This is a genomic window from Mesorhizobium sp. P160219 (assembly GCF_057786095.1).
In genome coordinates this window covers 2,606,790-2,719,886 of record NZ_JBYNWG010000001.1, presented here as the reverse complement: position 1 = coordinate 2,719,886, position 113,097 = coordinate 2,606,790, and the positions used below count along the sequence as shown (strand labels likewise).

Genomic DNA, 113,097 nt, shown 5'->3' with positions numbered 1-113,097 from the left:
AACCGTGGAAGGAGCGCACGACATCGTGCACGGCATGGTTCATGGCGTGGTAGAGGCCGAGAAACGCTTCGTCGTCACCGCCCTCCGGCCGGGAGATGTTGTAGTGCAGATTGCCGTCGCCCATATGACCGAAGCAGACCACGCGCGCCTGCGGACTGACCGAAGCCACTGCACCGGCCGCCTTTTCGATAAACGCCGGGATGGATGCCACCGGCACCGAAATATCATGCTTGATCGAAGCACCTTCGGGCTTTTGCGAATCCGGCAGCACCTCGCGGAAGTTCCAGAACGCGTCGCCCTGCGCCAGGCTGGCCGCGATCACCGCGTCGCCGACGATGCCTTGCTGGAGGCCTGCCGACAGCACTTCTTCGATCAGCCCCCTGGCGTCCTCGGCCGAACGGCCCGACGACACCTGCATCAACACATACCATGGCCAATCCTGCGCCAGCGGCCGCGTGACGCCCTGCGCATGGCGCAGCGTGAAATCATACGGACGCCGGCCGATCAGCTCGAAGGCGGTGAGTGCCGCCCCTGCCCGGTCCATCGCCAGGCTGAACAGCGAAAGCGCTGCTTCCGGCGACGACAGGCCGGCAAAGGCCACTTCGCGCCCCTTGGGCTTGGGAAACAGTTTCAGCACCGCTGCGGTGATGATGCCGAGCGTGCCTTCGGCGCCGACGAACAGGTTCTTCAGATCGTAGCCGGTGTTGTCCTTCTTCAATTTGCGCAGATCGTCGAAGACCTCGCCGGTCGGCAGCACCACTTCGACGCCGAGGCAGAGTTCGCGCGCATTGCCATAGGCAAGCACGCCGGTGCCGCCGGCATTGGACGAGAGATTGCCGCCGATCTGGCAGGACCCTTGCGCGGCGAGCGACAGCGGAAACAGCCGGTCGGTGGCATCGGCCGCTTCCTGCAGCGTCTGCAGGATAACGCCGGCCTCGACTGTTACCGTGTTGGAGAAGACGTCGATCTCGCGAATGCGGTTCAGCCGCGACAAAGAAAGCACGATCTCGCGGCCGGATGCGTCAGGCACCTGGGCGCCGACCAGCCCGGTGTTGCCGCTTTGCGGCACGACCGGCGTTCCCGTCTCGCTCGCCAGCCGCATGATACGGCTCACCTCGTCGACGCTGCCGGGACGCAGCACCAAGGCCGTCCTGCCGTGCCACAGCCCGCGCCGCTCGGTAAGATACGGCGCAATATCGGCTTGGTCGCGCAGTGCATATTTTTCGCCGACAATGGCAGTGAAGCGGTCGATGAGAGCGGGATCGAGGTCGAAGGGGGAGTCGTTCATCGGCGCAAACTATGGCGCTCAGTCGAGCTTGTCACGGGGGGCAGCGGCACGAAACAGCCGATCGTTGATCGCCTCGCCAAGCCCATCGAACGGGATCGGCTCGACAGCGATCGTCGCCGCACCGCTGCGGTCGAGTTCCTGCAAATACGCGAACAGATTGCTTGCGGCTTCGCGCAAATCGCCTGACGCGGACAGGTTGCGCAAGGCGGCCGCCGCTTGCCAGCCTTCGGCGCGGTCGCCACCAAAGGCCAGCAAGGCCTCGCCTTCAGCCACACTCTGTGCATCGAGCCGCACCGATGCGCGCGGCGCATAATGCGACGCCAGCATGCCGGGCGCCTCAATGCCGGCTGTCGCGCCGCGCTGCAGCTTAATGCCGGTGACGGCCTCGATATCGGCGGCAGCGATGCCGCCTGGCCTCAGCAGCCGCACGCTGTTGCCTTCGACCTTGACGATGGTCGATTCCAGCCCGACCGGGGTGGCGCCGCCATCGACCACCAGCCGGATTTTGGCGCCGAGATCGGCCGCCACGGCTTGCGCTGTCGTCGCGCTTATCTTGCCCGAAGAGTTCGCGCTGGGCGCGGCCAGCGGCCGGCCGAGCCTGGCGATCAGCTCTCCGCCGAAGCCCCTCGGCATGCGCAGCGCGATCGTGTCCAGCCCGGCGGTGACCAGCGGATGGATGCCGTTGCCGGGTTGGAGCGGCAGCACCAGCGTCAGCGGCCCCGGCCAGAACGCCTCGGCCAGCCGTTTCGACAGCGGATCGAAGGCCGCAATGCGCTCTGCCATCGCCAGATCGGCGACATGGGCAATCAGCGGGTTGAAGCGCGGCCGGCCCTTGGCTTCGAAGATGCGGGCGACGCCGACGCCATTGGTCGCGTCGCTGGCCAGTCCATAGACGGTCTCCGTCGGGATGGCGACCACGTCGCCGCCCTCAAGCAGCGCCAACGCCTGCTCCATCGCTTCGCCGACGGATAGTATCTCAGCCACTCGCTTCACCTCACAGGCACCGGACCTAAAGCGCGTCGCGCTGAACCGGATTCATGCGACGCGCTTTAGGTCTTTGTTTTGATGCATGTCGTTCTCTCAAAACCGGGGCCACTTTTGAGCGACATGCATTAGAGCGGTTCAGCTGTTCGCTTAAACGCTCTAAGTATTTGTTTTTGCGGAATTCCGGACGGAAAACCGCTACTCACTTTTCCTGGAATTGCTCTAATACGGCAGTGGTTTTCGGGCAAGCCGGCGTTGGCGAATTATCAATGCCTAAAATGCTATGTTTCCCTGCAAGCCGGCATCAATCCACTCGGGTTAAGGCTACTTGGGTTAGGGCTGGCGGCTTGTTGGGCAAGGGGACGGTTTCGATGTCGATGCGTGTGCTTGGAGCGCTTGGTTTCACCCTGGCGGCGATGACCGGTGGGGCGCACGCCTCGTCGATCGTCTTTCTCGGCGTCTCGACCTCGACGCCATCGGTCATCAAGGTTGGCGGATCCGAACCGGTCAGGACCGCCTCGACGCCATCGATCGTCGCGCTCGGCGATGCCCAGCCCGATGTGACTTATGAAAAGGTCGCGGCGATCCCCGAAAAGCCTAGGCAGGATCCGATGATCATTCGCGGCGGCATCGTCGGCGGCGCCTTCGCCGCGCCGGCTCCGGCCAGGGCGAGCGCCGCGGCGCCGGCAACTGAGCCGACGGCAGAGACCGCACCAGCCGGAACTGCAACGGCATCGAACGGCAAGCCCGAGTCGCAACCGGCAGCGCCGCAGCCGGCAACAACACCGCAGCAGCCGATCGAGGGCGTCGGCAAAGCCGAGTAGGCCATTCAGCCAAAACAGTCGGCCAAGACAGTCGGCCGATCCATGCCGCTTGACGCCAATCGACAGCCCGGCGCACGATCGGCTTGGCGGCGGCGGCCCCAATTTCGCCAATCGGGTTTGGCATGAGCGCGCCGGGTTCTAGAAGAGCGAGGGGTTATCATGAACATGACGAAATCTTTGACTATTGCCGGCCTGTTGCTGGCGTCACCTATAGGTGTCGGCGGCGCGCAGGCCGGTGACGAGCTAGGGTCCTACGTCGCGCGCATTTCCGATCGCGACCACCATGCCAGCGACGGCTATGAGCTGAGCAGCGCAGCACAGATGGTGCGGCAGGACCGCGCCAACTGGCACAAGTTCCACCGGCGCGATGCCGACGACCAGGGCGATGACTGGTTCCGCAGCAACGATGATCGCGCGTATCTGGAACGCATGCTGAAGCGCGGTGGCGCGATGAGCTCCTCGACACGGAACGCCATCGTCAATGGCGAGCCGCTGATCCAGGTCGACGTCTATTCAGACAGCGTGCGTGTCAGCATTTTGGAGGATTGACTTCGTCAACCTCGGGAGGACTGACGGAGACTGACACGTTGGTTCCGGACAAGAAGGGCGGCGTGCGAGCGCCGCCCTTGTCGTCGCCGTATTCGGGCTTATCTGCCCTTTAGCCAGCTATCCTGGAAAAATCCGCGACCTGATCGGTGGCCGTGCGGATGCGAGCCAGCAGCGCCAGGCGGTTGGCGCGCACGGCCTGGTCCTCATCATTCACGAGAACGCGTTCAAAGAATGAATCAACCGGTTCACGCAACACGCTAAGCGCCAGCATGGCGGCGGAAAAGTCTTCGTTTTGAATCGCTTCGCCGGCTTCTCTCTCCGCCTGATTCACCGCTGCAAACAGCGATTTCTCGGCCTCCTCGCGAAACAGCGCCGGCTCAACGGTTTCGGCGATGGCCGTTTTCTTCTTCTCCTCGGCGGCCAGAATGTTGGCCGCCCGCTTGGCGCCCGCGAGCAGGTTCTTGCCGTCCTCGGTGTCGAGGAAGGACCCCAGAGCTTCGACGCGGCGCACGATCTGCAGGAGGTCGTCCGAGTGCGATTGGCCGATCTCCCCCCTTGTGGGGGAGATGCCCGGCAGGGCAGAGGGGGGCGCGCCAGAATGAGAGGTCGGCGGGACAGCGCCCCCCTCTGTCGGCTTCGCCGCCCCCACAAGGGGGGAGATTGGCGCGCTTCCACCACCTGCCAGCACGGCGTCAATGAGATCATGCCGAGCGCCCTGGTCGCGGAGATAGACTTTCAGGCGGTCGTGGAAGAAGGCGAGGAGGTCGGGGCCAAAGGCCCGTCCAGCCTTAGACGCGAGATAACTCGCCGTTTGATAGGCACTATCGAAGAGCGATGTCAGCGGCAGTGAGATCCCATTCTCGATCAGGATCCTCACCACGCCCAGTGCGGCCCTTCTCAGCGCGTAAGGGTCCTTAGACCCCGTCGGCTTTTCATCAATGGCCCAGAAGCCGACCAGCGTATCGATTTTGTCGGCCAGCGCGACGGCAATCGACACCGGATTGGTCGGCACGCTATCCGACGGACCTTGCGGCTTGTAGTGCTCCTCAATCGCCGCGGCCACGGACGGATGCTCGCCCTGCAGCAGCGCGTATTTGCGCCCCATGGCGCCTTGCAGTTCCGGAAACTCGCCCACTGCTTCGGTCGTGAGGTCAGCTTTGGCCAGCACAGCGGCGCGAGCGGCGCGCGCGGTAATCTCCCCCCTTGAGGGGGAGATGTCGCCGAAGGCGACAGAGGGGGTCGTCTCGCGTGGAGTGCCAACTCCCTCTTTCTTCGAGAGACCGGACGGCGTCGCGGCAGCCGAAGCGACCCCCTCTGGCCTGCCGGCCATCTCCCCCTCAAGGGGGGAGATCGACTGCGCCACTGTTGGCGCCAGCTCCTGCGCCAGCCGCTTGATCCGCTCCACCCGATCGCCTTGCGTACCGAGCTTGGCGTGAAAGGTGACATTGAGATGGTCGAGGCGGGCCATGCGCTGGTCGAGCGGCTTTTTCAGATCGAGCCCGAATTTCTTCGCCGACGCCTCGAGCTGCTCCAGATCCGGCAGATCGCCCTGGTCGGTCTTCCAGAAATACAGCGCGTCCGACAGGCGGGCACGCACCACCTTGCCGTTGCCGTGCGCGACCTCCTTGCCGCCGTCCTTGGCCTCGATGTTGGCGGTGAGGATGAAGCGGTTGGAGAGGTTTTCGCCGTCGCCCTGCGGCCGGGTGACAAAGCATTTCTGATTGGCGCGGATGGTCAGCCGGACCACTTCTGGCGGTATGGCAAGAAAGGCCTGCTCGAATTCGCCCATCAGCACCACCGGCCATTCGACCAGGCCCGACACTTCTTCCAACAACCCTTCGTCCTCGACCAGATCGAGCCCGTTGGCGAAGGCGAGGTTGCGGGCGTCGGCAAGGATGATCTCCTTGCGGCGGTCGCCATCGAGCACGACCTTGGCCGCTTCCAGCTTGGTCACGTAATCGTCGAAGCGGCGCACGGTGATTTCTCCCGGCGCCATGAAACGATGGCCGTAGGTGATATTGCCCGAGCGGATGCCATCGATCTCGAAATCGACCACCACCGGCTCCTCGGTCTCCGGGCCGAAGGTGCACAGAATCGTCTGCAGCGGCCGCACCCAGCGTAGCGAACCGGGCTTGGCTGAAGCCGGCCCCCAGCGCATCGATGTCGGCCAGGGGAAGCCGCGAATGATGGCCGGCACCAGTTCGGCGATGATTTCTTCCGCCGCCCTGCCCGGCTTCGAAATATGGGCGACGTAGAAATCGCCCTTCTTCGGATCGGAATGAACATGCGCCTCGGCAACCGAGGCAAGGCCTGCCTTGCGCAGAAAACCCTGCACCGCCTGTTCCGGCGCCGTCGTCGACGGCCCCTTGATCTCCTCGTGGATATCCTTCGAGCGCGCGGTCAGGCCCCTGACATCGAGCGCCAGGCGCCGCGGCGTCCAGTATTCGCGCGCGGCGTCATAGGTCAGACCCGCCTCGACCAGACCGTCGGTCAGCATCTTCCTGAGATCGCCCGCCGCCTTGCGCTGCATACGGGCGGGGATTTCCTCGGAGCGAAGTTCTAAGAGCAGGTCTGGCATGGTTAAGCTCCCACCCTCCCCTTGATGGGGAGGGTCGGCGCGTGGCGCCGGGGTGGGGTGGCGACCTCTCAGCCGCCGATACCTTCGGCACCATCGCGCAAACGCAGGTGTGATTTTCGTTCTTCCACCGCCGCATAGATCGTATCGAGCACGGAATCCAGTTCGTTTTTGATTTCATGGTTCCAGAAGCGAATGACGCGGTAGCCTTGGCTCTCGAACCATTTCGTTCGACGCTCGTCATGGCGCAGCTGGTCATCGAAGCTGTGATGGGCACCGTCCACCTCAATGATCAGCTTCAGCCGGTGGGAGATGAAATCAGGGAAGTAAACGCCTACTCGCCTGCCTGCGAAAATGAGTGCCTTCTACTGGAATGCGCCACAGATGCCGCCACAGGATGCGTTCCTCGTCGGTCATCGCCGCGCGAAGCCTTTGCGCAGACTGCAGCTTGAATCGATCGAGTTTTGGCATGGAACGTCGCGCTGTCACCCCCACCCGCCGCTTCGCGGCGACCTCCCCCATCTAGGGGGAGGTAAGAGGGCATAGCAACTCGGCTGACCGCTGTTTCCAGGAATTTTGACCGCCCCTGTCGGGCCGCAACCAGCCCGCCCGTCCTTGGATCAAAGATTTCCATGAACCAAACGCAGCGCTGAAGCGACCAACGCTCAGGCAGGGACCTATTGGCTGAACGACCATGAAAACGGCATCGAGACTTCTCCAGATCATCGCGCTCAGCGCCTGTTTCGCCGCGCAGGTGCATGGCGCCTTCTCGATGCCGGGTGTGCGGCAGGCTATGCGGACCATGGCGGGATCGTCTGGCCAGTTCTCGGCGCCAATCAACATTTCCCCCGAAATGATGAAGTGAGCCTGAACCTCAGGCGGCGAGCCCGCCGGCCTGGGTCTGCAAAAATGCCTCGCCGCAGGCTTTCGCCAGATTGCGCACCCGCAGGATGTAGCTCTGCCGCTCGGTCACCGAAATCACGCCGCGCGCGTCGAGCAGGTTGAAGACGTGGCTGGCCTTGATGCACTGGTCATAGGCCGGGAAGACCATGCGGTGCATCTGCAGATTGTCGTTCGAAGCCGGGGCGCCGGCCGCGAGCAGCGCCTTGCATTCGGCTTCGGCGTCCTCGAAATGCCTGAGCAGCATGGCGGTGTTGGCATATTCGAAGTTGTGCCTGGAATATTCCTGCTCGGCCTGCAGGAAGACATCGCCATAGGTGACTTTTTCGGCGCCTTCTCGGCCATTGAAGTTGAGGTCGTAGACATTGTCGACGCCCTGCACATACATGGCCAGCCGCTCCAGGCCGTAGGTCAGTTCTCCCGCCACCGGCGCGCATTCGATGCCGCAGACCTGCTGGAAATACGTGAACTGCGACACTTCCATGCCGTCGCACCAGCACTCCCAGCCGAGCCCCCAGGCGCCAAGCGTCGGGCTTGCCCAGTCGTCCTCGACGAAGCGAATGTCGTGCAGCAACGGATCGACGCCGATCGCCTTGAGCGAGCCGAGATAGAGTTCCTGCAGGTTCGGCGGGTTGGGCTTCAGGATCACCTGGTACTGGTAATAATGCTGCAGCCGGTTGGGGTTTTCGCCGTAGCGGCCGTCCTTGGGCCGGCGCGAGGGCTGGACGTAGGCGGCGTTCCAGCCCTTGGGCCCGAGCGCGCGCAGCGTGGTGGCCGGATGGAAGGTGCCGGCGCCGACTTCCATGTCGTAAGGCTGCAGGATGACGCAGCCATAGGCGGCCCAGTAATTGTGCAGGGTCAGGATCAGCCCCTGGAACGAGCGGCTGGGATGCATATGGGCTGGACTGTCTGACGTCACGGCGGCCTCGGAAAGCGCGAAAAAGAAGACATTCCCTAGTTGCCGGGCCGGTAGGCGTCAAGGCAGCGCCTATGGCCGCCTTGATGAGAGGTTGAACGCTTTGCTTCGGACTGGCCCATTGCCGGACGGTGCCGGTGGCCGTTTGCTCGCCCAGCTTCAACGACAAAGGTTCAGCCATGCAAGGCCAGTTCACCGTACGCCCCGTCACCCGAGAGGATTACGAGCAATGGCTGCCGCTGTGGGACGGCTACAATGCGTTTTACGGCCGCTCGGGCGAGACCGCCCTGCCCGGTGACATCACTGCAATGACATGGTCGCGCTTCTTCGATGCCTATGAGCCGATGCATGCGCTGGTCGCCGAGAGCGAAGGCAAGCTTCTCGGCCTTGTCCACTATCTCTACCACCGCACCACGACGGCGATTTCGCCGAACTGCTATCTGCAGGATCTCTTCACCAATGAGGCGTCGCGCGGCAAGGGCGTCGGCCGGGCACTGATCGAAGACGTCTATACCAGGGCGCAAACCGCAGGCTCCAGCCGCGTCTACTGGCTGACACACGAAACCAACCACACGGCGATAAAGCTCTACGACAAGATCGGCGATCTCTCGGGGTTCGTCGTCTACCGAAAGCTGTTCTAGAATGAGCGCCAACGCTGGGTCTGCGCCGCGTCGCTTCGCTCCTTGCTCCGCCATAGAATGACGATCCCGATAGGGCGTCTCTATCTCTTTGTTTCTGTCGCAATTCCGAACGGAAAACCGCGCACACTTTCCTGGAATTGCTCTAAAACACCAAACCGAAAAAACGGGGCTCAGCGAGCCCCGTTTCATCAGAATATGGCCCGATCACCCCTTCGGCGCTGGCGGGGTGGCCGGCTTGACCTTCGGGGTTTCCTGCGCCGTGTTGGATTCGATCGGCGGCAAGCCCTTCATCAGCTTCTGCTGCAAAATGGCAAGCACATCGGGATCCGGCTTCAGGTCGCGCGCCTGATTCCACTGGAAAGTGGCTTCGAGCTTGCGGCCGACGCGCCAATAGGCATCGCCGAGATGGTCGTTGAGCACCGGATCTTCCGGCTTGAGCGACACGGCGCGCTCCATTTCGCGCACGGCGTCGTCGAACCGGCCCATGCGGAAATAGGCCCAGCCCAGCGAATCGACAATGTAGCCGTCGCTCGGCCTGAGGTCGACGGCCTTCTGGATCATCGCCAGGCCTTCCTTGAGGTTCATGTTCATGTCGACCCAGGAATAGCCGAGATAGTTCAGCACCTGCGGCTGGTCGGGGAACAGTTCCAGCGCCTTGAGGAAGTTCGGTTCGGCCTTGGGCCATTCCTTCAGCCGCTCATAGGCGATGCCGCGCTGATAGTAGATGTTCCAGTTGGCATTGGTCGGCGTCTTCAGCACCGCGACCGCCTTGTCGTAGAGAGTGGCGGCGGAGCGGAAATCCTCCTTCGACGCATAGACCCCGCCCAGCGCCAGATAGGCGCGCATGTCATCGGGGTGAGCTTCGACGAATGCCTTGAGATGGGCGATCGCCTCATCGTGACGGTTGAGATCGGCAAGGTTGAGGCCGAGCTGCAGGTCGGAAAGCTCCTTCAGCGGCGAGGAGGCTGGAATGCGGCTATAGAGCGCAATGGCGCCTTCGCCGTCCTTCAGCTGCTCCGCAACGGCGGCAAGCTGCACCAAAGCGGCGTCGCTGTCGGGCTTGAGCGCGAGCGCATATTGCAGATAGAGGCGCACGAACGGCTCGCCGCCGCCGCGATTGAGCGCGATGGCGAGGTCGAGCAGGATTTCAGCGGCGCCTTCGGAGGGACTGGCGACGAAAGGCTCGATCTTGTCGCCCTTGCTGATCCTGTCGCGAAGCGCCTGGATGTCGAGCTTGCCGGGCGCGAACGCCTCGGCCTTGTCGAGCACGTAGAGCGCCTTGTTCTTGTTGCCCTTGCGCGCCAGGAAAGACGCGTAGGCCTGGGCGTTGCGCATCCATGTCTCGGGCGCGGCACCGCCGGCCGTGACGTCGGTCAGGGTCGCGTCATAAAGCGCGTCGGCCTTATCCGACAGGCCTGCGGCATCGGCGATCAGCGCGCGGTGGAAGGACTTGAACAGGCCGAACCAGTCAGGCCCCTGCAGTTTGTCGATCGAGGCCATCGCCCCGGTGGGGTCGCCGGCGCCCGCTTGTGCCCAGCCGGACATGACGCCGGAAATCAGCCGGTCGAGATCGGATTCGAGCGACAGCTTGAGCCAGTACTGCGCCTTGGTGAAATCCTTCTTGTGGAAGGAATCGACCGCCAGAGCCAGACGCGAGAAGCGCTCGACGTCGGGAACTGCCTTGAGCTTGTCGGCATAGACCAGCAATTCCTCGAAGCGGCCTTGCGCGATCAGCGACAGCATCAGGCTTTGCTGCAGTGAGGTGTCGCCGGGATTGAAGGCGAGCGCCTGCTTGTAATAAGCGATGGCATTGTCGAGGTCGTTGTCGCCTTCGGCGATGCGGGCGGCGAGATAGGCGCCCGAGAAGGAGGTGATCTTGACCGGGTCGGTCGATTCCTTGGCGTAGGCAGGCAGCGGAGAAATCGCCATCCCTGCCACAATTGCCAGCCCCGCGAGCCAGCGCGCACGTCCTTGCCGCATCGTATCCCTTTCAGCCAAGCGCCATCCCGCGTCGGCGCGGAGAAGCCATAGACTCGATGTTTCCTGACAAAGCATGGCCTTTTTGGGGTCAGGCTTCAATCCGGGCCGAATTCACAATCGGGTCACCCGATTAACAAACCATGGCGACGCAGACACTATCGGTTCCGACAATAGCAGATCGGGGTTGGGAGCTACAGCCTGACATCGCGATATCCGCCTGCCGCGACAGTGCTGCACAGGCCGGCCCACTCGCAACCCTGGCAGGCCTCACGCGTCACGCCGGCTGCAAAGGCGGCGCGCAAGCCGGCAAGCGTTGCCGCGTCGAGGCTGAAGCGGACGCCGGCCCGGATCGGCCGGGTCAGCAGCTTGCCGACATCGCGTGCTGCCAGCTCGTCCCGGCCGGCGGCGCTTTCGCGCAAGCAGTGGGGCTGCGCCCCGCCGAGCAGCGGCTGGCAGATGTCGTCGGGGCCGGAGACGATCAGAATATCCTCGCCCCGGCCCAGACGTTTCGCGATCACGTCATAGTTGGCGACGAAGGCTGCGCTGTACCCTTCGCCGATATAGGTCAGCAGGCAAAGAAGATGGTGGGAGCGCAGCCGGACGGTCATCGGTCAGGACGCACCAGCGGAGCCTGTTCCATCCCGATGGTATCGGGATGGGGCTCCATCTCTTTGTTTGAGCATGATCTCTTCCGAAAACCGGACTCCACTTTTCGGGATCATGCTCCTGCCGGGTCCGCCTTGTTGCTCCAAAACAGCTTGAGCGTCGCGGCGCCGAGCGCCGATTTCAGCAGGCCGCCGACGAGGAAGGGCAAGAAGCCGAAGGCGATGGCCTGTTCGAGGCCGATCATGAGGGCGAGCCAGGCCGTGCCGAGAACCAGGCAGGCGAGGTTGCCGAGGACCATGCCGGCGAAGGCGAGCAGCACGCGGTTGCCGTTCCAGCCGCGCTCGGCCAGCCAGCCGACGAGCGCGCCGACAAGCGGGAAGGCGAAGAGATAACCGGCGGTCGGCCCGGCAAAATGCTGGATGCCGGCAGCTCCGCCCGACAGCACCGGCAAACCCACAGCGCCCTCGACGAGCCATGCGGCGATGGTGATCGCGCCGAGCCGCCAGCCGTAGAGCGCGCCCACCAGCGTCACCGCAAAGGTCTGCATGTTCATTGGAACCGGCAGCATCGGCACTTCCATGTAGGAGGCGAGCGCAATGGACAGCGTGCCGATGACGATGGCCGCGGCTTGCCAGGCATACGAGCGGGTTTGCAGGCGCAACGGGCTGAAGGAGGGCTTGGAGGGCGAAAAGGCGATGTCGGTCATGGCGGCTTCCCTGGCTGGTTTGAATTATAGATAATTTTGTTGTTCGATCTATTATCGAATCCATATTTGCGCGGGAATGGCAACCCTCGCCCCTAAAAAGGCTTGGGCTTGCGTGTCGAATAAAGGACATTTGGAAAGGCTGGCGGGACAGCACCCCCCTCTGGCCTGCCGGCCATCTCCCCCGCAAGTGGGGAGATCGGATGTCGCCTTTGCTTTCGCCAATGGCCGACGTTGCAGGACTAACGCAACGGCAAAGCTGTTGATCTCCCCCCTTGCGGGGGAGATGTCCGGCAGGACAGAGGGGGTGTGAAGGATCGCTACGCGCGGAATCCGACGACTTGTCCCTTCGTCCCTACCCGACGATGGCAAACGCTTCGCGCATCTTGCCCGACGCGGTCTTGACCGGTTTCTGGCCGATCCACTGAACGTGCCGGCCAAGCGTGGCCGCGGCCGATTCGGTGTTGCCTTGCCGCAGCGCGCTCAGGATCGCGCGATGATCCTGGTCGGTGCGGATTTCCCATTCCGAGCGCCAGGCGGCGAACAGGAAGCGGGCGCTTGCGGCGTGCAAATCGTCGATGGTGGCGATGAGCCGCGGCATGCCGCAGGGCGCCAGGATCAGCCGGTGGAAGGTGCGGTTGGCCTCCTCCCAAGAGCGGACATCGCGGGATTTGTCGCCGGCCTTTGTGGCTTCTTCGGCAAGGTTGAGAATGGAAGCCGTCAGATGCGGCGCGGCATGGCGCAGCGCCAGCACTTCGAGGGCTGCCCGCATTTCGGCGACTTCCCTTACCTCGCCGAGATCGAAAGCGGCGACGCGCACGCCCCGCCTGGGCTCACTGACCGCCAGCCCTTGCGCCTCCAGGCGCCGGAAGGCTTCGCGCACCGGGACATGGCTGGTCTGGAATTCCTCGGCGATGTGATCCTGCCGCAGCCGGGCGCCGGGTTCGATCGCGCCCGATATGATGCGATCCGCCAGCACCTTGCTGATGCGCACGGCGATGGTGTCGTCTGCGGTCTTTGCCATGTTTTATAGATAATTTGCACTGCTGCCGATTGTCGAGCGGTGATTGCCCGATTTTGCGTGCAAACTTGCTTTGGCGCCAGGCGCGGGTCAGTTCACCCGGCTGATGCAGAAGTCGATGACGTCGATGAGCGCCGATTTCTGCGGCGTCGCCTCCAGCGGTGCCAGCGCATCGCGGGCGATCTCGCCGAAATGGCGGGCCCGTCCGATGGTGTCGGCAATGGCGCCATGGCGGGTCATCAGGCCGATCGCCTTTTCCAGGCCGGCATCGTCGGTGACATTGTCCTCGATGGCGCGCTTCCAGAAGGTGCGCTCGGCCTTGGTGCCGCGCCGGTAGGCGAGGATGACCGGCAGTGTAACCTTGCCTTCGCGGAAATCGTCGCCGACATTCTTGCCCAGCTCCTGGCTGGAGCCGCCATAATCCAGCGCATCGTCGATGAGCTGGAAGGCAAGGCCGAGATTCATGCCGTAGGAGCGCAAGGCGGCGCGATCGTTGCGCGTCGCCGATGCGATGACCGGGCCGACCTCGGCGGCAGCCGAGAACAGCGCCGCGGTCTTGGCCTTGATGACGGCGAAATGCTCGTCCTCGGTGGTATCGAGGTTCTTGGCGGCCGCCAGCTGCATCACCTCGCCCTCGGCGATGATCGAGGCGGCGCTGGACAGGATGTCGAGCGCTTCCAGCGAACCGACATCGACCATCATGCGAAAAGCCTGGCCGAGCAGGAAATCGCCGACCAGCACGCTCGCCTGGTTGCCCCAGATCATGCGGGCAGTCTTTTTGCCGCGCCGCATGCCGCTCTCGTCGACGACGTCGTCATGGAGCAGCGTGGCGGTGTGCATGAACTCGACCGCGGTGGCGAGCTTGACGTGGCCCTCGCCGGAATAGCCGAACATCTGGGCCGCCGCGAGCGTCAGCATGGGACGCAGCCTTTTGCCGCCCGACGAGATCAGATGATTGGCGACCTCCGGGATCATCTCGACGTCGGAGCCGGCCTTGGACAGGATCAGTTTGTTGACGCGCCCCATATCGGCTGCTGTCAGGTCGATGAGATCCTTGATGGAGGCGGGTTCCCGCTTCCCGTTTTCGATGTTGAGAACGACACCCACCAACAAACACTCCCGTCTTTGATCACGCGTGCGACGGCACCCTGGTCCCGCCTGGGACTCTAGGGCGGCACATACGGGCACGGCAAGAGGCGAATTGGCGCGGCTGCGGTGACGGCGTGTCAACCTTAGCGACCGCATGCCGTTGCCCGAAAACCGCTCCACACTTTTCGGCGCCATGCTCCAGCGTTTACATCAACGCTGCAACCTGCGAACTTCGTCCGATGATAGAACTCGTGCGCACCAACGATGCCGTGATCATCTCCTTTGTCGAATCGCTGATGCGCGATGCCGGGATTGCCTGCTTCGTCGCCGACCAGAACATGAGCATTCTCGAAGGGTCGATCGGTCTTTTGCAGAAGCGCGTCATGGTCGATGCCGACCAGGCCGATCAGGCGCGGCGCATCTTGAAAGACGCCGGCATCGAGAACGAAATCCGCCAGACATAATGGCTGAAGCGAGCGCGCTTACCAGCGATACGCCGGCCCATACGGTCGATGCCTTCCATCGCGGCCGCTTCTGGCTGGTCCAGCCCAGGACAGGGCATCGCGCCGGGATGGATGCCATGATGCTGGCGGCAGCAGTTCCATCCGGCTTTGCTGGACGCCTCGCCGATTTCGGCGCCGGCGCCGGTGCGGCGGGTCTTGCCGTGCTGTCGCGCTGCCCAGAGGCGCAGGTCGTGCTCGTCGAACGGTCGACCGAGATGGCAGGCTTCGCCACAACCACGCTCGCCCATCCCGGCAATGCGCATCTCGGCAATCGCGCCTCGGTGCTGACCGCCGACGTCACGCTGTCGGGCCGGGCGCGGACGCAAGCCGGCCTTGCCGACAATTCCTTCGATTTCGTCATCATGAACCCGCCCTTCAACGCGGCGCAGGACCGCGCCACGCCAGATCCGCTGCGGCGGCAAGCGCATGTCATGGACGACGGGCTGTTCGAGAGCTGGATCCGAAGTGCGGCTGCCGTCGCCAAGCCGCGCGGGGGCCTGGCCGTCATTGCGCGGCCGGAACAGCTTGGCGACCTCCTCCATGCGCTGTCGGGCCGCTTCGGCGACGCCGAGATGCTGGCCGTGCATCCGCGCCCGGAAGCAGCCGCAATCCGCATTGTCGTTAGGGCAGCGCTCGGCGCGCGCGGCAAGCTGTCGATCCGCCCGCCTTTGATGCTGCATGGGCAAACGGGCGACGGCCCGTCGGAACGAACCGAGATGATCAACAACGGACTGGCGTCGCTGTTTGGCGATTGATTTGGGCCCGTCAGTGTCGTTGCCGCAAAACCGGCACACAGTTGGCTGAGATGGATTGCAGCATTGCCGTTGACCGGCAAATCCCTACATGCGTTGAAGCCATTTGGAGACAGCCACCTCGTGAACCGCCTTTTCAACCGCCTGCTGCCGAAATCCTGGCGATCCAGCGTCGTCACCATTCCCGTCATCAGGCTGCATGGCACCATCATGGCCGGCGGCGGCCCGTTCCGGCCGAGCCTCTCCTTGGCGTCCACCGCCGCCCTCATCGAAAAGGCGTTCCTGTTCGATGCGCCCGCCGTCGCCATTTCGATCAATTCGCCTGGCGGCTCGCCGGTGCAGTCGCGGCTGATCTTCAAGCGCATCCGTGACCTCGCGGTCGAGAAGAACAAGAAGGTGCTGGTCTTCGTCGAGGATGTGGCGGCCTCGGGCGGCTACATGATCGCGGTCGCCGGCGACGAGATCTTTGCCGATCCGTCCTCCATCGTCGGTTCGATTGGTGTCGTCTCGGCCTCGTTCGGCTTTCCCGAGTTGATGAAGAAGATCGGTGTCGAGCGCCGTGTCCACACCGCCGGCCAGAACAAGGCGGTGCTCGACCCGTTCAAGCCGGAGAAGAGGGAAGACGTCGAGCGCCTGAAGGCGCTGCAGCTGGAAGTGCACGAGACCTTCATCGACCTGGTCAGGGAACGCCGTGGCACCAAGCTGAAGGACGATCCGGACCTGTTCACCGGCCTGTTCTGGACCGGCAAGAAAGGGCTGGAGCTTGGCCTCGTCGATGCGTTGAGCGACATGCGCACGGTACTGAAAACCCGCTTCGGCGCGAAAACCCAGCTCAGGCTGGTCACCGCGCCGCGTGGCCTGTTTGGCCGCATCGGCCTGTTCGGCTCGAACTTTTCAGCGCCCGATATTGCCGCCGCCGCCGCAAGCGGCGTGATCGATGCGGCGGAAGAGCGCGCATTGTGGGCTCGCTTCGGGCTTTGAAAAAGCAGGGAAAGCGTCTAGCATGAGGGCTTGACAGTCTGCCTTGCCGCCTTGCGAGGGAGGAGCTTTGAAATGCCACAGATCATTTTCTTCGCAGTTGTCGGCGCAGCCGCTTATTTCGGCTACCGCACCTTCGTCCGCGAGGCCGAACGTGTGACCGCCAAGGTGCGGCGCACCGAAAAGCAGGCAGCCAACGGCACCAACGGCACGCTGGTCCAGGATCCCAAGACCGGCGAATACCGCCTGGCCAAGGACTGAGCATCATCCCGTCAGCAGCCGACAGTTTGGATGCCGCAGCCCGGACGTGGCTTGCGCCCGCCAAGATAAATCTGGCGCTGCACGTCAGCGGCAGGCGCGCCGACGGGTATCATCTGCTCGAGAGCCTGGTCGTTTTCACCCGCTTCGGCGACAGGGTCGAGATCGAGCCTGCCGACGCCGACCGGTTCTCCGTATCGGGCCGTTACGCGACTTCCGTGCCGATCGACGACAGCAATCTGGTGGTGAAGGCGCGCGAGGCGCTGCGCAGGCAGGCCGGCCAGCAGAGCACGCCGCCGGTTGCCATCCGGCTGGAAAAGAACCTGCCGGTCGCATCCGGGGTCGGCGGCGGCTCGAGCGACGCGGCGGCGGTATTGCAGGGTCTTGTCCGGACCTGGGGGCTCGACATCGGCGAGGCCGAACTGAGCCGGATCGGTCTCACGCTCGGCGCCGACGTGCCGATGTGTCTTGCGGCAAAACCGCTGGTTGCGCGTGGCGTCGGCGACGAGCTGTCGCTGGTGCCGGATTTTCCGGCGCTCGCTTTGGTGCTGGTCAATCCCGGCGTCGCCGTCTCGACGCCCGATGTGTTCAATGCACTTGAAAAACGCGACAATGAAGGACTGCCGCCGCTGCCGCGCGGTTTCGATTTCCACGGCGTCCGCAATTGGCTGGAGATCACCCGCAACGATCTTGAGGAACCGGCGCAAGCAATACAGCCGCCCATCGGCAGAGCGCTTTCCCTGCTGAACAGGGCCGGATCTGGATTCTCGCGCATGTCGGGCTCCGGCGCGACATGCTTCGGGCTGTTCGAGACCGGCAATGTCGCCAAGCGCGCCGCCGCCGAGATCCGCAGCCGCGAACCGGAGTGGTTTGTCGCCGCGACACGAAGCATCGCTTCAGAGGGGGCCGATGACCAAAATTGACGAAAGCCGCCTGTTCATCCCGGTGCGCATCGCGGTGCTGACGGTGTCCGATACGCGCAGCCTTGCCGACGACAAATCCGGCCAGACGCTGGCTGATCGCATCGCCGAGGCCGGCCATGTCCTGGCCGCGCGCGACATCGTCACCGACGACCGGGAGAAAATCCGCGACAAGGTGCTGGGCTGGTCGCGCGACGAAGACATCGATGTCGTCATCACCACCGGCGGCACCGGTTTTACCGGCCGCGACGTGACGCCGGAGGCGCTGGAGCCGATCTTCGAGAAGCGCATGGATGGCTTTTCCGAAGTGTTCCACCGCATTTCCTACGACAAGATCGGCACCTCGACAGTGCAGAGCCGAGCGACGGGCGGCGTCGTCAACGCCACCTTCGTCTTCGTGCTGCCGGGCTCGCCCGGCGCCTGCAAGGACGCCTGGGACGGCATCCTGAAACCGCAGCTCGACTACCGCCACATGCCCTGCAACTTCGTCGAGATCATGCCGCGCCTGGACGAGCATTTGCGGCGCGGCAAGGCCGCCTCGTAAACCAAGGCAAAGCCGGCCAAGTGCTGCCTTTGTCAGGCAGAATGGCGGCTGCGCCTTCGAGAGGTCATTTCCTCCGGGTCGTCGGGCGGATAGTCTGTCGCCAAGTCAAGACGGAAGAGATCCAATGAGCGCGCACCGCGGCGGCTGCCATTGCGGCAACATCCACCTGACCTTCGAAACCGGAATTGAGCCGTCCGAGATGGAGATCCGCGCCTGCCAGTGCGCGTTCTGTGTCCGGCATGGTTCGCGCGCCGCCGCCGATCCGCAGGGGCGATTGATCGTCGCGGTCGAGGACGAGGCCCGGCTGCACCGATACCGGTTCGGATTGCGCACCGCCGATTATCTCATCTGCCGGGACTGCGGCGTCTATGTCGCTGCTGTGACCACCGACGGCGAACCGAGAGCGATCGTCATCGTCAATGCGCTGGATGACCGGCCGCGGTTCAACCGCGAGCCGGTCCCAATGGACTATGATGCCGAGAACAAAGAGGGTCGCATTGCCCGGCGGCAAGCGCGCTGGATGCCGGTCGAGATCCGCTCCGGCCTCAGCGGATGACCGGTTCGCCGTGGAAGCGGCGGCGCGAGGGCGGCGAGACGCCGAAGCCGACCTCCATCATCAGCCGTGGCGTGGTGGACGGCACGGTGCCCATGTGGAAGCCGAACGGGTCCTCGACGAAGCCGAGGCCGGCCTCGCCGGTCAGCGTGACCGGGCTGTCGTCGCCATAGACCTTGAGCACGTCTTGCGCCGGATGGCCGACCAGCAGCGTCAACTGGTGCTTGAGGCTGCGCCTGTTGTGGCTGCCTTTGACATAGACATGCGGGCCGGTGCCGGCATCGCAGGGCTTGAGATAGAAGAAGAATTTCAGCATCCGCCAGTCGTCGAGATCGAAATGATATTTGCCGAGCGAGGCAAGGTTCTTGTCGGCGTCGGAAGCCTCGCCGGTCGGAAAGCTCCACCAGACACGCGTGGTGATCAGCTTTGCCTGCCCGCCCAGATAGTGCTGGGCGATGTCGAGCAGCAGCGGGTCGTTCTGGATGGCGAGTGCCGCCTTGCAGCCGAGGATGCGCTCGAAATAGTGTCCGCTGAGCAAAGAGCGGCCGAACCGCTTCTCGGCTTCTGCGTGTTCTCCGGGCATGAATTCGAGCCGGCGGTCGAAATTGCCGAAGCACGGCGTGCTCTGAGCAAAGCTGGCGATCTCTTCGTGGATTGCCTGCGGAAGGACCAGTCCGGAGAACAGGCCATCGGCGCGCAGCGCCGCGACGATCGACTTGAGGTCGACGCCCCTGAACATCGTCGCTCCGGCACTCTGCGCGGGGCGCGCGGCTTTGGCGCCAAGCCAGTGCAGCTTGCGCGCCGGCATGGTGCGGGCAAGCACGAACATCGGCAGCCATGCGGGATTTTCGCGCAGGTCGGACAGATAGGTCGGGATACGCACCGCGATGCGGCGGAGCAGGCTGCCGTTGCGGGCAATGGCCTCTAGACTGGGGGCGCCGGATTTGTCGGGGGACGAAAGGTTCATCGGGGTCCTCAGATATGAACGGCAGCAACGACGACGCGGCGCTTGCTTACCGCTCCGGCACTACCCAAACCCGATATCCCGCATCAACGGAATGCTAATCCCGCGTCAGCTTTTGTGCAATGCACAATAGGTTTTTGCGGCGAAAAAGCCGGACGGCGCAGCGGACAGTGTCAATTCCGGGGGGGACGCCGACGCTGCCCCTCATCCGCCCTTCGGGCACCCTTCTCCCTGGGAACGGGGAGAAGGGAGAAACATCACTTCTTCGGCGCCAGCCAGATTTCGGCGTCGAGCCGCCTGGTGGCGAGACCGCGCGCAAGGGCTTCGGCGCTGTGCGCGTTCTTCGACAGGGCAGCGGCCTGGCGCTTGCTGATGACCAGCCCTTCGGCCAGCGCCCGGTTGCCCGAAAACACCCGTGACAGGAACGGCGTGCGGCTGCCGCGCGCACGGGAAAAGCGCGCCGGCATGGTTTGCCGCGCCGTGTGAGCGACGACGTCGTCGATCCAGCCGTCGGCCAGCCTTGCGCCGGGTTCCAGAAACAGCAGCCAGTCACCCTTCGCCTGCCTGATTCCCGCGGCAATGCCGCCGGCCACGAAGTGGCAGCCGGCATGATCGGCAACCCGATGCGTCTGGTCGGTCGAGCCGGTGTCGCAGACGATGACATCGCGCACCACGCCCTCGACCGCGCCGCCGATCAACGAGGCGAGCGTGCGGGCAAGGCCTTCTTCGTCATCCCGGGTTTCGATGAGAACGCTGAGCATTTTTAGCCGAATAGCGGAAAGCCCGGCGCAGCGCCAGTTTCGCATGGCCCAACGAAAAAGTTCTTGCTTTGTTCTCATCCGGGAAATAGGATTATTTTCATGAACAGAGCAATTCGACAGCCAGCCGACAGTCCTTGGGAAAGGGCAAAAATGGAACATATCGTGCGTGCGGACATTGCTGCTTTCGGAGCAGGGCGAGCCGAGATGGCCAATGCGATGATCGATCAGAGCGGCATGCGCGTCCGGCCGGATCGCAACCGCGGCCGTTCCGCGGGCATCAACCCATCCGGCCGGTTCGAGCCGGTCAGCCGGCATGTGTTCGACGACGGCTGGAATTCGCTGGAGGAATTGCCGCCGTTCAAGACCGAAGTGCAGGTCGAGAAGCCGCGCACCATCATCACCCGCAACAAATCGCCCGACATTTCCTTCGACCGCTCGATCAACCCCTATCGCGGCTGCGAGCATGGCTGTGTCTATTGTTTCGCCCGGCCGGCGCATTCCTTCATGGGCCTGTCGCCGGGGCTGGATTTCGAAGCGAAGCTGTTTGCCAAGCCGGATGCGGCGCGGCTGCTCGACAAGGAACTGTCGAAGGATGGCTATCAGCCGCGCACCATCGCCATCGGCACCAACACTGATCCCTACCAGCCGATCGAGAAACAATACCGGATCATGCGCGAGATCCTCGAAGTGCTGGAGGCGCGCGGCCATCCGGTCGGCATCGTCACCAAATCCCATCTGGTGACGCGCGACATCGACATCTTGTCGCGCATGGCCGAACGGGGCTTGGCCAAGGTGGCGCTGTCGGTGACAACGATGGACCGCATGCTGGCGCGCACCATGGAGCCACGCGCGTCGACGCCGACCAAGCGGCTTGAGGCGATCCGGCAGCTTTCCGATGCCGGCATCCCGGCCTCTGTCATGGTGGCGCCGATCATTCCCGGCCTGACCGACCAGGAGATGGAGCGCATCCTCAATTCGGCACGCGCCGCAGGCGCCCGCGAGGCCGGCTATGTCATCCTGCGCCTGCCGCTCGAGGTGGCGCCGATCTTCAAGGACTGGCTGCTGCGCCATTATCCCGACCGCTACCGGCACGTGATGTCGCTGATCCGTTCGATGCGCGACGGCAAGGACTATGATTCGGAATGGGGCAAGCGGATGAAAGGCGCCGGCCCCTATGCCTGGCAGATCGGCCGGCGCTTCGAGATCACGGCCAAGCGGCTCGGCCTCAACGCCGAGCGGCGCACGCTCCGAACCGACCAGTTTGTCGCCGCCGCCAAGGCGACCGAGCAGCTGATGCTGCTCTGAGAGTAGCGCCTGCCCTGCCCTCGTGGCTGTCAGGCGACCCAAGAATCCCGTCCGGCCTGTCCCCCGGCCTGCAGACGGTGCCCTCCCGGTCTTGCCCCACTCGACCCTGGAGGGACTTGCGGAGAATCGGAGCCGATGCGAACCTCGCCGCAACATGGCTCGCGCACGTTCCGATTCTCCGCTTCTTTTCGAAATCGTCGAAAAGCCCGACTTCTCCTTCGAGACGAAGGCGATGGCCGAAGGCCTGTGGCCGGTGGCAGGCATGGACGAGGCCGGCCGCGGTCCGCTGGCGGGGCCGGTGGTGGCGGCGGCGGTGATCCTCGATCCCGCCAACATTCCCGACGGGCTAGACGATTCCAAACGGCTCAACCATTTGCAACGCGAGGCGCTGTTCCTGAAAATCCTGGGGTCAGCGCTCGGCGTGTCGATCGCCTCGGTCAGCGCCGAAGGCATTGACGGCAGCAACATCCTCAAGGCCAGCCTGGAAGCCATGCGCCGCGCCCTTGCCGGCCTGCCGATCCAGGCGAAGCTGGCGCTGGCCGATGGCCGCGATGTACCGCCGGGCCTCCTCTGCGAAGGCCGCGCGCTGATCAAGGGCGACCAGCGCTCGCAATCGATCGCCGCCGCCTCGATCGTCGCCAAGGTGATGCGCGACCGCATGATGTGCGGCTGCGGCAGCCATCACGAGCGCTACGGGTTCGAGGTCCATATGGGCTACGCCACCGTGCGGCACCGCACCGCGATCGAAGCGCATGGGCCGGTGGCAAGGCTGCACCGGGCATCATTCGCGCCGTTCAGGCTGGGTGGGGTTGAGGTGGTGGAAGAAGAAGGGTTTGTCGGGTTGGACAGCTAATCTCCCCCCTTGAGGGGGAGATGGCCGGCAGGCCAGAGGGGGGTCGCCGCGCGTCAAGCGCCAGCCCTTCTTCGCAGCAGAATGCGTCGCGCCCGGTCGAACGGACCCCCTCTGTCGCCTTTGGCGACATCTCCCCCTCGAGGGGGGAGATCAGGCGCACCACCGCCTTCGCCAATCTCCGTCGCCGCTCAACAAAAAAGCCGCCAGGTTGCCCGGGCGGCTTGATGTCAGCGAGTTAACCCCGCTCAGTTCAGCCTGGCCTTCACGTCCTGCAGCGCGGACTTGAAAAGATCCGCGCCGGCCTTGGCGTCGATCTTGCCGGCAAGCAGCGTGCGGGCCGCCTCGACGGCGATGTCGACGGCGCTGGCGCGCACTTCGGCGACGGCTTCGCGCTCTGCCTGGCCGATCTTCTGCTCGGCAAGCGCGGTGCGGCGGGTGACATAGTCTTCGGTCTTCTTGTGCGCCTCGGCGGCAAGCATGTCGGCTTCGCGCTTGGCGGCAGCGACGATGGCTGCGGCCTCCTGCTCGGCTTCCTTGCGCTTCTTCTGGTATTGGCCGAGCAGTTGCTGGGCCTCTTCGCGCAACCGGCGGGCTTCATCGAGCTCCTTGCGGATCCGGCTGGCACGGCCATCCAAGGAGGCGCCGAGCTTTTTCGGGACGCCGGCCCAGATCAGCACACCGAGAAACACCAGCAGTGCAATGAAAACCCACAGTGTAGCTAGACTGGTAGCATTCATTGTCGACTCACTTTGCAAGTGCGGCCTTCACGGCCTGCTCGATCTCGGATTTTGTAGCAGCACCGGTGGCGAAGTATTTCAGGATCGCATCGGTCGTATCGATGGCAATCGCGCTCACTCCGGACATCGCCTTCGTCTTCGCCGCAACGATGGCCGTTTCCGCTTCCGCCAGTTTGGCGGCAACGGAAGCCTCGGCCTCGGCGCGCTTGGCATCTGCTTCGGCCTTCGCAGCGTTGCTTGCCTTCTGGGCAATCGCCGATGCGTTGTTGCGTGCCTCAGCCAAAGCCTGTTCATAAGCGGCCGCCATCGCATCGCTCTCGTTCTTGAGGCGATTGGCTTCGTCTATGTCCGACGCCAGCCGGTCGCTGCGCGCGTCGAGAACAGACGCCACGCGGGGCAATGCGATGCGCGACATCAGCAGGTAAAGCAGCCCGAAAGCGATCGCGAGCCACAGGATCTGCGATGGAAAGGTCGAACTGTCGAACGGCGGAAATGCGCCATGGCCTTCGCCATGCGCAACTTCAGTGGTCGCAGTCGCCTCGCCAGCGGCGGGTTGAGTTGCTTCAGTCGTGCTCGCCATTGCGTTCTTTCCCCCTGATAGAGATCATCAAGGGCCAGTCGCCGCCTAACAAGGAGCGGCGAACAGGCTTGGTTGTGACGCCGTCAGACGACGAACAGCAGGAGCAGGGCGACGACGAGCGAGAAGATGCCCAGACCTTCGGCAAGTGCGGCGCCGATCAGGGCGTTTGTGAACTGGCCCTGTGCGGCGGACGGGTTGCGCAGCGCGCCGGCGAGGAAGTTTCCGAAAATCGCGCCAACGCCGATACCAGCGCCACCCATGCCAATGCAGGCAATGCCCGCGCCAATCATCTTTGCAGCTTCAGCGTCCATCTTGTTTCTCCTTGCGATGGGTAATGTTGTCCAAGTCCACTGGGGCGTCCTGCCGCCAGCTTAAGTCTCTAGTGGTGTGGGTGCAGTGCGTCCTTGAGATAGACACAGGCCAGAACCGCGAACACGAAGGCCTGCAGGGCAGCAACAAGGAATTCGAGAGCGGTGATCGCCACCGTCATGAAAAGCGGGCCGATGGCGCCGATCCAGCCACCCACTCCAAGGCTTGCCAGGCTGACGATGAAACCGGCGAAAACCTTGAGCACAATGTGACCGGCAAGCATGTTGCCGAACAGTCGAAGCGACAGGCTGACCGGACGGGCCAGGAACGAGATGATTTCGATGAGCGAAATGAACGGCAGCAGCAGCAGCGGCACGCCATGGGGCACAAAGAGGCCGAAGAATTTCAACCCATGTTTGTACAGGCCGACCGCCAGCACCATCAGGATGATGAACAGGGCCAGCGTGGCGGTGATGACCAGTTGGCTGGTGACGGTGAAGAAATAAGGGATCAGGCCGAGGAAGTTGGTGAACAGCACAAAGGCGAACAGGCAGAAGATGAACGGGAAGAAGGCTTTTCCTTCCTCGCCCAGAACCTGGCGCACGAGATTGTGCACGAACGAGTAGAATTCCTCGGCTACTGACTGCAGCCGGCCGGGAACAAGGGCGCGAGGCGCCGAACCGGCATAGATCAACAGGAAGGTCAGCGCCACGGCGATGAACATGAACAGCGCCGAATTGGTGAAGGCAAATTTCATCTCGCCGATATGGCCGATCTGAAACAGATCCACGATATGAAACTGGTGGATTGGATCAACCCGATCTGCGGTGCCAGCCACGTTTCTCTACCCCAAAATTGGCTCCGCCTGGACGGAGCGGGATTGAACCCTGCTCGAGGACGATTCAATTGTCCTCATCATCGCTATGGCCGGCAGGCAAGTCTTTGCCCATCGGCACATTGGCTTGTGCTGCCTTGGCGACACGAACCATGTTTGTCAAGGCCGCGGCGAAACCACCGAGCAGGAAGATGATCAAAAAGATCGGCAACGATCCAAATAACCAATCTAAACCCCAGCCGATCAGCCCACCCACCAGAACACCAGCGACAAACTCGCTGGCAAACCGGAAGGCCAGGGCAACATTGCCCGCACTGGCCGACTCTTCCCTCTGCTCGTCCGGCTTCTTCCTTGTCGCAAGCGATGCTTCAAGGTTGCGCCGGCGGCGCTCAAGCTCTTCGTCGCGGATGTCGGCTTCATGCTTGCTGCCGCGGCCGGTTTCTCCGGTTCCGTGTGGCCCATTCTTTTCGGCCATCGAACCCCCCTGCCTGGTCAGACCGTATCCGTCCGTCCACTTGTAAAGTCGCCGGCAACATAGTTAGAGGGTCCGCGCCCGTCAAGCCACGGGCAGGTCTTCAAATGGCTGTATTTTCTGCATTGAAATCAAAGACTTGCAAAGGTGCGACATCGTGCCCGGCACAGCAGTGAGGATGCGTGGCTCGAATCCTTCCGGCAAGCGCCGCCAGATGCCCCGGCCAGCGCAACGCAAGCCGCCGTCAGCCGAAGGGCTCAGCTCCAGCCGCCGCCATAGGTGCGGTAGAAGATATGCAGGCCGATCTTGGTCATCTTCTGCATCGTGCGCGCCCAGCCCGGATGGACGTAGTTGGCGTAGTAGTGGGTCGATGAGCCGACTTCGGGAATGAAGATCTTGCCGGCGGTGACCGCCATCGCGACGTCCTGCGCGGTCTTGTAATGGGCGGGGCTCTCGATGCGCTTCTTGCGGCCGTCGCAGGCGAAGGAGAACTGGCAGCGGTTCAGCCAGTTGTCGTTCTGGTAGACGACGCCGCAAATCGAGTTCGGATAGGCCGGATTGCGGACGCGGTTGAGAATGACCTGGGCGACGGCGGCCTGGCCGCGCATAGATTCTCCCCGCGCCTCGAAATAGATGCCGTTGGCGAGGCAGGCCTGCTCCTTCGTGGAGAAGACGCTGGCCGGCAGCGGGTTCTGGATCCACGAATGATCGCCCTTGGCCATCGGCGGAATGAAGCGCCCGCTGCTCGGCTCCTCGTCCTGCAGCAGCGCTTCGAAGGGCGAGGCCTTGGCGTAATCGGGTTCGGCCTGGGCATAGGCGGTGGCCAGCACGTCCGGTCTGTCATTGTTGACGAGGGCGGCAAGCATGGCCGGCACGCCGGGATCGGGCTTCTTGTCCACATTGGTGTGGAAGGCCTGGGCGATCTGGATTTCCTTGCCTTTGATGCCGGGCTTGGCGAAGGCGAGCTTCAGGCCGCTGTCCATGCTCGGCCGCAGCAGGGAGGACGTGCGCTGAAAGATTGAGCCGGCATTGAAGTTCTTCGGCGGCGCCACCGGCGAGACCTGGATGATGCGGCCCTTCTTGTCGGCGCGCATCACGCGGTCTTCGTCGGGCGTGACGCCGGCGACATTGCCCTTGCCGCGAAACGAGACCTTGCCGACGCCGGGCAGGCGTACGCCCGAGCCCGAGAGCGAACCGGTGGTGACGGAATCGATGAAAGGCATTTCGGCGGCATGAACCGAGCCGGCGACGGAGCGCTCGACATAAGAGTTCCAGCGGGTGCCCGAGGCTTCGAGGCCGGAAATCAAGCTGCCCATGTCCTGGTAGGCGACGACAGTTGGAAAGCCGATCCAGATGCCGAGCCCGATGACCAATGGCGATACGAAGGAACGTTTTTTCTCACCGGCGGCGGCGGCCAGCCGCTTCAGGACACGTCGATGCACGGGGAACTCTCCAGAAACGCCACTGAGCCACTGGAGAGCCAAAGTGAAGCATTAACCTTGATGCGGGGTTAACGCGGTCGATCGTGTTTTTCCGAAGCGGCCCGAAATGGGACGCCGCTTGCCGGCCGGCAACCCGTCAGTTCGGCCTCAGGAAAATTGGCCATGCAATCATGGCGCAGAGCGCGCCCACCAGCCAGACGCCAGGCCACGACCAGACAAGCAGCAAAGCCGGAATGGCGGTCGGCACCACGGAGAAGGCGATGAAGACGAAGCTGTTGGCAAGACCGAGCGCGGTTCCGGCGCGGCTGGCACCGGCAAGCGTGGCGAGTTCGGTGTAGGCGACGCCATGCCAGGCGGAGACCGAAATGCCGGCGAGGACCAGCAGCACGGCGATCGCCGGGATCAACGCGGCATGGGCGTCTGGCGTGGCTCCTGCCGCCAGGACCAGCAGGCCGACGGCCGCGAAGCCAAACGCGCTTGTCACGCTGCAGAGCCGCAGGAATGAGCGGCGGTTGCCGTGGCGGTCGGTGTAGCGGCCGCTCCAGACGCGCATCACCATCGCGCCGGTCTGCACCGCGGCAAGGCTGGCGCTGATCGTGAGCGTGGCCATGCCGGCGAAATCGTGCAGGAAAACGGAGGCGAAGGTGAGCACCGCCACTTGCGGAAAGCAGAGCAGGCCGATGGCGGTGGCGATGCGCCAGACCTCGACATTGCGCAGCGGCGCGGGACCGCCCGACTTTGCCATGGCCATGCTGCCGGCATTGTCCAGTTCCGGCGGCTGGTGCAGCCATCGCCAGGCAAACAGCGCAGAGACGGCGTTCATGGCGGCCAGCAGCCCGAAGACCGCCGCGAAACCGTGCACCGATGCCAGCGACGGCAGGACCAGCGCGCCGAGCCCGCCGCCGAGCGGCACCGCGGTCTGCCTGATGCTCATGGCAAAGCCACGTTCGCCTTCGTGGAACCAGGCCATGATGGCGCGGCCGCTGGAACCGTTGACGCTGCCGCCGAGCAGGCCGGCGACCAGAAGGCATGCGGCCAGCATTGCGACGCCAGGCACATAGGTCACTGAGGGCACGATGAACAACGCCATCAGGGCGAGCCACGCCGCGGTCGCACCAAGGCCGGTCAACAGCACGCCGCGATCTCCCCACCGGTCGGTGAGCAGGCCCCAGGGCAGTTCGCTCAAGGCAACGCCCAGTCCGAGAAGGCCGAGGACCAGGCCGAGATTGCCATTGCTCAAGTGATAGCCCGACCGCAGAAACACCGCCGCCGCCGGTATGCCGGCGAAGGTGGCGGAGAAACCGGCATTGGCGGCAACGCCGATGCCAAGCACCTTCCAGCGATGATTGGCGGGAAATCGTTCAGCCTTCGACGTGACGGCGGCGGCTCGGCCAACCCGGCCTGGCTCACGATTTGCGTCGGCAATCGACATGGCGGGACTCCTGTTGATGCCCTTTCGGGACCTTGACGCCTCGCCTTTACCGCCATAACTTCATCCCGAATATCGGGAATTTTTTGACAATTGTTCCCGAACAACAGGACCGTTTTGATGCGCCGCGTAACCTTCGACCTTGATGTCCTCCGAAGCTTCGTCACCGGGATGGAACTCGGCAGCTTCGCCAAGGCCGCCGACCGGCTTGGACGCTCGACTTCGGCGGTGAGCGCGCAATTGAAGAAGCTGGAGGACCAGGCGGCGACGCCGATCTTCCGCAAGTCGGGCCGCGGACTGGCGTTGACCGAAGCCGGCGAAACCATGCTCGGCTATGCCAGGCGGCTGCTCGAGTTGAACGACGAGGCGGCCTCGGCCATCCACGACGTGGAACTGGAAGGCTGGGTCAGGCTCGGCCTGCAGGAGGATTTCGGCGAGGCGGTGCTGCCGGAGGTGCTCGGACGCTTCGCCCGCGCGCACCCCAAGGTCAAGATCGAGGCGCGGATCGGGCGCAGCTATGAACTTGCCGAGCGGATCACATCAGGCAATCTCGACATTGCGCTGGCCTGGGACAGCGGCCAGGCGCTGCCTTACAGCCGGCATGTCGGCGACGCGCAATTGCGCTGGATCGGGCCGGCCAAGCTGATCGAGACCAGGCTGCGCGAGGGCGAGGCGCTGCCGCTGGTGGCGCTGGAAGCGCCGTGCCTGCTGCGCACGGTGACGACGGAAACACTCGACCGCGCCGGCCTGCCATGGCGGATGGCCTTCTCCAGCCCCAGCCTTGGCGGCATCTGGGCGGCGGTCGCCGCCGGCCTCGGCCTGACCATCCGCACGGATATCGGCCTGCCGGCCAATGTCAGGGCGATGGCGCCGCAAACGCTGGGCTTACCCGCGCTGCCGACCATGGCGCTGGTGCTGCACCAGAAAGACGCCGAACTGGACCCGGTGGCGGCGCGGCTGGCGGATATATTGTGGCACGCGGCGGTGGCGGCGCTGCCGCAGGACGAGCGGTTGAGAGAGGTCGCTTAGACGGAAGCGGCTGTCCAGCGTAGCGTTCCGTCACACCCCCCTCTGTCCTGCCGGACATCTCCCCCGCAAGGGGGGAGATTGGATCTCGCGAATGCTTTCGCCAATTTTCAACGTTGCAAGAGAGGCTCCAAGGACGAAACGACTGATCTCCCCCCTTGCGGGGGAGATGCCCGGCAGGCAGAGGGGGGTGCTGTCCCGCCAATCTTGCGGAGAATTTCGCAACCGTCACCGCTCACTTGCGCTTGTTCGCTCTCCCCGCGAACGGGTTGTCCGAAGTCCGCAGCGCTATCCTGATCGGCACGCCGGGCATGTCGAAGGCTTCGCGCAGGCTGTTGGAGAGGTAGCGGACATAGGATTGCGGCATCGCGTCGGGCCGCGAGCACTGGACGACGAAACCCGGCGGCCGGGTCTTGGCCTGGGTGACATATTTGACCTTGAGCCGGCGGCCGGCGACAGCGGGCGGCGGGTGATGCGCCAGAATGCTTTCCAGCCAGCGGTTGAGCTTGCCGGTGGAAACGCGGCTGTTCCACACCTTGTGCGTCTTGATGACGGCATCCATCAGCTTGTCGAGGCCGCGCCCGGTCTCGGCCGAAACGGTCACCGCCTGGATGCCGCGCACCTGCGGCAAAAGCCGTGTGGTCTTTTCGCGCAACTCGGCCAGCAGTTCCTGCGGATTGTCGATCAGGTCCCATTTGTTGAAGGCGATGACCGGCGCCCTGCCCTCCCGGATGATCAGGTCGGCGATCTGCAAATCCTGCTTCTCGAAAGGGATGGTGGCGTCGAGCACGATGATGACGATCTCGGCAAAGCGGATGGCGCGCAAGCCGTCCTGCACCGACATCACTTCCAGCTTCTCGTGGATCCTGGCCTTGCGGCGCATGCCGGCAGTGTCGAACAGTTTTAGCCGGCGGCCATGCCAGTCCCAGTCGACGGAGATGGAATCGCGGGTGATGCCGGCTTCCGGGCCGGTCAGCAGCCGCTCCTCGCCGATCAACGCGTTGATCAGCGTCGACTTGCCGGCATTGGGCCGGCCGACGACGGCGATGCGCATCGGCTTGGTGTCGTCATAGGCGGGTTCGGCGTCGGGATCGGTGATGTCCTCGCCGATCAGCACCTCGCTGGCGGCGACGTCCTCGGCCTCGTCTTCTTCCTCGCCGAAGGCGCGGTCTTTGCCCAGCGCCTCGATCACCGCGTCGCGCAGATCGGGCATGCCCTGGCCGTGCTCGGCCGAGACCGGGATCGGCTCGCCCAAGCCCAGTTCCCAGGCTTCCAGCATGCCGCCCTGGGCGCCCTTGGCCTCGGCCTTGTTGGCGACCAGCACGACCGGCTTGCCGGACTTGCGCACGATCTCGGCAAAGGTGCGGTCGTCGGGCAAAAGCCCGGACTTGGCGTCGATGGTGAAGAAGATCAGGTCGGCTTCGCGGATCGCGATCTCGGTCTGCGCGCGCATGCGGCCGGGCAGCGTCGAGGCGGCGGCGTCTTCGAAACCGGCGGTGTCGATGACATCGAAATGCAGATCGTAGAGTTTGGCCGCGTGGACGCGACGGTCGCGGGTGACGCCCGGCGTGTCGTCGACAAGCGCCAGCTTCCGTCCCACCAATCGGTTGAAAAGCGTCGATTTGCCGACATTGGGCCGGCCGATAATGGCGACTTTGAAGCTCATCCGGCTATCCATATCATCGCCCAAACCGCAGCGCGCCCTTGGGTCAGGCCCGAGGGCAGGCTTTGGGCGATGCGTATCATGACGCGCCCGAGCCGCGGATCAATTCCGACATCAGCGTCGCCCGCTGGCGCGCGTTGCGCGGGGCGCCGTCATCGGCGGCGATCTGGTCGAACAGTTTCAGCGCATCCTGGGTCTTGCCTTCCTTCCAGGCGGCAAGGCCGAGCGCTTCGCGCGCTGTGTGGCGCAGCGTGTTGTTGTCGGCGGTCAGCGCCTCGACGCGGCTGGAGACGTCGGCGAAGGAGCCGTGATCGACGAGCAGCAGGGCGGCCCGCAGGCGCGCCATGTCGCGAATGCCCTGGGGAATGGCGTTGTCGGCGGCGACGCCATCGAAATCGGCGACGGCGGCGGCAAAGTCGCCCTTGTCGGCCTTGACGGTTGCCGCGCGCATGCGGGCGAGCAGCGGATAGGCGCCGTAGCCATCCTTTTCCAGCTGTTCGAGGGCGGTCAGCGCCTCGTCGCTCTTGCCGTCATTGGCAAGCTTCAGCGCCTGCGAGAAGGCATCGCCGGAGCGGTTGGCGCGGGTCTCGTCCCAATAGCGGTAGCCGACGAAGGCGGCGGTGCCAAGCACCACCAGGATGGCGAGGCCAAGGATCGCCGGACCAAAGCGGTCCCATAGCGCCTGCGCCTGCTCGCGACGGATCTCGTCGTTGACTTCGCGGATAAAACTGTCGTCGGACATCAATCAAAACCATTGCTGCCCTAACAGGGGCGCTTCTTGAGCCCGCGTTTTAGCGAAATTTCGCGGGCATGGAAGGGGCTCGGCAGGAAAATCGGCTAATCGCCGGGCGCATAGCTGCCGACGTTGATCGCACCCACGCCACATTTTGCCGATAGCCGGCTTGGACTGCCTCCAGATCAAGCCCAGATTGCCGATGCCACGTTTGTCCCGCGTTGTTGCGTTTTCCTCAGCCGTGCTTGCCATGGCTGGTGCGGCTTTCGCCGACCCGCCGGCGCCGCCTGCCCCGGCAAAGCCGAAGCAGATCGTCATCATCTCGTTCGATAGCGCCCGGGAGATCTCGCAATGGCAGCGCAGCCGGGCGCTGGCCAAGCGCACCGGCGCGCATTTCACCTACTTTTTGTCCTGCGTCTTCCTGCTGTCGCCGCAGACGCGGGCCGACTACACAGCTCCGGCCAAGTCCGCGGGCAAATCCAACATCGGCTTTGCCGCTTCGAAGCAGGACGTCGCCGATCGGCTCGATCAGATCGGGCTCGCCGCTTCGGAAGGCCACGACATCGCCAGCCATGGCTGCGGCCATTTCGACGGCAAGGACTGGAGCAAGGCCGACTGGCTGAAGGAATTCGCCTCGTTCGAGCGCATTCTGGAAAACGCCTATGCGATCAACGGTATTGAACCCGAGCCCAAGGGATGGCGCGATATTGCCCATGCCGTTGTCGGCTTTCGCGCGCCGTACCTCTCGACCAGCAAAGGGCTCTATGAGGCCCTGCCTGAAGCCGGCTACCACTATGATGCCAGCGGCGTTTCGAAAGGCCCGGTCGAGCCGCCGACCGGCGGCGGCTTGACCCGCTTTTCGCTGCCGCAGATCCCGGAAGGCCCTGATGGTAGGCTGGTGATCGCCATGGACTACAATCTCTATGTCAGGCATTCCGGCGGCTTCGAGCGGCCGAGCCAGGCAGCCGAGTTCAGCGATCGGACCTACCAGGCCTTCCGCGCCGCCTTCGACAAGCAATATCAGGGCAAGCGCATCCCACTGGTGCTGAGCTTCCACTTCACGCCGATGAACAACGGCGCCTACTGGAACGCGCTGGAGCGCTTTGCCGACGAGACTTGCGTGAAAGCCGACGTCGAATGCATCAGTTTTCGCGATTATGTGCAGCGGCAACGTGGTAGCGAGAGGCAGGCGGCGGTGGGCGGCTGAGCCGCCAACCGTCTATGCAGATAGGATCAAGCTGGGTCGGGTTCCTTTGCCTGTTCCTGACGCTCCATGAAGTGGCGGTCAATGTCGGGCAGCGGCTCGCCGCGAATCGTCGCCTCGAAGGCGCGAAGGCGCTTGTGAACTGACAGAAGCTCGACAATCGTCGACCAAGAATTGACGAGATACTGGAATGAGTTGGTTACCTGACTGAAGGCTGAACTGACCTGGTTGATGAGACCCAGCGTCAGCGTTCCAGCGATCATGGAAGGCACCATCAGGAAGTAGGAGAAGACGTTGTTGGTCTGAAGATAAAGATAGCGGACCACGTTGAAATACACATAGTGGAAATACAGGCGAAAGTAGTTTTGCCGCACACTCGCAAACAGCTCCGCGACGGTCGGCGGCTGCGCCCGGGCCGGATCGTCCTCACCGTAGACGAGTTCCTTGCGATATGCTGCCTCGACGCGCTGGTTACGAAACTGCAAGCCAGGAAGCTTGATGCCTGCGGTCGCAATGATGACTGTACCGAAGACTGCCCAGAAGATCGCAGCCAAAACCAGCGGCTGAGGAACATGACCGATCAATGGCAACTCTGTGACATGCTTAGAATAACTGAGCAGGATCGGCATGAAAGCGATAAGCGTCATGATGGAATCGACGAAGCTAGTGCCAAGGTCTTCCATTATCTTGGAAAACCGCATCGTGTCTTCCTGCACACGCTGTGCAGCGCCCTCAATATGGCGCAGCTTCGGCCAATAGGACATGTAGTAATTGTTCATCGCAGTGCGCCAGCGAAACACCCAGTGGCTGACGAAGAAGTTTGTCAAAACGAACACGGTAACCGCGACAAGAGCGATACCGAGGAAAGTGATTATTTGAGCGTAAAGATCAGCCTCGGTTGCCTTGACCGTTTTGCTAACGATGCCCTGAATGAGGTCCCAGAATGGTCCATACCATGCGTTGATCGCCACGCTTACCTGCACCTGAAAGTAGGTCGTGAACAGGAGCAGCGAACTGCCGAGGATAGACCATTGGTCCCACGGGTGCGGAGAATACCAGTGCCAGAAGCCATAGAATATCAAAACGCCAAGCGCATAGTAGATGTAGAACCAGAGGAACGGAGGCGACCAGAACACCGAGACGCCTATGATGGGCGGCGCGTCGGCAAGAGCCGGAGGCAAGCCGAGAAACGCGCCAAGCTGGTCAGCACCGAGGAACCAGGCTGCCACGAGAACCGCAGTCCAGACGACGGCCGAGATGAAAAACAGCTTCGGCTGCGGGAAGAAGGATACGAACACTGTGGTGAAATCCTCGGTCGGTGCGCAAATCAGCGGGGTTCGGCGGGCATAAAGTCACACATTAGGTGGAAAGCAAATGCCCGTACCCGATGCCCGGCATCGAGCAAGACCACAATCATGGCGATTTTGGCGCGGCCGACCAGGTGATCCCAGCAGATACCAGCAATACGCCAGCAGCGACGATCGAGGCCAGGAAGAAGTTGCCCGAGGCTTGCGCCAGCAGTCCGGCGACGATCGGGCCGACGATCTGGCCGATGCCGAAGGAAGCGGTCATCAGCGCAAAAATCCGGCGCGGCGCCTCCGGCACGAGCTGCCTTGCCGTCTGCAGGCCGAGCGCGGTGATGGCGATGAAGGTGCCGCCGAGCAGGACGCCCGCCAGCAGCGGCCCGGCGGTGCCGCCGATGGCGACGCTGGCGGTGACGCCGACCACCTCGACCAGGCAGCCCACGGCATAGGCGGTATAAAGCCCGATCCGTGCCGCTACCTTCTGCCACAGCCAGACCGAGGGAAAGCCGGCAAGGCCGGTGACCATCCAGACGCTTGCCTCGAAGACGCGGCCGCCGCCGCCCTGGCGCACGATGGCGACCAGGAAGGTCGCCGTCACCACATAGCCGAAGCCGAACAGGCCGTAGGCAACGATGACTTTTGCCAACGACCGGTCCCTCGGCAGTGCCGGTTCGCGGTCGGCCACGCCGCGGCCAGGTGCGGTGCCGCCGGCGAGCAAGGCGACCATCGCAAGGCCGCCGGCGGAAATCGCTGCCGACCACAGCCAGCCCGAAGCCCAGCCGGCATGTTCGGTGACCAGAACCGCCATCAGCGCTGAGGATGCCGCGATGCCGAGGCCGACGCCGCCGAAATGCAGCGCCTGCAGGTCGCTTCTGTTGGCGGCTGCCAGGTGACCGAAGACGATCGAGGCCATGAACACCATGACGAAGGCGCTGGCGAGACCGGCAAGGAAGCGGAGGACGACAAAGGCGGTCATCGTCTCGCTCAGCCCCATCAGGGCGGCGAGCGCAGCACTGGCGGCAAGGCCGCCAAACATCAGCAGGCGCTCGCGCCCATGCGCCCAGCCGCCTGCCGCCGCAAGCGCGCCGACGAGGTAGCCGAGATAATTGGCCGACGCGATCCAGCCGGCATCGGCCGGCGACAGATGCAGTTCTTCCATCATTCCGGGCAGGATCGGCGTGTAGACGAAACGGCCAATGCCCATGGCGACGGCCATGGCGATCATGCCAGCGAGAGCAAGGCCCAAGGGTGATGGAGCGGCGTTCATTGCAGCGCACCATAGAATTGGCGACCGATGAAACAATCCGCTTTGTGTTGGGCCAGCGGGCGCGACTAACGCCCCCGCATCTCAGCCGCAGCCGAGCGCCCCGGTCTCGTAGGCGGTGCGGCGCGCCGTCAGCCGGAACGGGATATCTCCGAGTTCGCGTTCCGACATGGTGTCCAGCACCGGATGCGACAATGGGTCGGTAACCCAGTCGATGACATCGCCGCCGTGCATCCCATCATAGCGGTCCGGCCGGAGGCCGGCAGCGGCTAAGACCTTGAACAATGATACGATCGTCATCCTCGCCTCCTCGGTCTGACTGTCCCACTAAAATCTGCCTTGTCGGGCTGTCTTTCAATTGAGATTTCAGCCGCGCCGGTTTAGAAAAACTGAAATGGCTATGCTGAACCGCGTCCATCTCAACGGCCTGCGCGCCGTCGAAACCGTCGCCCGCCTCGGCTCGCTCGCGGCGGCGGCCGGCGAACTCAACGTCTCGGTCAGCGCCGTCAGCCAGCAGATCAACCGCACTGAAAAGCAGCTCGGACAGGCGCTGTTCGAACGCACCGCAAGCGGGCTGGTGCTGACCGAATTCGGAACGGTTTTTTCCGCCCGACTGGGCGCCGGTTTTCGCGAGCTGGCGCAAGCGGTGGCGCTGGCCGACGAGGCGAGCCAGTGCACGCTGGTGGTGTCGGTGGCGCCGGCCTTCGCTTCGAAATGGCTGCTGCCGCGGCTGTCACGTCACTTCGACCGGCATCCCAATGTGCTGTTGCGCATCGACGCCTCGGTGCGGCTCGCCGATCTCGAACGCTCCGACATAGACATCGCCATCCGGCTCGGCGACGGCAAATGGCCGGGCGGGCGGGCGGAGCTGCTTCTGGCGCAGGAAGTTTTCCCGGTCTGCGCGCCGGTGATCGCCGAGAAACTGAAATCGATCGAAGACCTCGCGCAGACCTGCGCCATCACCGACGAGCGGGCGATGATCAATTGGGAGAGCTGGTTCAAAGCCGCTGACGTCGAACCAGTCACCTTCCGCAAGGGTGCGCGTTTCACCGACCCGATGCTGTGCCTGGAATCGGCGATCGCCGGCCATGGCGTCATGCTCGGCTGGCAATTGCTGGCCGCCGATGCGCTGGCCGACGGCCGCCTCGTCGCGCCTTTCGGCGTGCGGGCGCAGAGCGGCCTCGGCTACTGGCTGGTGACCTCGGCGACCAAGACCGAAAGCCGCAAGGTGCGCGATTTCAAGATCTGGATCCGCGAGGAAATCGCGGCGACCGTGGCGCAGTTCAGCGCGCTGGAAAGCGCTGCCTAGGGCTGTCCGTCGCGACGGTGCTGGAAAGCACAGCCGCGCCGATCTATGTTGGAAGCTTCACCTCCAAGACCAAGGCAGGCAGGATCATGACCACACATTCGCGCGGCGTTTCCGCAACCATCGACCCGGTGAAGCTCGACAGGCTGGCGGAAGTCGCCATCAAGGTGGGGCTGCAATTGCAACCGGGGCAGGATTTGGTGCTGACCTCGTCGATCGCAGCCCTGCCGCTGACCAGGCGCATCGTCGAGCACGCTTACAAGGCGGGCGCCGGGCTGGTAACGCCGATCTTCAATGATGACGAGATCACGCTGGCGCGCTTCCGCTACGGCGCGGATGCCGGCTTCGACCGCGCCGCCGGCTGGATATATGAAGGCATGGCGAAGGCCTTTTCCAACAATGCGGCGCGGCTTGCCGTGCGCGGCGAGGACCCGTCGCTGTTGTCGGCGCAGGACCCGGCGAAAGTGGCGCGCGCCAACAAGGCGAACTCGATGGCCTACCAGCCGGCGCTGGAAAAGATCACCGGCTTCGACATCAACTGGAACATCGTCGCCTACCCGGATCTCGCCTGGGCCAAGCAGGTCTTCCCCGGCGATGCCGACGATGTCGCCGTGGTCAAGCTTGCCGATGCGATCTTTTCGGCATCACGGGTCGATGTGGAAGACCCGATCGCAAACTGGACGGCGCACAATGCAGCGCTGCGCGGCCGCACAAAGTGGCTGAACGAGCACAATTTCCATGATCTGCATTTCAGCGGCCCGGGCACCGACCTCACCGTCGGGCTGGCCGATGGCCATGAATGGATGGGCGGCGCCTCGACCGCCAAGAACGGCGTCACCTGCAATCCGAACATCCCGACCGAGGAGGTCTTCACCACGCCGCATGCACGGCGCGTCTCCGGCCATGTCTCCTCGACCAAGCCGCTGTCCTACCAGGGCACGCTGATCGACGATATCTCGGTGCGTTTCGAAGAGGGCAGGATCGTCGAGGCCAAGGCTTCGAAGGGCGAGGACGTGCTGAAGAAAGTGCTCGACACCGACGAGGGTTCGCGCCGGCTCGGCGAGGTGGCGCTGGTGCCGCATTCCTCGCCGATCTCGGCCAGCGGCCTGCTGTTCTTCAACACGCTGTTCGACGAGAACGCCGCCTGCCACATCGCGCTCGGGCAGTGCTATTCAAAATGCTTCGTCGACGGCGCCTCGCTCAGCCAGGACGAAATCGCCCAGCGCGGCGGCAACAAGAGTTTTATCCACATCGACTGGATGATCGGCTCGGACAAGATCGACATAGACGGCGTGCACAAGGATGGCCGCCGCGTGCCGGTGATGCGCAAGGGCGAGTGGGCGTAAAGGGGGCGGATGGCCTTCGACCTGACGGTCAAGCGAATTTACGAAGCACCCGCGCCCGATGACGGGCAGCGGGTGCTGGTCGATCGCATCTGGCCGCGCGGCGTCAGCAAGGAGGATGCCGCGCTGACGCTGTGGCTGAAGGACATCGCGCCGAGCGATGAATTGCGGAGGTGGTTCGGACATGAGCCGGCGCGGTGGGCGGAGTTTCAGGTGCGGTATTCGGTCGAACTGGATGGGAATAGCGAAGCGGTGGCGCAACTGCGTGGCTTGCTCGGCAAGGCCAAGGTGACGCTGCTTTATGGCGCGCATGACGAGGCGCATAACAATGCGGTGGCGTTGGCGGGGTATTTGCGCGGGACGGGTTGAGAGACAGCGAACCGCTGCATACGCCGCAAGCGAAAGCCTTCACAATTAGCGATCGCCCTCCACGCGTTCGTCATCCTCGGGCTGACCCGAGGATCCTGTGTGTTGTTCCCATGCTATGTTTGGGGTGGGAAGGAGACCGACAGGATCCCATGGTCTGCGCTGCGTCGCTTCGAACCTAGCTTCGCCACAGGATGACGAAGCGAGGCTACGCTACTTCACCACCCCTTCATAAGCCTCCGGCTTGAAGCCAACCAAAATCTCATCCCCGACCTCGAGCACCGGGCGCTTGATCATCGTCGGGTTGGCCAGCATCAGCTTCCTGGCCTTCTTCTCGTCGAGCCCTTGCTTGTCCTTGTCAGGCAGTTCGCGAAATGTGGTGCTGCCCTTGTTGAGCAGCTTTTCCCAGCCAACCTTGCCGACCCACCCGTCCAGTCTGCCCGCCTCTATCCCCTCGGCCCGGTAGTCGTGAAAGCGGTAGGGCACAGCATGGCCCTCCAGCCAGGTGCGCGCCTTGCGGATCGTGTCGCAGGTGGTGATGCCGTACATGGTGATCGTCAAAACGCGCTTCCCTCGACTGACAGTCGAATCCTCAGACAGCCTAAAACCGCCCTCCCCGCTTTGCCAGCGTCCCAATCGCTAGCGGCGCTTTTTTAGAGGTTGCCAATACTAAGGAAATTTCCTAAGTATCTGCTGCACCGCGTCGACAGACCTCAGGATCGCCCATGCCAAGCCTCCACGCCCCAACTACAAGTCTCCCGCCGATCGACGGCATCTTCCGCGCGCTGGCTGACCCGACGCGGCGGCGCGTGGTCGAGCGGTTGAACCGCAGTCCCGCCTCAGTCAGCGAGTTGGCGCAGCCTTTCGAGATGGCGCTGCCTTCCTTCATCGAGCATCTGAAAGTGCTGGAAGGCTGCGGTCTGGTGCGATCGGGAAAAATCGGCCGCACCAGAACCTATCAGCTGGCGCCCGAACCGCTGCAGCTCGCCGAAAACTGGCTGGCCGAACAGCGCACGCTGTGGGAGCGCCGACTCGATCAATTCGACGCCTATGTGATGAGCCTCAAGGAGCCAGAAAAGTGAGCTATCCCTTCAAGCCCGACCCCAGACTGGACCTTGTGCTGGAGCGCAAGCTCGACGCGCCGCGCGAACTCTTGTGGAGCGCGATGACGGTGCCGGAGCATGTCAAGCAATGGTTCACGCCCAAGCCCTGGCTGATCACCGATTGCGAGATCGACCTTCGTCCGGGCGGACTGTTCCGGACGCGCATGCAATCGCCCGACGGCAAGGAGGTCAACGACCGCCATTGCTGCTATCTCGAGATCGTGCCGAACGAGCGGCTGGTGTGGACCGATGCGCTGCTGCCGGGCTATCGGCCCTCCGGCGAGCCCTTCATCACCGCAGTCATTTCGCTTCAGTCGGATGACAAGGGCACGCGCTACACGGCAACGGCCATCCATCGCGACGAGGCTACCCGCAACAATCATGAAGAGATGGGGTTCTTCGACGGCTGGGGCACGGTGGCCGATCAGTTGGCGCAGTATGTGAAGACCATTTGAGCTTTTCCCACTGCGGCCAGGACTTTGTCCCGGCCGCCTGGTTTTTGGGTCGTGCAGCGAAGTGCGCCGGAACCCTACGGCACCCGGGCTCAGTAGTAGAAGCGCTCTTCGGTGATCTTGCCGTTCTTGACCGTGTACAGGCCAACCTCGTCCATGGTGACCCGTTCGCCGGTGGCCTTGGGCGTTATGTCGAACTTGAAGCGCACCGCGAACTGGTCGCCGTTGACATAGGGGCCTTCGACAGAGCCGCCATGGACTTCGTGGTTCTCTTGCCACCATTCGCCCTTTTGCCTGAGAGCCTCCTTGCCACGGGCGATGGCCATCGGCCCCTCCATGGCTTCGAGGCTGACGATATCATCGGCATTGTACTTTTCACCAGCACCCAGGTGATCCCCCTGCTGGAGCATTTCGGTGAAATCCTTGGCAACATCCGCGATGGTCATGTGTGTTCCTCCTGTTCAGACTGGTTTGAAGTAGGGAAGCGCTTGCCGGCCCGCCACCTTTACCCGCACGACAGCTGACAAGGTGTGTCAGGACGATGATATAGCGCGGCTGTGTGACGACGATTGCGGCGGCGTCGGACAGCGACTTCGGTTGCAGACAAAAGCCAATTCCGCAATGCTGGGTGCATGTGCAACCTCTACAACATCACGACGACGCAAGAGGCGGTCCGCCAATGGACCCGCACATTGCGCGATATCAGCGGCAACCTCGAACCTTCGCTTGATGTCTATCCCAATCAACCTGGGCTTGTCGTTCGCAACAGGACGGATGGGGAGCGTGAACTGGCGAAACTGCTTTGGGGTTTGCCAACGCCGCCCGAGCGCATGAAAGGTAAGGCCGACTACGGCACCACCAACGTTCGCAATCCGCAATATTCGCACTGGCAGCAATATGTGGGCGTCGAGCACAGATGTGTCGTGCCGGTGACCAGCTTTGCCGAGCCCAGCCCTGCGGCGAACGATAAAGACCCGGAAACAGGAATCCAGCGAAATTACTGGTTTGCCCGTGGCGAGAGCCGGCCGCTGTTCTTCTTCGCTGGTTTCTGGACGTCTTGGCAGGGCGTGCGAAAGGTCAAGGACGGTCCCGGCGACTTCGAGCTATACGCCTTCATGACCACCAAGCCTAATGCTCTCATTGCGCCGATACATGAGAAGGCTATGCCCGTGATCCTCACCACGCCGGAGGAAACCGAGGCTTGGCTGACGGCGCCATGGTCGGAAGCACGGCGTTTGCAGCGGACGGCGCCCAACGACGCGTTGGTGATCGTTGAGAAGCCAGCCACACAGATCAAGTTCCCACCACAGGCCCCGGCCCAAGGGTCTCTGTTTTAGCCCGAAATCGGCTCTCCTCAATCGTCGTCTCGCCAGATTACCCGGCGAACCATGCGGATTTCGACAAGACGTCTGACGCGAATTTTAAGGCGTTCAGCAGCGCTTGGCAGAATGATGCCTGCATCGAGCTCACGACCTTTGCAGCGCTCGCACCGCATGTGCCGCTCCACATCCCAAAAGGGGATATCACCAACCAGCTTTGCGAGATCGCCAGGCAGATAGTGTCGAGTGATGTTGCAGTTCCGACATCGAACACGAATTAGCTGCCCGACTTCATGCGCCAAGCAGAGGGTTTGCACATTTCGGCGCGGTCGGGTGCTTAGTTCGGGCATCCCGCAAAGTAGGAATATGTTCCTTTGCGAGTCAATTCACACTTAATTCCACCTTGGCGATCTTCACAGCAGGTTAAATCCAACCGTCGATGAAGGGATTGGGTTGGATCAGCTTGGCAGCATAGGGCAGTTGGCACCACGGCGCAGGCTGATATGCGCCACGTCGCCGACGCTGAATTGAAAGCCCTCGGCCTGGCGCGGCGCATCGATCACCACCGGCAATCCCTGCCCCAGCTCAGCATGCAGCCGCAGCGTGCGGCCGTGGAAGACGATGGAGTTGACGCGCGCCGGCGCGGTGCCGGCGGCGGCATCGGTGGTGGCCAGCAAGTCCTCGGGGCGAACGCCGATGGTGCGCTCAGTGCCTTCGCCGGGTGTGTCGCCGGTTTCAGATGTTGCTTCCAGCGAAAGCCCGCCAGCGGCGAAGCGCAGGCGGTCGCCGTCGCGGCCGATGAAGCGCGATTGCAAGAGGTTCATGGTGCCGATGAAGCTTGCGACGAATTTCGTCGCCGGCCGGTCGTAAAGCGTGGCCGGCGGCGCGATCTGCTCGATGCGGCCCTTGTTCATGACGACGATGCGGTCGGAGATCGACAGCGCTTCGGTCTGGTCGTGGGTGACCATGACGAAGGTGGTGCCGAGCCGCGACTGCAGCCGCTTCAGTTCGACCTGCATCTGTTCGCGCAGATGCGCATCGAGCGCCGACAGCGGTTCATCGAGCAACAGAACGCGCGGCTCGCAGACTATGGCTCGGGCGAGCGCGACGCGCTGGCGCTGGCCACCCGACAGTTCGGAAACGCGGGCGCCGAGCTTGTCGGCGAGGCCGACCATGTCGAGGGCTTCGCGGACGCGCTTTGCCTGCTCGGCGCCGGACAGTTTGCGCAGCGACAGGCCGAAGCCGACATTCTCGGCGACGTTCATATGCGGGAACAGCGCATAATCCTGGAACACGGTGTTGACGGGACGGTCGAACGGCCTGAGCGCGGTGATGTCGCGACCATCGAGCAGCACCTTGCCGCTCGACGGGCTCTCGAAACCGGCAATGACGCGCAGGCTGGTGGTCTTGCCGCAGCCCGAGGGCCCGAGCAGGGTGATGAACTCGCCGCTGATAATGTCGAGATCGACGGCGTCGAGCCCGACAATGCCGCCGGGGAAAACCTTCGAGACCGTGTCCAGGCGTACCAGCGCATCAGGCGCCATCGCGAACCTCGGACGGCTTGGTGGTGTTGACCCAGAGGATCTGGCAAGGCTCGGTGCCGGGATTGCGGAAGGCGTGCAGAAGCGTGCTCTTGAAGGCAAAGGAGTCGCCGCTCTTCAGCACGTATTTTGTCGAGTCCACCACCAGTTCGACCTCGCCCGACAGGACACAGCCGAACTCGTGACCGATATGCGCATAGGCTTCCGCCGTGCCGCCATCGGCTTCCACCGTCACCAAGAGGCCGGTCAGCGCCGCGCCCGGCGGCGACAGCAGCGCCTTGGCGATGCCTTCCGACTTGACCGGGAGCTGCCGCCTTTTGTCGGCGCGCACGCAATAGAGATCGTTGGCGGCTTCGTTGCCGTCGGTGATCAGCGCCGAAGGCTCGATGTCGAGCGCGGCCGCAAGCGGCCAGATCACCTTGACGCGCAGCGAAGACAGGCCGCGCTCGATCTGGCTCAGCGCACCGATGGAGACGCCGGCTTTTGCTGCCAGCTCGGCCAGCGACAAATTGCGCTCCAGCCGCAGCGCCCGCACGCGCCGGCCGACGCGAATGTCGGCGTCGGCCTTTGGTTTCGCTTCAAGCATGTCCATCAGTTGGTCCTTGTTGCAGTCTTTGGCGCGGCGGCAAGACCCGCGGGCTTCAGGAGATTAGTCACAATTACCTGCCGTCGGCGCTGCCCCTCCCCGCCGGACATTTCTCCCCGTATAGTGACGGGGAGAAAGCGGCTGGTCGCAAACTCGGCGCCATTTCTGCAACGTTTGCGGTTTGCGAAATCGCTGGTGACAGCGCCCCTCTCCCCGTCTCTATACGGGGAGAGGATGCCGGCAGGCAGGTGAGGGGCAGCGCAACCGTCGGCGATGGATCCCTCACCCGCCCGCCTTCACTTTCTCGAACATCTTCGCCACATCGTCGTTCTGCTTCATCGGGCCGGTGAAGATGGTGGTCTTCAGCATCACCTCCGGGTCGGCCGGCAATTGCAGCTTGTCCAGTTCGTCCTTCGCCACGCCGGCGAAGGCGGTGCTCAGCGAGCTGCCATAGCCGTAGGCTTGGATCAGGTACTTACCCGAGTCGGCGTCGAGCCGGCTGTTGATGAAGTCATAGGCGAGGTCGACGTTTTTGGCGTCCTTGAGCATGACGAAGCCGCAGGCCCAGGTCAGCATGCCCTCCTTCGGCTTCATGAACTCGACCGGCACGCCCTGCTTCTTCAGCGAGGTTGCCGACGCGTTCCAGGTCATGGCGGCGACCAGCTGGCCGCTGGCCAGCGCCTGTTCGACCGAGGTCATGTCGGTGGTGTAGTTGGAGAGCAGCGGACGCTGCTCGCGCAATTTTTCCGCCACCTTGTCCATCTGCTCCGGCGTCATATCGAAGGGGTTTACGCCGGCCAGAAGTGCTGCAACGATCGGCGTGTCATGCACGGCATCGATGGTCGCCATGCGGCCGGCATATTGCTTGTCCCACAGAAGGTTCCAGCTCGCTTCCGGGTTCTTCACCAGATCGGTGCGGTAGAGGATCGAGGTGTTGCCCCAGTCCCACGGCACCATCCAGACTTTGCCGTCGCCGGCCTGGATGTCGGGCAGGTTCTTGAACACCGGGAAGATCGAATCCCAGTTCTTGATGCGCTTGGTATCGATCGGCTGCAGCAGGCCTTCCTTGTTCCAGCGCGCCACCTTGTCGTAGCAGGGATGGGCGATATCGGGGCGGAAGCCGGCCTTGACCTTGGTGAAGGCATCGTCGTCGTCGCCGAAGATCGAGGCCTCGACGCCATCGGGATGGGCCGTCAGGAAGCTCTTGTTGAAGTCGGGCAGTTCATAGCCGGACCAGGTGAAATATTGCAGCTTGTCGGCGGCGAAGGCGACAGTCGACGACAGGACGATTGCAAGCGCGGCAAGCCCGGTGCGGGCTGTCTTTGCAGTGATCGATTTCGGGCCAGTGATCGATTTCAGCCCAGTAATTGATTTCGGGTCGAATGCCATTTCGGTTCTCCTCTTTTGTTATGGTTCAGGCTGGACTGGTGGGCGCCGTCCGACGGGCTGTGCTCAGCCCGCGATGGCGCAGGATTTCGGCGATGCCGGCGATGATGACGGACACAGCAAGGATAGCTGTCCCCAGCGCCATCACGGTCGGCAGCGAGCGAGGAAAACGCAGTTGGCTCCAGATGTAGAGCGGCAGCGTCGGCTCGGTGCCGGCGAGGAAGAAGACGACGATGAACTCGTCGAAGGAAATCAGAAAGGCCAGCATGAAGGCCGAGACGATGGCCGGCAGCGAGAGCGGCAACATCACCCGCCGGAAGGTCGTCCAGTCGGAAGCGCCGAGATCGAGTGCGGCCTCGCGAATGGTTTTCGGAATTGCGGCAAACCGGCTGCGCATGATCACCACGGTGGTCGGCAGCGCCACCAGTATGTGGCCGAGAACGATGGCGATGCGCGACGGGCCGAGGCCGATGAGATTGACGAGGATCAGCAACGATATGCCGACGATGACGCCGGGGATCAGGATCGGCAGCCTGGAGATGGCGCTGATGGTGGCGGCGAGCGGCGAACGACCGTAGAGGTCCATATAGGAGACGGTGATGCCGCAGAGCGTGGCGCCGGCGGCGGCCACGACGCCAATGACGAGACTGTTCAAAAGCGCGCCGGACAGCGCCGGATTGCCATAGAGCGTGGCATACCATTCGAGCGTGAAGCCCTGCAGCGGAAACGCGGCCTGGATGGAGTTGTTGAAGGAAAACAGCGGGATCAACAGCACCGGCAGATAGAGGAAGACGAGATAGGCAAGCACATAGACGCCGAGCCAGCCGCGGCCATCATCTCTCCGCGCCGCGCTCATGTGCGGCTGCCGAATTTGCGGTCGGCGCCGCGTGCGACCAGCACCACGCAGAGGATGACCAGCATCACGCAGACTGAAAGTGCCGCCCCGAACGGCCAGTCATTGGCCTTGCCGAACTGCGACTGGATCAATGTGCCGATCATGGTGCTGGCGGGACCGCCGACCATGGCCGGGGTGACATAGTCGCCGACCGTCGGCACAAAGACGACGAGGGCGGCCGCCAGAACGCCCGGCATCGAATTGGGCAAGACGACGCGGCGAAACGCCGTGAACGGTCTGGCGCCGAGATCGGAGGCGGCTTCGAGCAGTGATTTCGGGATGGTGTCCAGCGCCACATAGATCGGCAGGATGGCGAAGGGCGCATAGGCATGCGCCAGCGTGACGACCACCGCCGCCGGCGTGTTGAGGAAGGCCAGCGTCGGCTCCGACCAGATGCCGCTTTCGATCAGCGCCGAGTTCAAGACGCCGTTGTAGGCGAGCACGATCTTCCAGGCGAAGACGCGCAGGAGATAGCTGGTCCAGAACGGCAGGGTCACCAGAAACAAAAGCAGGCTGCGGCGGCGGCCGGCATGGAAGGCGAGATAGTAGGCGACGGGATAGGCGGTGACGACGGTCGCCAGCGTCACCAGGCCGGCGATCACCAGCGAGCGCAGCGTCACCGTCCAGTAGAGCGGATCGGAGACCACGGTGATGAAGTTGCCTGCCGTGAAGCCGGCGCCGAGCAGCGAACCGTCATTGCCGCGCAAGGCGAGGAACAGCACGAGGCCGAGTGCAAACAGGATCAGGAAGAAGGTGACCAGCCCGCCCGGCAGCAACATGGCGAAGCGGAAGCCCCGGGCGGAGCCTGCTGGCGGTTCAGACGCAACGACGGTCGACATCAGGCTGCTCAATGGAAATATGAAATCGACTTAGCTTTTTTCATATTCATGAAACTGTCAAGCTGAATCCACGAGGCCTAAACGGCCGGCGCGCAATCAGCGCTCGAAGGCGTCGAGCATGCGGTACCAGGCGATCGTCGCGGCGACGCCGATCTGGCGAAAGGCGTGGAACGGAATCGGCCGGATCGGCGACAGCGGGAACGGCAATTGCGCTGCCTCACCGTTTGCCAAATAGCCCGCCATGCGTTTTCCCAGCGCGGTCATCAGGCCGACGCCCCTGCCCTGGCAACCGACCACGGCGAGCAGGCCCTTTTCAGGTTCGTGGATGTGCGGCAGATGATCCGGCGTCATCGCCACGCGACCGAACCAGCGTTTCTCGATGGCGACATCGGAGAGCGCGGGATAAAGCCGCACCAGCGCGCGCTGCAGATGCGCCCAGTCGGCCTCGCTCCTGGGAAGCGCCATGCGGCCACGGCCGCCAAGCACCAGATGGCCGTCGGCTGTTTTGCGGTAGTAGACGAGAATGCGCCTGGAGTCGGACACCGCCTGCCCTTCCGGCAGGATCGTCGCCGCAAGGTTGGACGACAGCGGCGCGGTCGCGACCTGGAAGGAATGCAGCGGCACGATCGTTTCGGCGAGGCCCGGAAGCAGTCCATCGGTATAGGCGTTCGTCGCCAGGACAACCGCTTTCGCCCGCACCTCGGCGCCGCTTTCGGTTGAGACACGCCAAAGGCCGGCCTGCTTGCGGAGTTTCACCACCTTCTGCCGCTCGGCAATGCTGGCGCCGGCGGCGGCGGCGATGCGCGCCAGTTCCACTGTATAGGCGAGCGGATCGATGATGCCGGCGCGGCGGTCGAGCCAGCCGCCGAGATAGCCTTGCGCGCCGGTCATAGCGGCGATCTCGCTTTCATTCAGAAGCCGAACATCGGCGCCACGCGCCCGCCATTGACGATCCCTGTTCGCCGCCGCTTTCAATGCGGTTTCGGTATGCGCGGCCTGGATCCAGCCATTGCGCGTGAACGGCACCGCCAGCTTTTCGTCTTGGATGAGATCGAACACCGTATCCGCCGTCGAGGCGGCGAAATCGACCAGCGCTTGGCCACGCTCGGGGCCGAAATGCTCGAGCAGCCATTCGGGATCATATTTCAGGCCGGGAATGACCTGGCCGCCATTGAGGCCCGAGGCGCCCTGGCCGATCTCGCCAGCCTCCAGCACCTGTACACCGAGACCGAGCCGGGCTGCGTGCAAGGCGGTCGACAGGCCCATGAAGCCGCCGCCGACGATGGCAACGTCGACCGGCGCAGTGACGAGCAACTGGAAGGCGGATGCGGTCTGCGGCTTCTGCCAGATCGGAACGGAAAACGGTGCGGGCAAGGCTTCACCTGGAGTATGCGGAAAATGAAAAATTCTAGTGCCAGTTTCATTTTTTTGAAAGAGCGGGCCTCATGTCAGAACCGACAATTGCCTGCGCCACGGGATAGACCTTTGGCGTGAATCCGGTGAAAGTGCAGCGGCCCAGCTGCCATCTCGATCATCAAAGGACCGTAAGCCATGACGAACCCAACGCAGCTTCCCGCCGACGGGCTCTTCATCGGCCGAGCCAGGGCAAGCGATGCCTCGCATCCGCTGGTGGTCACCGTGCGCGACGGCATCGTTTTCGACGTCACCTCGACCACCGCACCCACAGTGCGCGACATCTGCGAGATGGCCGATCCGGCCGGACACGTGCGCTCTGCCAAGGGCGAACCGATCGGCTCGCTCGACGCGATCGCCGCCAACAGTTTTCAGGCCACCCGCGACCCGGCAAAACCCTATCTGGTCTCGCCTGTCGACCTGCAGGCGGTGAAGGCGTCGGGCGTGACCTTCGTGGTCAGCCTGCTCGAACGCGTCATCGAGGAGCAGGCGCGCGGTTCGGCGGAAAAGGCCGACGCCATCCGCGCCGACATTGCCGGGCTGATCGGCCACGATCTGTCGAAGCTGAAGCCCGGCTCGCCTGAGGCGATGGAGATCAAGGCCAAGCTCATCCAGCGCGGCGCCTGGTCGCAATATCTGGAAGTCGGCATCGGCCCCGACGCCGAGATCTTTACCAAATGCCAGCCGATGGCGTCCGTCGGCTTCGGCGCCGATGTCGGGCTGCATCCGGTGTCGACCTGGAACAACCCCGAGCCGGAGATCGCCATGATCGCCGCCAGCACCGGCAGGATCGTCGGCGCCACCATCGGCAACGACGTCAATCTGCGCGACGTCGAGGGACGCTCGGCGCTGCTGCTCGGCAAGGCCAAGGACAACAATGCCTCGGCCTCGCTTGGGCCCTTCATCCGGTTGTTCGACGCAACATTTTCGATCGACGACGTGAAGCGCGCCACGGTGCGGCTGCAGGTCGAGGGCGAGGACGGGTTTTCGCTGGAGGGCGCGAGCTCGATGGCCGAGATCAGCCGTTCGCCCGAAGAGCTGGTCGCGGCCGCCATGGGGCCGCACCACCAGTATCCCGATGGCTTGACGCTTTATCTCGGCACCATGTTCGTGCCGTCGAAGGATCGCGGCGAGAAGGGCAAGGGATTCACCCACAAGATCGGCGACATCGTCACCATCTCGTCGGAGAAATTCGGCGCGCTGGTGAACCGCGTGCTTCTGTCGCCCGATTGCCCGCACTGGACCTACGGCGCCAGCCATCTCATGCGGGACCTCGCCAAGGCCGACCTGATCTGATTTCGGAGCAGCGGGACGAACGGATAGCCGATAAACGTTCGTATCCGGTCCCTGTAAGCCGTTTGTTAGCGGAATCCGGGTGACTGTATCGGAAATTCGCTCCAGGATCGGGGCGCGGTCTGTGGGGGCCGAATTGCATGCTCGGTTTGCCGATGATATCGGTGCGCAATCTCGCCATGCGTTATGGCGGCGTTGTCGCGCTCAGGGATATGAACCTGTCTGTCGGACAGGGGACGATCCATGCTGTCGTCGGTGAAAGCGGCGCCGGCAAGTCGACGCTGGTGAAGGTGCTTGCCGGCGTGCTCCGGCCCAACAGCGGCACCATCCGCGTCGGCGACCAGGTCGTCACCGTCGACAGCCCGATCGCTGCACGCAAGCACAGCTTCGGCGTCGTCCACCAGGGGCTCAGCCTGTTTGCCGACCGCTCGGTGCTGGCCAATCTGTTCGTCAATCGCGAGCCGTTGCGCAATGGCTTCGTCTCCAGGCGCGAGATGGAGGCACGCAGCCGCACCTTGCTTCGGCAACTCAAGCTCGACGTCAATGTCCACGCTCCTGTGGGACAACTCGGCATGGGCGAACGGCAATATGTCGAACTCGGCCGCGCAATTCTGGAAGGCCCGAGGCTGCTGATCCTCGATGAACCGAATTCTGCGCTCGACCGGCGCCAGACCGAACACCTGTTCACCGTACTAAGTGACCTCAAGGCCAAGGGCACGAGCGTGCTCTATGTCTCGCACCGGCTGGAGGATGTGTTTGCGATCGCAGACCAGGTCACCGTGATGCGCAACGGCCGTGACGTGCTGACAAGTGAGCGCTCGGCGTTGAGCGAAGCCGATGTGATCGACGCCATGATCGGCCAGCAGCGCGACAGCCTGTTCCCGCCTGCACTGCCGGCCAATGCCAGCACGATAAGGCCGCGGATCACGGTGGAGGGTCTGAGCGGCGGCCGGATTTCCGGCGTCAGCTTCACCGCCCGCTCCGGCGAGATCCTCGGCTTGGCCGGGCTTGAGGGGTCAGGCGTTGAACACCTGTTCGAGATGCTGTTTGGCCTGCGCAAGGCGCAAAGCGGCAGGGTGCGGCTCCCCGACGGCTACGGCTTGCCTGGAAATCCGACCGAAGCGGCGCGGCGCGGCATCGGCCTGGTGCCGGCCAACCGCCTGTGCAACGGCCTGATGCCCGACCGGTCGCTGGCCTTCAACATAGGCAACATCGCTACCGGCGCCCGCAACTGGGGGTCGCGCCGCTACTCGCCCAAGGCCGCGATCGCCGCCGCCGCAAGGCAGATCGATGCGCTGGGCATCAAGGGCCTGCCGGACGCGCCGGTGAATTCGCTGCTGGCCGGCGATCAGCAGAAGATCGTAATCGCCAAATGGCTGGAGACGGCGCCGCAAGTGCTGCTCCTAGACAATCCGGCTGGCGGTATCGAGGCGGCTGCCAAGCGCAAGATCTATGCGCTGATCCGGCAGATGGCAGCCAATGGCTGTATCGTTTTGCTGCGTTCGGTCGAGCCGTCCGAACTGACCAACCTCAGCAACCGCGTCCTTGTCTTCCACCGCGGCCGGGTCGCCGGCGAGCTGTCCGGCGCCGAGATGAAGCGAAGGACAGTGCTGCAACTGACCACCACCGGCGAGATGCCGGAGGCGGAGCGGCCGAAAAAGAAACTCGTGGGAGCCATGGCATGACACGATTGGATCCCATGCTACAGCTTGCCGGTTCGGCTGCCCACCCGAAGCGCAGCCTTCGCCTGCCCGTCGAACTCAGGCCGCTCATCGGGCTCGTTGTCCTTGTGGCGATTACAGGCTTTGCCCGGCCGGATTTCCTCGACGAGGCCAATGTGCTGTCGTTGCTGGAAACCGCTGCGTATCCCGGCATGCTGGCGATCGGCATGGTGTTCGTGCTCGCACTCCGCGAGATCGACCTTTCCGTCGGCTGGATATTCCATCTCGCGGCCCTTCTCACCGCATTCCTTCTGGCCGCCGGCATCGACCCGTGGCTTGCCGCCCTTGCCGGCGTGCTGCTCGGCGCCGGGCTCGGCCTCGTCAACGGCCTGCTGGTGGTGGCGCTGCGACTGCCGGCCATCGTCGTTACGCTGGGCACCTTTGCAATGTTACGGGGCCTGGCGGCGGTGGCCGTCAAGATGCAAGCGACAGCTCCGGCCAGCCCAGGCGGCGACTTCTTTGAGATCGTTCACGGCAAGCTGTTCGGCCTTGTGCCGACGGCTGTCTTTGTCTTCGTCGCAATGGCGGTGGTGATGCACCTCGTGCTTCACCGCAGCCGCTTCGGCTACCGGATCCAGGCCGTCGGCAGCAATCCGCAGGCGGCGCTCTATGCCGGCATCCCGACAGGTGCTGTGCGGCTGCAGACGCTGGTGCTGATGGGCATCGTCTCGGGGCTGGCGGGCGCGCTGTGGCTTGGCTCTCCCGTTACCGACGTCGACCAAGGCGGCGGTTTCGTGCTGATGGCGATTGCCGCGGCGATCATCGGCGGCACCTCGCTTTCCGGCGGGCGCGGCACCGTCTTCGGTGCGGTGATCGGCATGCTGATCGTCCAGGTCATCTTGAGCGGCGTTACCCTGTTCGGCATCGACGCCGCATGGAGCCCGTTCGTGATCGGCGCGGTGATGGTGCTGGCGCTCGCGCTCGACCGGCTGGCCAAAGTGCTGCGCAACCGCCAGGCCGAGCGCTTTCAGGAAAATCCGCGCGCCTGAGTTTAAGCCCCGCCTGCTTGCCGGGAATATCTCTATCTCTTGGTTTGATGCAATTCCGGGCGGAAAACCGTTTCACACTTTTCCTGGAATTGCTCTCTAACTGATGCGATCTGATGGGATCGCTGATGGCGCGTTGCATCGCGCCACCATCCATTGAGCGGATGGAGGCTTGCCATCGGCCGCAAAAGAAGATGCTCTGCGCATCCGGGTCGGCGCTGGCAGGAGGAGAGGATCAAGCATCGCCCGGATCATCGCCGGACGTGGAGGTCGTTTTTCAACATGGGAGGAAAGCAAATGCTGACGAGGCTACGATTACTCGTGCTTGGCTTGATTGTGGCGCTGGCCATTCCGGCGGCGGCACAGGCCAAGACGTTCTACTGGATTTCGCATGGCGGCCCGGCCGACCCGGTCTGGACCTACTTCCTGGCCGGTGCCAAGCAATGGGCGAAGGACACCGGCAACACCGTCAACACCTCGTTCCACAATGGCGACGTTGCCTCGCAGCAAGAGGCCGTGCGTGCCGCGATCTCGGCAAAGGCCGACGGCATCGTCACCACCAGCCCCGATCCGGGCAGCCTGATCGAAATCGCCAAGGAAGCCAACACCGCCAAGATCCCGATCATCAACTTCAACACGCCCGATCCTAAGGCAAGCTTCGACGCCTATGTCGGCGGCGACAACGTCACCTTCGGCAAGCACTGGGCGCAATATCTGGTCGACAAGGGCCTGGTGAAGAAGGGCGACTTCGTCTGGATGCCGGTCGAAATCCCCGGCGCCACCTACGGCGTCCAGGAAGAGGAAGGCATCAAGAGCGTCTTCGAACCGCTGGGGATCACCTATGAGATCACCGAAGCGACCCTCGACCAGGCCGAGGCCATCAACCGCATGGTCGACTATCTCACCGCCAACAAGGCCAAGGTCAAGGCAATCATCGGCCTCGGCGATCTGGTCACCGGCTCGATCAAGCGGGTGTTCGACCAGGCCGGCATCAAGCCGGGCGAAATCCCGGTCGTCGGCTGGGGCAACTCGCTCGACACCACCCAGGAAGTGCTGACCGGCTACGTCAATGCCGGCCAGTGGCAGGACCCGCAGGCGACCAGCTATGTCGCTCTGTCGCTGGCCAACATGGCGGCGTCAGGCATTCCCCCGGGCTTCAACGTCATCACCGGCGCGCTCTATGAAAAGGACACCGCGCAGGTCTACGACGACATCCTGTCCGGTAAATAACCCAGACGTTCAACAGTCGCGGCCGCAGCCGCGGTCGCGACTGTCTTTTAGCCGAGCCCTTCGCGTTGCGCGCTGGGCTCAGCCTTCCCCTTCCTGTCGCAGGTTATCAGTGGAAAACCGTTCGCTCATCCAACGCCTGATCGCGAGGCCGGAATTCGGGCCCTTCGTTCTGCTCATCGTCGAAATCGCGGTGTTCTGGAGCATCAACCACGATTTCCTGTCGCCGCAGAACATCTCCAACACGCTGGCCTTCACCGTCGAGCTCGGGCTGATCGCGCTGGCGATGACGCTGTTGATGACGTCGGGTGAATTCGATCTGTCGGTCGGCTCGCTGTTCGGCTTTTCGCCGGTGCTGATGTGGACGCTGTTCAACAGCGGCCTGACCTCGCTGGAGGTCGGCTTCCTCGCCGCGCTGCTGATCGCGGCCTTCATCGGCCTGGTCAATGGCTGGTTCGTCACGCAGCTGAAAATCCCATCCTTCCTGGTGACGCTCGGCATGCTGCTGGTGGTGCGCGGCACCGCGCTGTTCGTCACCGACGGCTTTCCGCAGCGGACGTGGAGCGCCGAGCGCAGCTGGCTGGCCGAAGCGCTGGTCGGTGATTTCTTCATCGGCCCGTTCCGCATCTACATGTCGCTCTTCTGGTTCATCGCGGCGGCCATCGCGCTGGGCTACGTGCTGACGCAAAGCCGGACCGGCAACTGGATCCAGGCAGCCGGCGGCAATCCAGGCGCCGCAAGGGCGCGCGGCGTCAACGTCAGCGGCGTCAAGATCGGCCTGTTCGTGCTGTCGTCGGTGATGGCTTCGCTTGCCGGCGTCATCTCGTCGCTGCGCACGTCGGCCGCCAACCCCAACAGCGGCACCGGCTACGAGCTCGAAGTCATCGCCATGGTGGTGATCGGCGGCACGGCGCTGACCGGTGGGCGCGGCACCATCATCGGCACCGTGCTCGGCATCCTCATCCTGCGCGTCATGCGCAACGGCATCGTGCTGATCGGCGTGCCCGGGCTGGCCTACAACATCTTCATCGGCGCCATCATCCTCGGCATGATGGCGCTGCACTCATGGCTGGAACGCCGGCATCAGGCAGGGACCTAGAACCATGGCTGAACCGCTCATCCGCATGTCCAACATCAAAAAGTCCTACGGGCGCGTGCAGGCGCTCGAAGACGCCAATTTTCATGTCAACGAAAGGGAGATCGTCGGCCTGCTCGGCGACAATGGCGCCGGCAAATCGACGCTGATCAAGGTGTTGTCGGGGGCGGTGCCGCTGACCAGCGGCGACATTTTCATCCGCGGCAAGAAGGTCAATCTGCGCAGCACCAGCGACGCCATCGCGCACGGCATCGAGACGATCTACCAGGATTCGGCACTGGTGACGCAGCTGTCGATCGCGCGCAACCTGTTCCTCGGCCGCGAGCCGATCAAACCGCCGCGCTTTTTGAACCGCATGGACCAGGAGGCGATGAACAATGTCGCCCGCGACCTGTTGAAACAGGTCGGCATCTCCAAGAACATCCCGCCGACGACGCCGATCGGCTCCCTGTCCGGCGGCGAGCGGCAGGCCGTCGCCATCGCGCGCGCCATGCACTTCGACAGCGACCTGATCATCCTCGACGAGCCGACCAACAATCTCGGCGTCGCCGAGACGCAAGGCGTGCTGAGCTTCGTGCGCAACGCGCGCGATTCCGGGCATTCCTGCATCTTCATCGCCCACAACATCCACCATGTCTTCCAGGTGGTTGACCGCATCGTCGTCATGCGCCGGGGCAAGGTGGTGGCCGACGACATCGACCCGAAGAAGACCAGCGTGGCCGAGGTCGAACGCATCATCACCGGGATGTCGGACAAGGAGATCCGCGACGCCATCATCGAAGGCGGGCCATCGCACGGCTGAACCGTCTTCGCGCCGTCTGGCACGGAAACGCATCCGCTCTAACTCGTTGTAGAGCATGACCTTTTGACAAAACGGTTCCCGTTTGTCCGAGAAAACCGGTTCCCACTTTTCGGGATCATGCTCTATGACTACAGCCATGAAAGCCACCGTTGCCGACATAGCCAGGAGCTGCGGCCTGTCGACTGCGACCGTCGACCGGGTTCTGAACAACCGGGCCGGCGCGAGCGCCGCCAACCGCCAACGGGTGATGGAGGCGGCCAAGCAGCTCGGCTATTTGCCGGTGGTCGATCAGGTGACGCTGCCGTCGCGGCCGGCGCATCTTGAATTCTTCCTGCCGATCGGCGCCAACGGTTTCATGATCGACCTCGCCGGGCACATCGAGGACTATGCGGGGCGCCTGCCGCTGGTCGCCTCGTGCCGGATCCACAATCTCGGCGGCATCTCACCGGCAGCGCTGCAGGCGGCGGTTGAAAATCTGTCGCTGAAGGCCAATGGCGTCGGCGTCATTGCCGTCGATCATCCGCGAACGCGCAACATATTGCGTGACGTGGTCGAGGCCGGCATCCGCCTTGTCACGCTGGTCTCCGACGTTCCAGCCGCCCCGCGTTCGGCCTATGTCGGCATCGACAACCGGGTTGCCGGACGCACGGCGGCGCTGTTGATGGGGCGCTTCCTCAACGGCCGCCAGGGTCATCTGGCGATGGTCGTCGGCTCGCGTTCCTATCGCGGGCACGAGGAGCGCGAAATGGGTTTTCGGTCGGTACTGACAGAGGAATTCCCCAATCTCACCGTCTCGAGTGCGGTCGAGATCAATGACGAACCCGAAGGCAGCTACACAGCAACGATGCAGGCGCTGCACAACGAGCCGGAACTGCTCGGCATCTATTGCGTCGGCGCCGGGCGCTCAGGGGTGGCGAGAGCGCTGCTCGAGGCCAAGCCAAAGAAGAAGCCGGTCTTCATCTGCCACGACCTGACCAAGGAAACGCGCGGCTATCTCGTCGACGACCTCGCCGATGTCGTCATCGACCAGAATGCGCGGCTGATCGCGGAGCAATCTGTGATCCGCCTGCTTGGCTCGATCGCATCCGCCGCGCCATACCTGACGAAGAAGTTCATCGAGCCACGGCTGATCTTCAAGGAAAACGTGCCGGTGCAGTGAAGTCGCGCCGTGGCGGTTTCTCCGATTTGTACGACAAGTCGGGGTAGATGCCGCAAATCTGCACAGCAGCCATGCAACTTTCATTGTTGCCGAATCATTGGGCAACCCTTACTCATCTGGGTGTCGGCCATCTACTCCTCCCAGATGCGATGCCGACGCTGAGCGCGGTGCACCTCCTCCCGCATCTCGTTCGAAATCGAGCCCGCTGCCACCTCCTCCCGGCAGCGGGCTTTTTTCATTCTCAAATGAATCTAAATTAGAGTTGACGGGCAAGTTCGGAGAATAGCCAAAAGCCCCGCCGGATGATGGGGACTCCTCAACTCCGAAAGCTGGAATTCAGCGCGCCCTGAAAGAGCTGATCAGGCCTTCAGCCATGCGCACGAACTGCGTGCTGGGGCCTTGGCAGCCCATGGTCTGCACGCTGACGCGCGCCCCTTCGAACAGCAGCGACAGCGTATCGGCCAGAAGCTCGGCCTGACCGATGCCCGCATCCCGGCACAGCGCAACGAGGCGATCGCGCTGAGCGCTCTTGAGCTCCTTGATCACGCTCCTGGCGGGATGGTCCGGCTCGGTCAATTCGGCGGCGGCATTGGCCATGTCGCAGCCGCGACCGTCAGCCGCCAGGCAAGCAGCGGCCATGCGAATCCAGGCATGCAACTGGGCGAGCTTGTCGCCGGGATGCTCAGCCTCGAATTGGTCCCACATCGCGGCGCCTTTAGCCGCCGACGCGCGCAGGCACTGGACGATCAGTTCGTCCTTGGACTCAAAATGACGGTAGAGCGTCATCTTGTTGGTGCCGGCGGCTTCCGTGATGGCGTCGACACCGACGCCCTTGATGCCATGCTTGTGAAACATGTCCTGCGCCGTCTCCAGGATTCGATCCCGGGGGCGCACACGATCGGTAATGCCGTCTGCCATCGCAGTCTCCTTGTCTCCCTAAAAATTCGGTTCACCTCTTGACTAGGGTGTTACCGGTCTGTAACTATCCGAATGTTACTTACTGGTAACACCTATGTGGCCTTCCGTCAATAACAAGGCCGTGAACTGGTCCTGCCAGATCACAAAGGGTGAAAATTGCAGGTCATGCGGCTCCGGCCGGTGAAGAGATGAAAACCGGTTCGCGATCATCCGATGCGGGCCGCTGGAATGGAGACGCTCCAATGTCGCAGCGCAAGGATTTGACCATCGATGAAGCCATCCGGGATCCGATGATCCGGCTGGTGATGAAAGCGGACCGCGTCAACCCGCGCGCCTTCGAAGCGATGCTGAGGACCGTTGCCGATGAGCAGGGCCTCAGCGGCGCGGCGCCGTCTTCGTATTTTTTGCAGGACCCGGGTTCGGTGCGCGGCAGGCGGCTGTCCCGGTCTGCCCATTCTTTTAAAGAGGCCGGTTCTTCTAAAGAGGTTTGCGTGTCGTGGTAAATTATTTCATCCATCGTCCGATCTTCGCCTCGGCCATCGCCATCATCATGGTGCTCGCCGGGACGATTTGTTATTTCCTTTTGCCGGTTTCGCAGTTTCCCGACATCACGCCGCCGCAGGTCGTGGTCAGCGCGCATTATCCGGGCGCCAGCGCGCAAGTGGTCGCCGATACGGTGACGACGCCGCTGGAACAGCAGATCAACGGCGTCGAAGGCATGACTTACATGTCGTCGTCGAGCTCCAATGACGGCTCCTCGACCATCACCATCACCTTCGATGTCGGCTATTCCTTGAGCACCGCGGCCGTCGACGTCCAGAACCGCGTCTCGCAAGCGGCCTCGTCGCTGCCGGCGATCGTCAACCAGGGCGGCGTGACGATCAAGAAGCAGAACCCGAATTTCGTCCTCATCGTCAACCTGACCTCGCCCGACAGTTCGGTCGATCCGGTGGCGCTGAGCAACCTCGCCTATCTGCAGGTCGTCGATCCGCTGAAGCGGCTGCCTGGCGTCGGCGACGTGCAGATATTCGGCGAGCGCCGCTATTCGATGCGCGTCTGGCTCGACCCGGACAAGCTCGCCAATCTTGGCATCACCGCCGTCGACGTCCAGAATGCCATCTCGGAACAGAACGTCCAGGTGGCCGCCGGCAAGATCGGCCAGTCGCCGGCGCCCGCCGGCACCGCCTTCGAGATGCAGGTCAACGCCGTCGGCCGCCTGAGCGACCCCAAGGAGTTCGGCGACATCGTCGTGCGCGCCAACACCGGCACCGGCTCGCTGGTGCGGCTCCGCGACGTCGCCCGCATCGAACTCGGCGCGCTGCAATATTCGTCGTCGGCCTTCTTCGGCAAGGACCCGACGGTGGTGCTGGCCGTCTACCAGATGCCCGGTTCCAACGCGCTCGATCTGCAGCAGCACGTCAAGGACAAGATGCAGGAACTGTCGGCCCGTTTTCCCAAGGGCGTCAGCTACGCCATGCACTACGACACCACGCGCTTCGTGTCGGCATCGATGCATGACGTGCTGATCACGCTCGGTGAAGCGCTGGTTCTGGTCGTGGCCGTGGTGTTCATCTTCCTGCAGAGCTGGCGCACGACGATCATCCCGACCATCGCCATTCCGGTGTCGCTGGTGGCGACGATGGTCGTCATGGAAATGATGGGCTTCTCGCTCAACATGCTCTCCCTGCTCGGCATGGTGCTGGCCATCGGCCTCGTCGTCGACGACGCCATCGTGGTGGTCGAAAATGTCGAGCGACAATTGGAGGCGGGCCTCAAACCGCTGGCGGCGACCAAGGCCGCGATGGCCGAGGTCACCGGACCGATCATCGCCACCACCGCAGTGCTGATGGCCGTCTTCGTGCCCGTTGCCTTCATTCCCGGCGTCTCCGGCAAGCTCTACAATCAGTTCGCGCTGACGGTGGCGATTTCGGTCGGCATATCCGCCTTCAACTCGCTGACGCTCAGCCCGGCGCTGAGCGCCGCCTTCCTGCGCCATCGCGGCGAGACGCAGTTCGCCCCGTTCCGCTGGTTCAACACGGGCTTCGACAGACTGTCGTATGCCTATGCGCACGGCGTGCGTATCCTCATCCGGCTGCGCTGGATCATGCTCGGCTTGTTCGCGGCCGGCCTGGTGGCCACCTACTTCGTCTGGCAGAAGTTGCCCTCGACCTTCCTTCCGGTCGAGGACCAGGGCTATTTCTTCGTTGTTATCCAGCTGCCTGACGGCGCCTCGCTGGAGCGCACCGACGCGGTAGCCCAGAAGGCGCGCGACATCCTCCAAGCTACGCCCGGCGTCGAGATTGTCGGCTCGATCAGCGGTCTGAACTTCCTGACCAGTGCGGCGCAGTCGAACTCGGCTGTCGAGTTCGCCATCCTGAAGCCGTGGGAAGAGCGCGGCCCCGACCAGAGCGCGTCGAAGCTCGTCGCCGACGTGCGCGGCAAGCTGATGCAGATTCCGGAAGCCTTCGCGCTGTCCTTCGATCCGCCTTCGATCCCGGGTATCGGCACCACGGGCGGCTTCGAATTCGTCGTCGAGGATCTCACCGGGCGCGGCAGTTCAGCTCTCAACGACGCGACGCAAGCCGTGATCGCCGAGGCGCGCAAGCAGCCGGAAATCAATCCGCAGCAGCTGTTCTCGCCGTTCTCGACCTCGACGCCGCAGTTCAACTACGACCTCGACCGCAGCAAGGCCAAACTGCTCGGCCTCAACCTGCCCGACGTCTTCAACACGCTGCAGATCTATCTCGGCTCGCTCTACGTCAACGACTTCAATCTGTTCGGCCGCACCTTCCGGGTGACCATCCAGGCCGACAAGGATGCACGTGCCGACGCAGGCGACCTTTCGCGACTCTATGTGCGCAACGCCTCCGGCGGCATGGTGCCGCTGAGCACACTGGGCAAACTGGTGCCGTTCGTCGGCCCGGAAACCGTGCCGCACTACAACAACAACGCCTCGGCCACGATCAATGGCGGCGCAGCCCCCGGCTTCTCGTCGGGCCAGGCGGTTGCCGCGATGGAACGGGCCGCCGCCACCGCTTTGCCCAGGGATTTCGGTTTCGAATGGACCGGCATCACCTTCCAGGAGCTCAAGGCAGGATCGATCGCGTCGGTCGTCTTCGGCCTCGCCATCGTCTTCGTCTTCCTGATCCTGGCGATGCAGTATGAGAGCTGGGCGATGCCGTTCATGGTGCTGCTGGCGGTGCCACTGGCCCTGTTCGGCGCCTTCGCAGCCCTGTTCCTGCGCGGCATGCAGATCGACGTCTACTCGCAGATCGGCTTCGTCATGCTGATCGGCCTCGCCGCCAAGAACGCGATCCTGATCGTCGAGTTTGCAAGGCGGCGGCGCGAGGAAGGCTTGAGCATTGTCGACGCGGCGATGGAAGCCGCGCGGCTGAGGCTGCGGCCGATCCTGATGACGGCCTTCGCCTTCATCCTCGGCGTGCTGCCGCTGATGTTTGCGACGGGTGCGGGTGCGGCAAGCCGGCAGTCGATCGGCACCACCGTGTTTGGCGGCATGGTCGCGGCGACCATCCTGTCGCTGGTGTTCGTGCCGGTCTTCTACGCGGTCATCGAGCAGCTGCGCGAAGGCCGCGTGCGCAGCGAACTGAACGCCGCTCATGACCAGGACAATAATGAACCGACTGCCGAACCAGCGCCGATGCGCCTGGCCGAAGCAGCCGAATAGAATTGGAGACCAAAATGCGTAAATGGAAAATAGCTTTGGGAACGGCCGTCGCCCTGGGAGCGATCTCGGTGGCAAGCGTCCACTTCCTCGACAAGGGCAATCTCAGCCTCAATGCCGGCACGGCGGCAGCGACGGCAGCACCTGCGGCATTCGTCATGCCGGTGCCGGTGACGAGCGTGGTCAAGAAGACGATCCCGATCTACCTCGACTACGCCGCCCGCATCGAGGCGATCCGCAGCGTCACCTTGCAGGCCCGCGTGCCCGGCTATCTGCAGGAGCAGACGGCTGAGGACGGCGCGGATGTGCGCCAGGGTGATCTGCTCTACAAGATCTCGCCCGACGACTTCAAGGCGGCTCTCGACCAGGCCAAGGCCGAAGTGCAGCGCGACCAGGCGAGCCTCGACTATGCGCGCTCCAATCTCGGCCGCGGCTCCGAACTCGCCAAGAGCGGCTATCTGGCCAAGGATGGGTTCGACCAGCGTACGAGCACCTTGCGCCAGGCCGAAGCGTCGCTTGCCGTCAACCAGGCGGCGGTGCGCACGGCCGAGCTCAATTTGAGCTACGCCGAAATCCACGCTCCGTTTGCCGGCCGCGTCGGCCGCAACCAGGCTTCGGTCGGCACGCTGGTCAGCGTCGCCGGTACGGTGCTGAACACGCTGGTGCAGCTCGACCCGATCTACGTCACCTTCAATCCGAGCGAGACGGACCTGGCCGAAATCGAACGGGCCCGGGCCGCCGGCCCGATCGAGGTGGAGGTGCTGCTGCCCGGCGAGACCGAAGCCAGCCAGAAGGGCGAACTCACCTTCATCGACAACACGGTCGACCACTCGACCGGCACGATTACGGCGCGCGCCACCATCGGCAATGCGAAGTTCTCGCTGCTGCCGGGCCAGTATGTCCGCGTGCGGCTGCACATCAAGCAGCTGCCCGACGCGCTGATGGTGCCGCAGGTGGCGCTGGGTTCGAGCCAGCTCGGCAAATATGTCTATGTCGTCGGCAAGGGTAACACGGTCGACCAGCGCATCGTCTCGCTTGGCGCGACCAGCGGCGACCTTGTGGCGGTCCTCAGCGGCGTTGCCGAAGGCGACCAGGTGATAACGGGCAATCTGCAGAAAATCGGACCAGGAATGCCGATCTCGCCGTTGCCCCAGGAGAAACCGGCCAGCTGATAACCCCCATCAGCCCCGGTCCTGCGGCGCCTTCGGCTTCCACGCCGAGGGCGCCGTTTTTTTATGGAGCGCCGCACGCCGTTTTTGGGGTAACCGCAAGGCACAAGAATCCGGAACAGACATATTGTAGGATTGTCGACAATCTGCTTGTCTGTTTCCGGCTCTCGCTGGAGTGACGGAATGGCCAAGCTGGACTTCAATCCGATCGCGGATACGACACGCCGGGCCGAGATCGTTGCGCTGTTGCGGCGGGCGATCCTGACCGGCCAGCTGGAACCCGGCCAAAAGCTGAGCGAGCTGAGGATCGCCGAGCAGATGCGGGTCAGCCGCGCGCCTTTGCGCGAAGCTATGCGCGAGCTGGTGCAGGAAGGCATCCTGACCAGCATTCCCTATGCCGGCACCTTCGTCATCGATGTCACCGCCAAGGACATTGACGACGCCTACTCGCTGAACAAGGTGCTCGATGAATTCGCCATCGAGCGGACATGGAAGCTGCGCGACCAGCGCTTCTTCGATGAACTCGACCGCCGCCACGAAGCGGTGAAGCAGGCAACGCGCGCGCGCGACACCACCCGCCAGATCGAGACCGCACTGCAATTGCACGGGCTGATCTATGAATGGGCCGACAATTCGGTGCTGCTGGAAACCTGGCAGCGGCTGACCAGCCGGCTGCAGATGTACTTTGCCCTGCACCAGCGGGCCCGCAACGAGCCGGTGCCGGCCGAAGATCTCCACGAAACCTATGTGCGGCTCTTGAAGGGCGCCGACATGCGCGCTGCCCAGCGCCATGCGCGCGAGCATATCGACCTCGATTTCGAAGAGCTGCTTGCCTATGCGCGTGGCCTCGATCAGCGGAACATCGAAGGGCTGACCCTCCTCAACGCCTAGAGACAACGGACAGACAAGTGCAGATCAAAACCATCAAGGCCTATCGCGTCGTGCAGCCCTTCGTGGACGGGCCCTACCGCATGTCAAAGGGGCGGGTTGCAGACTGCTTCGACGCGGTGATCGTCGCCATCACCTCCGACAGCGGCGTGACCGGCTGGGGCGAGATGGCGCCGCTCGGCAATTTCTATTCGGCCGCGTTTCCGGCGGGAACGCGCGCGGGCGTGGTCGAGATCGCGCCGCACCTGATCGGCCAGGACCCGCGTGGCCTCGCCGGCATCGGCCGATTGATGGATACGGTGTTCAAGGGCCATCCCTACATCAAGTCGGCGCTCGACATGGCCTGCTGGGATCTGGCGGCCCGGGCCGCCGACGTGCCGCTGGTGACCATGCTTGGCGGCCGCGAGAGCGACATGGCGGAGACCTACCGCGTCGTCACCCACGGCACGCTCGACCAGATGGCGGCACTGGCCAAAAGGATTATCGCGGAAGGCTGCCGGCGGCTGCAGGTCAAGGTCGGCGGCAATGTGCATGACGACATCGAGCGGGTGAGCGCAGTCGCTTCGGCCGTGCCGAAAGGCACGGTGATTTTCTGCGACGCCAATGCCGGCTGGACGCCCTATCAGGCACGGCAGTTCGCCGACGCAACGCGCGGCATCGACTACACGTTCGAGCAGCCCTGCACGACGATCGAGGAGAACATGTCGGTGCGCCGCATGCTCGACAAGCCGATGGTGCTGGACGAGAGCGTCATCTCGCTCGAGGCGATGGTGGAAATCTATCGCCTGGGCGCCGCCGATGGGCTGACGCTGAAGATTTCGCGGCTGGGCGGCGTAACCAGGACAAGGCAAATCCGCGACGTCGCCGTCGATCTCGGTTTCATGATCACCGTCGAGGATACGGGCGGCGCCGAGATCGACACGGCGGCGATGGCGCATCTGTCGCTGTCGACGCCGGAAGAACGCCGGCTGCATGCCATCGCCTTCCATGAGTGGGTGACGGTGCGCACGGCCTCCAACGCCCCACCGGTCACCGGCAGCCACATGGGCATTCCCGACGGGCCCGGCCTCGGCATCGATGTCGTGCCCGACCTGCTCGGCAAGCCTTTCCTAGAGATCGGCTGAGATCAAGCGCAGCATGAAGCTGTCACCCCACGAATCCTCCGTGGGAGATTTGGTCCTGCAGCCATTCTCCGATTTGCGGGTTGAAATATTTTTCAAATGGAAATAGGAATGTTCAAAATGATGATTTGACGCTGCGGCGCGTCGTGACTGGAGGAAGCGATATGGCCCATCCGCAATTTGCAGCGGAACTTCTGCAGCGCGCTGAAGCCCAAGGGCCCATCACCATCGGTCTCGCCGGCGCCGGGCAGATGGGCACCGACATCGTCGTCCAGGTGGCGCTGATGCCGGGCATGCGGATCGGTGCCATTTCCGAGGTGCGCCCGCAAGCGGCGATCGATGCCGCACTGCTCGCCGGCCATGACCGCTCCGACATCGTCCAGGCTGCGAACGCCTCTGCCATCGACCGCGCCATCGAGGCCGGCAAGATCGCTGTCACCGAAGATCTGCATGCGCTGGCCGCGGCCGGCCGCATTGATGTCATCATCGACGCGACAGGCAATCCCAACATCGGCACGCTGTTTGCGCTCGAAGTGATGAAGAACGGCAAGCACATCGTCATGCTCAATGTCGAGGCGGACATTACGATCGGCCGCTTCCTCAAGGAGGAAGCGCGCAAGGCCGGCGTGGTCTACACCGGTGCGGCCGGCGACGAACCCGCCTGCACGCTGGAGATCATCGGCTTCGCCAAGAGCCTCGGCTTCAACATCATCGCCGCCGGCAAGGGCAAAAACAACCCGCTCAAGATCGACGCCATGCCCGCCGACTACGAGAAGGAAGCGGCCGAGCGCAACATGAATGCGCGCATGCTGGTCGAGTTCGTCGACGGTTCCAAGACGGCGATCGAGATGGTGGCTATCGCCAACGCCACCGGGCTGGTGCCCGACGTGCCGGGCATGCACGGCCCGACGGCGACGCTGGAGGAACTGGCCAGCGTGCTTTGCCCGCGCGAGGATGGCGGCGTGCTGCACCGCAAGGGCGTGGTCGACTATTCCATCGGCAAGGGCGTGGCGCCCGGCGTGTTCTGCATCATCGAAACGAGGCATCCGCGCGTGCTGGAGCGCATGGTCGACCTCAAGGTCGGCAAGGGCCCCTATTTCACGATCTACCGTCCCTATCACCTGACAAGCCTTGAAGTGCCACTGTCGGCGGCGCGCGCCGTTGTCTACAAACGCGCCGACATGGAGCCCCTCGACCATCCGGTCGCCGAAGCGGTGGCGGTGGCCAAGAGCGATCTCGGCGCGGGCCAATCGCTCGGCATGATCGGCGAGAACGACTATCGCGGCTTCGCCATGACCTGGGAGGACGCCCGCGCCAAGGGCGCGCTGCCGCTCGGGATTGCCGAACGCGCCAAGGTGGTCAAGCCGGTCAAGACCGGCGACTTCCTTACCTATGAAAATTGTGTACCCGACGATTCGATGGTGATAACGCAGATCCGCCGCCGTCTAGACCAGTCGGATGGACAGTTTGTGACCAACGCCGCCTGAACCTTCGGGATCTCCCTGTGATGGACGATGTCGTTATCGGGATCGATGCCTCGACGACGGCGGTGAAGGCGATCGCCTTCACCGGCGACGGCGCGGAGCTGTTCCAGGCGCGCGAGGCCTATCCGCTGGCCAATCCTAAGCCCGGCCATTTCGAGCAGGATGCCGAACATTGGTGGGCAGCCCTTATCAGTGCGCTGAAGCAGGTTGCCGACAAGGTCGGCGCCGCGCGCGTGGCGGCAATTGCCATGGCCCATCAGCGCGAGACCTTCACCCTGATCGATCAGGCCGGCACGCCGCTCATCCCGGCGATCCTGTGGCTTGACGAGCGCGCCCGGCCTCAAGTCGCCAGGCTGTCGGCCGAGCTTGGCCGCGAGACGATCCGCGACTGGAGCGGCAAGCCGCCGGATCCGACGCCGGCGCTCTATGCCATCGCCTGGCTGGCCGAACACCAGCCGCAGGTGCTGGCCAACGCCGCCGCCCTGGTCGATGTTCATGGCTTCTTCGTTCACCGGCTGACCGCACGGCTGGTTACCAGCACGGCAAGTGCCGACCCGCTCGGCTTGCTCGATGTCGCGACAGGCGAATGGCACCCTGAGCTTGTCGCGGCTGCAGGGCTGCAGCCACGGCAGTTGCCGGCGCTGATCGGCCCAGGCGAAATCTGCGGCGGCCTTGCCGAAAGCATTGCCCAGCTGACTGGCCTCAAAGCGGGCACGCCAATTGTCGCCGGCGCCGGCGATGGCCAGGCCATGGGTCTCGGCATGGGCGTCTATGGTGCCGGCAGGAGCTATCTCTCGCTCGGCTCCGGCGTCGTCAGCGGCTGCTATTCCGGCACGGTCACCACATCGGACGCGTTTCGCACGCTGGTCTCGCCGACCGGCTCCGGCTTCATGCTGGAAACCGTGCTGCGCTCGGGCATGCAACTGGTCGACTGGATCGTGCGCACCACCGGCGCGTCTTCCGCGGCAGAACTGGAGAAGGGTGCGGTCGATGTTGCGGCCGGCGGCGACGGTCTTTTGGTCATGCCCTATTGGGCCGGCGTCATGAGCCCCTATTGGGATGGCGCGGCGCGCGGCGCCGTTGTTGGCCTGTCGCTCGACCATGAGCCCAGGCATCTCTTCCGCGCCACGCTGGAAGGCATCGCTTTGGAGCAGGCCATCGCCAGCGAGGCGATGGAGGCCGAAAGCGGCGGCAAGCCGGGAGAGATGATTGCCGCCGGCGGCGGCACCAATTCGGCGCTGCTGATGAAGATCATGGCCAGCGTGCTGGAGCGGCCGCTGTTCGTGTCGCCGGTCAACGAGGCGGCGGCCCTTGGCGCGGCCATGCTGGCGGCTTCGGCGATCGGCTGGTTCGCCTCGGCGGAAGACGCCGCCAAGGCAATGGCGGCGGCGCCGGCCAGGCGTGTCGATCCGGATATGACGCTGGTGCCGGCTTACCGGGCGCGCAAGTCGATCTACCGCGACCTCTATCACGCGACACGCGACATCCACGCGCGGCTCGGTGCGATCTGAGTTCAAGCGCAGTTTGCTTGCGTGAGGCTCCCATGCCCAACCTGCCCAGCTTGCCGATTTTGCGTCCTGCCCGGCCAATGCTAGACTCATCGGGCTCATGAAAGCAGTATTTCACCTTGCCGCCCTGCCTTGGATTGTCGCGCTTGCGGCAGCTCCAATGACGGCGCGTGCGCAGGACGAGCCGCCCTTCGAGGTCACGCTCGACATGGACAATGACGGCAGGATGGATCGGGCCGCGATCGCGGCGGATTCCGACAGCGGGCTGGCGGATCTCTCGATCTATCTGGCTGCCGGCGAAGGAAAGCTCGATCCTTCGCGCAAGCCTGACTTCGTCAAGAAGGCGCTGACGCAGGACCGTATTCTCGGGCTCGAAAGCAAGGGCAAGGGATCGCTTGTCGTCACCTCGTGCTTCGGCTGCGGCGCCAACAAATCATGGGATGCGACGCTGACCATCGTCTGGCGCGGCGGTAAATTCCTTGTCGCCGGCTACAGTCGCGACTGGGACTGGAATGTGCAGAAAGCCGACGGCTCGGTCGAGACGACGCTGGGCGGCTGCGACATCAATTTTCTCACCGGCAAAGGCACCGCTTCAAAGGACCTGGACGACGGCAAACCGGTCGCGGGAAAATTCGTGCCGATCGCACTGGCCGACTGGTCGGACGAAAGTCGTCCGGAGCCCTGCGAATTCTGACCGACGCCGACAGCGCTCAACGGTTGAGCAGGCCTTTGGCCGCATCCTCATCGGTAATGAGCACCGAAATCCTGGTGTTGGCGAGCGCGGCGCGCATGACGGCGACCTTCTCCTGACCGCCTGACACCAGGATGATGCTCGGAATATCGGACAGATCCTGCAGCGGATAGGCGCAGACGCGGCGGTTGACCTCATGGTCGACAGAGTGGCCCTCGGCGTCGATGAAATGGCACAAGAGGTCGCCGACCGCGCCGGCCGCCTGCAATTCCTCGAGTTCGCTCGGTTTGATGAAGCCGTAATTGGCGATCGGGCTGTCCTTGGAAAACGAGCCGACGCTGAGCACGGCGATGTTGGCGCGGCGCGCGCGGAAGACCACATCCTGAACGCTGCGCTGGCTCATGAAGGCATCGCGCTGTTCCGGCTTGTCGGCATAGACCGGCACCGGCAGCAGGAAACATTCAGCGCCGATCTTTTCGGCGAACTCCCAGGCGCTTTCGGTCGGGTTGAGCGGCTGCGCGTGGGTGAGGCCGCCGAGCATCGAGACGACCGTCGTCCTGGCAATCGGCCGCCTCGGCAATTCGTTGATGGCGAATTTCAGGGTGCGACCCCAGCCCAGCGCAATGACGTCGCCGGCATTGACGTTGTCGGCGAGATAGGCGGCAGCCGCGTGGCCGATCATCAGCGGCGCATTGCTGCGGTCGGCGGCCGACGGCACCACGACCGCCTGGCTCAGCCCGAAGCGCTGCTTCAGGCTCTCCTCGAGCTGCACACATTCGACGACACTGTCGCGAATGCGGAACTGCACGATGCCTTCCTCGCGGGCAGCCGACAGGATCCGGTGCACCTTGATGCGGCCGACGCCAAGAATCTCGGAAATGCGCTCCTGCGTTAGGCCCTCGACATAGTAATGCCAGGCAGCGCGGGCCTTCAGCTCGGCATCGGGGAAGCGCGAGGCCTTCTCATTTTCGACGGTCGCCATGCTCGTGCTCTCCCGCGGCAGATTTCGGAAATCTTTTCCGCAAAGCGCCGCCCCCTGGCCTTCCCTAGGACAAACCGCCCGGTGGCGCAAACCTTCGCCGAATGGCGCAACGGCTCTTGACAATTTTCTAATGAACAGTTTAGCTGAACAAAATTGCATATCAAAGATAAATTGTTCACAGGGAGGTGCCTGGTGAACAAGAGCGGACGGCAGGCCATCGTCGTTTCGCTGACGGAGGAGACGAAGTGGCCGTGAGCAATGATGCAAGCGAGTCGAAGGCGGGCGAGTTGAAAGCCGCGCCCGGCACTCAAGGTGCGACGGCCGCGAAGCTTTCGGCGCTGTTTGCCGGAACCATGGGGCCGCTGATCGGGCTGCTGCTGCTTTGCCTGGCGCTGACGTTGACCACCGACACGTTCCTCACCGTGCGCAACATCCTCAACGTGCTCGACCAGATCACGGTGCTCGGCATCATGGCAATCGGCATGACGCTGGTGATCCTGATCGGCGGCATCGATCTCTCGGTCGGCTCGGTGCTGGCGCTGGCCGCCATGGTGATGGGCTTTGTCTCCCATCCCGACTATCTCAATCTCGGCCTTGCGGCCGGCGTCGTTGCAGCACTGGTCGTCGCCGGCCTTTGCGGACTGGTGTCCGGCCTGCTGGTGACCGTCACCCGGCTGCCGCCGTTCATCGCGACGCTGGCGATGATGTCGGTGGCGCGCGGCCTTGCCAACATGATCACCGACGGCTCGCAGATTGTCGGCTTTCCCGACTGGTTCACCAGCCTGTCGATCATCCGCCATTTCGGCTTCCTGTCGGTCACAGTCGGGGTGATGATGGTGCTGGCGATCGTCTTCGCCATCTTCCTCAACTACCGCGCCACCGGCCGCAGCCTTTACGCCATCGGCGGCAGCGCCGAGGTGGCGCGGCTCTCCGGCATTCCGGTGAAGTCGCTGACCAACTGGGTCTACGCCATCTGCGCCGTACTTGCGGGTCTTGCCGGCATCGTGCTCGCCGCGCGGCTGGATTCGGTGCAGCCGAGTTCCGGCCTCGGCTATGAGCTCGACACCATCGCGGCGGTGGTGATCGGCGGCGCCAGCCTGTCGGGCGGCATCGGCTCGATCGGCGGCACCGCGGTCGGCGTACTCATCATCGGCGTGCTGCGCAACGGCCTCAATCTGCTCGGCGTCTCGCCCTTCATCCAGCAGGTGGTGATCGGCGTGGTGATCGCGCTGGCCGTCGCCAGCGACACCTGGCGGCGCAGGGCGCGATAGAGAGCGGGGCACAATTGAGAATTCGCCCGGAACGTCCGGGCGATAGACGGATCGGTCGATCCGAAACTGGGATGTTCCAAGGGGCGCGATGCGCTGGCGGGACAGTTTGACTATCAACGGAGGAAAAACATGCTGACCAAACGTTCACTGCTGCTCGCCGCTGCCGCCATCATTCCTATGCTCGGGCTGACCGACATGGCCTCGGCCAAGGAGGCCAAGAAACTCGGCCTCGCCGTGGCCAATTTGCAGGCCGACTTCTTCAACCAGATCAAGCAGTCGGTCGAAGCCTACGGCAAGGAGAAGGGCATCGAGATCGTCACCGTCGACGCCAAGGGCGATTCGGCAACGCAGGTCAGCCAGGTACAGGATTTGATCACGCAGAACATCGACGCGCTGATCTACATTCCGGCCGGCGCCACAGCCGCCACCGTGCCGACCAAGACCGCCAAGGCCGCCGGCATTCCGGTGGTCAATGTCGACCGCAACGCCGACGGCGCGCCCGGCGACACCTTCATCGCCACCAACAGCGTCGCCTCGGCGCAGGCGGTGTGCGACTACATCGCCAAGCAGGCCGGCGGCAAAGGCGAACTGATCATCATCCACGGCCAGAAGGGCACCACGCCGGAAGTGGATCGCTCGAAGGGCTGCGGCGAAGCGCTCAAGGCCTATCCCGATATCAAGGTGGTCGGCGAATTGTGGAGCGAAGGCTGGCACCAAGACGAAGGCTTCAAGCTGACGCAGGACCTGCTGCAGTCGCATCCCGATGTCTCCATCGTCATCGGCCAGGCCGATGCGCTGGCGCTGGGTGCGGCACAGGCGGTCAAGGTCGCCAATCCCGGCCACAAGGTCTGGGTTGCCGGCTTCGATGGCGACGTGGCCGCACTCAAGGCGCTGAAGGACGGCGTGTTCGACGTCACCGCGACGCAGCAGACGCAAGGCATGGGCCGGCTCGCCGTCGATGCGGCGATCAAGCTGGTGGCCGGCGAAAGCGTTCCGGCCGAACAGCTGCAGGATGCGACGCTGACCACCAAGGACAATGTCGAGCAGTTCATCGCCAAGCATCCGTAACGACCGGCACCGCTTAAGAGAGCGCCACGATGTCTCCTGATCCTCGCCACAGCGAAAGCCCGCACAACGGGCTCTTCGTCAACGGCCTTTGCAAGAGCTACGGACCGGTCCAGGTCCTGGCCGATGCAAGCTTTGAGGTGCGGCCGGGCGAGGTTGTGGCGCTGCTCGGCGAAAACGGCGCCGGCAAGTCGACGGTGTCCAATATCATCGCCGGCTCGACCCGGCCCGACGCGGGCACCATCATCTGGCGGGGGAAGCCCTATTCCCCCGCCTCGCCTGCCGCGGCAATCGATGCCGGTGTGGGCATGATCCATCAGGAACTGAAGCTGCTGCCGGATCTGTCGGTGGCGGAAAACGTCTATGTCGGGCGCCTGCCGATGCGCGGCGGTCGCATCGACCGCGCAGCGATGAACGCCAAGGCCTCGGCGCAGTTGAAGCGGCTTGGCCTCGACGTCTCGCCCGAGCGCAAGGTGGGCACACTGCGCATCGCCGCCCAGCAACAGGTCGAGATCGCCAAGGCGTTGACGCTCAATGCCGAATTGCTGATCTTCGACGAACCCACCGCAGCGCTCGGCGGCGAGGAAACGGAGCTTTTGTTCCAGCAGATCCGCAAGCTCAAGGCGGAGGGCATGTCCTTCATCTACATCAGCCATCGTCTCGACGAGATCGCGCAGATTGCCGACCGCGTGGTTGTGATGCGCGACGGACGCATCGTCGCCCGCCACGAGCGCGCCGATATTCCCGTGCGCACAGTGGTCGAGCAGATGGTCGGCCGCTCGGTCGAGCGGATGTTCCCGCATCTGACGCCGCCGCGCGAGGAAACACTGCTCGAGGTCGAGAACCTGTCTTCGCCGGAGAAGAGTTTCAACAACGTCTCCTTCTCGGTCAAAGCAGGCGAGATTGTCGGCATTGCCGGGTTGATCGGCGCCGGCCGCACAGAACTGGTGCGGGCGATCGCCGGCGCCGATCCGATCTCGTCCGGCTCGGTGCGTGTTGCCGGCGAACCGGTGCATCTCAGCGGGCCGGCGGCGGCGATCAAGGCCGGCGTCGTGCTGGTGCCGGAAGACCGCAAGGCGCAAGGCGTCGTGCTCGACCAGACAATCGGCGAGAATCTGGCGTTCGGCAATTTCGACCATGTCGCGCCGAAGGGCTGGGTGTTCCCGAAAGCGGTGCAGAAATTCGCCGAGGCCGGCATCGCAAGGCTCGGCGTCAAAGGCAAGCCGAACCAGGCTGTGTCAAAACTGTCCGGCGGCAACCAGCAGAAGGTGATCATCGCCAAATGGGTGTCGCGGCCGCCGAAGGTGTTCATCCTCGACGAGCCGACGCGCGGCATCGATGTCGGGGCGCGTGCGGCAATCTACGACGTCATTGCCGACCTCGCCCGCTCCGGCATGGCGGTGGTAGTGGTCAGCTCCGACCTCGAGGAGGTGCTGGGCCTGTCGCACCGCGTGCTGGTGCTGAGCCGCGGCCGCCAGCGCGGCATTCTCGACCGCAGCGAGGCGAGCAATGTCGCGGTGATGGAACTTGCCACGAGCTGAGGACAGGAGTCGGAACAAAGCGCAGCAGGTGGTATCCTCCCAAGGACCGGACCGCGCGGGGCGCCAGCAAAGACTGGCGCCCTTCATTTCAGGAGGGGGAACAACATGAAACTATTCGATCTCAGCGGCGACGTAGCGCTGGTAACAGGCGCCGGCAGCGGCATCGGGCAAGCGATCGCCATTGGATTGGCCGAAGCCGGCGCCGATGTCGTCTGTTTCGGCCACACCTCCAAGGGCGGGCTGGACGAGACGGCGCACAAGATTTCGGCACTTGGCCGCAAGGCGCTGGTGCTGACCGGCACGGTGACGTCGGAGGCCGATCTCGCGTCAGCGATCGAGCGCACCGAGAACGAACTCGGCGCGTTGACCATCGCCGTCAACAATGCCGGCATCGCCGGGGCCGAGCCGGCCGAGACGCTGCCGCTGGAGACGTGGCAGAAAATCTACGACGTCAATGTCAGCGGCGTGTTCCTGTCCTGCCAGGCCGAAGCGCGCGCCATGCTTTCACGACGCAAGGGCTCGATCATCAACATCGCCTCCATGTCGGGTTCGATCGTCAATCGCGGCCTGACCCAGGCGCATTACAATTCGTCGAAGGCGGCCGTCATCCATATGTCGAAGAGCCTCGCCATGGAATGGGCCGATCGCGGCCTGCGCGTCAATGTGGTGAGCCCCGGCTACACGCTGACGCCGATGAACAAACGGCCTGAGGTCGCGGAACAGATCAAGATATTCGAGCGCGACACACCAATGGGCCGCATGGCGACGCCGGAAGAGATGGTCGGCCCGACCGTGTTCCTGGCCAGCCGCGCCGCGAGTTACGTCACCGGCATCGACCTGATCGTCGATGGCGGCTTTGTCTGCTGGTAGGAGAAGAAAAGTGCAGAAGCGTTTTGAAGGCAAGACTGCTGTGATCACCGGAGCCAGCGGCGGCATCGGCGCGGCGATGGCGAAGCGCTTTGCCGAAGAAGGTGCGGCGGTCGTGGTCAGCGCGATCGATGCCCGCGTCGAAGAGGTCGCCGCCGGCCTCAAAGCGGCTGGCGCCCAGGTCGCGTCGATGCGCATGGACGTGACCAACAAGGACGAGGTCACCGCGCTGTACGACCTCGCCGAGAAGGAATTCGGCCGCGTCGACATTTCGGTGCAGAATGCCGGCGTCATCACCATCGCCCGGATCGAGGCAATGACCGAAGCCGAGTGGGACAAGGTGTTGGCAGTGAACACCAAGGGCGTGTTCCTGTGCTGCCAGGAAGCGATCGCGCGCATCCGCAAGCATGGCGATGGCGGCCGGCTGATCAACACGGCATCGGGCCAGGCGCGGCAGGGTTTCATCTACACGCCGCACTATGCGGCGTCGAAGTTCGGCGTCGTCGGCATCACCCAGAGCCTGGCCAAGGAAGTAGCCCAGGAAAAGATCACCGTCAACGCGATTTGCCCCGGCATTATCGACACTGACATGTGGGCTTACAACGACGCCGCCTGGGGCAAGCTGATGGGTGACTACAAGCCCGGCGAGCTGATGGCCGAATGGGTGAAGAACATCCCGATGGGACGCGCCGGCAGCGGCGAGGACGTGTCCGGCCTGGTCAGCTTTCTCGCCAGCGACGACGCCACCTACATCACCGGCCAAACCATCAATGTCGATGGCGGCCTGATCATGTCGTGAACGTCAGCTCTGGCGGTTGGCAATCGACCAGTCTGAAATTCCGCAGTGCACAGGGCATCAGCCGTTGCGCCGCATGAACGTTGGTATATATAATTTCATCTCATGAAACGGCCTTGGCGGGGATGGGGCTCGCCGGCCGAGACCATGGGACCTTGATGGCTCGCACGTCTGAGAGCGCCGCTGGAGCGGCGATCGATCTGTTGACGATTGCTCACGCAGCAATCCATCCGATGCCATGACGCGGGCCCGCCCGGCATCACATAAACGCCAAGTCGAGCAACCATTTCGCCTGCGCAAGTTGCGGCTGCGGCACTGGCTTGGTGCGAACGAGCTTGCGTAACGACCCGCCTTTCCAACACAATCAAGAAAAGACGCAAGAAGGGAACGATCAAGAAATTTCCACATGGTTTGACAGGAGAACAAGCATGTCATTTCGCAGTGTGATTTCGAACCTATCAATGGGAGCCTTTGCGCTTGCCACCGCAAGTTCGCTTACATCGCCGGTCCAGGCAGCAGCACCCGAATCCAACGACCCGATCAAGATCGCGCTGTTCGACTGGACCAGCGTCAATCTCAACGCCAAGATCCTTGGCGGTATCCTCGAAAAGCTCGGCTATACCGTCGAATATCCGACAGCCGACTACCTCTCCAGCCTGACCACCGGTCTCACCAATGGCGACCTCGATGTCGGCCTGGAGTTCTGGGACACGACGGCCGGCGAGGCGATGAAGGCCTCCGACGCCACCGGCCAGACCGAGCGGCTGGGCAAGCTCGGGCCGAAGGCCAAGGAAGAGTGGTGGTTTCCCGAATATATGAAGGAGAAATGCCCGGGCCTGCCCAATTGGGAGGCGCTGAAGGACCCGAAATGCGCCGAGGCGTTCTCGACGGCGGAGACGGCGCCGAAGGGCCGCTATCTCGGCGGCCCGGTAACCTGGGAAGGCTTTGACGACGAGCGCGTCGAGGCGCTGAAGCTGCCCTTCACCGTCATCCATGCCGGCACCGACGCGGCGATGTTCGCCGAGTTGGACTCGGCCTATCAGCGCAAGGCGCCGATCATGCTGTGGATCTATTCGCCGCATTGGGCGCCGGCCAAGTACAAGGGCGAGTGGGTCGAATTCCCGGAGTATACGCCCGAGTGCTACACCGACCCGAAATGGGGCACCAACCCGGATGCCAAATATGATTGCGGCAAACCGCATGGCGAAATCTGGAAATACTCCTGGTCCGGCATGAAGGACAAATGGCCGGTCGCCTACAAGGTGGCCAAGGCGTACACGATCGATACCGATGAGCTCAACAAGATGAGCGGCGAGATCGACCTCGGCGGCAAGACGCCCGAAGATGTCGCCGCCGCCTGGATCGCCGCCCACGAAGCCGACTGGAAAGCCTGGGCGCAGTGATCGCCTGACTGGAAGCCAGACCCGGCCCTAGCGGCCGGGTCTTATCTCCATTTTCCAGAAGGACCATTGGATGACGGAAGCGACTGAACCGCAGGCAACTGGCACGCCCAAGGATGTGCGGCCGATAAAGCTTGCCTGCCGCAATGTCTGGAAATTGTTCGGGTCGAACGCGGCCAGCTTCATCCGCGAGCGTGACGGCAAGGCCAGCATGGCCGACATCGCCGCGGCCGGACTGGTCGGCGCGGTGCGCGCCGTCGATCTCGAAATCCGCCAGGGCGAGATTTTCATCATTATGGGGCTGTCCGGCTCCGGCAAGTCGACGCTGGTGCGCTGCATGTCGCGGCTGGTCGAGCCGACCCACGGCAAGGTCGAATTCGAAGGCAACGATCTGCTCAAGATTTCCGATTCGGCGCTGATCGAACTGCGGCGCCATCGCATGGGCATGGTGTTCCAGAATTTCGCGCTGCTGCCGCATCTGAACGTGCTGGAGAACATTGCCTTCCCGCTGAGTATCCAGGGCCAGGACCGGCCGACGCGCGAAGCGAGAGCGCGGGAGGTGATCGATCTCGTGGGCTTACGCGGCCGCGAGCATTTCTATCCGCGCGAACTCTCCGGCGGCCAGCAGCAGCGCGTCGGCATCGCCCGCAGCCTCGCGACCAAGCCGGAGATCTGGTTCCTCGACGAGCCGTTCTCGGCGCTTGACCCATTGATCCGCCGCGAGATGCAGGACGAGCTGATGCGGCTGCAGACCATGCTGCACAAGACCATCGTTTTCATCACCCATGATTTCGACGAGGCGATCAGGCTGGCCGACCGCATCGCCATCATGAAGGACGGCGAGGTCATCCAGATCGGCACACCGGAGCAACTGGTGGTCAATCCGGCGACCGACTATGTCGCCGAATTCACCCGGGATGTCGACCGCGCCAAGGTGATTTCGGCGCGCAGCCTGATGCGTGCCCTGGATGGCTCCGAGCATGGCGGCACGGTTTCGCCCGACGCCAGGATCGCCAGCTTCTCGGCCAGCATCGTCGCTTCGGGAAAACCGTTCGCGGTGGTCAACGGCAGCGGCAAGTCGATCGGCGAGGTGACGCCGCAAGCCGTGATCGGACTGCTGGCCGGCATCGACAAGCAAAGAGCCGGCGCATGACGGTGACTGCAAGCGCCAGCCAAACGAGGCCACCGGTTCAGCGCTGGCTGCTGATCTGGGCGCTGGCGCTGGCCGCCGTGCTGGTGGTATTCCTGCTGCAGGAGAGGCTGCCATGGGCGGTCGACTATCCGGCCGATGCGGTCGTTCCCGTCGCCGACTGGGTCAGTGCGCTGATGCGCTGGATCAAGTCGAACTTGTCCTGGCTGACCCGCTCGATCACTGCGGTGCTCGGCGTTCCCCTCGATTTCGCGCTCGACCTGCTGGCCAAGAATTTCAAGATCGGTCACGGTGCCGATGCCTATGTCCTGCCGCGCCTGTCCTGGATCGGCGTCTGCGCCGCCGCCTTCATCGCCGGGCACGCCGCGGGCGGTAGAAAGCTTGGCATGCTGGTCGGCGGCTGCTTCCTCTACACCGCGCTGTTCGGCCAATGGACCAGCGCCATGCTGACGCTGGCGCTGATTTCCATCGCGGTGCCGTTCTGCATCGTCACCGGCCTGTTCGCCGGCATCTGGGCGTGGCGCAAGCCATGGGCCGAGCGGCTGATCATCTCCCCTGCCCTCGATTTGATGCAGACCATCCCGACCTTCGCCTATCTCATCCCGATGCTGCTTTTGTTCGGCAACAGCCCGGTCTCGGCGATGATCGCCACCGCCATCTTCGCCACGCCGCCGATGGTGCGGGCAACGATGCTGGGTCTGTCGCGGGTGCCGTCAGAGATCGATGATTTCTCAGAGATGGCCGGCTGCACGGCGCGGCAGAAATTGTGGCGCGTGCTGCTGCCATCGGCGCGGCCGACGCTGATGGTCGGCGTCAACCAGGTGATCATGCTGGCGCTCAACATGGTCATCATCGCCTCGATGATCGGCGCCGGCGGCCTCGGCTACGACGTGCTGCTGGCGCTGCGTGCGCTGAAGGTCGGCGAAGCGATGGAAGCCGGGCTCGCCATTGTGGCACTCGCCATCGGGCTCGACCGGTTGAGCCAAGCCATCGCCCACAAACAGGCGAAGGGCCACGTTCAACGGCAGGCGAACCAGAGCTTTTGGCGGCGCTATCCCAATCTGTCGCTGGCCATCGCCATCCTGGTCGTGACGACGCTGCTCGGCCTGTTCGTACCGGCATTCGCAGCGGTGCCGAAGGCGATCACCTTGACCACCGCGCCACTGTGGAAGGCGGCGGTCAACTGGGTGACGATCAACTTCTTCGACGTGATCGAAGCGTTTCGCGTGGCGCTCATCCTCAATGTACTGAACCCGCTGCGCGCCTTCTGCGAAGGCTTTCCGTGGCTCGGCGCGGTGGCCCTGCTCGGCCTCGCCGGCTACCAGTTCGGTGGCCTGCGTCTCGCCGCCCTCGTCGCCGCGCTGACCGCCTTCTGCGCCGTCACCGGCCTTTGGGAAAAGACCATGGCGACGGTTTATCTCTGCGGCATCTCGGCCTTCATCGCCTGCCTGATCGGCATCCCGATCGGTCTGATGGCCGCGCGCAGCGACCGCTTCGAAAAGATCGTCACGCCCATCATCGACACGCTGCAGGTGCTGCCGTCCTTCTGCTTCATCATTCCCGTGGTGATGCTGTTCCGGGTCGGCGACGTCACCGCCATGATCGCCACGGTCGCCTTCGCCGTGGTGCCGGCGATCCGCTACACCAATCACGGCATCCGGCAAGTGCCGCCGGCGCTGATCGAGGCGGCGAAGGTTTCCGGCTGCACGCCGCGCCAGACCTTCTTTCGGGTACAATTGCCACTGGCGCTTCCCGAAATCATGCTGGGCGTCAACCAGACGATCCTGATGGCGCTGGCGATGATCATCATCTGCGCAATGGTCGGCACACGCGACCTCGGCCAGGAGGTCTTCATCGCGCTGTCCAAGGCCGATTCCGGACGCGGCATTGTCGCGGGTCTCGCCATCGCTTTCATCGGCATCGTCGCAGACCGGCTGTTCAATGCCTGGACGGCGAAGGCGCGGGCAAGACTAGGATAATTGTTGAATGTCCAATCCCGGCGAACCGCCTTTTGCCGTACTCGTCTTCGACATGGCCAAGACCGGCGAGCCGGACGGGGAGCACGTAGTTTCGGGGTTTGAGACGCTGGAGGCGGCGACGTCCTACGCCATTGCGCGGGTTCGCGCCTCGGTGGAGGAGTTGCGCGAGCCCGGCATCGCCACTGCAGAGCTTCGCCAGCTCTGGCACCTCTATGGCGAAGACTGTTCGGTGCTGAACGCCGGAGTGCGCGGCAGCGATCTACTCGACGATTTCATTGCGACGCCGTCGATGCCGCTCGCGCCAAGGCTGCGCCGCTTCCGCGCCTCGCTGCTGATCTCCAACGGCAACAACGAATCCGTCTGGGCGGGCGGCTTCTTTCGCTCGACCTACAGGCTGACGCGAGACGGCCTCCTCGAGCGCTTTGGCGACGACGCCATTGCCGCCTTCAAGGCCAAGGGGATCGAGCCGGCGGAGCCGACGAAGCTCATGGTCGCCAATTACTTCGAGCTTCCCGACCCGCCCTACCCGCCGCCAGGCGTGACGCTGCGATCCTGGAAGGTCGAGGTCGGTTTCGTCTGCCATGACGTGAAGTTCGGCGGCGACGCCGCCGGAATCTTCGCCTGGCCGCAAGAGCCCACCGACTGGGCGCTCAGAACCATGCAGTTCCTGCTGATGGCCGACATGATGGCCATGCGCGGCGATGGCCCCGACTTGGCCAACGACTGCGAGATACTAACCGCCAAGGTGACCGAGACGGAGGCGCCTCCCGACTATCCGCTGGATTGAAGTGATGATCATCACCTGCCCCGTGGCCGGCACACGCGATCTCGGCCAGGAAGTGTTGGTCGCACTGTCCAACGTCGCGGCATTGTCGCGGGCTGGCAACAACCTGCCATCGACATCATCGCGGTCGGTCTTCGACCCCTGAGCCGCGAAAGCTCAAGCACGGCTCGGATAGACGGTTTCGCCTCTTCTGGAGTTCGCCTCTTCTGGAAATGGCAGGCCGCGCTCCAGCTCTTGACTTTGACGCATTTTCGCGCGGAAAGCTGCTTCATCCTCGACCAGCCTGAGCTTGCTGCCGAATGCCCGATCAGCGCGAACCGCCTTTTACTGTCGTCGTCTTCGACATGGCCAAGACCGGCGAGCATGTGGTTTCGGGGTTTGAGACGTTGGATGCGGCTACGTCCTACGCGATTGCTCGGGTTCGCGCCTCGGTGGAAGAGCTGCGCAAGCCCGGCATCGCAGCAGCCGAGCTCCGGCGGCACTGGCATATCCATGGTGAGGATTGCACGGTGCTGAACGCCAATGTGCGCGGCAGCGATCTGCTTGACGATTTCATCGCGACGCCGGGGACACCGGCCGAATGCGACTGGCGGGCGCTGGCGCCACGACTGCGCCGTTTCTACGCCGCTGTGAACGTCTTCAACAACGATGGCAAATCTATCCGGGTCAGCGGCTTTTTCCGCGCGACCTACCGGTTATGGCACGCTGGCCTGCTCGCACGATTTGGCGACGACGCCATCGCCTCCTTCAAAGCCAAAGGCATCACGCCGGCAGTGCCGACGAGAGTTCTCGGTCGACCATCACTTCGAGCAGCCCGATCCGCCGCGCCCGCCGCTCAGCGATATCAGGCCGTTGCTGTCGTGGAAGGTCGAGATCGATTTCGGATGCACCGATGTGAGGTTCGGCGCCAAAACCGACGGCGTCTTCGCCTGGCCCGAGGAGCCGACCGGCCGGGCACTCAAAGACATGACACATCTGCTGATGGCTGACAGACTGTCCATGTACGGCACCGGCCCGGAGGGCGCCTATTATAGCGAATTGGTCTGGGTCAAGGTGACGGAGACCGATGCGGCTCCCGACTACCCTCTGAATTGAAACTGGGCCGGTGCCGGCGCATTGTTTTGCATCACGCCGACCTATTCCGCCGCCACGCCCTTCACCTGGAGATAGCTTTCCATCGAGTCGTCCAGCGCCTGCAGCCAGGGCGTATGGTGCGATGGCGCCATGGTGCCGGTCATCAGCGAGCGGTAGGCGTGGTCGCGGAAGCTCATAATGTCTTCCGCCTTGTGGTGCTCCCACTCCATGAAGGTCTGGTTGACCGCCTCGACGTCGAAGCCGGGATAGTCGGTCTGGTCCATCAATTCCTTGGTGTAGTCGCCCTGGAACCAGATCATCTGCTCGGCGTCTTCCAGCGTCTCTTCGCGTGCCCGCCACTTGGCGCCGTGCTCGGCCATCGCCTGTACCGACGGCAGCTTGATGCGGCCCATGATGACGTCACGGGCGAACCAGGCCTGGGCGTCGAACATGTTGAAAGTGTAGAACTGGTCCTGCATGCCGATATAGGACAGTTTCGGGTTCTTCTCCCACACGACGCCCTCATAGAGCCCGTCCGGCCACATGCGGTTGGCGGTCTTCAGCTTCAGCTCTTCCGTGAGGAACGGGAAGGAATGCAGATAGCCGGTGCACAGGATGATGGCGTCGACGTCCTTGGTGGTGCCATCCTTGAAGTGCGCCGTCTTGCCGACGACCTTCTGCAGCAGCGGCACTTCCTTCCAGTTCTCGGGCCATTTGAACCCCATCGGCTTGGAGCGGTAGCTGGAGGTGATAGATCTGGCGCCGTATTTGTAGCATTGCGAGCCGATGTCCTCGGCAGAATAGGAGCGGCCGATGATCAGTATGTCCTTGCCCTTGAACTCCATGGCGTCGCGAAAATCATGGCTGTGCAGGATGCGGCCGTTGAATGTCGAAAAGCCTTCGAAATAGGGAACGTTGGGAACGGAAAAATGCCCTGAGGCGACGACGACATTGTCGAACTCCTCGGAGTAGGTGACGTCGTTGGTGCGGTCATGCGCGGTGACGGTGAATTTCCTCGTCTCGTCGGAGAAAGTCACCATGCGCACCGGGCTGTTGAAGCGTACCCATTCGCGCAGGCCTGATTTCTCGACGCGACCCTTGATGTAATCCCACAGCACCGCGCGCGGCGGGTAGGATCCGATCGGGCGGCCGAAATGCTCCTCGAACGTGTAGTCGGCGAATTCCAGGCACTCCTTCGGTCCGTTCGACCAGAGGTAGCGGTACATCGAGCCGTGGACGGGATCGCCGTGCTCGTCGAGGCCGGTGCGCCAGGTGTAGTTCCACAGGCCGCCCCAGTCCGACTGCTTTTCGAAGCAGACGATTTCGGGGATCTCGGCGCCCTTGTCGGCAGCCGACTTGAAGGCCCTGAGCTGGGCCAGACCGGATGGCCCCGCTCCAATGACGGCAACGCGCGTTTTCATGGCAGGCCTCCCGGTGTCATTCGATTTTTGGAATTGCTCTTACGAAACAAATTTCACTCACAGGACAGTAATTGCCTCTTGGATGCTGTCAACAGGCCTTGTGGAGAAACCGCGTTTCGCCCCAGCGGATTTCCGGAAACGGATGACGGCGCAAATCCGGTGCGGACACCATTCGACTTAACGGGCTTGCTGCGCGGTTGCGTTTCTGTATCGGCACCGAATATGTTCACCTGGAGTGAAATAATCATGGGGATTCGGGGGCGAGATGGCGAAGACAAGTTCCGACTCCAAGACTGCTTCGACAAGGGCAAAGCCACCGGCGAAGGCATCCGTGGACGGGAAGACCATCCGCGCGCCGCTGACGCAGAACCCGCATGCCATTCGCGACACCCGCGAAAAAGTGCTGGAGGTGGCGATCGGGCGCGAGGTGCGCGCCTTCCGCAAGAAGCTCGGCATCACCGTTGCCGATCTCGCCGTCGCCACCGATATTTCGCTGGGCATGCTGTCGAAGATCGAGAACGGCATCACCTCGCCGTCGCTGACCACACTGCAGGCGCTGTCGAGGGCGCTCGGCGTTCCCGTCACCGCCTTCTTCCGGCGATTCGAGGAAGAGCGCAGCGCCGTCTTCGTCAAGGCCGGCGAAGGGCTAGATGTCGAACGCCGCGGCACCCGCGCCGGCCATCAATACAATCTGCTCGGCCATATCGGCTCCAACACCAGCGGCGTCGTCGTCGAACCCTATCTGATCACACTGACCGAGGATTCGGATGTGTTCCCGACCTTCCAGCATGAGGGCATGGAATTCCTCTATATGCTGGAGGGCGAGGTGGTGTACCGGCACGGCAGCAACCTCTATCCGATGAAGCCGGGCGACAGCCTGTTCTTCGACGCCGACGCGCCGCACGGGCCGGAGCAACTGACGAAACTTCCGATGCGGTATCTGTCGATTATTTGCTATCCGCAGAGCGCGGGGTAGTCGGACCGCCGCAGCCCGCTCACCCGGATTGCCCCGAGGGGAGAGGAGTCTGGCGTCAGCGCTGGCGATCTCTTCTCCGCTCGGGGAGAAGGTGGCCGCGCAGCGGCCGGATGAGGGGGCCTTTAGTCCGGCCCGAACCCCGGTGACGTCGCACTGCCATCATCCAGCTTCGACAGCCATTCCACCAATGTCGGCCGATACCGCGTCAGGCCCTTGTAGGTGGCCAGCTCTTCCGGCAAATCCCGGATCACCCGGTGCAGTCGCCTTGCCCATTTCGGCTGTGTCACCAGTTCGTCCATCTTGATCAGATAGCAGCGGATCGGGAAGACGATGCCGTTCGAGCGCGGCAGGCGCCAGAAGCTTTGCAGTTCGACGCGCAGATGCACCTTGTCGCCGACATTTTCGGGCGTCACCGTCGCGCGGTCCGGGCCCCATTTGTGGTAATTCTCCGGACTGGTGTCGAGGCGCGGGTTGATGGTCATCGTCCAGTTGAGACGCCGCGCCGGCTTGCCCTGCTGGATGTTGGTGAGGAACTTCAGCGCCCTGACGAAAATCCCCTTCTCATGCGCCAGCGGCACCGGCGCGTGCCATTCGAAGAAATTCATGCCGATGTCGAAATCGAGCGACCAGTCGGCCTGAGTGGTGACCATGCCGGCGTCCATCCAAAGATTGCCGTCGCGCTGATCGAGAATGCAGAAATCACCCTGGCTCTGGCGGGTGATGTACTCCATCGGCCCGTAAGGCAGTGTCGAGGTGTCGCCGAAGGTGAAGGTGTCGTCGATGCCGAGCGGCCGGTTGATCCAGCGCCAGCGGTCGCCGTCGCGGGTCAGGGTGAAATGCTCGGGATAGCCAAGTGCCTGTTGCTCCATCAAAAGTTCGAGCAGGTCCCAGCCGGCCAGCGTCATATGCGGCAGCGACTGGCAGCGCAGCGGATCGTCGGCCAGCACCAGTGCACGGTCCTGCATCTCGGCGACATAGTGCTCGTCGACGTCGATCAGGTTTTCCAGAACGCTGCCCTTGGGGCCAACCACATGCGGCTCGATGTTGACCGCATACATGTAGGCGTCTTCGTGGAACGGGAACGGAAACCGCCTGATGTGTTCCGGGCTGTTCCTGAAGGTGAAATCGTCCCGAAACGTTTCCTTGCGAAAGGTGATGCCCAAGCTGGCCTCCTATCTTTCCAGGACCAGCGACTTGCCTTCGAAGCGCGACACGCACGGCATGATCTTGCAGCCGGAACGATGGTCTTCCTCGCTGAGCCAGTGGTCGTTGTGGATGAACTTGCCGTCATACGAGACGACGTTGGTCTCGCACTGGCCGCAGACACCGCCGCGGCAGAGATAGGGCGGATCGACGCCGGCGGCCTCGATCGCTTCGAGCAGGCTCTGCTGCTCGCCGACGCGGATGGTCTTGCCGCTAACGGCAAGTGTGACGTCGAACGGCAGGCCGGGCTGGGGTGCCGCGAAATGCTCGTAGTGCACGGTCTCCGCCGGCCAGCCGAGAGCCGCAGCGCGCTCGCGCACCCAGTTGATCATGCCGGCCGGGCCGCAGACATAGAGATGGGTGCCGAGCGGCTGCGAGGACAAGAGACGGTCGAGTTCGATGCGCTCGTCGCGGTCGTCGTGATAGAGCCGGACGCGACGGCCATAGCGCTCCTGCAGCACATCGGCATAGGTGCCGAGCGAGGCGGTGCGGCAGGTGTAGTGCAGCTCGAAATTGCCGCCGGACCCGGCGAGCTGCGCGGTCTGCGCCATGAACGGCGTGATCCCGATGCCGCCGGCAAGCATCAGATGCTTCTTTGCCCTGAGGTCGAGCGAGAACAGATTGACGGGGTAGCTGACCACCATCTCCAGGCCAGGCTTGACGCTCCGGTGCATGAACAACGAGCCGCCGCGGCCGACATCGTCGCGGCGCACCGAGATGGTGTATTCGCGGGTGTCGAGCGGCGATCCCATCAGCGAATAGGGATTGAGCCTTGTGCGGTCGCCATCGCGCATCTCGACCACGACATGGGCGCCGCCGGAAAAGGTCGGCAAAAGCTCACCGTCACGGCGGCGGAAATGGAAGCGCGTCACCAGTTCGTTGACCGGGACGACGTCGCTGACGACGACATCGAGCTTGGTGGTGCCGGTGCTCATGGGAAGACCTCCTCTATGGGAGGGATCTCCGAGCGATCCTCGGCATTTATGCAGACGCCCTGGAATGCTGCCAGCCGTCGCGAATAATGATCGCGCACCAGAAGCAGCAGGCCGCAATGCGCGCAGGTGGCCGGCTGCGTCGTCACATTTTCGGTGATGCCTTTGCAATGCACGCACTGCATGCGCCGCGCCAATGAGCCGCGATGCTCGGTCTGCATGGAGGTATGATCGATGCCGGCTTCGAGCGCCACGCGCATGGCCTGGCCGATCAGCCCTTCGGTGCCGGCGAGATAGAGGCGCAGGCCCATATGCGCGTTGGCAAGCGTCTGCTTCAGCCGGGGCAGCAGGCTGGCGAAGGTTGGCGCGACATGAAATTGCGCGGACTTCAGTGCCTCAAGAGCGGCAACGTGCTTGCCGTCGGCCCCGGGAATGAAGACGATTTCGGCGCCGTCGAAGAAGCCGGGGGGCGCCGTCCTTGCCATATCGACGATCGCCAGCGCGCCTTCCGCATCCGCCACGAAAAGATGATGCTTGCCGGGCTGCGGGGACAGGGTTCCGTAAATGGGCCGGCTGATGATCGTTTTGGCTGCCATTCTCTACTTCGTACCTCGAAACCCCTCGCTGTCGATTGTGCCTCAGCCTTTCGCCGTGCGCTTGGTCTTTTTGGGATCGTCGAAGGGCAGAGGCTGCGCCGTCGCCCTGATCGAACCGCTCTTGTTGCGGATCTCGAGCTTGGTGTCCTTGACCGCGCAGTCGACGTCGAGGCGGGCGATGCCCATCGATTTCTCGACCAGCGGCGAATACATGGCGCAGGTGACCACGCCCACCTTTTTGCCGTCGCGATAGACCGGCGCGCCCTCATCCGCGGGTTGCTTGCCGTCGAGCAGCACGCCGTAGATCTTGAAGCGCTCCTTGCCCTTGAGGCGGTAATGCTCTTCGGCGCCGCGAAAGCCGGTCTTGCCGGGGCTGACGGTGAAGTCGAGGCCGAGCTCCCACAGCGTGTCGCCGGGGCCTTCGTTCTCGAACGGATATTTCTGCGAGTTGTCATAGGGATAAAACAGCAAATAACTTTCGACGCGCAGCATATCGAGCGTGGTGAAGCGGCACGGAATGATGCCGGCGCTCTTGCCCTCGTCGAGGATCCTGTCCCAGATCGTGCCGGCGTCCTGGCCGCGGCAGAATATCTCGTAGCCGCGCTCGCCGGTATAGCCGGTGCGCGAGATCATGACGGGAAAGCCGAACAGCTGCGTCTGCATATGATGGAAATAGTTGAGGTCGCGAATGCCCGGCACATGCTTTGAGAGATAGTCGACCGCGGTCGGTCCCTGCAGCGACAGGTCGTGCAGATTGTCGTCGAAGCGCAGCGATACGTCGCGGCCGACGGAAGCGCGCTGCAATTCCTCATGGCCGGTGCCGGAGCCGTGCACCACCATCCAGGCGTTCGGCCCGGTGCGGTAGAGGATGCAGTCGTCGGTGAATTTTCCGGCCTCGTTCAGCATGCAGGCATAGGCCGACTTGCCGGGATAGATCTTCTCCACGTCGCGCGTCGTTGCCAGGTCGATGAGGTGTGAGGCGTGCGGCCCGGTGATGTGAACCTTCTTCAGGCCCGACACATCCATCAGCCCGGCCCTGGTGCGGATGGCGGTGTATTCCTCGTCGGCGTCCTTGTCGTAGGTCCAGGCGGTGCCCATGCCGCTCCAGTCTTCGAGCTTCGAGCCTAACGCGCGATGGCGATCCGCCAGGGTCGAAAATCTCCAGGATGCCGTCATCCGCAAATCCTCCGTTCGAAAATTCTATTGTGTTCCCGGCTCCCTGCGCGAGGCGGGAGCATTTGGTCGAATATTGATCGCAAACGTCCTGATGCCGCAATACCCGGAAGCAAATAATTTCATTGTCAGGCAAAATTCGCGGCTGGGGACAAACGGTTAACCCAACGTAAAATCGGCTTGACAATTGCTGGATTCGGCCCGAATTTATGAAAAAAATTTCACTCTGTTGAAAGAGGGCAGCGGGCGGCCAATTCGGGGTCGGGCGCTGGAAAAGGGGAAACCGATGTCAGACCTGCAGCAGCGCATCGAAGCGCTGTACCGTTCCGACCTGCGCGGATCCGCGCTCCTGATCATCTGCCTTTGGGCGACGATCCTCTTCGTGCTTGTCATGACATGGCCCTACATCCCGGACACCGGGATCAAGATCGTCGTCGCTATCGCTGCCGCCGCCGTGCTGATCTTCAATACGGCCGCCATCCTGGCGATGGTCAATCACTACAAGGAAGACAAGGACTTCATCTACGGTCTCGACATCAAGAACGCCGACGCGGCCCGCAACCGCAAGTCCTGAAAACAGAACGTCCTGAGGGGTAGAAGTCATGTCGCGCTACACGCCGCCGGAACAAGGCAAGGCCGGGCAGATTTTCGATATCGTGGTCGTCGTGGTCGCCATTTTCGTGGCGCTGTGGCTGCCATTGAAACTCGGCCTGGCGGGTGCGGCGAAATCCATCGACGCGCTCGATGCCAAAACCTGGGAAGCGTTGGGACAGAACCCGACCATGGCCTCGATCTGGGAAAAGCTCGGCTATACGCCGGAGACCGCGCACGACATCATCCAGAACCGCTTCCACTACATCATCGACTGGCCGACGCTGATCATCATGGCGGCGGTGCTGATCGGCTATTTCGTCTTCCTGTTCCGCGCCTCCGACCGCGAATATCGCGACGTCATCAACGAAAAGTTCGACGACAAGTAACGCCAGAGATTTTGGGGAAGCACGCTCATGTGGGTCGCACTCTCTTACGCATCGTGGGGCATCTCGGTCGTGCTTGCGCTGTGGATGCTCTACGACTGGTTCAAGATCGACACGACCTATTCCGAGGAGGTGCTGACTTCCTCGCGCGAAGGCGAGCTTGAAGCCGCTTCCGAAAAACACCGGATCTGAGTGGGGATTGAACAATGACGATCACGCTTGAACCGGCAATACACGGCGACAGGGTTTCACTGCTACGCGTGCTCGGCCCGGCCCATGTCTGGGCGCTTGGCGTCGGCATCGTGCTGGTCGGCGAATTCACCGGCTGGAATTTCTCGGCCGACAAGGGCGGCGCACTGGCGGCGCTGATCGTCTGCTGGGTGGTCGGGCTCTTGTACACTTCGGTCGCCATGATCGACTCCGAGGTGACATCGACGGTTGCCGCCGCCGGCGGCCAATACGCGCAGGCCAAGCACATTGTCGGGCCGCTGATGGCCTTCAACGTCGCGCTGTTCCTGGTCTTTGCCTACACCATGCTGGAGGTTTCGGACGCCATCCTGCTCGGCGACACCATCGTCGCCAAGGCCGGCGTCGAAGGGCTCACCCACAACTCCTTCATTGCCGCCACCATCGTCGTGCTGGCATGGCTGAACTATCGCGGCGTGCTGATGACGCTCAACGTCAACTTCGTCATCACGGCGATAGCCTATGTCTCGATCGTTATCCTGTTCTTCTCGGTCAGCCCCTGGACGCAGGGTGCTGTGCTGAAGCTCAACGAACTGGTCACCCCCGGCAATGCGCTGCCCTATGGCTGGATCGGCGTCATCGCGGCCTTCCAGTTCGGCATCTGGTACTATCTCGGCATCGAAGGCACCACGCAGGCCGCCGAGGAAGTGCGCTCGCCGGCGCGTTCGCTGCCTTACGGCACCATGGCCGGCATGATCACGCTTTTGATCGCCGCCGCCATGACCTGGTATGTCTGCGCCTCGCTGATGCCCTGGGAGTACCTCGGTATCACCTATTATCCCTTGTGGGACGCCGGCAAGCTGACCGGCAGCCCGCTGCTGGAAAACCTGTTGTTCGTCGCCACGCTGCTCGCGGCACTGGCGTCGGCCAATGGCTGTATCAACGATGCGGCCCGCGCGTGGTTCTCGCTTGGACGCGACCGCTATCTGCCGACATGGTTCTCGGCCGTGCACCCGAAATACCGCACGCCCTATCGCTCGATCCTGTTCCTGTTGCCGATCGCGCTCGCCTTCGCCTTCATCGCCGACCTCAACCAGGCGATCACCTTCTCAATCCTGTCGGGCGTGCTGCAATACACCTTCATGAGCATAAACATCATGATGTTCCGCAAAAAGTGGCCGCTGGGCACGATCCGCCGCGGCTATACGCACCCGTTCCACCCGATCCCGGCGATCGTGCTGTTTTGCCTCTGCGTGGTGACCTTCTTTGCGATCTTCCTCGGCTACGGCACGCAGCTGATCGCCATGGTCGCCTTCTACTTCCTGATCTCGCTGTGGTTCCACTTCTACCGTTACCGCTATGTGCGCCGCGGCGACCAGTTCACCATGCCGTGGCCGAAGCCGCAGGGCTATTGACAGGAGAGGGCCTGCCGGTCTGGGCGGGCATGGCGTGACGAGGTGTCTGACGTGACGACAGCATTGCTGGCCGGGGCGGTCGCCGTGGCTCTCGTCCTGCACCTCGCCTGGCATACGCGCGCCAGCCGCAAAAAGGCCAAGGCTGATCTTGCAGCCGAGGCAGCCAGCATCCGGACCGTCATCACAGATGCCGTTGATGTCTCCGATGGCACAGCCGGCGTTGTCACCTGGGCCGGCACATGGAACGGACAGCGCGTGCAGCTGCGCACCATCGTCGACACGCTGGCAACGCGAAAGCTGCCGGCGCGATGGTTGAGTGTCACGATCACAGAGCCGGTTGCGGTGCCGGCGACCTTCGACATGATGATGCGGCCGGGCTCGCCGACGACCTTCTCCAATTTCGATCATCTTCAGCATACGCTGCCGAAGGCTCCGGGATTTCCGGCTGAAGCCGTGCTGCGAACCGACCTCAGGGCGGCGCGCTTTCCGCAGAACCTGATCGCCAGCCATCTCGACATCTTTGCCGAAGGCCGCGCCAAGGAACTCTTGATCACCCCGAACGGCGTGCGCATCGTCTGGCTGCTGGCCGAGGCCGAGCGGGCGCGCTACGGCGTGTTCCGGCAGGCCGCATTCGGCGGCGCAAGGCTGGATCCAACGCTGGTCGAGAGACTGCTGACCTCGGCCTCAGTGCTGCGCGATGCCATCAACCGACAGGAAAGGCAGGTCGCATGAGCGCACCCGCACCGACAAACCCGTATCTGGTGCTCGGCGCTGCCATCGTCTTACCGGCCAGCGGCCACGTCATTCTGGGCGTGCCCGTGCGCGGCCTGCAGTTCCTGTTCTTCATGGTGATCCTCGCCTGGGTGACGGCCAAGATCGCGCCGGCCGATGCCAGCTTCGTCGGCCGCCACGCCGGCGGCTTCCTGATCTATGCGCTGTCGATCCTCGATGCCTACAGAATAGCCCGCATCCGCACCGCCACATGGATTCACAGCGCCCGCGACGGCGGCGATAGTTCACAAGGCCGCATCGAGCCGGATACGTAACTACAGGAATATTTTTTTCATACGATTGAATTCGCACGACGCATTCGATACATCATCGTCTAGTGGTAACGTCGGGAGGCTGACATGTGTGGAATCGTCGGACTTTTTCTGAAAGACAAGTCGCTTGAGCCGCAGCTCGGCTCGATGCTGTCGCAGATGCTGATATCGCTCAGCGATCGCGGCCCCGACAGCGCCGGCATTGCCATCTATGGCGCGCCTTCCAGGAATGAAGCCAAGATCACCATCCAGTCCGCGAAGCCCGAGCGCGATTTCCGCGGCCTCGACGCCGAACTCGCGAAGGCCATCGGCCCGCCGGTGAGCATAGCGGTGAAGTCCACCCATGCAGTGTTGAGAACCGCGCCCGACAAGGTCGATGCCGCGCGCGAAGCGCTGCAGTCAATCCGCCCCGACGTGCGCATCATGGGCGCCGGCGAAGCGGTGGAAATCTACAAGGAAGTCGGTCTGCCGGAAGCGGTCGTCGACCGCTTCGACGTCCGCTCGATGACCGGCACGCATGGCATCGGCCATACCCGCATGGCGACGGAATCGGCCGTCACCACTATGGGCGCGCATCCGTTCTCGACCGGCGCCGACCAGTGCCTGGTGCACAATGGCTCGCTGTCCAACCACAACAATGTGCGGCGTGAGCTGGTGCGGGAGGGCATGAAATTCGAGACCGAGAACGACACCGAGGTCGCCGCCGCCTATCTCTCCTCGCAGATGGCGCATGGCAAGAACCTCGGCGAGGCGCTGGAAGGTACGCTGTCCGACCTCGACGGCTTCTTCACCTTCGTCGTCGGCACCAAGAACGGTTTCGGCGTGGTGCGCGATCCGATCGCCTGCAAGCCCGCCGTCATGGCCGAGACCGACCAGTATGTCGCCTTCGGCTCGGAATATCGCGCGCTGACCAAACTGCCCGGCATAGACAATGCGAGGGTCTGGGAACCGGAACCCGCAACCGTCTATTTCTGGGAGCATTGAGCCCATGCCGGCAACCAAACTTTCGAAGGCGGCGCAAGACCAGGCGTCCCGGGTCTTCGATCTCAATGTGTCGTCGCTGCGAGAGCTCAACCAGGCGCTTCACAATCTGACGCCCGGCTCCAACGAAACGGCGTGGGAAGTGCTGCACCCGAAGGGCAGCCATTCGGTTGCCGTCGGCGTCGACCAGCCGGTCAGCATCGATGTGCGCGGCAGCGTCGGCTACTACTGCGCCGGGATGAATGACGGCGCTGCCATCACCGTGCACGGCTCGGCCGGACCTGGCGTCGGCGAAAACATGATGTCGGGCTCGATCGTCATCAAGGGCGACGCCAGCCAGTATGCCGGCGCCACCGGCAAGGGCGGGCTGCTCGTCATCGAGGGCAACGCATCCTCGCGCTGCGGCATCTCGATGAAGGGCATCGACATCGTCGTGCACGGCAATATCGGCCACATGTCGGCCTTCATGGCGCAGTCCGGCAATCTGGTGGTGCTGGGCGATGCCGGCGACGCACTTGGCGATTCCATCTACGAAGCGCGGCTGTTCGTGCGCGGCAAGGTCGAAAGCCTGGGCGCCGACTGCATCGCCAAGGAGATGCGGCCCGAGCATATCGAACTGCTGCAGGGACTGCTCGACCGCGCCGGCGTCACCGGCGTCAAGCCGTCGGAATTCAAGCGCTACGGCTCGGCGCGCACGCTCTACAATTTCAATATCGACAACGCCGACGCGTATTGAGGCAGCATGACCTACAAGAACCCGCCGACGACGCCGCGCAAATCCGCGACCTTCGACGACTACACGCTTTCCGAAATCCGCCGCGCGGCGGCGACCGGCATCTATGACATCAGGGGCGCCGGGGCCAAGCGCAAGCTGCCGCATTTCGACGACCTTTTGTTCCTCGGCGCCTCGATCTCGCGCTATCCGCTGGAAGGCTATCGCGAGCGGTGCGACACGTCGGTCGTGCTGGGCTCGCGCTATGCCAAGAAGCCGATCGAGCTGAAAATCCCGATCACCGTTGCCGGCATGAGCTTCGGGTCGCTGTCCGGCCCGGCCAAGGAAGCGCTCGGCCGTGGCGCTACGCTCTCAGGCACGTCGACCACCACGGGCGACGGCGGCATGACCGAGGAAGAGCGCGGCCATTCCAAGCAACTGGTCTACCAGTACCTGCCGTCACGCTACGGCATGAACCCCAGGGATTTGCGCCGTGCCGACGCCATCGAAGTCGTTGTCGGCCAGGGCGCCAAGCCCGGCGGCGGCGGCATGCTGTTGGGACAAAAGATTTCCGACCGCGTCGCCGAAATGCGCACGCTGCCGAAGGGCATCGACCAGCGCTCGGCCTCACGCCATCCCGACTGGACCGGGCCGGACGATCTCGAGATCAAGATCCTCGAGCTGCGCGAGATCACCGACTGGGAAAAGCCGATCTACGTCAAGGTCGGCGGCGCCCGCCCCTATTACGACACAGCACTTGCGGTGAAGGCCGGCGCCGATGTCGTCGTCGTCGACGGCATGCAGGGCGGCACGGCGGCCACCCAGGAAGTATTCATCGAAAATGTCGGCCAGCCGACGCTTGCCTGCATCAGGCCGGCGGTGCAGGCGCTGCAGGATCTCGGCATGCACCGCAAGGTGCAGCTGATCGTGTCGGGCGGCATCCGCAATGGCGCCGACGTCGCCAAGGCGCTGGCGCTCGGCGTCGACGCGGTGTCGATCGGCACGGCAGCGCTCGTCGCGCTCGGCGACAACGACCCGCGCTGGGAGGCCGAATACAATGCGCTCGGCACCACCGCCGGCGCCTATGACGACTGGCACGAGGGTCGCGACCCCGCGGGCATCACCACGCAGGACCCCGAACTGATGAAGCGGGTCGATCCGATCGCCGCCGGACGGCGGCTGGCGAACTACCTCAAGGTGATAACGCTGGAGGCGCAGACCATTGCGCGTGCCTGCGGCAAGAACAGCCTGCACAATCTCGAGCCCGAGGATCTCGTAGCCCTCACCATCGAAGCCGCCGCCATGGCTGGCGTGCCGCTGGCCGGCACCAACTGGATACCGGGGAAAAACGGCTTCTAAAAAACACATCAAAATAAGCGAGGAACTATAATGGGGAACGATCTCGCCGCATTCGCCAAAGAGAACGGCGTCAAATATTTCATGATTTCCTACACCGACCTGTTCGGCGGCCAGCGCGCCAAGCTGGTGCCGGCGCAGGCGATCGCCGACATGCAGAAGGACGGCGCCGGCTTCGCCGGTTTCGCCACCTGGCTCGACCTCACGCCGGCGCATCCTGATATGCTGGCGGTGCCGGATCCGGATTCGGTGATCCAGCTGCCGTGGAAGCCCGATGTCGCCTGGGTCGCCGCCAACTGCATCATGGACGACAAGGAAGTCGAGCAGGCGCCGCGCAACACGCTGCGCCGGCTGATCGCGGAAGCCGCCACTGACGGCATGCATGTCAAGACTGGCGTCGAGGCAGAGTTCTTCCTGATCTCGCCGGACGGCAGCGTCATCTCCGACAAATACGACACGGCTTCAAAACCCTGCTACGACCAGCAAGCGGTGATGCGCCGCTACGATGTCATCGCCGAGATTTGCGACCACATGTTGGCGCTGGGCTGGAGCCCCTACCAGAACGACCATGAGGACGCCAACGGCCAGTTCGAGATGAACTGGGCTTTCGACGATGTGCTCGCCACCGCCGACAAGCACTCCTTCTTCAAGTTCATGGTCAAGTCGGTGGCCGAGAAACACGGCCTGCGCGCGACCTTCATGCCAAAGCCTTTCCAGGGCCTGACCGGCAATGGCTGCCACGCCCATATTTCGGTCTGGGACAAGGCCGGCAAGGTCAACGTCTTTGCCGATAACGCGATGGAACTCGGCCTGTCGGCCAAGGGCAAGAATTTCCTCGGCGGCATCATGAAACATGCCTCGGCGCTGGCCGCCATCACCAACCCGACGGTGAACTCCTACAAACGCATCAACGCGCCGCGCACCATTTCGGGCGCCACCTGGGCGCCGAACACGGTGACCTGGACCGGAAACAACCGCACTCACATGGTGCGCGTGCCCGGCCCCGGCCGCTTCGAGCTGCGGTTGCCGGACGGCGCCGCAAACCCTTATCTGCTGCAGGCCGTCATCATTGCCGCCGGTCTCGACGGCATCCGCTCCAAGGCCGATCCCGGCAAGCGCTACGACATCGACATGTACCAGAACGGTCACACTGTGAAGGGCGCGCCGAAGCTGCCGCTCAACCTGCTCGACGCGCTTCGCGAATACGACAAGGACAAATCGCTCAAGGCGGCGCTGGGTGAGGAATTCTCGTCGGCTTATCTAAAGCTGAAGCAACAGGAATGGAATTCCTATGCTTCGCACTTCACGCAATGGGAGCGCGACCACACGCTGGACATATAATCGTCCTAGCGGTGCGAGCGACCTCGGAATGACCTGATGAAATATTCGATCTTCTCGCTCGCCCGTGCTGCCCTTTCCGGCCACAAGAACTGGCAGCGCACCTGGCGCGATGCGGCGCCCAAGGACCACTACGATGTTGTGATCATCGGCGGCGGCGGCCATGGGCTCGCCACCGCCTGGTTCCTCGCCAGCGAGTTCGGCATCAGAAACGTCGCCGTGCTGGAAAAGGGCTGGATCGGCTCCGGCAATGCCGGCCGCAACACCACCATCATCCGTTCCAATTACGGCCTGCCCGGCAATACCGGCTTCTACGAGCTTTCGATGAAGCTTTGGGAGCGGATGGAGCAGGACCTCAACTATAACGCCATGGTCAGCCAGCGCGGCGTCCTCAACCTCTATCATTCCGATGCGCAGCGCGACGCTTATGCGCGGCGCGGCAACACCATGCGCATCAATGGCATCGATGCCGAACTGCTCGACCAGGCGGCGCTGAAGAAGATGCTGCCGTTCCTGAATTTCGACCATGCGCGCTTTCCCGTGCAGGGCGGCCTCCTGCAGCGCCGCGGCGGCACCGCGCGGCATGACGCGGTGGTCTGGGGCTATGCCCATGCGGCGAGCGAACTCGGCGTCGACATCATCCAGAACTGCGAGGTCACCGGCTTTGTCCGGGACGGCAACGGCAAGGTGACTGGCGTCGAGACGTCGCGCGGCAAGATCGGCGCCGGCAAGGTCGGCATGGCAGTCGCCGGGTCATCGTCGCGTGTCGCAGCGATGGCGGGCATGCGCCTGCCGATCGAAAGCCATGTGCTGCAAGCTTTCGTCTCGGAGGCGATCAAGCCGCTCATCCCCGGCGTCATGACCTTCGGCGCCGGGCATTTCTATGTCAGCCAGTCGGACAAGGGCGGGCTGGTCTTCGGCGGCGACATCGATGGCTACAATTCCTACGCCCAGCGCGGCAATTTGCCTGTCATGGAAGATGTCTGCGAAGGCGGCATGGCGCTGATCCCGATGATCGGCCGCGTGCGGCTTCTGCGCCAGTGGGGCGGTATCATGGACATGTCGATGGATGGCTCGCCGATCATCGACAAGACACCGGTCGACGGGCTCTACCTCAACGCCGGCTGGTGTTATGGCGGCTTCAAGGCGACGCCCGGTTCCGGCTTCGTCTTTGCCCATCTTCTGGCGCGTGACGAAACGCACAAGGAGGCGGCGCTGTTTCGGCTCGACCGCTTCCAGCGCGGCGCCATGATCGACGAAAAGGGCCAAGGCGCCCAACCGAACCTGCATTGAGGCGGCCGGAACAAGATGCGTATCACCTGTCCTTTCTGCGGCGAACGCGAACTCGGCGAGTTCAGCTATCTCGGCGATGCCAAGCCTGTACGGCCGGCGGCGGATGCCGGCGAAGATGCCGTCTACGACTATGTCTATCTGCGCGACAACATCGCCGGCGTGATGGCAGAGAACTGGTATCACGGCGGTGGCTGCCGGGCCTGGCTGAAGGTCACCCGCAACACGCTGACGCACGAGATCTCGGCGGTGGAACCGGCGGCGGGGGCTGGTGCGAGCCAGGTGGAGACATGAGCTATTCTGTCGAGACCACAGCCGTCGCGAAAAGCGCCAGCCCCCTACCTCCCCCTTGTGGGGAGGTCGGACCGCAGGTCCGGGTGGGGGTCGGTGCCGCACCCCCACCCCGCTGCTGCGCAGCGACCCCCCCCACAAGGGGGAGGGTGAAGAGCGCGACGGTCCCGCCTGGCATTGGATCGATGAGAGGCCGGCCATCGTGAGTTCCAGCCAATCCCATCGTCTCACATCCGGCGGTCTCATCGACCGCTCGGCGCCGCTCAACTTCCGCTTCGATGGCAAGAGCCTCTCCGGCTTCCAGGGCGACACGCTGGCGTCGGCGCTGGTCGCCAATGGCGTCAAGCTGGTCGGCCGCTCGTTCAAATACCATCGTCCGCGCGGCATTCTGACTGCGGGCTCGGAAGAACCCAACGCGCTGGTCGAACTGCGCACCGGCGCACGGCGCGAGGCCAACACCAAGGCCACGACGGCCGAACTCTATGAAGGCCTCGAAGCGGCCAGCCAGAACCGCTGGCCGTCGCTGCGCCACGATGTGATGTCGGTGAACCAGCTGTTCGCACCGATCTTCGTCGCCGGCTTCTACTACAAAACCTTCATGTGGCCGGCAAAATTCTGGGAAATGGTCTACGAGCCGGCGATCCGACGCGCCGCGGGTCTGGGTCGCGCGGCGGTCACCCCCGATCCGGATCACTACGACAAGGCCTGGGCGCATTGCGATGTGGTGATCGCCGGCTCTGGTCCGGCCGGTCTCGCCGCCGCACTCGCTGCAGGCCGCAGCGGTGCGCGCGTCATCCTGTGCGAAGAAGATTTTGCGCCCGGCGGCCGTCTGTTGTCGGATGGCGGCACGATCGACGGTCTGCCGGCCGCGGAGTGGCTGTCGCGCACACTGGCCGAGCTCAGCTCGATGCCGGATGTCCGCATCATGACCCGCACGACCCTGTTCGGCGTCTATGACGGCGGTACCTATGGCGCGATCGAGCGGGTCAACGATCATCTGCCGGTGCCGCCCGAGCATCAGGTGCGCCAGCGCCTGTGGCGCATCGTGGCCAAGCGCTGCGTCGTCGCCGCCGGCGCGATTGAGCGTCCCATCGTCTTTGCCGGCAATGACACGCCCGGCGTGATGATGGCGTCCGCCATCCGCACCTACGTCACACGTTATGCGGCGACGCCGGCAAAGCGGATCGCGCTGTTCACCAACAATGAGGATGGCTGGCGCACGGTCGAGACGGCACTCGGCGCCGGGCTGCAGATCGCGGCGGTGATCGACGCGCGGCCTGACGTCTCGCCTGCCCATCGTTCTCTCGCTTCCATGAACGGCTTCACCGTGCTGCATGGTTCGGTCAGCGGCGTCGACGGCGGCAAGGACGGCGTAAGAAAAATAGCGGTGTCGCTGACCGGCGGCGCGCGCGCCGAGGTCGAGGCCGACGGGCTTGCCGTTTCCGGCGGCTGGAATCCGGCGGTCGGGCTCACCTCTTACCATCGCGGCCGGCCGAAATGGCGAGACGACATCGCCGCCTTCGTGCCGGACGGCGCGCCGCCCGGTATGGTCGCCGCAGGTGCGGCTAACGGCGACTTCGGGCTAGGCGCCTGCCTGCGCGCAGGTTTCGAGGCCGGCGCCGCAGCGGCGCGGGACGCGGGACGCAATGGCAATCCGGGCTCTGCAGCTGTTGCCGGCGACGAGTCCTTCTCACTGACCCCGCTCTGGCACGTCGCCGGCAAAGGCAAGGCCTTTGTAGACCAGCAGCATGACGTCACCGCGTCCGACATCGAGCTGGCGCAGCGCGAGGGTTTTGAATCGGTCGAGCATCTGAAGCGCTACACCACGCTCGGCATGGCGACCGACCAGGGCAAGACGTCCAATGTCGCCGGCCTCGCCATCATGGCGGCGGTGTCGGGCAAATCCATTCCCGAGACCGGCACGACCATCTATCGCCCGCCGTACGTGCCGGTCGCCATCGGCGCCTTTGCCGGCCACCATCGCGACGAAAATTTCCATGCGACGCGGCTGACGCCGTCGCATCACTGGGCGGCCGAACAAGGCGCGATCTTTGTCGACACCGGCCTGTGGAAGCGCGCGCAATGGTATCCGCGCGCGGGCGAGAAGGACTGGCTGGAATCGGTCACCCGCGAGGTCAAGGCGGTGCGCTCGGGCGTCGGCTTCTGCGATGTCTCGACGCTGGGCAAGATCGATGTGCACGGCCCCGATGCCGGCGCCTTCCTCGACCGCGTCTACATCAACACCTTCTCAAACCTTGCCGTGGGAAAAGCCCGCTACGGGCTGATGCTGCGCGAGGACGGCCTCGTCTATGATGACGGCACGACCTCGCGGCTGGCCGAGGACCATTATTTCCTCACCACGACCACGGCGAAGGCCGGGCTGGTGATGCAGCATCTCGAATTCTGCCGGCAGGTGCTATTCCCCGAACTCGACGTGCAACTGACCTCGGTCTCCGACCAGTGGGCGCAATTCTCGATTGCCGGGCCAAGGACGCGAGACCTGTTGAAGGAAATCGTCGACCCTGCCGAGGACCTTTCGAACGAAGGTTTTCCATTCATGGGCGTGCGCGAAGTCGCTTTGCGCGGCGGCATCAAGGCGCGGCTGTTCCGCATCTCCTTCTCCGGCGAGATGGCGTTCGAGATTTCGGTGCCGGCGCGTTACGGTGAAGCGATGGCACGCAATTTGATGCTGGCGGGAAAACCGTTCGGCGTGACGCCGTATGGCACAGAAGCCCTCGGCGTCATGCGCGTTGAAAAGGGCCATGTCGCCGGACCGGAACTGAGCGGCACGACGACCGCCGCCGATCTCGGTCTCGGCAAGATGATGTCGACCAAGAAGGATTTCATCGGTCGCGTCATGGCCGGCCGCGAGGCGCTGGTGGCGCCGGACCGGCAGGTCGTGGTCGGCATCAAGCCGGTCGACAAGGCGCGCCGCCTGCGCTCCGGCGCGCACATCATCCCGAAGGGCCAGACGCCCGGGCCTGATAACGACCAGGGCTACGTCACCTCGGTCTGCTTCTCGCCGACGCTCGACCAGTGGATCGGTCTCGGCCTTGTCGAGCGCGGCCGCGAACGCATCGGCGAGATCGTCCATGCGCATGATCCGCTGCGCGGTGAAGACTATGATGTCGAGCTCTGCAACCCCGTCTTCTACGATCCCGATGGAGGGCGCCAGCGTGGCTGATTTTTCCTGGGATGTTCGCAGCCCGCTCGAGCGCGCGCTCGCTCCTGGCGCTTACGGCGTGCAAGGCGATGCCGGTGTGTCGTTGGCCGAGATCCGCAATTTCGACCTCGTCCAGGTGATGGCACGGCGCGGCAAGGCGGGTGATTTGGCCGAGGCCGCGAACGCTCGTTTCGGCGTCGCGGCTCCGGAAACGCCGAAGGCGGTTGGCACCGCGGATGCGACGCTGATCTGGTCGGGACCGGATCAGTTTTTTGTCCTGTCGAAGGGTGGCAGGACTGAGGTGCTCGCTCAGACCTTTGCATCTTCCGCCTCACTATCCGACCAATCGCATGCCCGCGTGCTGATCAGCGTCTGCGGCCCCAAGGCGCGCGCCATGCTGGCGAAACTGTCGTCGATTGATTTGCATCCCGATGCGTTTCCGGTTGGCGCTGCTGCCGCGACTTCGATGGATCACACCAGCGTCACGCTCTGGCGTGGTGGTGACAAGGCGGATGGGCAGGCGGTGTTCAACATCCTGGTGTTTGCGACGTTTGCCGAAAGTCTGTGGCACACGATGTTGGATTCGGCTGCGGAGTATGGTGTGGCTATCGAGCATTCCGAGGAGCTTTAGCTCGATAGTTTCAGATGTTGGCGCCGCCCTCATTGCCCTGCCGGGCATTTCTCCCCGTATAGTGACGGGGAGAAAGAAGCTGGCCGCAGCCTCGGCGCTCATCCTGCAACGTTGGCGATTGGCGAAGCCGGCGACGACAGCTTCGCCCGTTTACGGGGAGAAGATGGCGGCAGCCAGATGAGGGGCGGCGCTGGCGTTCGGAAGATGGGTTTGATTGGAAGGGTCTAACCTGCAGCGACCGCGTCGAGAACGCCACCTCCACCTTGCCAAACCCAACCGCGCTGCTATTCTTGCTGCTAAAATAATTTTACACACAGGCAAACTTGTTTCTGTAACCGCAAGGCTGAGATGAGCCAGTCGCCCTACCCTTCAGTGACAGCCGGGCCGCCGCGGCCGAGCCTCATCCTGAGGCCCGGCCAGATCGCGCTGCCGCCGGGCATGGAGCGCCATACTATCCTGGGGAATGGCGCGGTGCTGATCGAGGTCGAGGCCGGCGATACGTTCACCGTGCGCAATGTCGAGGGCGGGCAGGCTTGCGAGTTGCTGGCCTGGGACAGGACCGGCGCCACCGATCCTTCCATCCTCGGCGAAAAGTCCAACAGCAATGCCGCCGGGATCAAGGCGCTTCTGGCCGAGGGCGATGACAGCCTGGCTTCCGTCCGTCGTGGCCTTGAGCGCCGCCAGGTGCAGCTCGACGAGCCCAAGGCGGTGCGTGTGTTCGGCGGCGCAACGCCTGCCGGCACCGAGCAGGCATTCACGGTCAGGCGCGAAGGCGCGATGCTGATTGCCGCACCCGGCGGGCCGATGCTCGTCGACAGCCATGATACGGCAACGCCGCTCACCGTCATGGTGCGCCGCGCCACCGTGCGCCTGAAGACAAAGTCGCAGCTGGCCGATCCGCTTGCCGATCCGGTGCTCGATCTGCGCGTCCATTCGGCGACAGCCGAATCCTATTTCGTCAAGGCGGGCGACTACCTGCAGATCATCGATGTCGACGGCCGCCAGTGCACCGATTTCCAGTGCTTCTCGGCGCGCAAGCTGGACAAGGGGCTGGACCATCCGCTCGACGTAACGACGACGCGCACGCTGATGGGGTCGAGCTACCCGATGCCGGGCCTGCATTCGAAATATTACGACCAGGACATGGAGCCGCTGGTCGAGGTTATCCAGGACACATGCGGGCGACACGACGCATTCGCGCTGGCGTGTGCCGCCAAATATTACGATGACATCGGCTATCCCGGCCACACCAACTGCTCGGAGAACTTCAATCGCGCGCTGGCCGACAAGGGCGTGACGCCCCGCGCCGGCTGGATGGCGATCAACTTCTTCTTCAACACGGAGATCGACGCCCATGGCGTGATGGTGTCGGATGAGCCGTGGTCGCGCGCCGGCGACTATGTCCTGCTCAGGGCGCTCACCGACATCGTCTGCGTCTCCTCCGCCTGTCCCGACGACACGACACCGGCCAATGGCTGGAACCCGACCGACATCCATGTGCGAACCTATTCCGGCCAGCACAAATTCTCGCGAGCGATCGCCAGACGCATGACGCCCGATTCGGAACCGAAAATGACCCGCGAGACCGCCTTCCATTCAAGCTTCGCCAAGCACACCCGCAACTTCGTGGAATACCGGGGTTATTGGCTGGCCAATTCTTTCGCCAAAGAGGGGCCGATCGCCGAGTACTGGGCCTGCCGGCAGGACGCGGTGATCATGGACCTGTCGCCGCTGCGCAAGTTCGAGGTCACCGGTCCCGATTCCGAAGCGCTGCTGCAATACACGCTGACCCGCGACGTCAAGAAGCTCGGCGTCGGCCAGGTCGTCTATTCCGCCATGTGCTACGAGCATGGCGGCATGATCGACGACGGCACGCTGCTGCGGCTCGGCAAGGACAATTTCCGCTGGGTCGGCGGCGATGACCTGTCCGGCGAATGGCTGCGCGAGACGGCAAAGAAGCTTGGCCTCAAGGTGCTGGTGCGCTCGTCCACCGACCAGATGCACAATGTCGCTGTCCAAGGGCCGAAGAGCCGTGACATTTTGCGAGAGGTGGTCTGGACCTCGCCGCTGCAACCGTCGATCGACGAACTCGAATGGTTCCGCTTCGCTGTCGCGCGCATCGGCGGCGGCAATGGCATTCCGGTCGTGGTGTCGCGCACCGGTTATACCGGCGAACTCGGCTACGAAATCTGGTGCCACCCACGCGACGCCGAAAAAGTGTTCGATGCCATCTGGGAGGCCGGCCAGCCGCACGGGCTGAAGCCGATGGGCCTGCAGGCACTCGACATGGTGCGCATCGAAGCCGGGCTGATCTTCGCCGGTTACGAATTCTCCGACCAGACCGACCCGTTCGAGGCGGGCATTGGCTTCACCGTGCCGTTGAAGGCCAAGACCGACGATTTCATCGGCCGCGAGGCTCTGATAAGGCGCAAGGAACATCCGCAGCACAAGCTCGTTGGCCTCGACATCGACAGCAATGTCGCCGTCGGCCATGGGGATTGCGTCCATATCGGCCGCGCCCAGATCGGTGTCGTCACCTCGGGCATGCGCTCGCCGGTGCTGAACAAAAACATCGCTCTGGCGAGGCTTGACGTCACCCACGCGGCAATCGGCACAGAGGTGGAGATCGGCAAGCTCGACGGTCATGCCAAGCGGCTGCCGGCGCGGGTGGTGGCCTTCGCTCACTACGATCCGCAAAAGACCAGGCCGCGATCCTGAGGGTTGCACCCCCGGCCCTTCGCAGGCTCAGAGCGTTCGAAGCTCGAAAGCAATTGGCTTTCCGTCCGCTACCGCGGACCGCTTCTCACCCCACAAGGGGAGAAGGACAAAGCGAGCGTTTCGCAACCGTGATGTGCACGGCGCCACAAATCACTTGACGTGAAAGCGCGCCGGATCAATCTTCACTGTTAAGAAAAAAATACGACTGAGTGGAAACACTGGAGTCGTGCGGTCATGTACCGGGGAACAAGCTTCGCGAAGCCGAGGCATCACCTGCCGGGAACACAAAATGGGGAATTCAGACAGATGAGCACGATTACCACTGCCCTGGAGCAGCCTGCTGAAGGCAAGCTGCTCCGCAACATCGACTGGCGCGGCGCCTTCTGGGTGGCGAGCGGCGTTCCTGCCCTTGTCCTGTTTTCGATCGGCGGCATTGCCGGCACGACCGGAACGCTGGCCTTTGGGATCTGGATTGCTTCCATGATCATGGGCTTCCTGCAATCCTTCACCTATGCCGAGATCGCCGGCCTGTTCCCGAACAAGTCGGGCGGCGCCTCGATCTACGGCGCCACCGCCTGGCTGCGTTATTCCAAGTTCATCGCGCCGCTGTCGGTGTGGTGCAACTGGTTCGCCTGGTCGCCGGTGCTGTCGCTGGGCTGCTCGATCGCCGCCGCCTATATTCTCAACGCGCTGGCGCCGGTGCCGCTGTTCACCGAGGCGTCGCCGGACGTCGTCGCCTATATCGCGGCGCATGCCGGAACGGTGCCTGCCGACGCCATCGCCGCGGTGACCGCAGCGGCCACGCCGGCGATCCGCAACTGGACGCTGTTCAGCCACACGCTAGGTCCTGTCTCCTTCACCCTCAATGCCACTTTCTTCATCGGCGCCGTGCTGATGCTGATCATCTTCTCGATCCAGCATCGCGGCATTCTCGGCACCGCCAATGTGCAGAAGTATATCGGCCTCCTGGTCATCATCCCGATGCTGATCGTCGGTGTCGTGCCGATCGTCACCGGCCAGATCAACTGGGCGAACTTTTCGCCGCTGGTGCCGCTGGCGGCGGCTTACGCGCCGGAGCCCGGCTCGTGGAACATTGCCGGCTGGACGCTGGTGCTGGGCGGCATGTTCATCGCCGCATGGTCGACCTATGGTTTTGAGACCGCCGTCTGCTACACATCGGAGTTCAAGAACCCGGGCACCGACACGTTCAAGGCGATTTTCTATTCCGGCCTGCTCTGCATGCTTCTGTTCATCCTGGTGCCCTTCACCTTCCAGGGCGTGCTGGGCCTCAACGGCATGCTGGCGACGCCGATCGTCGACGGCTCGGGTGTCGCCGATGCACTGGCCGGCATGGTCGGGGGTGGCGCATTGATCCACAGCCTCTTGGTGATGCTGATGATCCTGGCGCTGGTGCTGTGCATCATGACGGCAATGGCCGGCTCGTCGCGCACGCTCTACCAGGGCTCGGTCGATGGCTGGCTGCCGCGCTATCTCAGCCACGTCAACGAGCATGGCGCGCCGACGCGCGCCATGTGGACCGATCTCGTCTTCAACCTGATCGTGCTGGCCATCGCCTCGGCCGACGCGACGAGCTTCTTCTTCATCCTCGCCGTGTCGAACTGCGGCTACATCATCTTCAACTTCCTCAACCTCAATGCCGGCTGGATCCACCGCATCGACAACGGCCACATCAACCGGCCTTGGAAGGCGCCGAGCTGGCTGCTCGGCCTCGGCGCCATCTTCGCCTATGTAAACGCCATCTTCATGGGCGCCGGCGCCAAGGTGTGGAACCCGATGGCGCTCTGGGCCGGCCTGATCACAGCCGCCTTGATCATCCCGGTGTTCTGCTACCGGCACTACGTCCAAGACAAGGGCAAGTTCCCCGACCACATGCTGGCCGACCTCGGCATGGCGGGCGCAGACCTCTCGGTCAAAAAGGCAGGCATGCTGCCCTACCTGACGCTGGTCGCCGGCCTGGTGGTGATGCTGCTCGCCAACTGGTACTTCGTCGTCTGAAAGTGATGGCTTGAAAAGAATGGGCGCGCTTCGGCGCGCCCGTTTCTTTTTGTGGCAGACGTCAGCCGGCCTTGCGGATGACCGCTTCGGAGCCTTCGAAGAACCGGTTCGGCGGACGCTTCAGGCCGAGATTCTCGCGCAAGGTGGTGCCCTCATACTCGCGCCGGAAGAGCTTTCGCCGCTGCAGCTCGGGCACCACCTTCTCGGCGAAGTCGTCGAGCCCGGCTGGCAGATAGGGGAACATGACGTTGAAGCCGTCTGACCCTTCGGCAAACAGCCATTCCTCCATCGAATCGGCGATGGTTTTCGGCGTGCCGACGAAAGCAAGGCCGGAATAGCCGCCGAGCCGCTGCGCCAGCTGGCGGACGGTCAAAGTCTCCCGGCGCGCCAGCTCGATGACGCGCTCACGGCCGCTCTTCGAGGCATTGGTCTCGGGGATTTCGGGCAAGGGCGCGTCGGGATCGAAGCCGGATGCGTCGTGCCCCAGCGCGATCGACAGCGAGGCAATGCCGCTCTCGTAATAGACCAGGCTGTCGAGCTTGGCGCGTTTGGCCTGTGCTTCCTCGACACTGTCGCCGACGATGACGAAGGCGCCGGGCAGGATCTTGATGTCGTCGCGCGAACGGCCGAGCTTCTCGGCCCGGCTTTTGACATCGGCAAAGAAGCGCTGCCCAGCCGCCAGATCGGAATGGGCGGCGAAGATCACCTCCGCCGTTTCGGCTGCCAGCTGCCGCCCGGCCTCAGATGCGCCGGCCTGGACGATGACCGGCCAGCCCTGCACCGGCCGCGCAATGTTGAGCGGGCCGCGCACCGAGAGATGCTCACCCTTATGGTCGAGCACATGCAGCTTCGCGGGATCGAAATAGAGCCCGCTCTCGGCGTCGCGGATGAAGGCGTCGTCGGCAAAGCTGTCCCAGAGGCCGGTCACCACATCGTAGAATTCCCGCGCATTGTGATAGCGCTCGTCGTGCTCGACATGCTCGTCGAGGCCGAAGTTCAGCGCGGCGTCGGGATTGGATGTGGTGACGATGTTCCAGCCGGCGCGGCCGCCGCTGATATGGTCGAGCGAGGCGAAGCGACGGGCAATGTGATAGGGCGCGTCGAAGGTCGTCGATGCGGTGGCGACAAGGCCGATATGATCAGTGACGGCGGCGAGCGCCGACAGCAGCGTGAACGGCTCGAACGAGGTCACCGTGTGGCTGCGCCGTAGCGCCTCGATCGGCATGTTGAGAACGGCCAGATGGTCGGCCATGAAGAAGGCGTCGAACTTCGCCGCCTCAAGCGTCTGCGCGAAGCGCTTCAGATGGGCGAAGTTGAAGTTGGCATCGGGATATGAGCCGGGATAGCGCCAGGCCCCGGTGTGAAGACTGACCGGACGCATGAAGGCGCCGAGCCGCAATTGCTTATTGTCTACCATGGGATGATCACCTGATGCGAACGAGCGTTGCCGCTCCGATATGTAAGCAGGATCGGACGGCTTTGCCGTCCTGGAAAGGAATTCTGTTTTGCAAAACCGGCGCCGCGAAGCATTTTCATACAGGTGGCCGTTCAACCTATTTTGATGAACCCTGGTGTTGAGATACTTGCCTGGGCGCTCGGTGCCACCGGCAAGGAGAAAGCCAGAACGCCGCACGTCAAGCGTACGGCGTTCCAGCATTTTCCAAGGAAGATCCTGTGCCCCAGCAGCGCCTACTCGGCGGCCAGCGCCAGTGGCGGCCTGTCATTGTCCTGCACCGCCTCATCAGCCGGCTTCCTGCCTTTCTTCGGCTCGCGGCCGAAGAACAGCGCGTAGCCTGCCGGCAGCACCAGAATGGTGAGTACGGTGGCGACGAGGATGCCGCCCATCATGGCGTAGGCGAGCGGTCCCCAGAACACCGCACGCGAGATCGGGATCAGCGCCAGCACCGCCGTCATCGCCGTCAGCACGATCGGCCGGAAACGGCGCACGGCCGAGCCGATGATGGCCTCCGATCGGTCCATCCCCCTGGCGATGTCCTGATCGATCTGGTCGACCAGGATGATCGAGTTGCGCATGATGATGCCGAGCAGCGCGATGACACCGAGGATGGCGACGAAGCCGAACGGCGCGCCGCTGATCAACAGAGCCGCCGCCGCACCGATGATGCCGAGCGGACCGGTGGCCAGCACGAGCATCGCCTTGCCGAAATGCTGCAGCTGGATCATCAGGAGCACGACGATGACGGCCAGCATGATCGGCGCCTTGGCGGCAATCGAGGCCTGGCTTTCGGCGGAATCTTCCGCACCGCCCTGGATCTCGATCTTGTAGCCGGGCGCCAGGCCGGCGCGCATGCCCTGCATGTCATTGTAGAGCTTGGTGACGACGTCGTTCGACTGCACGCCATCCGGCAGCGTGGCGCGCACCGAGATGGTCGGCAGGCGGTCGCGCCGCCATTCGACGCCCTGCTCGAGCACCGGCACCACCTTGGCCACCTGCGACAGCGGCACGAAGCCGCCGAAATCGGTCGGGATATAGACCGAGTCGACCGAGGACAGCAGGCTGCGGCTGGCGTCCGGTTCGCGGGCGACGATGGAAACCGTCTCCTCGCCATCACGGAAGTCATCGAGCGGCGCGCCGGACATCGCTGCCTGCAGCATCTGGCGGATGCGCTGCGAGGTGACGCCAAGCGCACGGGCGCGGTCCTGGTCGATGACCAGCTTCATCGCTGGTACCGGCTCCAGCCAGTCGTCATGGACGGCGCCGAGCAGCGGATTTCCGGCGAATTTCGCCTTCACCTGGTCGGCGATGCGGCGCACCTCCTGGCGGTCCGGACCCATGATGCGCATCTGCACCGGCCAGCCGGTCGGCGGGCCGAGGAACAGACGATCGACCTTGGAACGGATCGAGGGGAAATCCTGCGCCAGGATTGAGCGCAGCTTGAGGATCAGCCGCTCGCGCGCCGGTTCGTCATTGGCCATCACCAGAAGCTGCGCATAGTTCGGATTGCGCAATTGCTGGTCGAGCGGCAGGAAGAAGCGCGGCGCGCCTTCGCCGATATAGGTGGCGATGAAGCGCTTGTCCTTGTCGTCCATCATCCGGGCTTCCAGCGCCTTGGCCTGCGTCTCGACTTCCTTGATCGAGGTCCCCTCAGGCAACCAGAGATCGACGAGGATTTCCGGCCGCGAGGATTGCGGGAAGAAGTTTTGTGGGATGAACTGGAACGCCCACAGGCTGGTGGCGAAGGTGACCAGCGTCATCACCAGAACGATGATGCGGTGGCGCACCGCCCAGCCAACCGTGGCGCGCAGCCGCCGGTAGAAGCCGGTGTCGAAGGCGTCATGATGGTTGCCGGCATGCTTGCGCTGCTTGAGGATCATGTAGCCCAGCCACGGCGTGAAATAGACGGCGACGAACCACGACACGACGAGCGCGATGCCGACGACATAGAACAGCGTGCGCACATATTCGCCTGCGGTCGAGGCGGCGAAGCCAACCGGGATGAAGCCGGCGATAGTGATCAGCGTGCCGCTCAGCATCGGGAAGGCGGTCGAGGAATAGGCGAAGCTCGCCGCCTCGATCTTGACCAGCCCCTCCTCCAGCTTGCGCTCCATCATCTCGACGACGATCATGGCGTCGTCGACCAACAGCCCGAGCGCGATGATCAGGGCGCCGAGCGAAATGCGCTGCAGATCGATGCCGAGCTCGTACATGATTGCGAAGGTGGCGGCCAGCACCAGCGGAATGGCAATGGCGATGACCAGGCCGGAACGCCAGCCGATCGACAGCAGCGAGACAGCAAGCACGATCAGCAGCGCCTCGCCGAGCGCCTCCATGAACTCGTTGACGGCGTCCTTGACAACCTCGGGCTGGTTGGAAATCTGGTCGACCGCAACGCCGTAGGGCAGCGCTTCCTCAAAGCGCTTGTAGGTCGCCTCGACATCCGTGCCGACGTCCCTGACGTTAAAACCCTTGGCCATGACGACGCCGACCTGGACGCTTTCATGGCCGTTGAAGCGGTACTTGCGCTGATAGGGATCTTCGAGACCGGAACTCACGGTGGCAATATCGCCAAGACGTGTCACCTGACCACCGGCGCGCAGGCGCAATTCCCTGATGTCGGCAGCCTTGGTGACATCGCCCTCGACCGAGATGCGCACCGAGCGCAGGCCGGTGTCGACGGAGCCCGCCGGATCGACATTGTTCTGGCCCTTGATGGCGTTCTGCAGGTCGGTCAGCGTCAGGCCGCGTTCGGCCAGGGCCTTGGACGAGACGTCGATATAAAGCTTCTCCGGCTGGTCGCCGATGATGACGGCCTTCTCGACGCCCGGCGTCGTCAGCAGCATGTCGCGAGCCTGGGTGGCGAATTTCTTCAGCTCCGGATAGCTGTAGCCGTCGCCGCCGATCGAGTGCAGGGTGATGAAGGTGTCGCCGAACTCGTCGTTGAAATAGGGCCCGAGCAGGCCTTGCGGCAGGTCGCCGGAGATGTCGCCAACCTTCTTGCGCACCTGGTAGAAGGCGTCCTTCACCTCCTCTGCATTGGTGTCGCCCTTGATCTGGACGGTGATGATGGCGCTGCCGGCGCGGGTGTAGGAACGGACGAAGTCGAGGTGCGGCGTTTCCTGCAGCTTGCGCTCGATCTTGTTGACGACCTGGTCTTCCATCTCCTGGATCGAGGAGCCCGGCCAGATCGCCTGGACGACCATGACGCGGAAAGTGAAATCGGGGTCTTCCTTCTGGCCCATGCGCATCAGGCCGAGCGCGCCGGCAATGATGATCAGACCGAACAGGAAGCGCGCGATCGAGGGATGGCCGATGGCCCAGCGCGAAAGATTGAAAGACTGCTTTTCAGTGCTGTCGGTGGTGGTCATCGGCGTCAGTCCAATTCGTTGATCGTGCGCGCATACGCTTTGCATGCAGCTAGGATATTCCGATGCTGGCTTCCGGGCGGCGAGGCTTTCCGAGCGGAGAGACACTCATCGCGGTGGGACGCGCGGATCGATGCGGGGGAACTCGATCTTGGCGTCTCGACCATCGGGCGCTCGCCGCCCGGAAACCCTGAATTCGCTTGCCCAGCCCTTTCGCCGAAGCGACGATCAAGCCGGCTTCATGCCTGCGGTCAGCGCAGGGCCTTTGCGGCATCGCCTTCCGCAGAGGCGGCCTGGACCGCATCGCCGGTCAGCTTGACCTTGAGATTCTCGGTCATGAACTGGGTGCCGGCGGCAACGACGACATCCCCCGGCTTGAGCCCGTCGGCGACGCTGACGCCGTCGGCGGTGAACTCCGCAACCTTGACCAGGCGCTCGTGCACCGTCTCGCCGGCGCGGTCGACGGTCCAGACAATCTTGCGACCATCCTTTTCCGCAAGCGCGCTGAGCGGGATCGACACCATCTCCTGCTTCTTGGCCACCGAGGCCTCGATGTTGGCGGTCATGCCGAGCAGCACGCGCGGGTCGTCGGGCAGCGAGACGCGGACGGCAAAGGTGCGCGACTGCTGGTCGGCGCTGCCGGCGACTTCACGCACTTTGCCGGAGAGCGCCAGCGCGTCATCGGACCAGAAGCTGGCCTTGACGTCCTTTCCCGGCTTGAAGGCGGCGATGTCCATTTCGGGAACCGCGATCAGCACTTCCTTTTCGCCGTCGACGGCGACGGTCATCACAGGCGTTCCGGCGCCGACCACCTGGCCGACATCGGCCGAGACCGCCGTGACGATGCCGTTCTCGCTCGCCTTGAGATCGGTGTAGACGACCTGGTTCTGCGCCTGGGCAAGGGTAGAGCGGGCGGCATCGCGCGTCGCTACCGCCTGGTTGTAGCTCAGCGTCGCCTGTTCGAGCTGCGACTTGGAGGTGAAGTTCTTGGCAAAAAGCTGTTCGGCGCGCTTGCGGGACAGATCGACCGTCTCGACCTGCCGCTCGGCGGCGTCGAGGCTGGCCTTGGCGCTCTTGACCGACAACTCATAGTCCGTGGGATCGATACGGGCTAGCACATCGCCTGTCGTCACATGCTGGCCGATGTCGACCAGACGCTCAGTGACCTTGCCCGAGATGCGAAAGCCGAGGTTCATTTCGGTACGGGCTCGCACCGAGCCGGAATAGGTGAGTTCGCGACTCTTTTCGGCCTGGCCGATCTCGACCACCTTGACCGGACGGATGATGTCCTGGACCTCGGTCTTCTCCTGGCTGCAGGCGGCGAGCCCGAGCGTGGCGACGATCAGGCCGGCGACCGGCAGCTTGCGGATGATGGAACTGGACAAAGACACTTTCGTACTCCCGACTGGAGATGAACGGTCGACACCGGCGCCCGGCGGGCGGCGGCTATTACTTCAGAGCCTTGATCGCGTAATCGATGAGATCGTCGGGCATCGCCCGATTGGTCTTGGCAAGGCACTGCGCCACCATTTGCGGGTGGCACAGAATGACGGTGGCGGCGCCGAAGCAGCGCGATGCGATGACCGGATCCTGGTCGGCAAACTCGCCGGCCTCGATGCCCTCGCGGATGACCTCGGCAAACAGGTCGTGAATGCTGTCGATATGCTTGTCGATGACGCCCCAGTCGCGCTCGAGCGCGACGATGACCATTTCGTGGACCTTCTGGTCGTCGAGCATGACTTCCAGTGTCATCTTGTACTGCGCATGCACGTAGCGGCGCAGCCGCTCCTCGGCGCTGATCGGCAACCGGGAAATCTCGTAGGCCATGTTGTAGCTGGCGAGGAGCATGCGGCCGCAGACGGCCTGGTGGATTTCGACCTTGGAGGCGAAGAAACGGTAAATGTTGGCCGGCGACATGCCGAGTTCGCGGGCGATGTCGGCGACATTGGTCTTGCCGTAACCATAGTGCCGGAACAGGCGTTCGGCACAGTCGAGAATGCGAGTGACATTCTCCTGGCGGGTGGAGTCGGCCATTATGCTGGCGGCTTCGGACATGGCTCTCTGTCGATTAACGAGTGACGAATTTCAACTTTCGTCACTCGTAAATCGAAAAGAGGGAAGTGTCAATGCGAATTCGACGTACGCGTATAATTTGGTGACAGATGGTGACAGAGGGTGTGCGCGAACTCGACCTTGCGTGCCGTTGCGCTCTGGAACTAAGATCCGTTCGCCATTTCCCGCAGCTGAAACTTCTGGATCTTCCCCGTCGATGTCTTCGGGATCTCGGCAAAAATCACCGCCTTCGGCACCTTGAAGCGGGCGAGCAGCGCGCGGCAGTGTTCGATGATCTCGGCCTCGCTTGCCACCTTGCCGGGCTTCAGCTCGACATAGGCGACCGGCACCTCGCCCCATTTGTCGTCTGCCTTGGCGACGACGCCGCAGGACGCCACGGACGGGTGTTTGTAGAGGGCTTCCTCGACCTCGATCGATGAAATGTTCTCGCCGCCGGAGATGATGATGTCCTTGGAGCGGTCCTTGAGCTGGATGTAGCCGTCGGGATGCATGACGCCGAGGTCGCCGGAGTGGAACCAGCCGCCGGCGAAAGCCTCGTCGGTCGCCTTCCTGTTCTTCAGATAGCCCTTCATGACAATGTTGCCGCGGAACATGACCTCGCCGATGGTCTCGCCGTCGGCCGGCGTCTTCTGCATCGTCTCCGCGTCCATCACCGTCAGGCCTTCGAGTGCGGCATAGCGCACGCCCTGCCTGGCCTTTCTGGCGCTGCGTTCGCCCTTGTCGAGACCGTCCCAGGCGGTGTGCCATTCGTTGACGACCGCCGGGCCATAGGTCTCGGTCAGGCCGTAGAGATGGGTGACGGCAAAGCCGGCATCGGCCATGCCTGACAGCACGGCTTCCGGCGGCGGCGCGGCAGCGGTGTTGAAGGTAACGGTCTGCGGGAAGTGGCGCTTGTCCTCATCGCTGGCGTTGATGAGCACCGACATGACGACCGGCGCACCGCAAAGATGTGTGACGCCGTGGTCGGCGATGGCATCGTAGATCGGCTTCGGCCGCACCCAGCGCAGGCAGACATGGGTGCCGGCCTGGACGGCCATTGTCCATGGGAAGCACCAACCATTGCAGTGGAACATCGGCAGCGTCCACAGATAGACGGCGTGCTTGGCCATGCCGG

Annotated in this window: 109 protein-coding genes (2 of these 109 running past the window's edge); 64 read left to right on the top strand and 45 right to left on the bottom strand. The window is 63.5% G+C overall.

What is annotated here, in order from left to right; translation table 11 throughout:
• Together AC3EMP_RS13025 and AC3EMP_RS13020 are read right to left on the bottom strand one after the other, a co-directional pair.
• Positions 1-1,288 carry the 5' portion of an FAD-binding oxidoreductase gene (locus tag AC3EMP_RS13025; protein WP_023702043.1) on the bottom strand. Its footprint begins 143 nt before the window's first position, so 1,288 of the gene's 1,431 nt are visible here — the first part of the coding sequence; its start codon is at positions 1,286-1,288; the stop codon falls past the left edge of the window.
• Between the two features lie 18 nt (positions 1,289-1,306).
• A complete protein-coding gene (locus tag AC3EMP_RS13020) occupies positions 1,307-2,272 on the bottom strand; it encodes an L-threonylcarbamoyladenylate synthase (RefSeq protein ID WP_031209625.1) in 966 nt (321 codons plus the stop codon).
• Positions 2,273-2,643: 371 nt separating this feature from the next.
• Here AC3EMP_RS13020 and AC3EMP_RS13015 point away from each other — a divergent pair, with 371 nt between their 5' ends.
• Both AC3EMP_RS13015 and AC3EMP_RS13010 read left to right on the top strand, forming a co-directional pair.
• Positions 2,644-3,096 carry a hypothetical protein gene (locus AC3EMP_RS13015; protein ID WP_023684360.1) on the top strand — a complete coding sequence of 151 codons (453 nt, stop codon included), beginning with the start codon at positions 2,644-2,646 and terminating at the stop codon, positions 3,094-3,096.
• A gap of 165 nt (positions 3,097-3,261) precedes the next feature.
• Positions 3,262-3,645 (top strand): hypothetical protein, encoded by a 384-nt coding sequence (locus tag AC3EMP_RS13010; RefSeq protein ID WP_245263941.1) that lies wholly within the window; start codon positions 3,262-3,264, stop codon positions 3,643-3,645.
• 109 nt (positions 3,646-3,754) lie between these two features.
• On the opposite strand, the gene glyS is transcribed toward AC3EMP_RS13010, so the two are convergent.
• The 3 genes from glyS to AC3EMP_RS12995 form a co-directional block, all read right to left on the bottom strand.
• Complete coding sequence (gene glyS, locus AC3EMP_RS13005) at positions 3,755-6,223, bottom strand: glycine--tRNA ligase subunit beta (RefSeq protein ID WP_352597344.1); 2,469 nt, start codon at positions 6,221-6,223, stop codon at positions 3,755-3,757.
• Positions 6,224-6,291: 68 nt separating this feature from the next.
• Complete coding sequence (locus AC3EMP_RS13000; RefSeq protein ID WP_023731339.1) at positions 6,292-6,504, bottom strand: endonuclease domain-containing protein; 213 nt, start codon at positions 6,502-6,504, stop codon at positions 6,292-6,294.
• 34 nt (positions 6,505-6,538) lie between these two features.
• Positions 6,539-6,637, bottom strand: a complete 99-nt coding sequence (locus AC3EMP_RS12995; RefSeq protein ID WP_280806621.1) for a hypothetical protein — start codon at positions 6,635-6,637, stop codon at positions 6,539-6,541.
• A 277-nt stretch (positions 6,638-6,914) separates the two neighbouring features.
• On the opposite strand from AC3EMP_RS12995, the gene AC3EMP_RS12990 reads away from it, so the two are divergent.
• Complete coding sequence (locus AC3EMP_RS12990; RefSeq protein ID WP_023702047.1) at positions 6,915-7,085, top strand: hypothetical protein; 171 nt, start codon at positions 6,915-6,917, stop codon at positions 7,083-7,085.
• A gap of 9 nt (positions 7,086-7,094) precedes the next feature.
• On the opposite strand, the gene AC3EMP_RS12985 is transcribed toward AC3EMP_RS12990, so the two are convergent.
• Positions 7,095-8,039: a glycine--tRNA ligase subunit alpha gene (locus AC3EMP_RS12985; RefSeq protein WP_050589306.1), complete on the bottom strand. Its 945-nt coding sequence runs from the start codon at positions 8,037-8,039 to the stop codon at positions 7,095-7,097.
• A gap of 176 nt (positions 8,040-8,215) precedes the next feature.
• Here AC3EMP_RS12985 and AC3EMP_RS12980 point away from each other — a divergent pair, with 176 nt between their 5' ends.
• Positions 8,216-8,677 (top strand): GNAT family N-acetyltransferase, encoded by a 462-nt coding sequence (locus AC3EMP_RS12980; protein WP_031239423.1) that lies wholly within the window; start codon positions 8,216-8,218, stop codon positions 8,675-8,677.
• A 204-nt stretch (positions 8,678-8,881) separates the two neighbouring features.
• On the opposite strand, the gene AC3EMP_RS12975 is transcribed toward AC3EMP_RS12980, so the two are convergent.
• The 5 genes from AC3EMP_RS12975 to AC3EMP_RS12955 all read right to left on the bottom strand — a co-directional run bounded on the left by AC3EMP_RS12975 (position 8,882) and on the right by AC3EMP_RS12955 (position 14,094).
• Positions 8,882-10,657, bottom strand: a complete 1,776-nt coding sequence (locus tag AC3EMP_RS12975) for a tetratricopeptide repeat protein (RefSeq protein WP_488494729.1) — start codon at positions 10,655-10,657, stop codon at positions 8,882-8,884.
• Positions 10,658-10,848: 191 nt separating this feature from the next.
• The gene (locus AC3EMP_RS12970; protein WP_023684368.1) at positions 10,849-11,265 is read right to left on the bottom strand and encodes a DUF1284 domain-containing protein; all 417 of its coding nucleotides are present in this window, start codon (positions 11,263-11,265) and stop codon (positions 10,849-10,851) included.
• A gap of 110 nt (positions 11,266-11,375) precedes the next feature.
• Positions 11,376-11,969 carry a biotin transporter BioY gene (locus AC3EMP_RS12965; protein ID WP_023684369.1) on the bottom strand — a complete coding sequence of 198 codons (594 nt, stop codon included), beginning with the start codon at positions 11,967-11,969 and terminating at the stop codon, positions 11,376-11,378.
• 352 nt (positions 11,970-12,321) lie between these two features.
• Entirely contained in the window at positions 12,322-12,990 is a 669-nt protein-coding gene (locus AC3EMP_RS12960) for a GntR family transcriptional regulator (RefSeq protein WP_023687112.1), read from the bottom strand.
• An 87-nt stretch (positions 12,991-13,077) separates the two neighbouring features.
• Entirely contained in the window at positions 13,078-14,094 is a 1,017-nt protein-coding gene (locus tag AC3EMP_RS12955) for a polyprenyl synthetase family protein (protein ID WP_023668471.1), read from the bottom strand.
• A gap of 221 nt (positions 14,095-14,315) precedes the next feature.
• Here AC3EMP_RS12955 and AC3EMP_RS12950 point away from each other — a divergent pair, with 221 nt between their 5' ends.
• The 7 genes from AC3EMP_RS12950 (at position 14,316) to AC3EMP_RS12920 (ending at position 18,587) form a co-directional block, all read left to right on the top strand.
• Positions 14,316-14,540, top strand: a complete 225-nt coding sequence (locus tag AC3EMP_RS12950) for a putative signal transducing protein (protein WP_023692106.1) — start codon at positions 14,316-14,318, stop codon at positions 14,538-14,540.
• Entirely contained in the window at positions 14,540-15,334 is a 795-nt protein-coding gene (locus AC3EMP_RS12945; protein ID WP_023702056.1) for a tRNA1(Val) (adenine(37)-N6)-methyltransferase, read from the top strand. Before AC3EMP_RS12950 ends, AC3EMP_RS12945 begins: the two co-directional genes overlap by 1 nt.
• Positions 15,335-15,454: 120 nt before the next feature.
• Entirely contained in the window at positions 15,455-16,312 is an 858-nt protein-coding gene (locus tag AC3EMP_RS12940; RefSeq protein WP_023702057.1) for a S49 family peptidase, read from the top strand.
• Positions 16,313-16,384: 72 nt separating this feature from the next.
• Positions 16,385-16,570 carry a membrane protein gene (locus tag AC3EMP_RS12935; RefSeq protein WP_023668475.1) on the top strand — a complete coding sequence of 62 codons (186 nt, stop codon included), beginning with the start codon at positions 16,385-16,387 and terminating at the stop codon, positions 16,568-16,570.
• Between the two features lie 26 nt (positions 16,571-16,596).
• Complete coding sequence (locus tag AC3EMP_RS12930; protein ID WP_023709896.1) at positions 16,597-17,490, top strand: 4-(cytidine 5'-diphospho)-2-C-methyl-D-erythritol kinase; 894 nt, start codon at positions 16,597-16,599, stop codon at positions 17,488-17,490.
• The gene (gene moaB / locus AC3EMP_RS12925) at positions 17,477-18,031 is read left to right on the top strand and encodes a molybdenum cofactor biosynthesis protein B (protein ID WP_023726394.1); all 555 of its coding nucleotides are present in this window, start codon (positions 17,477-17,479) and stop codon (positions 18,029-18,031) included. The genes AC3EMP_RS12930 and moaB overlap by 14 nt, the downstream gene beginning before the upstream one ends.
• A gap of 124 nt (positions 18,032-18,155) precedes the next feature.
• Positions 18,156-18,587, top strand: a complete 432-nt coding sequence (locus AC3EMP_RS12920; RefSeq protein ID WP_023726393.1) for a GFA family protein — start codon at positions 18,156-18,158, stop codon at positions 18,585-18,587.
• Here AC3EMP_RS12920 and AC3EMP_RS12915 read toward each other — a convergent pair.
• Both AC3EMP_RS12915 and AC3EMP_RS12910 read right to left on the bottom strand, forming a co-directional pair.
• Positions 18,577-19,551: a hypothetical protein gene (locus AC3EMP_RS12915; RefSeq protein WP_023726392.1), complete on the bottom strand. Its 975-nt coding sequence runs from the start codon at positions 19,549-19,551 to the stop codon at positions 18,577-18,579. The two genes, AC3EMP_RS12920 and AC3EMP_RS12915, sit on opposite strands and share 11 nt — an antisense overlap.
• A 254-nt stretch (positions 19,552-19,805) precedes the next feature.
• A complete protein-coding gene (locus AC3EMP_RS12910; protein WP_352711091.1) occupies positions 19,806-20,309 on the bottom strand; it encodes a glycosyltransferase in 504 nt (167 codons plus the stop codon).
• Positions 20,310-20,459: 150 nt separating this feature from the next.
• On the opposite strand from AC3EMP_RS12910, the gene AC3EMP_RS12905 reads away from it, so the two are divergent.
• Together AC3EMP_RS12905 and rnhB are read left to right on the top strand one after the other, a co-directional pair.
• Positions 20,460-21,614, top strand: coding sequence for a PA0069 family radical SAM protein (locus tag AC3EMP_RS12905; protein WP_488494623.1), 1,155 nt, complete (start codon positions 20,460-20,462; stop codon positions 21,612-21,614).
• Positions 21,615-21,768: 154 nt separating this feature from the next.
• Positions 21,769-22,467 (top strand): ribonuclease HII, encoded by a 699-nt coding sequence (gene rnhB, locus AC3EMP_RS12900; RefSeq protein ID WP_023692112.1) that lies wholly within the window; start codon positions 21,769-21,771, stop codon positions 22,465-22,467.
• A 245-nt stretch (positions 22,468-22,712) separates the two neighbouring features.
• Here the strand turns inward: rnhB and AC3EMP_RS12895 are convergent, their stop codons facing one another.
• From AC3EMP_RS12895 to AC3EMP_RS12865, 7 genes are all read right to left on the bottom strand, one after another.
• On the bottom strand, positions 22,713-23,204 hold the full coding sequence (locus AC3EMP_RS12895) for a F0F1 ATP synthase subunit B (protein WP_027050065.1): 492 nt from the start codon (positions 23,202-23,204) through the stop codon (positions 22,713-22,715).
• A gap of 7 nt (positions 23,205-23,211) precedes the next feature.
• Complete coding sequence (locus tag AC3EMP_RS12890; protein WP_352711088.1) at positions 23,212-23,784, bottom strand: F0F1 ATP synthase subunit B; 573 nt, start codon at positions 23,782-23,784, stop codon at positions 23,212-23,214.
• A gap of 83 nt (positions 23,785-23,867) precedes the next feature.
• Complete coding sequence (locus tag AC3EMP_RS12885) at positions 23,868-24,095, bottom strand: F0F1 ATP synthase subunit C (RefSeq protein WP_027050067.1); 228 nt, start codon at positions 24,093-24,095, stop codon at positions 23,868-23,870.
• Between the two features lie 68 nt (positions 24,096-24,163).
• Complete coding sequence (locus tag AC3EMP_RS12880) at positions 24,164-24,931, bottom strand: F0F1 ATP synthase subunit A (protein WP_027050068.1); 768 nt, start codon at positions 24,929-24,931, stop codon at positions 24,164-24,166.
• Between the two features lie 64 nt (positions 24,932-24,995).
• Complete coding sequence (locus AC3EMP_RS12875) at positions 24,996-25,403, bottom strand: AtpZ/AtpI family protein (protein WP_033001056.1); 408 nt, start codon at positions 25,401-25,403, stop codon at positions 24,996-24,998.
• A 254-nt stretch (positions 25,404-25,657) separates the two neighbouring features.
• Positions 25,658-26,842, bottom strand: a complete 1,185-nt coding sequence (locus AC3EMP_RS12870) for a cell wall hydrolase (RefSeq protein WP_352711084.1) — start codon at positions 26,840-26,842, stop codon at positions 25,658-25,660.
• Between the two features lie 136 nt (positions 26,843-26,978).
• Positions 26,979-28,274 carry an MFS transporter gene (locus tag AC3EMP_RS12865; RefSeq protein ID WP_023729306.1) on the bottom strand — a complete coding sequence of 432 codons (1,296 nt, stop codon included), beginning with the start codon at positions 28,272-28,274 and terminating at the stop codon, positions 26,979-26,981.
• 117 nt (positions 28,275-28,391) lie between these two features.
• On the opposite strand from AC3EMP_RS12865, the gene AC3EMP_RS12860 reads away from it, so the two are divergent.
• Positions 28,392-29,300: a LysR substrate-binding domain-containing protein gene (locus AC3EMP_RS12860; protein ID WP_023668489.1), complete on the top strand. Its 909-nt coding sequence runs from the start codon at positions 28,392-28,394 to the stop codon at positions 29,298-29,300.
• Between the two features lie 232 nt (positions 29,301-29,532).
• Here AC3EMP_RS12860 and der read toward each other — a convergent pair whose 3' ends face one another.
• The gene (gene der, locus AC3EMP_RS12855) at positions 29,533-30,963 is read right to left on the bottom strand and encodes a ribosome biogenesis GTPase Der (protein WP_023729305.1); all 1,431 of its coding nucleotides are present in this window, start codon (positions 30,961-30,963) and stop codon (positions 29,533-29,535) included.
• Positions 30,964-31,039: 76 nt separating this feature from the next.
• Positions 31,040-31,702, bottom strand: coding sequence for a tetratricopeptide repeat protein (locus AC3EMP_RS12850; protein WP_023729304.1), 663 nt, complete (start codon positions 31,700-31,702; stop codon positions 31,040-31,042).
• 193 nt (positions 31,703-31,895) lie between these two features.
• Between AC3EMP_RS12850 and AC3EMP_RS12845 the strand changes: the two genes are divergently transcribed.
• Positions 31,896-32,900 (top strand): polysaccharide deacetylase family protein, encoded by a 1,005-nt coding sequence (locus AC3EMP_RS12845; protein ID WP_023729303.1) that lies wholly within the window; start codon positions 31,896-31,898, stop codon positions 32,898-32,900.
• Positions 32,901-32,926: 26 nt separating this feature from the next.
• Here the strand turns inward: AC3EMP_RS12845 and sbmA are convergent, their stop codons facing one another.
• From sbmA to AC3EMP_RS12830, 3 genes are all read right to left on the bottom strand, one after another.
• Positions 32,927-34,195, bottom strand: a complete 1,269-nt coding sequence (gene sbmA / locus AC3EMP_RS12840; protein WP_023704870.1) for a peptide antibiotic transporter SbmA — start codon at positions 34,193-34,195, stop codon at positions 32,927-32,929.
• Positions 34,196-34,310: 115 nt separating this feature from the next.
• Positions 34,311-35,468, bottom strand: coding sequence for a YbfB/YjiJ family MFS transporter (locus AC3EMP_RS12835; RefSeq protein ID WP_023740672.1), 1,158 nt, complete (start codon positions 35,466-35,468; stop codon positions 34,311-34,313).
• Positions 35,469-35,549: 81 nt separating this feature from the next.
• A complete protein-coding gene (locus AC3EMP_RS12830; protein ID WP_352711082.1) occupies positions 35,550-35,765 on the bottom strand; it encodes a hypothetical protein in 216 nt (71 codons plus the stop codon).
• Positions 35,766-35,859: 94 nt separating this feature from the next.
• Here AC3EMP_RS12830 and AC3EMP_RS12825 point away from each other — a divergent pair, with 94 nt between their 5' ends.
• The 3 genes from AC3EMP_RS12825 to AC3EMP_RS12815 all read left to right on the top strand — a co-directional run bounded on the left by AC3EMP_RS12825 (position 35,860) and on the right by AC3EMP_RS12815 (position 38,483).
• Positions 35,860-36,774 (top strand): LysR substrate-binding domain-containing protein, encoded by a 915-nt coding sequence (locus AC3EMP_RS12825; RefSeq protein WP_023729300.1) that lies wholly within the window; start codon positions 35,860-35,862, stop codon positions 36,772-36,774.
• Between the two features lie 86 nt (positions 36,775-36,860).
• Positions 36,861-38,117, top strand: coding sequence for an aminopeptidase (locus AC3EMP_RS12820; protein ID WP_023738452.1), 1,257 nt, complete (start codon positions 36,861-36,863; stop codon positions 38,115-38,117).
• 9 nt (positions 38,118-38,126) lie between these two features.
• On the top strand, positions 38,127-38,483 hold the full coding sequence (locus tag AC3EMP_RS12815) for a DUF488 domain-containing protein (protein ID WP_023701480.1): 357 nt from the start codon (positions 38,127-38,129) through the stop codon (positions 38,481-38,483).
• A gap of 210 nt (positions 38,484-38,693) precedes the next feature.
• Here AC3EMP_RS12815 and AC3EMP_RS12810 read toward each other — a convergent pair whose 3' ends face one another.
• On the bottom strand, positions 38,694-39,041 hold the full coding sequence (locus tag AC3EMP_RS12810; RefSeq protein ID WP_023709906.1) for an ArsC family reductase: 348 nt from the start codon (positions 39,039-39,041) through the stop codon (positions 38,694-38,696).
• Positions 39,042-39,205: 164 nt separating this feature from the next.
• Here AC3EMP_RS12810 and AC3EMP_RS12805 point away from each other — a divergent pair, with 164 nt between their 5' ends.
• Both AC3EMP_RS12805 and AC3EMP_RS12800 read left to right on the top strand, forming a co-directional pair.
• Complete coding sequence (locus AC3EMP_RS12805; RefSeq protein ID WP_023834821.1) at positions 39,206-39,562, top strand: ArsR/SmtB family transcription factor; 357 nt, start codon at positions 39,206-39,208, stop codon at positions 39,560-39,562.
• Complete coding sequence (locus AC3EMP_RS12800; RefSeq protein WP_023668501.1) at positions 39,559-40,038, top strand: SRPBCC family protein; 480 nt, start codon at positions 39,559-39,561, stop codon at positions 40,036-40,038. Before AC3EMP_RS12805 ends, AC3EMP_RS12800 begins: the two co-directional genes overlap by 4 nt.
• A gap of 89 nt (positions 40,039-40,127) precedes the next feature.
• Here AC3EMP_RS12800 and AC3EMP_RS12795 read toward each other — a convergent pair whose 3' ends face one another.
• Positions 40,128-40,481, bottom strand: a complete 354-nt coding sequence (locus tag AC3EMP_RS12795; protein WP_023684393.1) for a nuclear transport factor 2 family protein — start codon at positions 40,479-40,481, stop codon at positions 40,128-40,130.
• Between the two features lie 186 nt (positions 40,482-40,667).
• Here AC3EMP_RS12795 and AC3EMP_RS12790 point away from each other — a divergent pair, with 186 nt between their 5' ends.
• Positions 40,668-41,372 (top strand): SOS response-associated peptidase, encoded by a 705-nt coding sequence (locus AC3EMP_RS12790; RefSeq protein WP_023684394.1) that lies wholly within the window; start codon positions 40,668-40,670, stop codon positions 41,370-41,372.
• Between the two features lie 440 nt (positions 41,373-41,812).
• Here AC3EMP_RS12790 and AC3EMP_RS12785 read toward each other — a convergent pair whose 3' ends face one another.
• The 6 genes from AC3EMP_RS12785 to AC3EMP_RS12760 all read right to left on the bottom strand — a co-directional run bounded on the left by AC3EMP_RS12785 (position 41,813) and on the right by AC3EMP_RS12760 (position 47,975).
• Complete coding sequence (locus AC3EMP_RS12785) at positions 41,813-42,898, bottom strand: ABC transporter ATP-binding protein (RefSeq protein ID WP_023687090.1); 1,086 nt, start codon at positions 42,896-42,898, stop codon at positions 41,813-41,815.
• Positions 42,888-43,487 (bottom strand): helix-turn-helix domain-containing protein, encoded by a 600-nt coding sequence (locus AC3EMP_RS12780; RefSeq protein ID WP_352667587.1) that lies wholly within the window; start codon positions 43,485-43,487, stop codon positions 42,888-42,890. Before AC3EMP_RS12780 ends, AC3EMP_RS12785 begins: the two co-directional genes overlap by 11 nt.
• Before the next feature lie 276 nt (positions 43,488-43,763).
• The gene (locus AC3EMP_RS12775) at positions 43,764-44,870 is read right to left on the bottom strand and encodes an ABC transporter substrate-binding protein (RefSeq protein WP_023668506.1); all 1,107 of its coding nucleotides are present in this window, start codon (positions 44,868-44,870) and stop codon (positions 43,764-43,766) included.
• Positions 44,871-44,895: 25 nt separating this feature from the next.
• A complete protein-coding gene (locus AC3EMP_RS12770; RefSeq protein WP_023709184.1) occupies positions 44,896-45,723 on the bottom strand; it encodes an ABC transporter permease in 828 nt (275 codons plus the stop codon).
• Entirely contained in the window at positions 45,720-46,601 is an 882-nt protein-coding gene (locus AC3EMP_RS12765; RefSeq protein WP_352597337.1) for an ABC transporter permease, read from the bottom strand. The genes AC3EMP_RS12770 and AC3EMP_RS12765 overlap by 4 nt, the downstream gene beginning before the upstream one ends.
• A gap of 96 nt (positions 46,602-46,697) precedes the next feature.
• Positions 46,698-47,975, bottom strand: coding sequence for an NAD(P)/FAD-dependent oxidoreductase (locus AC3EMP_RS12760; protein WP_352597336.1), 1,278 nt, complete (start codon positions 47,973-47,975; stop codon positions 46,698-46,700).
• A 177-nt stretch (positions 47,976-48,152) separates the two neighbouring features.
• Here AC3EMP_RS12760 and AC3EMP_RS12755 point away from each other — a divergent pair, with 177 nt between their 5' ends.
• From AC3EMP_RS12755 to AC3EMP_RS12725, 7 genes are all read left to right on the top strand, one after another.
• Entirely contained in the window at positions 48,153-49,310 is a 1,158-nt protein-coding gene (locus AC3EMP_RS12755) for a fumarylacetoacetate hydrolase family protein (RefSeq protein ID WP_352597335.1), read from the top strand.
• A 137-nt stretch (positions 49,311-49,447) separates the two neighbouring features.
• Positions 49,448-50,992 (top strand): sugar ABC transporter ATP-binding protein, encoded by a 1,545-nt coding sequence (locus tag AC3EMP_RS12750; protein ID WP_050591496.1) that lies wholly within the window; start codon positions 49,448-49,450, stop codon positions 50,990-50,992.
• Positions 50,989-52,017 (top strand): ABC transporter permease, encoded by a 1,029-nt coding sequence (locus tag AC3EMP_RS12745; RefSeq protein ID WP_198020833.1) that lies wholly within the window; start codon positions 50,989-50,991, stop codon positions 52,015-52,017. The genes AC3EMP_RS12750 and AC3EMP_RS12745 overlap by 4 nt, the downstream gene beginning before the upstream one ends.
• Positions 52,018-52,311: 294 nt before the next feature.
• Positions 52,312-53,244 (top strand): substrate-binding domain-containing protein, encoded by a 933-nt coding sequence (locus AC3EMP_RS12740; protein WP_023692133.1) that lies wholly within the window; start codon positions 52,312-52,314, stop codon positions 53,242-53,244.
• A gap of 109 nt (positions 53,245-53,353) precedes the next feature.
• Positions 53,354-54,340: an ABC transporter permease gene (locus tag AC3EMP_RS12735; protein WP_352711079.1), complete on the top strand. Its 987-nt coding sequence runs from the start codon at positions 53,354-53,356 to the stop codon at positions 54,338-54,340.
• A 4-nt stretch (positions 54,341-54,344) separates the two neighbouring features.
• Positions 54,345-55,139, top strand: a complete 795-nt coding sequence (locus AC3EMP_RS12730; RefSeq protein ID WP_023668515.1) for an ATP-binding cassette domain-containing protein — start codon at positions 54,345-54,347, stop codon at positions 55,137-55,139.
• A gap of 136 nt (positions 55,140-55,275) precedes the next feature.
• Positions 55,276-56,298 carry a LacI family DNA-binding transcriptional regulator gene (locus AC3EMP_RS12725; protein WP_023668516.1) on the top strand — a complete coding sequence of 341 codons (1,023 nt, stop codon included), beginning with the start codon at positions 55,276-55,278 and terminating at the stop codon, positions 56,296-56,298.
• 336 nt (positions 56,299-56,634) lie between these two features.
• On the opposite strand, the gene AC3EMP_RS12720 is transcribed toward AC3EMP_RS12725, so the two are convergent.
• Complete coding sequence (locus tag AC3EMP_RS12720) at positions 56,635-57,216, bottom strand: TetR/AcrR family transcriptional regulator (protein WP_023668517.1); 582 nt, start codon at positions 57,214-57,216, stop codon at positions 56,635-56,637.
• Between the two features lie 242 nt (positions 57,217-57,458).
• On the opposite strand from AC3EMP_RS12720, the gene AC3EMP_RS12715 reads away from it, so the two are divergent.
• From AC3EMP_RS12715 to AC3EMP_RS12680, 8 genes are all read left to right on the top strand, one after another.
• Positions 57,459-57,719 carry a hypothetical protein gene (locus tag AC3EMP_RS12715; protein WP_023704858.1) on the top strand — a complete coding sequence of 87 codons (261 nt, stop codon included), beginning with the start codon at positions 57,459-57,461 and terminating at the stop codon, positions 57,717-57,719.
• On the top strand, positions 57,713-60,901 hold the full coding sequence (locus AC3EMP_RS12710) for an efflux RND transporter permease subunit (RefSeq protein WP_352675658.1): 3,189 nt from the start codon (positions 57,713-57,715) through the stop codon (positions 60,899-60,901). The genes AC3EMP_RS12715 and AC3EMP_RS12710 overlap by 7 nt, the downstream gene beginning before the upstream one ends.
• Positions 60,902-60,915: 14 nt before the next feature.
• The gene (locus AC3EMP_RS12705; RefSeq protein WP_352711076.1) at positions 60,916-62,070 is read left to right on the top strand and encodes an efflux RND transporter periplasmic adaptor subunit; all 1,155 of its coding nucleotides are present in this window, start codon (positions 60,916-60,918) and stop codon (positions 62,068-62,070) included.
• Between the two features lie 180 nt (positions 62,071-62,250).
• Positions 62,251-62,958 carry a GntR family transcriptional regulator gene (locus AC3EMP_RS12700; protein WP_023687078.1) on the top strand — a complete coding sequence of 236 codons (708 nt, stop codon included), beginning with the start codon at positions 62,251-62,253 and terminating at the stop codon, positions 62,956-62,958.
• 17 nt (positions 62,959-62,975) lie between these two features.
• Positions 62,976-64,079 carry a mandelate racemase/muconate lactonizing enzyme family protein gene (locus tag AC3EMP_RS12695; protein ID WP_023687077.1) on the top strand — a complete coding sequence of 368 codons (1,104 nt, stop codon included), beginning with the start codon at positions 62,976-62,978 and terminating at the stop codon, positions 64,077-64,079.
• Positions 64,080-64,240: 161 nt separating this feature from the next.
• Positions 64,241-65,563, top strand: a complete 1,323-nt coding sequence (locus AC3EMP_RS12690; RefSeq protein ID WP_023668524.1) for an NAD(P)H-dependent oxidoreductase — start codon at positions 64,241-64,243, stop codon at positions 65,561-65,563.
• A gap of 20 nt (positions 65,564-65,583) precedes the next feature.
• On the top strand, positions 65,584-67,071 hold the full coding sequence (locus AC3EMP_RS12685) for a xylulokinase (RefSeq protein WP_023701498.1): 1,488 nt from the start codon (positions 65,584-65,586) through the stop codon (positions 67,069-67,071).
• Between the two features lie 157 nt (positions 67,072-67,228).
• Positions 67,229-67,762 carry a hypothetical protein gene (locus AC3EMP_RS12680; protein WP_023701499.1) on the top strand — a complete coding sequence of 178 codons (534 nt, stop codon included), beginning with the start codon at positions 67,229-67,231 and terminating at the stop codon, positions 67,760-67,762.
• A gap of 16 nt (positions 67,763-67,778) precedes the next feature.
• Here the strand turns inward: AC3EMP_RS12680 and AC3EMP_RS12675 are convergent, their stop codons facing one another.
• Positions 67,779-68,741 carry a sugar-binding transcriptional regulator gene (locus AC3EMP_RS12675; protein ID WP_023684411.1) on the bottom strand — a complete coding sequence of 321 codons (963 nt, stop codon included), beginning with the start codon at positions 68,739-68,741 and terminating at the stop codon, positions 67,779-67,781.
• Positions 68,742-69,028: 287 nt separating this feature from the next.
• Here AC3EMP_RS12675 and AC3EMP_RS12670 point away from each other — a divergent pair, with 287 nt between their 5' ends.
• The 11 genes from AC3EMP_RS12670 to AC3EMP_RS12620 all read left to right on the top strand — a co-directional run bounded on the left by AC3EMP_RS12670 (position 69,029) and on the right by AC3EMP_RS12620 (position 80,583).
• Positions 69,029-70,012, top strand: coding sequence for an ABC transporter permease (locus tag AC3EMP_RS12670; RefSeq protein ID WP_050587411.1), 984 nt, complete (start codon positions 69,029-69,031; stop codon positions 70,010-70,012).
• A 129-nt stretch (positions 70,013-70,141) separates the two neighbouring features.
• Positions 70,142-71,080, top strand: a complete 939-nt coding sequence (locus AC3EMP_RS12665) for a sugar ABC transporter substrate-binding protein (protein ID WP_023668529.1) — start codon at positions 70,142-70,144, stop codon at positions 71,078-71,080.
• A 29-nt stretch (positions 71,081-71,109) separates the two neighbouring features.
• Entirely contained in the window at positions 71,110-72,618 is a 1,509-nt protein-coding gene (locus AC3EMP_RS12660; protein ID WP_352597332.1) for a sugar ABC transporter ATP-binding protein, read from the top strand.
• A 105-nt stretch (positions 72,619-72,723) separates the two neighbouring features.
• On the top strand, positions 72,724-73,488 hold the full coding sequence (locus tag AC3EMP_RS12655) for an SDR family oxidoreductase (RefSeq protein ID WP_023754060.1): 765 nt from the start codon (positions 72,724-72,726) through the stop codon (positions 73,486-73,488).
• Positions 73,466-74,284, top strand: coding sequence for an SDR family oxidoreductase (locus AC3EMP_RS12650; protein ID WP_488494622.1), 819 nt, complete (start codon positions 73,466-73,468; stop codon positions 74,282-74,284). Before AC3EMP_RS12655 ends, AC3EMP_RS12650 begins: the two co-directional genes overlap by 23 nt.
• Positions 74,285-74,709: 425 nt before the next feature.
• Positions 74,710-75,684 carry an ABC transporter substrate-binding protein gene (locus AC3EMP_RS12645; RefSeq protein ID WP_023709924.1) on the top strand — a complete coding sequence of 325 codons (975 nt, stop codon included), beginning with the start codon at positions 74,710-74,712 and terminating at the stop codon, positions 75,682-75,684.
• 70 nt (positions 75,685-75,754) lie between these two features.
• Positions 75,755-76,834: a quaternary amine ABC transporter ATP-binding protein gene (locus tag AC3EMP_RS12640; RefSeq protein ID WP_023709925.1), complete on the top strand. Its 1,080-nt coding sequence runs from the start codon at positions 75,755-75,757 to the stop codon at positions 76,832-76,834.
• Positions 76,831-78,810 (top strand): ABC transporter permease, encoded by a 1,980-nt coding sequence (locus AC3EMP_RS12635; protein ID WP_352597331.1) that lies wholly within the window; start codon positions 76,831-76,833, stop codon positions 78,808-78,810. Before AC3EMP_RS12640 ends, AC3EMP_RS12635 begins: the two co-directional genes overlap by 4 nt.
• Positions 78,811-78,817: 7 nt before the next feature.
• The gene (locus AC3EMP_RS12630) at positions 78,818-79,597 is read left to right on the top strand and encodes a hypothetical protein (protein WP_352711069.1); all 780 of its coding nucleotides are present in this window, start codon (positions 78,818-78,820) and stop codon (positions 79,595-79,597) included.
• A gap of 4 nt (positions 79,598-79,601) precedes the next feature.
• A complete protein-coding gene (locus AC3EMP_RS12625) occupies positions 79,602-79,739 on the top strand; it encodes a hypothetical protein (protein ID WP_352597330.1) in 138 nt (45 codons plus the stop codon).
• A gap of 154 nt (positions 79,740-79,893) precedes the next feature.
• Entirely contained in the window at positions 79,894-80,583 is a 690-nt protein-coding gene (locus tag AC3EMP_RS12620; protein WP_488494621.1) for a hypothetical protein, read from the top strand.
• A gap of 147 nt (positions 80,584-80,730) precedes the next feature.
• Here the strand turns inward: AC3EMP_RS12620 and AC3EMP_RS12615 are convergent, their stop codons facing one another.
• The gene (locus AC3EMP_RS12615) at positions 80,731-82,089 is read right to left on the bottom strand and encodes a trimethylamine monooxygenase (RefSeq protein ID WP_023704844.1); all 1,359 of its coding nucleotides are present in this window, start codon (positions 82,087-82,089) and stop codon (positions 80,731-80,733) included.
• A gap of 265 nt (positions 82,090-82,354) precedes the next feature.
• Here AC3EMP_RS12615 and AC3EMP_RS12610 point away from each other — a divergent pair, with 265 nt between their 5' ends.
• A complete protein-coding gene (locus AC3EMP_RS12610; protein ID WP_023687066.1) occupies positions 82,355-83,065 on the top strand; it encodes a helix-turn-helix domain-containing protein in 711 nt (236 codons plus the stop codon).
• A gap of 122 nt (positions 83,066-83,187) precedes the next feature.
• Here AC3EMP_RS12610 and AC3EMP_RS12605 read toward each other — a convergent pair whose 3' ends face one another.
• Genes AC3EMP_RS12605 through AC3EMP_RS12590 form a run of 4 tightly spaced genes read right to left on the bottom strand, consistent with a single transcriptional unit; the run spans position 83,188 to position 86,972 of the window.
• Positions 83,188-84,228 (bottom strand): heme-dependent oxidative N-demethylase family protein, encoded by a 1,041-nt coding sequence (locus tag AC3EMP_RS12605; protein WP_023687065.1) that lies wholly within the window; start codon positions 84,226-84,228, stop codon positions 83,188-83,190.
• Between the two features lie 9 nt (positions 84,229-84,237).
• Positions 84,238-85,203 carry a PDR/VanB family oxidoreductase gene (locus AC3EMP_RS12600; protein WP_023687064.1) on the bottom strand — a complete coding sequence of 322 codons (966 nt, stop codon included), beginning with the start codon at positions 85,201-85,203 and terminating at the stop codon, positions 84,238-84,240.
• Positions 85,200-85,796, bottom strand: coding sequence for a dimethylamine monooxygenase subunit DmmA family protein (locus tag AC3EMP_RS12595; RefSeq protein ID WP_352711067.1), 597 nt, complete (start codon positions 85,794-85,796; stop codon positions 85,200-85,202). The genes AC3EMP_RS12600 and AC3EMP_RS12595 overlap by 4 nt, the downstream gene beginning before the upstream one ends.
• Positions 85,797-85,838: 42 nt before the next feature.
• A complete protein-coding gene (locus AC3EMP_RS12590) occupies positions 85,839-86,972 on the bottom strand; it encodes an aminomethyl transferase family protein (protein WP_023668543.1) in 1,134 nt (377 codons plus the stop codon).
• Between the two features lie 283 nt (positions 86,973-87,255).
• Here AC3EMP_RS12590 and AC3EMP_RS12585 point away from each other — a divergent pair, with 283 nt between their 5' ends.
• The 16 genes from AC3EMP_RS12585 (at position 87,256) to AC3EMP_RS12510 (ending at position 105,086) form a co-directional block, all read left to right on the top strand.
• Positions 87,256-87,543, top strand: a complete 288-nt coding sequence (locus tag AC3EMP_RS12585; RefSeq protein WP_023668544.1) for a hypothetical protein — start codon at positions 87,256-87,258, stop codon at positions 87,541-87,543.
• Between the two features lie 28 nt (positions 87,544-87,571).
• Complete coding sequence (locus tag AC3EMP_RS12580) at positions 87,572-87,949, top strand: hypothetical protein (RefSeq protein ID WP_023668545.1); 378 nt, start codon at positions 87,572-87,574, stop codon at positions 87,947-87,949.
• 27 nt (positions 87,950-87,976) lie between these two features.
• Positions 87,977-88,138 (top strand): hypothetical protein, encoded by a 162-nt coding sequence (locus tag AC3EMP_RS12575; RefSeq protein ID WP_023668546.1) that lies wholly within the window; start codon positions 87,977-87,979, stop codon positions 88,136-88,138.
• Between the two features lie 14 nt (positions 88,139-88,152).
• The gene (locus AC3EMP_RS12570) at positions 88,153-89,547 is read left to right on the top strand and encodes an APC family permease (RefSeq protein WP_023668547.1); all 1,395 of its coding nucleotides are present in this window, start codon (positions 88,153-88,155) and stop codon (positions 89,545-89,547) included.
• A 42-nt stretch (positions 89,548-89,589) separates the two neighbouring features.
• Positions 89,590-90,279, top strand: a complete 690-nt coding sequence (locus AC3EMP_RS12565) for a hypothetical protein (protein WP_023704841.1) — start codon at positions 89,590-89,592, stop codon at positions 90,277-90,279.
• Positions 90,276-90,593 (top strand): hypothetical protein, encoded by a 318-nt coding sequence (locus AC3EMP_RS12560; protein ID WP_023668549.1) that lies wholly within the window; start codon positions 90,276-90,278, stop codon positions 90,591-90,593. Before AC3EMP_RS12565 ends, AC3EMP_RS12560 begins: the two co-directional genes overlap by 4 nt.
• Before the next feature lie 84 nt (positions 90,594-90,677).
• Entirely contained in the window at positions 90,678-91,574 is an 897-nt protein-coding gene (locus AC3EMP_RS12555; RefSeq protein WP_352711065.1) for a class II glutamine amidotransferase, read from the top strand.
• A 4-nt stretch (positions 91,575-91,578) separates the two neighbouring features.
• Entirely contained in the window at positions 91,579-92,307 is a 729-nt protein-coding gene (locus tag AC3EMP_RS12550) for a GltB/FmdC/FwdC-like GXGXG domain-containing protein (RefSeq protein ID WP_352711063.1), read from the top strand.
• A 6-nt stretch (positions 92,308-92,313) separates the two neighbouring features.
• On the top strand, positions 92,314-93,642 hold the full coding sequence (locus AC3EMP_RS12545) for an FMN-binding glutamate synthase family protein (protein ID WP_023687061.1): 1,329 nt from the start codon (positions 92,314-92,316) through the stop codon (positions 93,640-93,642).
• Positions 93,643-93,672: 30 nt separating this feature from the next.
• Complete coding sequence (gene glnT / locus AC3EMP_RS12540; protein ID WP_023684436.1) at positions 93,673-94,980, top strand: type III glutamate--ammonia ligase; 1,308 nt, start codon at positions 93,673-93,675, stop codon at positions 94,978-94,980.
• Between the two features lie 36 nt (positions 94,981-95,016).
• The gene (locus AC3EMP_RS12535; RefSeq protein WP_023668554.1) at positions 95,017-96,270 is read left to right on the top strand and encodes a sarcosine oxidase subunit beta family protein; all 1,254 of its coding nucleotides are present in this window, start codon (positions 95,017-95,019) and stop codon (positions 96,268-96,270) included.
• 15 nt (positions 96,271-96,285) lie between these two features.
• On the top strand, positions 96,286-96,561 hold the full coding sequence (locus AC3EMP_RS12530) for a sarcosine oxidase subunit delta (RefSeq protein ID WP_023684437.1): 276 nt from the start codon (positions 96,286-96,288) through the stop codon (positions 96,559-96,561).
• A gap of 199 nt (positions 96,562-96,760) precedes the next feature.
• On the top strand, positions 96,761-99,742 hold the full coding sequence (locus tag AC3EMP_RS12525; protein ID WP_352842590.1) for a sarcosine oxidase subunit alpha: 2,982 nt from the start codon (positions 96,761-96,763) through the stop codon (positions 99,740-99,742).
• Complete coding sequence (locus AC3EMP_RS12520; protein ID WP_023735622.1) at positions 99,735-100,352, top strand: sarcosine oxidase subunit gamma; 618 nt, start codon at positions 99,735-99,737, stop codon at positions 100,350-100,352. The genes AC3EMP_RS12525 and AC3EMP_RS12520 overlap by 8 nt, the downstream gene beginning before the upstream one ends.
• Before the next feature lie 348 nt (positions 100,353-100,700).
• On the top strand, positions 100,701-103,070 hold the full coding sequence (locus AC3EMP_RS12515; protein ID WP_352596838.1) for a trimethylamine N-oxide demethylase: 2,370 nt from the start codon (positions 100,701-100,703) through the stop codon (positions 103,068-103,070).
• Positions 103,071-103,376: 306 nt separating this feature from the next.
• Entirely contained in the window at positions 103,377-105,086 is a 1,710-nt protein-coding gene (locus AC3EMP_RS12510; protein WP_352596839.1) for a trimethylamine N-oxide permease, read from the top strand.
• Positions 105,087-105,147: 61 nt separating this feature from the next.
• Here the strand turns inward: AC3EMP_RS12510 and AC3EMP_RS12505 are convergent, their stop codons facing one another.
• The 5 genes from AC3EMP_RS12505 to AC3EMP_RS12485 all read right to left on the bottom strand — a co-directional run.
• A complete protein-coding gene (locus AC3EMP_RS12505) occupies positions 105,148-106,503 on the bottom strand; it encodes an LLM class flavin-dependent oxidoreductase (RefSeq protein ID WP_352500471.1) in 1,356 nt (451 codons plus the stop codon).
• Positions 106,504-106,775: 272 nt separating this feature from the next.
• Positions 106,776-109,913, bottom strand: coding sequence for an efflux RND transporter permease subunit (locus AC3EMP_RS12500; RefSeq protein WP_352711056.1), 3,138 nt, complete (start codon positions 109,911-109,913; stop codon positions 106,776-106,778).
• Between the two features lie 248 nt (positions 109,914-110,161).
• Entirely contained in the window at positions 110,162-111,301 is a 1,140-nt protein-coding gene (locus tag AC3EMP_RS12495; protein ID WP_023692166.1) for an efflux RND transporter periplasmic adaptor subunit, read from the bottom strand.
• A 58-nt stretch (positions 111,302-111,359) separates the two neighbouring features.
• Positions 111,360-111,965, bottom strand: coding sequence for a TetR/AcrR family transcriptional regulator (locus AC3EMP_RS12490; RefSeq protein WP_023668564.1), 606 nt, complete (start codon positions 111,963-111,965; stop codon positions 111,360-111,362).
• A gap of 161 nt (positions 111,966-112,126) precedes the next feature.
• A protein-coding gene (locus tag AC3EMP_RS12485) for an acyl-CoA synthetase (RefSeq protein WP_352711054.1) crosses the window boundary here: on the bottom strand, positions 112,127-113,097 show its 3' portion. Its footprint extends 670 nt past the window's final position; only the last 971 of its 1,641 coding nucleotides appear in the window; its start codon lies off the right edge, out of view; it ends in the stop codon at positions 112,127-112,129.

Excerpts from the sequence above, each read along its gene's own strand:
- AC3EMP_RS12745 (WP_198020833.1), top strand. The coding sequence starts at position 50,989 with ATGACACGATTGGATCCCATGCTACAGCTTGCCGGTTCGGCTGCCCAC.
- AC3EMP_RS12555 (WP_352711065.1), top strand. The coding sequence starts at position 90,678 with ATGTGTGGAATCGTCGGACTTTTTCTGAAAGACAAGTCGCTTGAGCCG.
- AC3EMP_RS12550 (WP_352711063.1), top strand. The coding sequence starts at position 91,579 with ATGCCGGCAACCAAACTTTCGAAGGCGGCGCAAGACCAGGCGTCCCGG.
- der (WP_023729305.1), bottom strand. The coding sequence starts at position 30,963 with ATGAGCTTCAAAGTCGCCATTATCGGCCGGCCCAATGTCGGCAAATCG.
- AC3EMP_RS12700 (WP_023687078.1), top strand. The coding sequence starts at position 62,251 with ATGGCCAAGCTGGACTTCAATCCGATCGCGGATACGACACGCCGGGCC.
- AC3EMP_RS12795 (WP_023684393.1), bottom strand. The coding sequence starts at position 40,481 with ATGACCATCGCGGATGTTGCCAAGGATTTCACCGAAATGCTCCAGCAG.
- AC3EMP_RS12640 (WP_023709925.1), top strand. The coding sequence starts at position 75,755 with ATGACGGAAGCGACTGAACCGCAGGCAACTGGCACGCCCAAGGATGTG.
- AC3EMP_RS12560 (WP_023668549.1), top strand. The coding sequence starts at position 90,276 with ATGAGCGCACCCGCACCGACAAACCCGTATCTGGTGCTCGGCGCTGCC.
- AC3EMP_RS12845 (WP_023729303.1), top strand. The coding sequence starts at position 31,896 with ATGCCACGTTTGTCCCGCGTTGTTGCGTTTTCCTCAGCCGTGCTTGCC.
- AC3EMP_RS12685 (WP_023701498.1), top strand. The coding sequence starts at position 65,584 with ATGGACGATGTCGTTATCGGGATCGATGCCTCGACGACGGCGGTGAAG.
- AC3EMP_RS12635 (WP_352597331.1), top strand. The coding sequence starts at position 76,831 with ATGACGGTGACTGCAAGCGCCAGCCAAACGAGGCCACCGGTTCAGCGC.
- AC3EMP_RS12730 (WP_023668515.1), top strand. The coding sequence starts at position 54,345 with ATGGCTGAACCGCTCATCCGCATGTCCAACATCAAAAAGTCCTACGGG.
- AC3EMP_RS12585 (WP_023668544.1), top strand. The coding sequence starts at position 87,256 with ATGTCAGACCTGCAGCAGCGCATCGAAGCGCTGTACCGTTCCGACCTG.
- AC3EMP_RS12865 (WP_023729306.1), bottom strand. The coding sequence starts at position 28,274 with ATGTCGATTGCCGACGCAAATCGTGAGCCAGGCCGGGTTGGCCGAGCC.
- AC3EMP_RS12765 (WP_352597337.1), bottom strand. The coding sequence starts at position 46,601 with ATGTCGACCGTCGTTGCGTCTGAACCGCCAGCAGGCTCCGCCCGGGGC.
- AC3EMP_RS12570 (WP_023668547.1), top strand. The coding sequence starts at position 88,153 with ATGACGATCACGCTTGAACCGGCAATACACGGCGACAGGGTTTCACTG.
- AC3EMP_RS12965 (WP_023684369.1), bottom strand. The coding sequence starts at position 11,969 with ATGACCGACATCGCCTTTTCGCCCTCCAAGCCCTCCTTCAGCCCGTTG.
- AC3EMP_RS12875 (WP_033001056.1), bottom strand. The coding sequence starts at position 25,403 with ATGGCCGAAAAGAATGGGCCACACGGAACCGGAGAAACCGGCCGCGGC.
- AC3EMP_RS12790 (WP_023684394.1), top strand. The coding sequence starts at position 40,668 with ATGTGCAACCTCTACAACATCACGACGACGCAAGAGGCGGTCCGCCAA.
- AC3EMP_RS12515 (WP_352596838.1), top strand. The coding sequence starts at position 100,701 with ATGAGCCAGTCGCCCTACCCTTCAGTGACAGCCGGGCCGCCGCGGCCG.
- AC3EMP_RS12820 (WP_023738452.1), top strand. The coding sequence starts at position 36,861 with ATGACCACACATTCGCGCGGCGTTTCCGCAACCATCGACCCGGTGAAG.
- moaB (WP_023726394.1), top strand. The coding sequence starts at position 17,477 with ATGACCAAAATTGACGAAAGCCGCCTGTTCATCCCGGTGCGCATCGCG.
- AC3EMP_RS12490 (WP_023668564.1), bottom strand. The coding sequence starts at position 111,965 with ATGTCCGAAGCCGCCAGCATAATGGCCGACTCCACCCGCCAGGAGAAT.
- AC3EMP_RS12545 (WP_023687061.1), top strand. The coding sequence starts at position 92,314 with ATGACCTACAAGAACCCGCCGACGACGCCGCGCAAATCCGCGACCTTC.
- AC3EMP_RS12860 (WP_023668489.1), top strand. The coding sequence starts at position 28,392 with ATGCGCCGCGTAACCTTCGACCTTGATGTCCTCCGAAGCTTCGTCACC.
- AC3EMP_RS12995 (WP_280806621.1), bottom strand. The coding sequence starts at position 6,637 with ATGACCGACGAGGAACGCATCCTGTGGCGGCATCTGTGGCGCATTCCA.
- AC3EMP_RS12600 (WP_023687064.1), bottom strand. The coding sequence starts at position 85,203 with ATGAGCACCGGCACCACCAAGCTCGATGTCGTCGTCAGCGACGTCGTC.
- AC3EMP_RS12960 (WP_023687112.1), bottom strand. The coding sequence starts at position 12,990 with ATGGCAAAGACCGCAGACGACACCATCGCCGTGCGCATCAGCAAGGTG.
- AC3EMP_RS12780 (WP_352667587.1), bottom strand. The coding sequence starts at position 43,487 with ATGGACATGCTTGAAGCGAAACCAAAGGCCGACGCCGACATTCGCGTC.
- AC3EMP_RS12625 (WP_352597330.1), top strand. The coding sequence starts at position 79,602 with ATGATCATCACCTGCCCCGTGGCCGGCACACGCGATCTCGGCCAGGAA.
- AC3EMP_RS12905 (WP_488494623.1), top strand. The coding sequence starts at position 20,460 with ATGGAACATATCGTGCGTGCGGACATTGCTGCTTTCGGAGCAGGGCGA.
- AC3EMP_RS12510 (WP_352596839.1), top strand. The coding sequence starts at position 103,377 with ATGAGCACGATTACCACTGCCCTGGAGCAGCCTGCTGAAGGCAAGCTG.
- glnT (WP_023684436.1), top strand. The coding sequence starts at position 93,673 with ATGGGGAACGATCTCGCCGCATTCGCCAAAGAGAACGGCGTCAAATAT.
- AC3EMP_RS13010 (WP_245263941.1), top strand. The coding sequence starts at position 3,262 with ATGACGAAATCTTTGACTATTGCCGGCCTGTTGCTGGCGTCACCTATA.
- rnhB (WP_023692112.1), top strand. The coding sequence starts at position 21,769 with ATGGCTCGCGCACGTTCCGATTCTCCGCTTCTTTTCGAAATCGTCGAA.
- AC3EMP_RS12775 (WP_023668506.1), bottom strand. The coding sequence starts at position 44,870 with ATGGCATTCGACCCGAAATCAATTACTGGGCTGAAATCGATCACTGGC.
- AC3EMP_RS12785 (WP_023687090.1), bottom strand. The coding sequence starts at position 42,898 with ATGGCGCCTGATGCGCTGGTACGCCTGGACACGGTCTCGAAGGTTTTC.
- AC3EMP_RS12920 (WP_023726393.1), top strand. The coding sequence starts at position 18,156 with ATGAGCGCGCACCGCGGCGGCTGCCATTGCGGCAACATCCACCTGACC.
- AC3EMP_RS12970 (WP_023684368.1), bottom strand. The coding sequence starts at position 11,265 with ATGACCGTCCGGCTGCGCTCCCACCATCTTCTTTGCCTGCTGACCTAT.
- AC3EMP_RS12660 (WP_352597332.1), top strand. The coding sequence starts at position 71,110 with ATGTCTCCTGATCCTCGCCACAGCGAAAGCCCGCACAACGGGCTCTTC.
- AC3EMP_RS12650 (WP_488494622.1), top strand. The coding sequence starts at position 73,466 with ATGGCGGCTTTGTCTGCTGGTAGGAGAAGAAAAGTGCAGAAGCGTTTT.
- AC3EMP_RS12665 (WP_023668529.1), top strand. The coding sequence starts at position 70,142 with ATGCTGACCAAACGTTCACTGCTGCTCGCCGCTGCCGCCATCATTCCT.
- AC3EMP_RS12620 (WP_488494621.1), top strand. The coding sequence starts at position 79,894 with ATGCCCGATCAGCGCGAACCGCCTTTTACTGTCGTCGTCTTCGACATG.
- AC3EMP_RS12705 (WP_352711076.1), top strand. The coding sequence starts at position 60,916 with ATGCGTAAATGGAAAATAGCTTTGGGAACGGCCGTCGCCCTGGGAGCG.
- AC3EMP_RS12575 (WP_023668546.1), top strand. The coding sequence starts at position 87,977 with ATGTGGGTCGCACTCTCTTACGCATCGTGGGGCATCTCGGTCGTGCTT.
- AC3EMP_RS12975 (WP_488494729.1), bottom strand. The coding sequence starts at position 10,657 with ATGCGGCAAGGACGTGCGCGCTGGCTCGCGGGGCTGGCAATTGTGGCA.
- AC3EMP_RS12830 (WP_352711082.1), bottom strand. The coding sequence starts at position 35,765 with ATGACGATCGTATCATTGTTCAAGGTCTTAGCCGCTGCCGGCCTCCGG.
- AC3EMP_RS13015 (WP_023684360.1), top strand. The coding sequence starts at position 2,644 with ATGTCGATGCGTGTGCTTGGAGCGCTTGGTTTCACCCTGGCGGCGATG.
- AC3EMP_RS12655 (WP_023754060.1), top strand. The coding sequence starts at position 72,724 with ATGAAACTATTCGATCTCAGCGGCGACGTAGCGCTGGTAACAGGCGCC.
- AC3EMP_RS12750 (WP_050591496.1), top strand. The coding sequence starts at position 49,448 with ATGCTCGGTTTGCCGATGATATCGGTGCGCAATCTCGCCATGCGTTAT.
- glyS (WP_352597344.1), bottom strand. The coding sequence starts at position 6,223 with ATGCCAGACCTGCTCTTAGAACTTCGCTCCGAGGAAATCCCCGCCCGT.
- AC3EMP_RS12630 (WP_352711069.1), top strand. The coding sequence starts at position 78,818 with ATGTCCAATCCCGGCGAACCGCCTTTTGCCGTACTCGTCTTCGACATG.
- AC3EMP_RS12850 (WP_023729304.1), bottom strand. The coding sequence starts at position 31,702 with ATGTCCGACGACAGTTTTATCCGCGAAGTCAACGACGAGATCCGTCGC.
- AC3EMP_RS12885 (WP_027050067.1), bottom strand. The coding sequence starts at position 24,095 with ATGGACGCTGAAGCTGCAAAGATGATTGGCGCGGGCATTGCCTGCATT.
- AC3EMP_RS12500 (WP_352711056.1), bottom strand. The coding sequence starts at position 109,913 with ATGACCACCACCGACAGCACTGAAAAGCAGTCTTTCAATCTTTCGCGC.
- AC3EMP_RS12815 (WP_023701480.1), top strand. The coding sequence starts at position 38,127 with ATGGCCTTCGACCTGACGGTCAAGCGAATTTACGAAGCACCCGCGCCC.
- AC3EMP_RS12535 (WP_023668554.1), top strand. The coding sequence starts at position 95,017 with ATGAAATATTCGATCTTCTCGCTCGCCCGTGCTGCCCTTTCCGGCCAC.
- AC3EMP_RS12505 (WP_352500471.1), bottom strand. The coding sequence starts at position 106,503 with ATGGTAGACAATAAGCAATTGCGGCTCGGCGCCTTCATGCGTCCGGTC.
- AC3EMP_RS12770 (WP_023709184.1), bottom strand. The coding sequence starts at position 45,723 with ATGAGCGCGGCGCGGAGAGATGATGGCCGCGGCTGGCTCGGCGTCTAT.
- AC3EMP_RS12725 (WP_023668516.1), top strand. The coding sequence starts at position 55,276 with ATGAAAGCCACCGTTGCCGACATAGCCAGGAGCTGCGGCCTGTCGACT.
- AC3EMP_RS12825 (WP_023729300.1), top strand. The coding sequence starts at position 35,860 with ATGGCTATGCTGAACCGCGTCCATCTCAACGGCCTGCGCGCCGTCGAA.
- AC3EMP_RS12590 (WP_023668543.1), bottom strand. The coding sequence starts at position 86,972 with ATGACGGCATCCTGGAGATTTTCGACCCTGGCGGATCGCCATCGCGCG.
- AC3EMP_RS12945 (WP_023702056.1), top strand. The coding sequence starts at position 14,540 with ATGGCTGAAGCGAGCGCGCTTACCAGCGATACGCCGGCCCATACGGTC.
- AC3EMP_RS12615 (WP_023704844.1), bottom strand. The coding sequence starts at position 82,089 with ATGAAAACGCGCGTTGCCGTCATTGGAGCGGGGCCATCCGGTCTGGCC.
- AC3EMP_RS12645 (WP_023709924.1), top strand. The coding sequence starts at position 74,710 with ATGTCATTTCGCAGTGTGATTTCGAACCTATCAATGGGAGCCTTTGCG.
- AC3EMP_RS12935 (WP_023668475.1), top strand. The coding sequence starts at position 16,385 with ATGCCACAGATCATTTTCTTCGCAGTTGTCGGCGCAGCCGCTTATTTC.
- AC3EMP_RS12990 (WP_023702047.1), top strand. The coding sequence starts at position 6,915 with ATGAAAACGGCATCGAGACTTCTCCAGATCATCGCGCTCAGCGCCTGT.
- AC3EMP_RS12835 (WP_023740672.1), bottom strand. The coding sequence starts at position 35,468 with ATGAACGCCGCTCCATCACCCTTGGGCCTTGCTCTCGCTGGCATGATC.
- AC3EMP_RS12950 (WP_023692106.1), top strand. The coding sequence starts at position 14,316 with ATGATAGAACTCGTGCGCACCAACGATGCCGTGATCATCTCCTTTGTC.
- AC3EMP_RS12720 (WP_023668517.1), bottom strand. The coding sequence starts at position 57,216 with ATGGCAGACGGCATTACCGATCGTGTGCGCCCCCGGGATCGAATCCTG.
- AC3EMP_RS12690 (WP_023668524.1), top strand. The coding sequence starts at position 64,241 with ATGGCCCATCCGCAATTTGCAGCGGAACTTCTGCAGCGCGCTGAAGCC.
- AC3EMP_RS12890 (WP_352711088.1), bottom strand. The coding sequence starts at position 23,784 with ATGGCGAGCACGACTGAAGCAACTCAACCCGCCGCTGGCGAGGCGACT.
- AC3EMP_RS12680 (WP_023701499.1), top strand. The coding sequence starts at position 67,229 with ATGACGGCGCGTGCGCAGGACGAGCCGCCCTTCGAGGTCACGCTCGAC.
- AC3EMP_RS12755 (WP_352597335.1), top strand. The coding sequence starts at position 48,153 with ATGACGAACCCAACGCAGCTTCCCGCCGACGGGCTCTTCATCGGCCGA.
- AC3EMP_RS12805 (WP_023834821.1), top strand. The coding sequence starts at position 39,206 with ATGCCAAGCCTCCACGCCCCAACTACAAGTCTCCCGCCGATCGACGGC.
- AC3EMP_RS12610 (WP_023687066.1), top strand. The coding sequence starts at position 82,355 with ATGGCGAAGACAAGTTCCGACTCCAAGACTGCTTCGACAAGGGCAAAG.
- AC3EMP_RS12530 (WP_023684437.1), top strand. The coding sequence starts at position 96,286 with ATGCGTATCACCTGTCCTTTCTGCGGCGAACGCGAACTCGGCGAGTTC.
- AC3EMP_RS12740 (WP_023692133.1), top strand. The coding sequence starts at position 52,312 with ATGCTGACGAGGCTACGATTACTCGTGCTTGGCTTGATTGTGGCGCTG.
- AC3EMP_RS12580 (WP_023668545.1), top strand. The coding sequence starts at position 87,572 with ATGTCGCGCTACACGCCGCCGGAACAAGGCAAGGCCGGGCAGATTTTC.
- AC3EMP_RS12715 (WP_023704858.1), top strand. The coding sequence starts at position 57,459 with ATGTCGCAGCGCAAGGATTTGACCATCGATGAAGCCATCCGGGATCCG.
- AC3EMP_RS12595 (WP_352711067.1), bottom strand. The coding sequence starts at position 85,796 with ATGGCAGCCAAAACGATCATCAGCCGGCCCATTTACGGAACCCTGTCC.
- AC3EMP_RS12915 (WP_023726392.1), bottom strand. The coding sequence starts at position 19,551 with ATGAACCTTTCGTCCCCCGACAAATCCGGCGCCCCCAGTCTAGAGGCC.
- AC3EMP_RS12675 (WP_023684411.1), bottom strand. The coding sequence starts at position 68,741 with ATGGCGACCGTCGAAAATGAGAAGGCCTCGCGCTTCCCCGATGCCGAG.
- AC3EMP_RS12980 (WP_031239423.1), top strand. The coding sequence starts at position 8,216 with ATGCAAGGCCAGTTCACCGTACGCCCCGTCACCCGAGAGGATTACGAG.
- AC3EMP_RS12895 (WP_027050065.1), bottom strand. The coding sequence starts at position 23,204 with ATGAATGCTACCAGTCTAGCTACACTGTGGGTTTTCATTGCACTGCTG.
- AC3EMP_RS12910 (WP_352711091.1), bottom strand. The coding sequence starts at position 20,309 with ATGCTCAGCGTTCTCATCGAAACCCGGGATGACGAAGAAGGCCTTGCC.